Origin of the sequence: Paraburkholderia unamae (assembly GCF_003096875.1) — a bacterium.
GTDB classification, from domain to species: domain Bacteria; phylum Pseudomonadota; class Gammaproteobacteria; order Burkholderiales; family Burkholderiaceae; genus Paraburkholderia; species Paraburkholderia unamae.
In genome coordinates this window covers 57672-173014 of record NZ_QEOB01000011.1, presented here as the reverse complement: position 1 = coordinate 173014, position 115343 = coordinate 57672, and the positions used below count along the sequence as shown (strand labels likewise).

The window sequence follows — 115343 nt, the reverse complement described above, 5'->3', positions numbered from 1 at the left end:
CAGGCGGCGGGCAGGGCTACCGCTACGACACGCTGGGACGGCTGACGGCGCTGACCAACGCGAACGGCGAGCAGACCAGCTTCGAATACGACAGCCGCGACCGGCTGGCGGCGCAGACCGGCTTCGACGGACGGCGTCAGACGTACCGCTACAGCGCAGCTGGCGAAGTGATCGTCCGCACCGACCATGGCACGGACGGCCAGATCACGACCGACATTGCCTACGACGTGCTGGGCCGCCCCATCGAGCGGCATTCGACGGACGGCACGCACGCGAGCTACCGCTACGACGCACGCGGGCTGCTCACGCAGGCACAGGCGAGCGCCCCGGGCGAAACGCCGAGCCAGGTGACCTTCGAATACGACGCAGCCGGGCGACGCAAAAGCGAGACACAGGCGCACCACGGGCAGGTGTGGCGGCTCGCGCACGAGCTGGACGCACTGGGTCACCGCAGCGCCACGCACCTGCCCGATGCGGGCACCTTGACGTGGCAGCGCTATGGCTCGGGCCATGTCCACGGCGTGCTGTTCAACGGCGAGGCGCTGGCGGCGTTCGAGCGCGACGCGCTGCACCGCGAGACGCTGCGCACGCAGGGGCCGGTCTCGCATCACTTCGCATACAGCCCGGCGGGCCTGCTGGCGGCGCACCGCTGGCAGGGGGTAGACAGCGGAGGCAATCCGGCAGAGGCCCTGAAGGTGTGGCGAAGCTGGGAGCACGACCAGGCAGGCCAGATCACCGCGCTGCACGATGCCATGCGCGACAGCCGCGCCTATACCTACGATCCGGTGTCAAGACTGACCGGCGTGGCGGCAGGCCGCGCGAGCGAGACGTTTGCGTACGATCCGGCAGGCAACCTGCTGGCAGTGGGCCACGGCAAACTCACGCGTATTGGCGTGGCGAAGGGCGACCGGCTACAGGTTCTTGTGACGCCGGAACTGCCGGTTGGGCAGTCGCCGCAATACACCTATGACGGGCATGGCAACCGCACGAGCGTGGCGGTGCCGCAGGCCGATGCATCGCAGGCGCTGACGATCACCTACCGCTACAGCGGTACGCACCAGCTCAAGGGGATTGTGCACACCGATGGTGACACGAGCCGCTACGAGTATGACGCGCTGGGGCGGCGCACGGCCAAGCATCACACCAACGCAAACGGTCGAACGGCGACGACGCTGTTCGTGTGGGACGGCGACTGGATGGCGCAGGAGATTCGCGCGGACCAGGGCAGGACGGCACCTATCACGTATGTGGCTCATCCGAACCTTGCCGGGCCGCTGGCCAGGCTCGATGGTGCGCAGGCCTATCATTACGTCACGGACCATCTGGGCACGCCGCAGGAAATCTACGATGACCGCAGGCAGGTGGTGTGGGCGGCAGATCTGAGCGCCTACGGCAAGACGCGTGGGTACCTGAAGCGCGAGATCGACAACCCGATCCGCTTTCCGGGACAGTATTACGACGCCGAATCGGGGCTGCACTATAACCGGCATCGGTATTACGATCCGCAGAGTGGGCGGTATGTCAACCAGGACCCGATCGGGCTGCTCGGCGGAGCCAATCAGTACACCTATGTCAGCGGCAATCCAATACGGCGGATTGATCCGCTCGGTCTTTATTGCATGTCCGATGCGAGTATTAACGCGATTTCCGGCGCTGCTGGTGGGGCGGCATCGGGAGCAGTCGTTTTGGCCGAATTCGGGCCGGTCGGAATGGCAGTGGGAGGCGTAATAGGTGGGGCGGTTGGAGGTATTTTCGGCTACCTAAGCCCCTCAACGGTGGCTTCCAACACAGGAGCAGGAGCCGCGAATGGATATGCTACTTCGCTGAATGCGCCGGTAAGCGGAACGCTCGGAGGAGCAGTTGGAGGCGTGGTAACGGGTGCTGCACAACAACTCGGCGCACCTGACGCGGTTTCTGTCCCGCTAGGGGGGACAGCTGGTGGAGCGGTTGGTGGTGCAGCCTCGGCGTTAGTCGAAGGCGCGGCAGAATCTGTTGCAGCCGGAGCTGTGGGTGGGGCTACCGTAGGATTTATTGGGGCCGGCATTACTGTTGGTGTGGCTGCTGGATTAAAGGCTGGTAATGATTGTGGGTGCCCTAAGAAATGACGAGAAAAATACAATTCTTCGTTTCGATCGCAAAGGCTTTAACGCCGGTTGCCGTGATTTGCATCGTGGCAATTAACGGTCGGGCTTGGTTGGGAAAATGGTTTGGGCTGTACATTTCTCAAGAACTCTATTTCTGGATTGCTTATCTGCTGGTGGCTACGACCATATGGCCGGCGACGCGGAAGTGCGTTGGTGTAATACGGTCTGAATTGCAAGGTAATGATGACGGCGCAACTGGTCGAGAGAGTCCTAAAGTCACTTACGTCTCGAATAATGGCGAAGCAACCTATCGATATCCATTGCATATCGTCGGATTGGTTGTCGTGGTATCCATTTTGATGGCAATGGCGCCAATTATTATTGCGCGACCCGGGAATTCTATTCCTTTGACGGGGTATTTGATTTCTTTTGGATTTTCTGCAGTTTTGTTGGTATACGCGATCTATCTTTTAAGGTTTTATGTTCGAATTGATGGCGCAATTTTGGTGGTCGGTGGAATTTCAAGGCGGGAGTTTATTTTAAGTAATATTGTTGATATAAATTTTCGCCAATTCAAAGGATCTCCTCAATTGACTATAAAATTCTCTAATGGAGACCGATGTGTGATATCTGGGTTGCTAAAAAATTTTTCCGAGTTAGAGGGCAAGTTGAGGACAAACGCTCGCGATAGCTAAATATGATGTCGCGATGTTTTGACAACGCACTGAACGTGCAATTTTCAAATTATCTGCTTATGGCGACCCCCATAGCAACTCTCAGAACCCCCACCACCCACGGCGGCGCTGTTTCAACCGCCGCGCCCTGCGTCACGATAGGAGGTATCCCTGCCGCCCGCGTCGGCGACATGGTGACCTGCCCCGAGCATGGCCCCGCGATCATCACGAGCGGCGGCCTCGGCACCATTGACGGTCGCAACATCGCCCACCACGGCAGCGGCACATCATGTAGCGCGACGCTCGTTGTTGCGGGCGGCGGCCCGACCGTGTAAGCATTTGCCGAGTTCAACGCAAGAAATGGCTATCACGAAGACCATTGAGGACATGCACCGCCTTGCCGCCAGCCGGGGCGGCCTGTGCCTGTCCGCTACCTATGTGCGCGGGAGTGACCGCCTCGAATGGCAGTGCGCGCAGGGGCATCGCTGGAGCGCGACGCCTGACTCTGTCAAGCAACGTTCCTGGTGCCCAACCTGCTCCCGCGTGCGCAAACTCGACACGCTGGAAGCCATGCACGCAGTGGCAGCACGGCGCGGCGGGCGCTGCCTCTCGCAACACTATGCAGGCTGCTCCACGCCGCTGGAATGGGAGTGTGCGAAGGGGCACCGCTGGCAGGCCGTGCCCGCATCGGTCAAGCGTCGTACGTGGTGTCCCGAGTGCGCGCGGCAGCAGAGAAAAGCTTACACGCTGGACGACATGCACGCGCTGGCTGCCGCGCGCGGCGGCCTGTGCCTTTCGACCGCGTACATCAGCGGGGCGCAGCCGCTGCAATGGCGTTGCGCCCGGGGGCATGAATGGCACGCTGCACCCGTCGGCATTCGTCGGGGAGCGTGGTGTCGCCAGTGTTACTACGACAGCATGCGTGGTTCACTGGCAGACATGCAGGCACTTGCTGAATCGCGTGGGGGCCGTTGCCTGTCTACCCGCTACGCTGACGCCCACACGCCGCTTCGCTGGCAGTGTGCGCAGGGGCATATGTGGGAGGCCGTGCCTCATTCGGTTGCTGACGGGCGTTGGTGCCGGCAGTGCGCAAGCCAGAACGTGCATGCGTGCACGATTGAGCAGATGCACGAACTGGCCCGCTCCCGTGGCGGCAAGTGCCTGTCGGCGCAGTATCTCGGGATCGTCACGCTGCTGGCGTGGCAGTGTGCGTGCGGCCACGTCTGGCGGTCCAGACCAAAGACGGTGCTGGGTGGCGGCTGGTGTCCGGCATGCTTGCGGCGCAGCCGGTACGCGTACTCGATTCAGGACATGCAGGAACTGGCACACAGCCGGGGCGGCAAATGCCTGTCAAGGGAATATCTGGGCGTAGCCGTGAAGCTGGTCTGGGAATGCCAGCGTGGGCATGAATGGACAACGAAACCGGAGACAGTCATGGCGGGGCACTGGTGCCCGCAGTGTGCCAATCTTGAGCGGATTCGCCCCGGGAACGACTGGAAGCGGCGGCGTTACGAGGCGACGGGCACGCTGCCTGATCTGGCATCGACGCGTACCTCGGGAACGCCATAACCATGCCACCGCAAAAGTGCGCGGTGGCCGATGGCCTCTCTCGGGCATACGCGATTGTTCTGTTGCGGCTCGAATGCGAGTGCGCGCAAGGTCATCGCCGGGAGTCCAGGGCTGTCAACGTCAGGAGCGGTTCGTGGTGTCCTCCCTGCAATTCCCGGCAGCGACGGGGCCTGTCGAATGCTTTCCAGCGTGAGCAACCGATCTGGTTTTTACGGCGGTATTCGACGCGATGATGCGCCTGGGTGGACCTGAACTACGGGAGGATTGAAACGATGTTTCGTTCAGGTCTCCTTTTCTATAACGCCATGATTCTGGAGCGGGTGGTGAATGGATAAAAAGGAAGCAATCGCGCGGGTGGAAGAAATGCTCTCTGCGGGTGCAAAAAAGCAGGATGTATTCGCCGCATTATCGGGAAATGGAGTCAAGGACCGCGTACTGGCATACCGGATTGCGGCGTATGCCGATCCGCAGCGATGCGCGGCCAACTGGCTGCATATCAGGGCAGTCATCGTGATTGCGTGCATCGAACTCGCGCTCGGGCTGCTGGTCGCGTTTGGCGCGGGCGTGCAGATTTCTCCGGGCGCAGGTCTGTTCACTGGCGCAGTCGTGGCGCTTCTCGGCTTGCTGTTTGTGTGGGGCTTCGCGAGAAACAGGGCGAATATCTACAACGGATTCATCCTTCTTTCGCTCACACAGCTACCGCGCGCATTCCAGGGCTTCTCCGCCGAACCTGGCACGACCGCAATCGCCGTGGCAATCAGCCTCGCTGCGGTTGCCTACGTCTGGTTTGTGCGCAACCAGCTGTTTCCTGATTTCGTGTTTGTTTCGCCCAGAAAGATGAACGGGAGATATGTATTTTCGGACTGAGCACAATCGGCCAGGACTGCCATGAAAAATCCTTCCCGCTATCAATTGCCATGAAGCTGAAACCTGACGCCAGCACGGCGAAGTGCATTATCGCAGTCCTCCTTGTTGCCGCAGTGGCCGTTGTTGCAACGCCCGTTTCCGCGCGCACCTCTGCCCAGGATACCTGGACGCAGCCGGACGAATCCGATCTGACGAATCACGGCCATTACGTCAACCACGATGGCCATGGCGTGCATTCACCCTCAAGGACGAAAGATGGCGCTGTACCGCCTGGCGCTACGGCCCATTGCGGAGACGGGACGTACAGCTTCAGCCAGCATCATTCCGGAACCTGTTCGCGGCATGGTGGTGTCGCGGAGTGGGAATAATGTGCTTCGAGTCACGAAAGAACCAAACCAGATTTCCTGCGCCTGTGTGGAGTGCTTCTGAATTTGAGCGTTGTACGAGGTCATCGGGCAATCTCCGATGACAGATTTTGTTTGCGGCAACTTTCAAGCAAGGAGTTGTATGAGCGTTACATACAAATGCACCGCACGACGTATGGCTGGCGGTCAGGGGCACGAGCACATCTCACACCTTTGGTGGGTCAAGGTCGAAGATGGGAAGGAAACGACCACGGGAGACTCAACTCGTGAGGCGATGGTCGAATATATCGAGAAGAATACGTAATGAAGAAGTCTTCGGCTATTTTCTGCGCAACAATTTTGATTCTCTCTGGATGTGACAGGCAGTCCGGAAACCAGTCTCAATCTGGCACGTCAAGCAGCCGACGCTCTGTCAAAACTGCTCGCCCCAGTACAGTGATCGCCACACCGACCGACGATCAGTTGTTCGCTGACTTTCTGAAGAGTAACTATGGAAAATGGCGAAGTGATCGACAAGGATGGCAGCCCGGCGATGGCGCAGATATATATCAGAAGTGTGGATCGATTCGTGTAAGTACTGCTGATGGTCCGCGCTATCTTCTCGCCATATGTGGCGAGACTGAATCGGCCGTGCAAGATGGTGTACCTGGAATGGGCGGTGAAGCTGAGCCTGGGTCGATTGATCTTTACGTGCTGAAGCCTACGCAGGATGGTCATGGCCTTGAGCCGGTGATGCAGAAAAAAGATATCGAGTCGGGTGGTAACGGAGAACCGGGGGAAGTTAGCATCCACAAATTTGGCCCCCACCTTTTTGGCTTCTCGATCGATGAATACTCTACGGGCGAAGGCTATACCCAGCAAGTGCGGTCAATCTATCTTCCGTATGGTGACAAGCTCATCGAAGCCGCTCCGCACATCAGTCTGGAACTGGACAACAGCGGCACGTACGAGTGTGGCGAAATGTACAGCCAGTGCCGGGAGCGTCATTTTACGATCACGCCAGATACCGGCTCCCAGGGCAAGATATATCCGTTAAAAATTGCTGAAACAGATACACGCGGCGATCGTTCCGTCAATATCACCTATAACGTGACGTTCGATCCAGAACAAGGCCGCTATCTGGTGCCAAAGGCACTAAGTGAAGGATTCTAGTTTGGCCCATCCTTCACGATCTTTGCTGGATATTCCTTCGAAGGCGAGGTGCTGTACCGATCACTTTCACCACCGAACATCTGGGGCATCGCCCCTGCTATTCGCAGCGAGGCACGCTGTTACTTCACTTACGATGATTTTGATTCCATGAAGTCCACACTTGTCAGGTTTCTACTCGCAGCGGTGCTGGGCGCGGGCGTAGTTACTGCCGCATCAGCAGCCCGCCCTTCGTCTGACCAATACAAATCCTGGCTGATCGTTTGCGATAACGCTTTGACATGCGAGGCGAAAGGTTTTACCGAAGGTGCTGGCGGCACGCCTGATCTGCGATTCATTCGAGGGGCCGGATCTGCGGGCTGGATCGGCGTGCGACTCAGCACAGTTGATTCCTTCGCGCTGGACGATTTGCACGTTGATGGCCGGCCACTGCGACTGGACCCCTCAGCCTGGAAATTGACAAGCAGCGGTTCAGATGGAACCGTTCTCTCAACGCACAGGATTGCAGCCGTCGAGCAGATGCTGACGCAACTTCGTAACGGCACGGTTCTGCAGGTGGGAGAGGACAAGGATGCGGTTGTTCCTCTTGACGGCCTGGTCGCCGCCCTGCTGCGAATGGATGATCGCCAGGGGCGTATCGGTGGAGTCACGGCGTTGGTACGCAAGGGAGCGACGCCCGCATCAATGGTGCCACCGCCGCCCGTCTTGCCACGCATACCTGAGCGCAAGATTGATGCACGGCTTTCCGGCAAGGAGGAACAGAGCCTGTTAAAGCGTTATTCAGCAAAAGCACTAGCGCAGGCCGACGGCTGCGAGAAGGAGGCAGCCGGGCATGGTGAAACGGCTGCCTATGCACTTGACGTGAAGACAGCGCTGGTGCTCATACCGTGCGTGGCTGGCGCTTACCAGACTTCATCGGACGTGTATCTGGTGTCACGCCAGAACGGTGTGCAGTTGCCCCTTCACCTGCCTGCGCCTGACGGCAAGGATACGGGCAACTCGCTGATGGAGCCTGACTTCAATCCCGAGACGGGAACCTTGTCTGAATTCGACAAGGGGCGCGGTGTAGCTGATTGCGGTGCCGCAACGGCATGGATCTGGGATAGCCAGAAGTTTCAGTTATCCAGCGCCGCACTCCAGACGCAATGCGGCGGGAGTAGTCCGGGGGACTTTCCGACGATCTATCGAAGCACCCGGTGATACGGTCGCGGCTGATCGTAACGGACGCGCTCGCTCCGAGGAGCGGTCATCGAACGTCACAGCACGCAGCCTGGACGTTATGCCGAAAACTCGCGCTGGTAGTCCCCATGTAGTCCTCGCACCGCAGTTCGCCCCCTCGCCAACAGGTTATAATTCACGCCAAGGCCTTGATGGACAAGGGTTCTGGCGAATTGCGCGTGAGACTCGATGTTGCCCCTGTGCGGGGCGGCACCTACTTTTCTTTGCAGCGGCAAAGAAAAGTAGGCAAAAGAAAGCCGCTCACACCGCCAACGCCTGCCACCGTTCACCTCGCGCCGCCCCAGATAGTGGCTCCGGAGCGTCTGTCACCCCGCACCTTTGAACTGAGTGACAAAGGGCTCATCCTTCCGGCGGCGCTACGCGCCCCGAAGGGCATAACAGAAAGCACAAACCTTGCGTACGCAAGGCGGGTTTCCCTTGCAGACCTTTCCGCGGCGCGCGAAGCGAGCAGCGGGAAGTATGACTGCCTTGTCACTATGTTCGAAGGTGCGAGGTGACGGATGCTCCGGAGCCACTGACAAATACGGTGCGGGGTGAACGGTGGCTGGCACTAGCGGTTTGAGCGGCTTTCTTTTGCCTACTTTTCTTTGCCGCTGCAAAGAAAAGTAGGTGCCGCCCCGCACAGGGGCAACCCTGGCAGACCGACGCGAAAGCAAGGAAACGCGAAAAAAACCCCAAAAAAACCAAGCACCCCTTTAGTCCTTCCAGACGATGCGCCCCCCGCCACCGCGCGGAAATCATACCCACTACCACCCAACTCCAAAGATCACACCCATGCCAACGTCCCACCCCATCCCCGAGGGCCACTACGCCGACACTGCCACGGGCTTACGCATCCACTACCACGACATGGGCGCGGGCCAGCCCGTGATCTTCCTGCACGGCGCGGGCGGCGGCGCGAGCGGCTACAGCAACTTCAAGGGCAACTACCCCGAGTTCGCGGCGGCGGGATTCCGCGCCATCGTCCCGGATCTAGCCGGCTACGGCCTTTCCAGCAAGCCCGACCTGGAGTTCTACGACCTCGACTTCTTCATCTCCGGCATCAAGGGCCTGGTCGATACGCTCGGTCTCAAGAATCTCGTGCTGCTCGGCAACTCCCTCGGCGGCGCGGTCGCGCTGGGCTACGCACTCGCCTACCCCGACGAAGTCGACCGCCTGATCCTCATGGCGCCCGGCGGCGTCGAAGACCTCGACACCTATCTGGCAATGCCTGGCATTGCCAACATGTTCGAGATCTACCGCTCGGGTCTGACCGGCGCCGATGCCATGCGCGCCGTCATGACGAAGCAGCTCTACGACCCGTCGCTCCTCACCGACGAAATCATCAACGAGCGCGCGCCGATCGCCGCGCTGCAAACGCAGGCCGCACGCTCCATCCTCAAGGTGCCGAACATGACCGCGCGCCTCGGTGAACTGCGCGCGCCCGTGCTCGGCTTCTGGGGTGTGAACGACCTGTTCAATCCGGCAAGCGGCGCGACCCGTCTCACCGATCACTGTCCGCAAGCGCGCGTGATGCTCGTGAACCGTTGCGGACATTGGGTTCAGGTGGAGCACCGCGAGATGTTCAACCGCACGTGCATCGACTTCTTGCAGCACGGCTAAACCCGTCCCCTTTCGTAGAACGAGTCAGGAATACATCACATGAAGAAAATCCGATGCGCGCTGATCGGCCCCGGCAATATCGGCACCGATCTGCTCTATAAACTGAAGCGCAGTCCCGTGCTCGAACCGGTATGGATGGTCGGTATCGATCCCGACTCCGAAGGCCTGCGCCGCGCCGCCGAAATGGGCCTGAAAACCACGGCCGAAGGCGTCGATGGTCTCGTGCCCCACGTGCTCGCCGACAACATCCAGATCGCCTTCGACGCAACCAGCGCCTATGTGCACGCCGAAAACTCGCGCAAGCTCAACGCGCTCGGCGTCCTGATGATCGACCTCACGCCCGCGGCGATCGGCGCGTACTGCGTGCCGCCCGTGAATCTCGCCGAGCACCTGGACAGCGGCGCGATGAACGTGAACATGGTGACCTGCGGCGGTCAGGCCACCATTCCGATGGTCGCGGCCGTTTCGCGCGTGCAGCCGGTCGCCTATGGCGAGATCGTCGCCACGGTGTCGAGCCGCTCGGTCGGGCCCGGCACGCGCAAGAACATCGACGAATTCACCCGCACCACGGCCGGCGCGGTGGAACGCGTGGGCGGCGCGCGCGAAGGCAAGGCCATCATCGTGATCAATCCGGCCGAGCCGCCGCTCATCATGCGCGACACGGTCCACTGTCTCACCGACGACGAACCGAAGCAGAAGGAAATTGAGGACTCCGTGCACGCGATGATCGAAGCGGTGCAGCGCTACGTGCCCGGCTACCGGCTCGTGAACGGCCCCGTGTTCGACGGCAAGCGTGTGTCGATCTATCTGGAAGTCGCGGGCCTCGGCGACTACCTGCCCGTCTACGCAGGCAATCTCGACATCATGACGGCCTCCGCCGCACGCACCGCGGAAATGTTCGCAGAACAGATCATCGGCGGCAAGCTCACGCTGCAAGGCACGCCCGCGTGACGCGCGCGTCCATCCGACCACAGGAAACTCGTTCACCATGACACTGCAAGGCACGAAAATCACCGTCCACGACATGACGTTGCGCGACGGCATGCACCCCAAGCGCCACCAGATGTCGCTCGACCAGATGAAGGCGGTCGCCACAGGGCTCGACGCCGCCGGCGTTCCGCTCATCGAGGTCACGCACGGCGACGGACTCGGCGGTTCGTCGGTCAACTACGGCTTTCCCGCGCATAGCGACGCGGACTATCTCTCCGCCGTGATTCCGCTCATGCAACGCGCGCGCGTTTCCGCGCTGCTGCTGCCGGGCATCGGCACCGTCGATCATCTGCGCATGGCGAAGGATCTCGGCGTGCAGACGATCCGCGTCGCCACGCATTGCACCGAGGCCGACGTGTCGGAGCAGCATATCGGGCTCGCGCGCAAGCTCGGGCTGGATACGGTGGGCTTTCTGATGATGGCGCACATGAACAGTCCCGAAGGACTTGTCAGCCAGGCGAAGCTGATGGAGAGCTACGGCGCGAACTGCATCTACGTCACGGATTCGGCCGGCTACATGCTGCCCGACGACGTGCGCGCGCGCCTGAGCGCCGTGCGCGACGCGCTGCGGCCCGAGACCGAACTCGGCTTTCACGGCCACCACAATCTCGCGATGGGCATCGCCAACTCGATCGCCGCCATCGAGAGCGGCGCGCGCCGCATCGACGCGGCCGCAGCCGGTCTCGGCGCGGGCGCGGGCAATACGCCGATGGAAGTGTTCGTCGCCGTGTGCGAGCGTCTCGGCATCGAAACGGGCGTGGACGTGTTCCGTATTTCGGATGTGGCCGAGGATCTCGTCGTGCCGTTGATGGACACGCCCGTGCGCATCGACCGCGACTCGCTCGTGCTCGGCTATGCAGGGGTCTATTCGAGCTTTCTGCTTTTTGCCAAGCGCGCCGAGAAAAAATACGGCGTGCCGGCGCGCGACATTCTCGTCGAGCTGGGCAAGCGCGGCATGGTGGGCGGCCAGGAAGACATGATCGAAGACACCGCCATCACGATGGCCCGCGCCCGCGCGGCCTGACGCCCGACGCTGAACCAACGATAAAACGCCCGTTCCTCTCGCGAGGAACGGGCGTTTCCATTTGCATGCGCTTCAGTAACCCTTCGATCCGTTCAACCAGCGCGTGCGGCCTGCTACGCCGCGCAGCGCGTTCACACCCACGGGCACGAGCGACGAAGCCAGTGCAAACGCGAACACCGGCGCGAAGCTGCCGTCCGCGAGCAAACGGCCCGCGAGCCCCGGCCCGACCATCGAAGCCAGCGCAAAAGCGGCGGGCACGAGCACGACGGCCCGCCCCGTGGCATCGCTACGGGCGATCTCGGCGGTTTGCAGCACGCAGCCGCACGTAAACGCGAACTCCCAGCTCCACGCGCCGAGCGCGAACAGCCTGAAGCCGGTTGCGTTCGCGAGCAAGGCGAGGCCGAGCAACACGAGCGCCGTCGAGGCAACCAGCGGCACAGTGCGGCCGAAGCGCTCGCCCGCGATCGCCGTGGCGAACGCGGCGAGGCCGCCGAGCAGCTTAAGCACAGCGAACACCAGACCCTCGCTCGCGGGCGCGATATGAAGCGACGCGCCCACGCGCTCCAGAAACGCCCACAGCCCGATATTGCCGACGAGGAACAGAAAGAACGTAAGCAATGCAAAACATGACGCGCGCGGCAACGCGCGCAGCGGACCGGCCGCGCGGTTGGGCGCGACGAGCGGCCGGCGCGGCAAGCACACGGCCGACGCCGCGAGCATGACCACCACCAGCGCGAGCGCCACGGCCGCGCCCGCGAAACGCCAGCGCGCGATCACGAGCGGCGGCAGCGCGAACAGCACGGCGGCGGTCACCGATAGCTCCGTGCCCTGGCGCACGCCGAACGCACGCACCTTGTCGGGCACATCGGAGAGCACGCGCATGCCCAGACACGTCATGGTCGAAGCGAAAAAGCCGATCAGCGCCCACGCGGCGTACATCACGGGCAACTGTTGCACGGCAGCGGCGAGCGCGAATGCGCCCGCCGTGCCCGCCGCACTCACGAGCGTGAGCACGCGCCAGTCCAGACGGTTCATCCACACCGGCGCGCCGAGCGTGCCCGCGAGATACCCGGCGAAGCACGTCGAGCCGATCAGGCCCACCGTGCGCGGCGCATATCCATAGGAATCCGAGAGGCTACCGAGCAGCACCGGCAGCGAATTGAACGGCAGACCGCCGATCGTCGAAGCGAAACTGGCGGCCAGAATCGCGACGAAGAGCGCCCTGCCCTTGACAGGCATGGTCATGACGACACCTCGAACGGCCTGCGGGGCCTTACATGTAGAGAATCACGAGATCGTTGATGACCGAGGGGCGATCCTGGCCCACCACGTGCACATTGATCTCCATCGTCATCTGCACGCCCGACTTGACCTGCTCGACGGCGGCGACGCGGCAACGCGCATGGATACGGCAACCCGAAGGCACGGGCGTGGCGAAACGCAGCCGGTTCGAGCCGTAGTTGACCATGTTCGTGAAGCCCGTGACCTCGAACGTCATCGGCAGCTTGAGCCGGCTGATGAGCACCTGCACGAGCGCGCCGTGCGCGATGGTCGTGCCGAACGGGCCTTCCTCGCGCGCGCGTTTCGGGTCCGTGTGGATCCAGTAGTCGTCGCCGCTCAGCTTCGCGAACTCGTCGATCACTTGTTGCGTGACTTCGAATTGCGTCGACCAGTCCGAGAACGTGTCCGACACGAGCGATTTGAGCGCGTCGATATCCTTGCAGTCGATCTTGCGCTTCGGCGGCGCGTTTTCCAGCACCGCCTCGTTGCGGTCCTGCGCGGCGGATTCTTCGCGACGCGCTTCGATCACGCGCGGCTGGTCCGAGCCTTGCGACGTATAACGCAACAGGGTGGCCTCAACGGGCCGCTCGTCGAACACCGGACGCACGCGCATGCCGATGGCGATCTCGCCCTCCTTGACGCCGACGAGCGTCGTATTCACATGCAGGCCTTCGTCGAGCGCCACGACCGCGAGCAACTGCGGCATCTCGTCGGTGAATTCGGGCAGCGTGGGCACGCGCGCGACCGTATAGGTGTACAGCGTGCCTTCGCCCGACACGCCCCGCCATGCGAGCCGCGCGGACGCGCACGAGGGGCAATGCGCGCGCGGAAAGAAGATCCAGTGCGCGCAGCTCTCGCACTGCTGGATGCGCACCGTGTGCGCCTTGAGCCCGTCCCAGAAGGGCGCGGAAATCGGCGTCGGCTGCGGTAGTGGTTTATTCCATGTCATTGTCACGCCCCCTTGAGAATCAGCGCGCCCTGCTCGCTCATCACGCCGCCCGTGCCGGAGACGTACGCCAGATCGTGCCGCGCCAGTTGCCGCGCGTCGGCGCGGCCCTGGATCTGCTGCACGGCCTCGATCACCTGTGTCATGCCGCCCGCGCTCGCCGTCTGGCCGAAGCTCAGCTGGCCGCCGTGCGTGTTCATCGGGAAGTCGCCCTTGAACGTGAGGTCGTGCTCGCGCAAGAAGCGCATGCCCTGACCCTTTTCGCAGAAGCCCGCGTCTTCGAGCGTGAGCATGGCCGTGATCGTGTAGCAGTCGTAGACCTGCGCCATGTCCATGTCGGCGGGCTTCAGCCGCGCCATCTCGAAGGCGCGCTTCGACGCGGGGCCGATGGGCGTGGCCAGCATGTCGGCCGCGTAGGTGGGCGACTTGCTCTGTACGTGCTCGCCGCAACCCACCACCTGCACCGCGCGATGGCGGCAGTCGCGCGCCATGTCGCTGCGCGCGACGATCACCGCCGCGCCGCCCGCCACCGGCATCACGATTTCGAGCATGCGCAGCGGCTCGGCCACCATGCGCGAGTTGAGCACGTCCTCGACCGTGATCGGCTGGCCGTAAAAAATGGCCTGCGGGTTGTGGCACGCATTGAAGCGCTGCGCCACGGCGATTTGCGCGAGCGCGGCGGCGTCGTAGCCGTAGGTCGACGCATAGCGCTGCGCGATCATCGCGTAGCCCGTGTTCTGCGCCATATGACCGTAGGGCAGATCCATCTCCGCTTCGGGCGCGCCAAAGCGCGTGCTATGGCCGCCGTAGCGCGAGGCGCGCATGACTTCGGCGGCGTGGTCGTCGCGCGGGCCGACCGGCGCGAGGCGGGCCGGAATCACGCAGAGCACCGCATTGCACAGGCCCAGCTCGATGGCGGCGGCGGCGCGCCAGATCATCGCAACCGAACTCGCGCCGCCCAGGTCGACGACCTCGGCGAAATTCAGGCGCACGCCCAGATATTCGCCCGCCATCGCGGGCACGAACATGCCCGCCTCGTGAAACTGCGGGCCGACCGTCGCGAGACCGTCGATATCCTGGAGCGAAAGCCCCGCGTCGGCGAGCGCCATGCCCGCCAGTTCCGCCACCTGCTCCAGATGGAACATGCGCGGCGCGGTGCTGTACTTCTCCGGCTTGTACTGGGCCGCTCCGACAATCGCGGCCTCTCCTTTCAATCCCATGGTGTCCTCCTGGTGCCATCACCCGACGTTCGCGCCACCGGGCGGCGAATCGCGTCCGGGCCTGCAACAGCCTAGTTTTACGCGCCGCGCGTGCACCGGCCATCGTCTGATTTGACTAGGCGCGCCGTCGATTTTTTTGTCAGTCCAATGCCGCCTTGCCCGCCCGGCTAACCCGTTCGGACGATGCCGCTCGCCACCAGTCGGAAAGAATGATCCCAAACTGCCGGCCGTGCCGGCCAGCGATTCCAAACCAGGAGACATCGATGCGATTAGCGGTTGGCGTCACCGTGGCAGCCATGATAGCGGCAGCCGCGGCTTACGCGATTTCCCCCCGGCACACGCCGCCCCTGAAAGACACGCGCGTGCCGCTCGCGCGCATGCAACTCGACACGCTCGCGCGCTCGGCCGCCGGCATCGTGGCCGGCGGCGAGCTGGGCCATATCCTCTACTCCGCCGACCAGGGCGCGCACTGGCAAAGCGCCCAGCTCCCGGAGGACCGGCACGCGCTCATCAACCAGATTGTCTTCGCCACCGACAACGTCGGCATTGCCGTGGGCCACGAAGGCTGGATCCTGCGCACCGAGGACGGCGGCAAGCGCTGGCGCGAAGTGGCCTTCGACGCCAAGGGCAACGGCCCGCTCATGAGCGCGGCGCGCGTTGCGCCGGGACACTGGATCGCCGTGGGCGCGTTCGGCCTCATGATGCGCTCCGACGACGACGGCCTGCACTGGCAGCCCTTCACGGTCGAAGGCGTGGGCGACCACCACCTGAACCGCATTGTCGGCGCGCCGGACGGACGGCACTGGATCATCGTGGGCGAGCGCGGTCTCGTGATGCTCTCGGACGACGCCGGCGCGAACTGGCGCATCGTGCCGCCGTTCTACAACGGCTCGCTGTACGGCGCCGTGGCGGACCCGGCGGGCGCCGGGAGCTGGCTGGCCTACGGCATGCGCGGCAACGTGTTCCGCTCGCTCGACGGCGGCCAGAGCTGGACGCGCGCCGAGGCGCCGGGGCCCGTTTCCCTGTTCGGCGACGCGCGCGCGGCCGATGGCGAACTGCTGCTCGCGGGCCAGGGCGGCATCGTCTTCGGCAGCCGCGACGGCGGCGCACATTTCTCCATGCTGCGCCACGGCACGCGCCTGACCTTCACGGATCTCCTGAGGAGCCCGAACGGCTGGCTCATCGCCAGCGACGGCGGCCTGCGCGCCTACTCGCCCGATCTACAGCGCGAGCTTGCCGCGCCCGACGAACAACTCGCCCAACGCGACACAGCAGACCAACCGACTTCCGGAGCCCGTCAATGAACGCCGAACAACCCGACCTCCGGCCCGCCCATAACCCGAGCAGCACCGGCAACACCAGCCGCACCGCGCGCGTCATCGACGCGCTCGCGCGCCGCCTGATCGCCTGGCGCACGCCGATTGCCGTGATCTTCCTCGCGGTGACCGTCGCGCTCGGCTATTCGGCCACGCGCGTGCGGCTCGATCCGGGCTTCAACAAGCTGATCCCGCTCGAACACCCCTACATGAAGGCGTTTCTCGAGGAAGCGAGCACCTTCGCGGGCGCCAACCGCATACTCGTGAACGTGCACTGGAAAGGCCAGGGCGATATCTACAACGCCGAATTCATGCGCACGCTGCGCGGCGTGACCGACGCGGTGTTCTTCACGCCCGGCGTGAATCGCGCGCAGGTGTACTCGCTGTTCACCTCGAACGTGCGCTACACCGAGATCACCGAAGACGGCTACGTGGGCGAAGTCGTGATTCCTTCGCGCTTCACCGCCGACGCCCAGGGCCTCGCGGAAGTGCGCTCCAACGTGGCGAAGTCCGGCCAGATCGGCTCGCTCGTCTCTAACGATCTGAAGTCGGCGATGGTGCGCGCCGATCTGCTCGAAACCGACCCGCAAACCGGCAAGCAGCTCGCCTACGCCGACGTGGCGAAGAAACTCGAAGCCATTCGCGCGAAGTATTCAAGCCAGGATATCGACATCAACATCGTCGGCTTCGCCAAGATCATTGGCGACGTGATCGACGGCCTCACCACGGTTGTCACGTTTTTCGCCATCGCGTTCGGCATTACCGCGCTGCTGCTCTGGCTCTACTCGCGCTCCATTCGCTTGACGCTCGTGGCGCTCGCCGTGGCCTTGCTGCCCGTGGTATGGCTGCTGGGCATTTTGCCGATCATCGGCTTTGGCGTCGATCCGATGTCGGTGCTCGTACCGTTCCTCATTTTCTCGATCGGCGTGTCGCACGCGGTGCAGATGACCAACGCGTGGAAGCAGGACGTCGCGCGCGGCATGCCCACGCGCGCCGCCGCCGAAAACGCGTTTCGCAAGCTCGCCGTGCCCGGCACGCTCGCGCTGCTCACGAATGCGCTCGGGTTTGTCGTCATCATGCTGATCGACATTCCGATCGTGCGTGAACTCGGCCTCACCGCGAGCCTCGGCGTGATGCTGATGATCATCACCAACAAGATGATGTTGCCGATCATTCTTTCGCATTTGCGCGCCACGCCCGCCCAAACGCAGTCCGCCGCGCGCGAGGGCGTGAGGCGCGACAAATGGTGGACCGTTTCGGCGCTCGCCGAGCCGGGCCCCGCGCTCGTCACGCTCGTCATCGCGCTCGTGCTGCTCGCCGTGGGCACGCTCTACTCGCGACACCTGCAAATCGGCGACATCGGCTCGGGCGCGCCCGAGCTGCGCGCCGACTCGCGCTACAACCGCGACAACGCCGCCATCGTCCAGAACTATTCGATCGGCATGGACGTGCTCTCGGTCTACGCGACGGTCAAGAACGTGGACGAAGCCTGCCTCGACTGGCACACGATGAGCACCATCGAACGATTCGACCTGTATATGCGCGGCGTGGACGGCGTGCAGTCCGTGCGCTCGCTCGCGGGGGCGATGAAACTCATGGCGGCCGGCAACAACGAGGGCAATCCGCACTGGGGCGCGCTGCCGCGCAGCCCGCGCGCGATGCGCACCGGCGCGCGCGCAGCCAATCCGGAGCTGGGGCTCAATACGGAAGGCTGCAATAATATGGATATCGAAATATTCCTGAAGGACCACCAGGGCGCGACGCTCAAGCACGTCGTAGAGGAGGCGAAGAAGTTCATCGCCGCCAATAACGATCCCAATGTGACGTTCAGCCTCGCGGGCGGCAATGCAGGCGTGGCCGCCGCCACCAACGAGGCCGTCGAGCACGCCGAAGCGGAAATGCTCGCGGCCCTCTTCGGCGCGATCGTGCTGTCGTGCTGTATCACGTTCCGCTCGTGGAAAGCGGTGCTTTGCATCATCTTGCCGCTCGCCGTGGTCTCCGTGCTGTGCAATGCGGTGATGGCGCTGCTCGGCATCGGCCTGAAAGTGGCCACGCTACCCGTGGTGGCGCTGGGCGTGGGCGTCGGCGTCGATTACGGCATCTACCTGTACGAGCGGCTGCAACACGAGATCGACGAGCGCGGCGCGAGCCTGCGCGAAGCGTATTGGCAGGCGCTGCGCCAACGCGGCACGGCGGCCGTGTTCACGGCGGTGACGATGTCGATCGGCGTGGGCACGTGGGCGTTTTCCAGCCTCAAGTTCCAGGCGGACATGGGCGTGCTGCTCGCGTTCATGTTCATCGTGAACGTGCTCGGTGCGATCTTTCTGTTGCCCGCGCTCGCGTGCTGGCTCGATGTGGGCGCGCGTCGCGTGCCGGCCGCCGCCGCGCAAGGCGGCGCGGCCAAGCCCGCGTTGCGCGACGCGACGGAAGCTTCGCGCTAAGGTTTCACGGGCGGCCGGGCCTGCGCGGACCCGGCCGCCGTGCACGTTTTTCCGGGCGCCGAATCGATATCTATCGGCAAGCTGCGCCAATTCAGGGCAGCTTCTTGCGCAGCACCGCCGAGGATACGTCATCGATATGTCTGAATGCCGGCGCGATATTCTCGATCTCTTTCCACGGCACGACCCGCACTTTTCTCGAAGTCCGGGTGGCTCCAGTACCGGTCGAAACGGCGGATGAGCATGACCTTGCGCGGACCAGGCGATTCGATGCGCGTAGGCGGGACACGAATGCCACATTCGGCCGCCAGCCTCAGTGTCGCTTCCTCGATCTCCGTCACGCTCATGCGGTCACTCTTGCTCGGGAATTTCGCGAGCCACAGCACGCCTGCATCATCGCGCACCGTCGCCTTCGGCCGCGCGCCGCCAAGTCCACTGCCCTGGACGAAAATCGCCTCGAGCGCAGCCGGCACGGGGAGCCCTTCCTCGATGCGATCAGCCGACTCGACGAGATACTCGAGTTGGTCGACACCCGCGCCGCCCGCCGCGCCTGGACTAACGGCAAGACTCTCGTGAATGTCCAGCGCGCCTATGCGCTGCGAGCCGGCGTGCAGCAGATAGGTCGATTCAGGAAGGCTGTTCGCTCTCGCCTTGAGCTTCGCCTCAATCACCCGGCGTCCCCATGCGTCAGGCGCGGCGTCGCGAATACCGCCAAAGAGGGGCAAGCCGTTCGCCGGAAAGATCCGCTTGCCGCGGATCGCCTCCTTGTTCGCCAGGCTCAGGCTAACGGGATCCACCTCGATGGCGTCAACCCGGTCGATGTAGCGCAGGCCGTAGGCAAAGGTCGACGCTTGAAGCTCAGCGCCGTCTTCGGTCAGGTCGAGTTGACCGGCAGGCACGCAGCCGCGGCCCGCGAGCGAGCGAGCGAGGCAAACACGTACAGACGTTTTTCGGTCGCAGCCATCAGAAGTCGAGATCGCCGAGTTCTTCAGACGAAAGGTTGCGCACGCGTTGCGTCCGCTCGCGCGCCGCCTGAGCCTTCAGTGAAGGATCCGTCTCCGAAAGGAGATCGAGCAGCGTGAGACCCGGAGCAATGGCTTCGAGGTATCGCAGCCATTGCCCGATCGCGACGCCGGGGTCACCGTTCTCCAGCCGGTAGGCCGTGTTGCGCGAGAGCCCGGCGCGCACGGCCGCGTCGCGTTGCTGAACACGCCGCGCGATGCGCCGGCGCGCGATTGCGTGCCCGAGGCGCTGCGTTTCGGCGAGTACCGCCGAACTGGCGGCGACGCTTTGCGTAATCTTCATGATCGTTAAGGCGAACCGTATCAACTTAATGGTTGATTAAACGATCATTCGGTATAGCACGTGAACCGGAAATCATTGAGCGAATGATCGTTTAATCGATCTATAAAACGATAACGAATGATTTATCGCACATTCCGGGAACATACCGGACGGAAGTCCGCGCCCCCTTCGTCCGGGACAGCACAGACCAGTGCTAGTCTGTCCGCCCGCCCAGCCGCCAACCTCGCTAGTCTCTTTGGCCGATGCAATTCGCCCCGATGGCACCAGACTGGTACGCATTCACAAGGAGACGCACATGGGCCGTTTGGAAGGACGTGTAGCAATCGTGACCGGCGCGGGCGGAGGTATCGGGCGAGGCATTGCCCGTCGCTTTGCGAAAGAAGGGGCGACGATCATGATCGCCGAGTTGAACGCGGAGGTCGGCGAGCAGGTGGCGCATGACCTGCACAAAGAGTTTGGCGTGCAGGCGGCATTCACGGCGACGGATGTCACCGTCAAGGCGCAGGTCGAGAGCATGGTCGCGGCGACCGCCGATCGCTTTGGCGCGGTCGATATCCTCATCAACAACGCGGGCGGCGGCACCGGCCTGAAACCGCTCGAACAGACCACCGAAGAAGAAATGGTTCAGGGCTTGAACCTGAACTTCTGGTCGACCTACTGGGCCATGCATGCGGCCTATCCGTACATGCGCGAGAAGGGCTGGGGGCGCATCGTCAACATGGGCTCGCTCAACGGCGTCAATGCGCATATGCATACGACGCCCTATAACGTCGGCAAGGAAGCGATGCGTGCGCTCACGCGCACCGCGGCGGTCGAGTGGGCGCGCTACGGCATTTGCTGCAACGTGATCTGTCCGGGCGCCAAAACCGCTGCGTTCGAACGATTCGAGGGCGCGTGGCCCGAGTCCGCCGCGGCCATCATCCACCAGATTCCCGACCGGCGCATGGGCGATCCGGAACAGGATATTGCCGGCGTGGCGCTGTTCCTTTCCAGCGACGACGCCGCGCACGTCATCGGCATGACGATTCACGCCGATGGCGGATCGCACATCAACGGCGTCGCGTGGCGCCCCGATGGCGATTGATATCGAGCGGTTGAATCGCGCACTGGACTCACGGCGGTGCGCGGCGCAATAAAAAAGGCCGGCGCCGTCGCCCTGACGGTTCGCCGGCCAATCACCTCACATCACCCGCAAAGACCGGCTATGAGCCGTCACGCCACTCGATAACGTCGCCCAGCGGCGCACGCCCGGTTCGAAATCCGTTCGCCGGATGCGCTGTGTCCTCGTAGCCGAACGAAATGCCGCACACGACAACGCGATCATCGGGAATCTCGAAGTACGCGTGAAGAAACGACGAATACGTGGCGAGCGCGGCCTGCGCGACACCTGCCAGCCCCAGCGAAGCTGCCGCGAGCAAAAACGTGGTGACGAACCCGCCGCAATCGATCGCGCCATAGGTTCCCAGCGCCGCATCGGCCGTGACGATGGCGACATGCGGCGCACCGAAGAAGCGGAAATTCTCCAGCGCCTGGCGCGCCGACGCCGCCCGATCGCCCTGACCGATGCCAACGGCTTCATAGAGTTGCAAGCCGCAGGCGCGACGCCGCTGGAGATATTCGCCACGGTACTCGCGCGGAAAGGCGATATCGGGCTCCGGCGCGCCCTGCGCGATATGCGCGGTCAGTGCCTCGCGAAAAGCATCGGTCGCCGCGCCGCTCGTGACAATCGCCTTCCACGGCTGCGCATTGCACCAGGACGGCGTGCGCTGCGCGAGCGCGAATGCTCGCTCGATGGTAGCGGCGGGCACGGGATCGGGTAGAAAAGCGCGGCAACTGTGACGCGCGTGCAGCAGTGCTTCGAAGGTCAAGGCATCCGTGCTCGCGCAGTCGGCGCGTGTGCTCATCGATCTATCCTCATGGTGAATCACTTCACTGCGACTTCACTGCGGGCGCGTTGCGCGCCCGCCTGCCACGACACACCGCTCGTTAGAACTTGTACTTCATCACGAGCGAAACCTGGTCGCGGTCCGTGAGCAGTCGCGCGTACTGGAGCGACGTGTTCGCCGAGCCGAGATAGCCCAGATAGTTCAGGCCAACCTGGAAGTTGCTGCGGAAGGTGAAGTTCGCGCTGATGCTATAGCGCTTGTCGCCCTGCCCGCCCACCCCGCCCGTGATCGTGCGGCCCATGATCTGCTGCGAGTAGCTGATCGGCATTTCGAGGTCCCAGTCCGTGAAGACGCCCGGCCAGGTCAGATCGATCGTGCCCGAAATCGCCAGCGCGGTATGCGTGAAGCTCAGCTGGTCGCTCGCCGGGAAATACGCGGCGGCCGCGCCGAGCGAATCCACGCCCGGCGCCTTGGTCGCCGTGACGCCGCTGATGCCAACCCACGAGACTTCGCCGATCAGCACGGTTTGCGGCGCTACGAACGTACGGCCCAGGTTGGCGAAAGCATTCAGGTTGACCTGGGTGATGTTCGCACGCGTGGGCGTGGGGATCGTCGCGCCCGTGGCCGGGTTCACCACGGTATTCACGAGCACCGGCGCGCCGAACTTCTGCGACACTTCGCCCGCCACGGTCACCTTGCTGCCGAGCGTCGTGCTGAACGACGCGCCAATCAGGCTGATGTCGTCGAAATAGCGCAGGCTGTACGTACCGCCAGGCGCGAACGAGTTGATGACGGGCAGCGGATTGCGGTCCTTGTAGTACAGGTAGTAGAGACCGAGTTCCGTTTCATCCGTCGCGCGAAAACGCGCGCCCAGGCCGAACTGCCCGAAGTTGCTGGGCCGGATGTCGTCCTGCCGCGCCCCGAACGTACACTTGCCGTTGACCACCGGTTGCAGACAGTAGGCGCCGGGGCCCGCCGAATCGGAGGTGCTCAGGAACGAGCCCGGCGCGGGCGCGATGTTCGGATGCCAGTCGAACTGCAACTGGCCGAGCAGCGACCAGCGCGGCGAGATGTCGATCGAGGTCGAAAGCTGAGGCTCGGGCAGCAGGATGTCCTTCGTCTCCGTGCCCGGAATGCCCTGCAACGTGCCGTCCGCGGGGCCCTGGGCGAGCGAGATGCCGGGGAAGAAGATCGCCTCGCCCCAGCTCACCACCTGCTGGCCCACGCGCACCGTGGCGCGCGCCGAGCCGATGTCGAAGGTCGTATAGCCGTACGCGTCGAGCAGTCGCGAGTAGCCGCCGTGGTAGTACTCGGCCGCGCTCGTGAACTGGTTGACGGGCCCGGTGTGGTTGACGGGCCCCGGGTTGTCGTTCGGCGTGTGATAGACCGTGTCGTAGAACGTGCTCGCGGACACCACGAAACCGTAGTTATCCTTATGGATCTTGGTTTCGAGCAGCAGTGCGAGACGGTTGGCGGTCAACTGGCCCGCGTTGAAGCTGGCGTCGCCGTCGTTGCCGCCGGAATTGCCGGGGCCCGCCAGCACCGGGTCCGGCGACTTCACGCGCATGCCGAGCGTGTAGGTCGTCGTGAGGCCGTAATCGATGTTCCAGCCGTTATCGAACTGCATCATCCCGGCCTCGGCGGGCGCGCTTAGCGCGAGCGCCGCCGTGGCCGCCGCGATCGCGGTCAGTTTCATCCCCATTGCCGTGTCTCCTCCTTGTTATTGTCGTGATCAGTTGCCGACTGAACGTAGCGCTTCAGGCGTGAAGTCGGCGGTGCGCAGGTCGCCCTTGTTCAGAACCGGCCCCTTCTTCGCTTCCTGGAACAGGTTGTAGGCCACGTAGCCGCCCGAATTCAGGTCGTAGTAGAAGGCGTTGCCCGCTTCCCACGCGTCCATGTCGTAGGCGTAGTAGTAGTCCTGCTCAGCGTGCTTCCACAGCTCGCCACGGGCGTCGTAGTTGTCGGCGATCACGGCATGCCACGTGTCCTCGTCGAGGTAGAGCATGCGTTTCTTGTAGATATGGCGATAACCGGGCTTCAGATCCGCTTCGACCACCCACACGCGGCGCAGCTCGTAGCGCATGTAGTCGGGATTGGCGTGGCCCGGCTTGATCAGGTCCGCGTACTTCACATCGCCGGCGTGCAGCTTGTACGTGTTGGCGGGGATGAAGATCTCGCGCTTGCCGATCAGCTTGAAGTCGAAGCGTTCCGGCGAGCCGTTATAAAGGCGGTCTTCGTCGATCATCAGCAGCCCGGAGGTGCCGCCGATCGGCTGATCGAAACCGAACTCGGGAAGCTGGCGCACGCGCCGCGTACCCGGGTCGTAGCTCCACGCAAGGCGCTTGCCCTTCGAGAAGTCGATCGGCTCCTGGGACACCGAACCGTTGCCGTACTCACGCGTGGGCAGCAGCGTGAGCGCCATGCTGTAGGCCTGCACGTTGCCTTCCACCGGCTGACCGAACAGCGCCGGATTGTTGATCGGCGCGAGGTTGATGTTGTTCTGGCGGCCCCACGTGATGCCACCCGACGGATTCACGACCGCGATGTCGTGCAGGTTCGATTCGGTCCATGCGCGCGTGGGGAACGTTTCGTTCATCAGCGCTTCGGAGCCGTTCTTCGGAATGGGGAACGGCACCGCGCCATAGACCCAGTCCGCCACGCCCATGCCGTTGTTCACGAGTTGCCCCGTGAGCGCGTTCTTCTTCGCCGCCGCGCACACCGCGTCGCTATAGCGGAAGTCGCGCCGCCCCTGATACACGGGCATGCGATACGTCTTGGGATACTTCGCGAACATCGCCTTCTGGCCGTCGGTCAGATGGTCCGCGTACTGCGCCATGTTTTGCGCGGTAATCGTGAAGATCGGCTTGTCGTCGGGATACGGGTCGACGATATGCTCGCCCACATTCGGCTTGTAGCTGAGGCCCGGCGGCGTGCCGAGCCACTTGCCGCTGAACGGCGGGATCGTGCCGTCCTTGTTGCCGGCCTTCTCCGCGCCCACGCAGGTCAGATCCTTGCCGAGCCGGTCCGCCTCTTCGGGCGACACCTTTGCCGATATGTGAACCGATGTCATCAGCAACGCCGTCGCTGCAAGCGGGACCCACCACATCACTCTCTTCATCGTCGTCTCCAGTAACGGTGAACTATCCAAACAGGTGTTCGCATTCTTGGACGACGAGGGAAATGCTCCATCGTCTATTGAGACTAGGCACGGACCCCAGCGTGACAAACAGGCCTTGAAAACAGGGATGAAACCGTTTTCAACGCGGCTTCATACGACAAAAAAAAACCGCCCGTGAAGGGCGGCGTGAGTGGCGTCGATAAGGCGCAATTACGGCATTGCGCTAGCTCGCGCGATAGCTTTCTTTTAGTTCTCCCTTGAGTAATTTTCCGGCCGGGTTGCGCGGCAACGCCTCGCTGCGCAGGTACACGTACGAGGGCGCCTTGTACGCGGCCAGATGCGCGCGCACGTGCTCGCCTATCGCCTCGGCACTCAACGCGCTGCCCTCCTGCGTCACGACCACGGCCGCCACGGCCTCCCCCGCCTTGTCGTCGGGTACGCCGAACACCGCAGCCTCGCGCACCTCCGGGTGCTGCATCAGGCACGACTCCACCTCCGCCGCCGCGATCTTCTCGCCGTTGCGGTTGATGACGTCCTTGATGCGGTCGACCACGTAGAGTTGTCCATGTGTGTCGACATAGCCCACGTCGCCGGTGCGCAGCCATCCATCGGGCGTGAGCGCTTCCGCCGTGGCCCCCGGATTGCGCCAGTATTGCGACATGAGCGAAACGCCGCGCAGCCAGATTTCGCCGGCATCGCCGCTCGCGCACGTCTCGCCCTGTGCGCTGACGATGCGTACCTCAATGATCGGCGACACGACGCCCGAGCATCGCGGGTTGAGCCGGAAGGCCTCGCCCGAAGCACCCGCGCCCACGCCGTTCGTTTCCGTCATGCCGAAGCCCACGCCCGCCAGCCGGTCCGTGAAGCTCGTCAAGCGCTCGATGGTGCGCTGGGGCAAACCCGCGCCGCCCGCGCCGAAACCGCTCAGGCTGCGCATCACTTCAGGGTCGGCGATGCCGGGTTCCTCGAGCAGCTGCATGAGCATGGAGGGCGCGCCGTTGAACTGCGTTACGCGCTCCTCGCGGATCAGGTCGAGCGCGCGCACCGGGTCCCAGCGATGCATCAGCACGAGACGCCGCCCGTGGCGCAGCGAAGCGAGCAATTGCGCATGCAGCCCGCTCACGTGAAAGAGCGGCACGGCCATCAGCGTGGTCGGCGCGAAACCGCGCTGGATCATCGCGCCGATCATCGCGGGCGAGCTTTTCGCCGCCACCGCGCCGATATAGTCGAGATTGAACAGCGCCTGGCACACGGCGCGCTGCGTCGACAGCACGCCCTTGGCGCGGCTCGTGGCGCCCGACGTGAACAGCAGCAGCGCGGGGTCGTCGGGGCCCACGTCGGGCGACACACCGGCCGCGCGCGGCTGCGCCGCTTTGCCGGAGGCTGCTGCGAGCAGCGCCTTCATCGAATGCACGCCGCTGTGCGGCATCGGCTCGGCATCGGCCAGCACGATCTCGCAGCCGGGCACGCCCGGCTCGCCCTCCAGGCGCTTGAAGCGGTCGAGGTCGCACACCAGCACGCGCGGCTCGATCTGTTGAAGCGCGTCGAGCAGTTCTTCGCGCATGCCGAAGCTGTTGACGGGCGCAGGCACCGCGCCCAGGCTCGCCACGGCCGCAAACGCCACGGCCCACTCGGGCCGGTTGCGCATGGCGATCGCCACGCGCGTGCCCGCGCGCACGCCGAACTGCGCGGCGAGCACGGCAGCGAATGCATCCACGGCCGCGTAGAAGCGCGTGAACGACCAACGCTCGCCCTCGTACACCATGAACTCGCGCTCGCCGTGCGCGCGGCCCGCGTCGAGGAATTCGGGCAGCGTGCGCGGCGCGTGGCGATACACCTTCACCGTGCGCCCGTCGAGGCGTGCTTCGTCGAGTTCGAACGGCGCGCCCGGCGCCGTCATTTCCTGCTGGCATCGCGCCAGCACGTCAGCAATGTCATCCATAGCGATATCGGAGTGTGGCGGACTAGAAGCCCTTGAGCGCGGCGTAACGGCTGCGATGGAACGCGCCGTCGCCGAACGACTGCTGAAGGGTCCGCGCGCGCTTGAAGAAGAAGCCCAGGTCGAGCTCGTCGGTCACGCCAATGCCGCCGTGCATCTGCACGGCTTCGTTGAGCGCGCGCTCGCCCACATCCGACGCGCGCGCTTTAGCGAGGCTCGCCAGCAAGGCGATGTCCTCGCGCGTGGCCGAGGGACGGTCGAGCGCCGTGAGCGCCGCCGCCACGCAGCTATCGAGCAACTCGATCTCCACGTAGAGGCGCGCGGCGCGATGTTGCAGCGCCTGGAACGAGCCGATCGGCACGCCGAACTGCACGCGCTCCTTGAGGTAAGCCACGGTGCGGTCGAAGGCTTCGCGGATCACGCCGAGCAATTCGGCCGCCGCGGCAATGCGGGCCCGGTCGAGCACGGCGTCGAGCGGGGCGAAGCCCTCGTCGATCGCGCCGATCAGCGCATCGGCGCCGCAGCGCACCGCGTCAAAGCGCACGCGCGCCGCATTGCGGCTGTCGATCATCACGGTACGTTCGATCGTCACGCCCGCGCTGGCCGCATCGACGAGAAAGAGGCTCACGCCATGACGATCCCCCGGTGCGCCCGAGGTGCGCGCGGCGACGATGAACTGCGCCGCGACATGGCCGTCGAGCACGAACCATTTCTCGCCGTCCAGCCGCCACGCGCCGTTTTCCTCGCGCGCGGCCAGCGCCACGGTGGCCGGATCGTGACGCGGCCGCTCCTCCAGCGCCAGCGCCAGAAGCGTCTCGCCGCGAATCACGCGCGGCAGCCAGGTATCGCGTTGCGCCGCGCTGCCCGCTTCGGCAAGCAGGCCGCCGCCCAGCACGACCGTGGACATGAGCGGCAAGGCCGCGAGCGTGCGGCCCGTTTGCTCGAACAGCGCGCCAAGGCCCTTATAGCCGAATTCGAGGCCGCCATACGCCTCCGGAAAGACAGCGGCCGTCCAGCCCATGTCCACCACTTCGCGCCACAGCGAAGGCACGTAGCCTTGCGCATCGTGCGTGTCGCGCAACTGGCGCAGCACGCTCACGGGCGAGCGCGCGCCCAGAAATTCCCGCGCGGTATCGCGCAACAGACGTTGTTCTTCGTTCAGCAACAGGCTCATGGTTTCTCTCTCACGCCGGCAGGCCGAGGACGCGCCTCGCGATGATGTTCAACTGGATCTCGCTCGACCCGCCCGAAATCGTGTAGGTTTTCGAGAGCGTCCACGAATGGCTGATCTCGCGCTCCAGCCCGCTGAACGCGTCGCCTTCCCAGCCGAGGCCCCGGTGGCCCATCAGTTGCATGAGCAGTTCGTACTTCGCGCTTTCCTGCTCGGTCTGCACGAGCTTCATGATCGACGAAGGCCCGCTCACGTCCTCGCGCGCAATGGCCTGCTCCGCCACGCGTTGGTGCGTGAGCGAAAACGCGTGCGAATCCATCAGGAGTGCTGCGAGACGGTCGCGCCAGACGGGCGCTTCACCCGCATCGGCAAGGTACAGCCGCGCGACTTCGAGCGCGTCGTGCGAAGGCGCGCCGCCTTCGGTGAACTTCGACATGGCCGCGCGCTCGTGCTTGAGCAACGATTTCGCCACGCTCCAGCCCTTGTTCAGACCGCCCACGACATTCGCGAGCGGCACGCGCACGTCGTCGAAAAACACTTCGCAGAAGCTCGACTTGCCGCTAATGAGTTCGATCGGCTTGACCGTCACGCCCTTCGCGCGCATGTCGATGAGCACGAAGGTGATGCCCTCCTGCTTCACGGCCTCGAAGTCGGTGCGCACGAGCGCGTACATCCAGTCGCCCTTGTCGCCATACGAGGTCCAGATTTTCGAGCCGTTGATGACGAGCTCGTCGCCCTGCTGGCGCGCGGAGGTCTTCAGGCTCGCGAGGTCGGACCCCGCATTCGGCTCGCTGAAGCCCTGGCACCAGCGCTGCGAGCCCTGCGTGATCGGCACGAGGTGTTCACGCTTTTGCGCTTCGGTGCCGTATTCGAGCAGCACGGGCCCGAGCATCCACAGCCCGAGGTTGTATTGCGGCTGGCGGCAGCCGAGCCGCGACATCTCTTCATCGACAATGCGGGCGCGCGCGCGGTCGAGGCCGCCGCCGCCATACTCGGCGGGCCAGCCCGGCGCGAACCAGCCGCGCTCGCGCATGCACTCGAACCACACGCGTTGATCTTCGGTCGCGAACGCGATCTGCGTGCCCGCCCATACCATTTCGTCCGCCGTGATCGGCTTGCGCATCGACGGCGGACAATGCTCTTCGAGCCAGCGCCGGGTTTCGGCGCGAAACTGTTCCAGGTCAGCCACAACGTGTCCCCATGTTTTTTGTTTGCTCCACCGCGCCGCCGCCGCTCCTGGCCACATCGGCCGCGTCGGCCAGATCGAAGCGGTAGACGCCCTCGGCGTCAAGCCGACGCGTCACGCGCCCGTTAAAACGCAGCCACGACAAATGCGCGATCGTTTCTCCGAGCGCCAGAAAGCGGTCCATCGCGCTGCGCAGGTTCCTGAACAGCGCTTCCATCGCTTCGAGCGTCGTGCAGCCCGGCTGCCGCGCGATGAACGCGGTGAGCTGCTCCAGTTGCCCGTCGTGATGGTCGCGCAGCGATTGAACCCGCGCATGCACGCCGCGAAACACGCGCTGATGCGAAGGCAGCACGAGCGTGTGCGGCGCGAGCGTGGCGAGCCGGTCGAGCGAGTCGAACCAGTTTTGCAGCGGGTCGGCTTCGGGCTCGGCGGGCGTGACCTGCACGTTCGAGCTGATGCCGGGCAGCAACTGGTCGCCGGAAATGAGTATAGCCTCGTCCTCGCAGTACAGGCACGCGTGCTCGGGCGAGTGGCCCGAGCCGACCACCACGCGCCAGCGCCGCGCGCCGATATGCAGCACCTGGCCGTCGTGCAGGCGCGTGAACGCGGGCACTTCCTTCGGCATGAACGGGTCGCGCAGCAGCGCTTCGTGCATTGCGTGGCCCGTTTCGACCGGCACGCCCGCGCGCTGGAGAAAGCGCGCCTGGGCGGGGCCCGGCTGCTGCGGCAGCGGCTGATACGTCATGCGCATCATGTAGTACTCGCCGAACGTCATGTAGAGCGGCACGTCGAAGCGTTCGACGAGCCAGCCCGCGAGGCCCGCATGATCGTAGTGGAAATGCGTGCACAGCACGGCCTTGATCGGCAGGCCTTCGAGTTGCTCCGCCGCCACGCGCTCCCAGATCGCCTTGGCCGCGTCGGTATGCAGCCCCGTGTCGACCACGATCCAGCCGTCGTCGTCGCGCAGCAGATAGACGTTGATATGGTCGAGCGGAATCGGCATGGGCATGCGGATCCACGCAATGCCCGGCGCGATTTCCACGCGGCTGCCATCGCTCGCCGGCGGCTCGAACGGATACTCGAGCTGCGCGGCCGCGCGGCCGTTATGGGTCAGTCCCGACGTGCTGCGTGCAGCGGCCTCTTCCATCGCTCTCTCCTCAAGTTCCGAGCGCCCGGGCCACCGCCTCGGGCGTGAGCGGCACGTAGCGAGCCGCTTTTTCGTCACGCACGTAGAGCGGATCGGCGATCTGCCCTGCGTCGTAGCCTTCGCGTTGCAGATCCACCTTGCGCAGCTTGAACGTGGTCGTGAGGTCCGGCACCGAAGCAATGCGGATGAAGAGCGGCGCCGCGTAGCGCGGCACGCGCTCGCACGTGAGCCGGTAGAACGCCTCGGCGTCGAATGCGCGGCCGGGCTGCATCACGATCGCCGCCATGCCCGCGCGGCCCTCGAAACCCGGCACCTGCACGCCATATACCGCGATCGTCTCCAGGCCCGGATAGTCGCCCAGGCTGTCCGCGACTTCCATCGTCGAGACGTTCTCGCTTTTCCAGCGATACGTGTCGCCGATGCGGTCCACGAAGTAGCAGTAGCCTTCTTCGTCGAAGCGCAGCAGGTCGCCCGAGGACCACCAGCTGTCGCCCTGGGCGAACACGTTGCGCAGGATCTTGCGCTCGGTGGCCTCGCGCGAGGTGTAGCCTTCGAAGCGGCCGCCCATCACGTCGGGCATGTCGATGATCATGCCGATCGCCTCGCCCACTTCGCCGGGCGCGCACTGCACGAGAAAGCCGTCCGGTCCGCGCACGTGCGCGTCGTTCTCCACGTCGTAGCGGGCCACGCGCAGGTTCGTCATTTCCCAGAACGGCACGCGGCCGCACGAGCCGATGCGATTGTCGAGATTGATGGTGTTCGTGTTGGCTTCCGTCGATCCCCATCCCTCGTAGATGTCGAGTTCGCCGTAGCGCTTCACGAACGCGTCCCACACTTCCAGCGACAGGCCCGCACCCACGAGCGTGCGCAACGTGTGGTCGCGATCGTTCTCGCGCGGCGGCTCGGTGAGCAGATAGCGGCAAATCTCGCCGACGTACTGGCAAATGGTCACGCGATGGCGCCGCACGTCCTGCCAGAACTCGCGTTTGCTGAACTTGCGGCGCAACACGATGCTCGCGCCCGCGGCCCACGCGGTCGCGCCCGCCGAAAGCGAGGCCGCGCCGTGATAGAGCGGCAGGAAGCAGTAGAACACGTCGTCGGGCGTCACATCCATGGTGACCTGCATCACGTCGCCGGTAATGAGCCAGCGCGCGTGGCTCAGCACGGCCGCCTTCGGCAAGCCCGTGGTGCCCGACGTGAAAATGTAGACGGCCGGCGTTTCGCCAACCGTGCCCTCGCGCCACGAGGCGGGCGGATTGTGCTCCGCAAGGCCGGGCGCGTGAACGTCGAGACGCTTCGCGCGCACGTCGGCGGCAGGAGCTACGGCGACCATGCCCGGGTCCGGCACGACCCACCACACGGAACCCGCAACGGGTTCGATCGACGCGAAACTGGCGAGGCACTCCTCGCCGATCAGCACGTGGCGCGCGCCGGTCGATTCGAGCGCGTGCGCGAGCGGCGCGCCGCTCACGTTCGTATTGAGAAACGCCACCGTTGCGCCGAGCTTCGAGAGGCCGAGCCACAGGAAAAAGAACTCGGGCCGGTTTTCCACGGCCAGCGCGACCACGTCGCCGCGCTTCACGCCTTCTTCGTGCAGCGCATGCGCCACGCGGTTGATGAGCGCGTTCGCCTGGGCGTAGGTGTAGCGCTCCTCGCCATAAATGAGGCACGCACGCCCGGCATGGCGCTCGGCGCTTTCTTCGATGCGCTCGGCCGTACAGTACGTTTGCGACGCGCGATGGCGCGCCGCGGCCGCGTTGCGGCGGTTGAGCTTCGCCTGGGTCTCCTCGCGGGTCGGCCACGGTCCGCGAGCATCACGTGCATCGCGCGGCGCGCTCCCGGTTACGCTTGAACTCATGTTTTGATGTCCCCTCTGTTCCGATGGTGTCAGCGCGCCGTGCGCGGCATGCGCAAGCCGAACTGCGCGATCAGTTCGCGCTGCAATTCGTTGGTGCCGCCGCCGAAGGTGAGCAGCGTCGCGGCGCGCGCTTCATACTCCAGCTCGCCAAGGAGCAGCGCCGCCGACGAACCCGCGCGCACGAGCGCGCTGCCGCCCACGACCTCGCACAGGCCGCGCATGACTTCGATGGCGCTTTCGCTGCCGTACACCTTGGTGGTCGAAGCGAGCGCCACGTCGAGCCGCCCCGCTTCGAGTTCGGCCGCAATGCGCAGGTTGATGAGCCGCATCGCTTCGAGCCGCGCATAGCACTGCGCGAGCGTGCGCTGCACCCAAGGCAGGTCGAGCGCGCGAAAACCGCGCTCGTCGCGCGCGCGGGCCCAGCGCAGCACACGGGCGAACGTGCCCGCCACCTTGTCCGACCACGTGCCGAGACCGAGCCGCTCGTGATTGAGCTGCGCAGTCATCAACTGCCAGCCGCCGTTGAGTTGGCCCACCAGCATGTCCGCCGGCACTTCGACGTTGTCGTAATAGGTCGCGGCCGTCGGGTTCGACACGGTCTTGATGACCGTATGCGAAAAGCCCGGCGACGTCGTATCGACGATCAGCAGCGAAACCCCTTTGTGCCGCGCTTCCTGCGCGCCGGTGCGCGCCGCGAGCCAGATGAAGTCGGCCGCTTCCGCCCCGGAGGTCCAGAGCTTGTTGCCGTTGACGATGAAGCGCTCGCCGTCCTGCGTCGCGCGCGTTTTGAGCGTGGCGAGGTCGGAGCCCGCGTCGGGCTCCGAGTAACCGATTGCGAAGATGATCTCGCCCGCGGCGATGCCGGGCAAAAAGCGCGCTTTCTGCGCGGGCGTGCCGTAGGCCATCAGCGCGGGGCCCACCGTGCTGATCGTGACGAACGGCAGCGGCGCACCGGCAATGTTGGCCTCCTCGAAGAAGATCAACTGCTCGGTCGCGCTATATCCCTGACCGCCGTACTCCTTGGGCCAGCCAACGGCAAGCCAGCCGTCGCTGCCCATCTTGCGGATCACGCGGCGAAATTCATCGCCGCCTTCCGCGCCGCGCAAGCGCAGGCGCAACTCGGGCGTCATCAGGTCGTTGAAATAGTCGCGCACCTTGATGCGCAACGCGTGCTGTTCCGGGCTCAGGTCGACGAACATGGAAAGGCTCCCTTGACGCTTCAGGCGTCGCCGAGAATCAGCGCGCTCGTGGGCACGCCGGTTCCCGCTGTCACGAGCACGTTATGCACGCCCTCGACCTGGTTCACGGCGCTCCCGCGCACCTGGCGCACGCCTTCCGCAATGCCGTTCATACCGTGGATATAGGCTTCGCCAAGCTGGCCGCCGTGCGTATTGAGCGGCAAGCGCCCGCCGCGCTGATGATGGCCCGCGCGAATGAAGTCCTTCGCCTCGCCGCGTTTGACGAAACCGAACTCTTCGAGCTGCGGCAACACGAACGGCGTGAAGTGGTCGTAGATCACGGCGGTCTGGATGTCGCTCGGCGCAAGCTTGCTCTGTTCCCAGAGCTGGCGCGCGACGAGCCCCATTTCCGGCAGCCCCGTGATGTCGTCCCGATAGAACGACGTCATGATCTGCTGGCCTTCGCTGATGCCCTGCGCCGCGCCCTTGATGATCACGGGCTTTTGCTTCAGGTCCCGCGCGCGATCGGCCGACGTGATGACCATCGCGACAGCGCCGTCCGATTCCTGGCAGCAGTCGAGCAGGCGCAGCGGTTCGCAGATCCAGCGCGAGCGCTGATGGTCTTCGAGCGTGATCGGCTTGCCGTAGAAGAACGCATTCGGATTGGTCGCCGCGAAGTCGCGCGCGGCCACGGAAATGCGGCCGAAGTCCTCGCTCGTCGCGCCGTAGGTGTGCATGTAGCGGCGCGCGAACATGCCGACCCACGCCGCCGGCGTGTGAAAGCCGTGCGGCATGTACCAGCCGTAGTTCACGTTCTCGAAGAACGGCGTCTCGCCAAAGCCGTAGCTGCCCGAGCCGAAGCGATACCACGAGCGTTCGTTCATGGCGCGATAGACCACGACCGTCTTCGCGACGCCCGAGGCCACGGCCATGGCCGCGTGCATGACGGGCGCGCAGGCCGCGCCGCCGCCGTGCGGAATCTGCGAGAAGAACTTCACCTCGCGTGCGCCGAGCAGGCGCGCGATTTCGTACTCGGGCACCTTGTCGACCGAATAGGAACAGAAACCGTCGACTTCGGCCGGGTCGATGCCCGCGTCGTCGAGCGCCGCGAGCGTCGCTTCCATCGCGAGGCGCAGCTCCGTGCGCCCGGACTGCTTCGAGAATTCGGTGGCGCCAAGACCCGCGATCGCCGCGCGGCCTGGCAGGATTGATCTGCTCATGGTTAGTTATCCTTGCTGAGCCGTTTAACCTGCGTTAAGGCAACTGCACGCGCACCGTGCCGGTCACGTGATTGCCCATCGAATTGCGGCCCTTGAGCGTGACTTCCACGGTACGGTCGTCGGCGCGCTTGTCCGTCACTTCGCCGCTGAAGGTCATCGTGTCGCCGGGATAGTTCGGCACGCCGAGCTTGATCTTCACGGAGCGGAAAGCCGCTTCCATGCCCGCCCAGTCCTCCACGTAACGCTGCACGATGCCGTTGGTCGTGAGGATGTTCATGAAGATGTGGGGCGAGCCGAGCGCGCGCGCCGCATCGAGATCGTGGTGGCCGGGAAAGTAGTCGCGCGTCGCGATCGCGCCGCCCGCGACGAGCGGCACGGTGATGGGAATGGCGAGAGCCGGCAGCGCCTCGCCCGGCTGTACGTCGTCAAACCGTCTGGTCTTCTGCATGGTCGTATTTCCAGCCCAGTGTGTCGTGATTCGCGAGCCAGTCGCCCAGCTTCGCAAGGTTGTGTTCCGCTCCGCCGAGCGCGAGGCCAAGCACGCGGCTCCAGTAGAGGAAGCGATGAATCGGGAAGGTGATGTCCACGCCGATGCCGCCGTGGACGTGCTGCGCCATGTGGCCCACGCGATGCCCTGCTTCACAGGCGAGCCAGCGCGTGGCCCAGCCCTGCGGCAGCGCGCCCTGGCCGGCGTCGAGCCGGTAGACGAGTTGCGCGAGCGAAGTGCGCAGCGCCTCCACGGCGATGTGGCCGTCGGCCATCTGGCCCGCCACCAGTTGAAACGTGCCGATCACGCGGTCGAACTGACGACGCTCGCCCACGTAGTCCACGGCGCGCTCGAGTTGGCGGGCGCACACGCCCGACTGAAGCGCCGCGAGGCAGGCAATGGCGCGCGGCTCGAACCAGGCAAGCGCGGCTTCATCGAGCCACGCGCTCTCGTCCACGCGCACGCCCTCGAACTTCAGGTCGGCAACCGCGAGGTGATGCTGGCTCACGCCGGGCGTGATGGAGATCGCCGCGTCCGCGAGATCGACGAGCACGAGACGTCGCACGCCTTCGCGTTGCGCGACCAGCAAGGCCCGGCTCGCCTGCGCGCCGAGCGGCACGGCCGGTGCGAGACCGTCCAAACGCCATGCATCGCCGTCGCGGCCGGCTTCGAGGCACGCCCGCCCGAACACGCTGCCTTCGAGCGACACCGTGACCAGCTTCTCGCCGCTCACGGCTTCGGCCAGCCACTGTTCATGCGCCTGCGCGTCGCCAAAGCGCGCGATCGCGGCAAGCGAAAGTTGTTGCTCCCACAACGGCACGAGTGCGAGCGCACGCCCTTGTTGCTCCAGCACCGCGGTCAGTTCGGTGATGCCCAGGCCCAGGCCGCCCGCCTCTTCGGGCACCACCATGGTCGTGAGTCCCATCGCCGTGCATTGCGCCCACAGCTCGCGCATGAACGGTTCGTCGCCCAGATCGAACGCGCGCAACTGCTCGTCGTCGCCATAGTCGGCGAAGAGCGTCTGCGCCGTCTGCGCGAACGCGTGCTGGTCTTCGCTCAAGGAGAAGTCCATGGCCCTCTCCTCAAGCGCTCGCGAGCGGCCGGAACTGCGGCAGCACGAGATCGCCTTCGAATGTGTTGAACTCGACCTGCACGGCCTGCCCGATCGTCACCTCTTCGGGCTTCACGCCCACGAGTTGCGCGACGAGGCGCGTGCCCTCTTCCAGTTCGACGAGCGCCACGGGGTTCGGGTACTCGAACGGCGGCACTTCGGGGTAATGCATCACCACGAACGAGTACACCGTGCCGCGCCCCGAAGCAGTCACCGTGTCCCACTCGAACGAATGGCACGACGGGCACACCGGCCCCGGTGGATGACGCAGCGAACCGCACGACTTGCAGCGCTGGATCAGGAGCTTGCCCGCCTTCGCGCCTTCCCAGAAGAAGCGCGTGTCGTCGCTCATGCCGGGTGCCGGACGTGCCGGCGTTTTGGGCTTTTCAGCGGCAGCGGCGTCCTCTTTGGTGTGCACCTTCGCCGGCCGGAACTTGAACACGCGGAACAGCAGGCGCCCGACTTCCTCGTCCGCGCCGTCGTTGCCTGCGGCCTGCGCGCAATACGTCATCACGAGCGTGACGAAGTAGCCGGTGCCGAGCGCCGTGACTTTTTCTTCGCTGATCGAATCGAGGCGCGTGGTGTAGTAGAGCTTTTCGCCCATGCGCACGTAACGGTCGAACTCCAGCTCCGAGTTCACGGCCACGACCGACGCATAGCCCTGCGCCTCGATCAGCTTGAGCGACTCGTAGGGATTCTCGTCGGTCGAGCCCGGCGGATAGTTGTTCATGTACAGGCCCGGTTCGCACCAGGGCTGCAACATCGTGGGCGGCGACACCAGCGCGCCGTGCACGGAAGCGGCCGCGGCCGCCTCGTCGGTGTAGACCGGGTTGGTCACTTCCATGATCTCGCACCACTGGCGGATCATCGGCGCGTTGACCGGGTCCCATGCGTACACGCGGCCATACTCCTTGCCGACGAGCGCACGCACTTCGTTCATCCATTCATGTTCAGCCAAAGCCTCGCTCCTTCTTCTGATAGTGCCGACGCGTGCGTGCGCGTCAGGATGTGCCGGACCGCGCGGCGGCGAGAAACGCCGGACGCTCGCCGCCGCCGTGCAAAAGCAGATTCGTGCCGCTCAGATAACTCGCCTCGCCGGAGGCCGCGTAAAGACACGCCGCCGCGATGTCCGCGGGCAGCGCGAGACGGCCGGCGGGAATCGTGCTGCTCACGGCCGCAATGCCCGCTTCGTTGCCGTAGTGCAATTCGGCCTGTTCGGTGCGCACGAGCCCGGGGCTCACGGCCACCACGCGCACCTTGGGCGCCCACTCGACCGCCAGCGACGAAACCAGGCTGAGCACGGCCGCCTTGGCCGCGCCATAGGCGGCCGTGCCGGGCGACGGGCGCAGCGCGCTGATGCTGCCGATGAACACGATCACGCCGCCGCTTTCCTGCTGCTGCATGACCGCGTTGGCGGCCTGCGCGAAGTTCAACGGCGCGATGAGGTTCAACCGCAGCACGCCTTCGTGAAAGCGCGGCGAGGCCGTGGCGGCGTCGGCGGGCGGGCTGCCGCCCGCGTTGTTGATGAGCACGTCGAGGCGGCCGTGGCGCGCCGCGATCTGCGCGATCAGCTCGCGCACCGCGTCGGCGTCGCGCACGTCGCACGCGGCGAACTCGGCTCGCGCGTCGCCCGACGCGGGCAACTGCTCCGGCGCCGTGCGGGCGCAGACGATCACGCGCGCACCGGCCGCGAGAAACCCTTCGGCGATGCCTCGCCCGATGCCTTTGGTGCCGCCCGTGACGAGCACGACACGTTGGTTGAACTGCGCAGATTGCGACATGCGATACGCCCCATTGCTGTGTTGCAGACCAATTTAGGGCAATCGCCGCAGCGCAAATACGTCCAAAAGGACGATGCCCTGGACGGGCCGAACTCGCGTCCGCACCATGAGCCGACTCGCTCTGCACGACTGTTTTTCTGCCGCGTGGACAGGCCACCGAGGTGCGTCTGAATGGACGATGCGCGCCGTGCGGCGGCGCGCGAGCATCGCCTGAGACTGACTACCTATCGCGAGACTTAACACCGTGTCCCACACCGAATCTCAGGAATTGCTCGTCGAATACCCCGAAGAGGGCGTGGCCGTCGTGCGGCTCAATCGCCCGCAGGCCACCAACGCATTGAGCCTTTCCTTGCAGGCCGCGCTGTCCGAAGCCTTCACCGCGCTCAGCGCCGACGAGCGCGTGCGCGCCATCGTGCTCACGGGCGGCGACGAAGTGTTCGCGGCCGGCGGCGATATCCGCAGCCTTTCGGATGCGGGCCCGATCGACATCCTGCGCCGCCACACCGAGCGCGTGTGGGCGCCCATCGAGCGCTGCCCGAAGCCCATCATCGCGGCTGTGTGCGGCTACGCGTTCGGCGGCGGGTCGGAGCTGGCCATGCATTGCGACATCATCATCGCGGGCGAAGGCGCGAGCTTCGCGCAGCCCGAGATCCGCATCGGCATCATGCCAGGCATTGGCGGCACGCAGCGCCTCGTGCGCGCCGTCGGCAAGTTCAACGCCATGCGCATGCTGCTCACGGGCCGCCCCGTGAGCGCGCGCGACGCGCAGATCATGGGCCTCGTGAGCCTCGTGGTGCCCGACGCGCAGGTGGTGAGCGATGCGATTGCCATGGCGCGGCAGATCGCGGCCATGCCGCCGCTTGCCGCCATGCAGATCAAGGAAGTCGTGCTGGCCGGGGTCGATGCATCGCTCGAAGCGGCGTTGATGCTGGAGCGCAAGGCCAATCAACTGCTGTTCGCGACGCGCGACCAGAAGGAAGGCATGCAGGCGTTCGTGGAAAAGCGCAAGCCGAAGTTCGAGGGCCGATGAACACGCGCTCGGGCGGCACGCAAGCCGCCCGAGCGAACAGGCTTAAAACGCCGTGGGACGCGCAAGCGCGTCGATGCCGCCGTCGATCACGAGTTGCGCGCCGTGAATATAGGCCGCCTGCTCGCCGAGCAGAAAGCCGATCAGGCCCGCGATTTCACCAGGCGCGGCGCGGCGCGGAATGGGCGCGACGAAATCGCGGATCAGTTGTCCGAAGCGCGGGTCGTCGAGGCCGCGCTGCAATAGCGGCGTCTCGACCGCGCCAGGCGCCACCGCATTGAGGCGCACACCGGCATCGGCCCATTGCTTGACACGCTGGCGCACCGCCACGGTGAGCGCGTTCTTCGAACCCGCGTAAGCCCCGTGACCGGCGCGATCGCCGAGCGCGGCGAGCGTGGCCGCGACCGCTTCCTCGTCGTGCGCGGACAAGGCCGCGGCAAGCGGATTCTTCTCCCACGTGATCTGCGTGGACGCCACCGACGACACGACCACGGCCGCCGGACGCCCGCCGGACGCGGCGCGCGCGCTCAGCGCCGGCAACAGGCCGTCGAGCAGATCCACCGCGCCAAAGTAGTTCACGCTGGCGATTTTCGTGGCGGGCGTGAAGTCGGAGCCGAGACCGGCGCACAGCACGAGCGAGTCCAGCGCGCCGCCGCAGGCGTCGAGCGTGGCGGCGACGGCATGCGCGCGCCCGGCCGCCGTGGAAAGATCGGCGCTGATCGTGCTCGCGCGCAGATCGATGCCGATGACGCGATGCCCCGCCGCTTCGAGCATGGCCGCCGTTGCCGCGCCGATGCCGGAAGCCGCGCCGCTGATTGCCGTTACAGGCATGGTGTTGTTCTCCGCCAGTTTGAGTTGGGTGAAATGGAATGAAACCGGGAATCGTGCTGCTCGCAATGTGCGCCCAGCCCGCGCGCGCGGCCACCTTCAAACGGACGATGCCGCCCGCGCGACGCGCCCTCTACCCTGTACGCTCCATCCTCGCTACGGGCCGAACCGTCAGGCTGCGCACTCCATGTCCATCTTGCATCCGCTTGCGCCCGGTGCGCCATCCGAACAAACGGCAAGCCCGTATCCGCACCTGCTCGCGCCGCTCGATGTCGGCGGCATCACGCTGCGCAACCGCGTGATCATGGGCTCGATGCATACGGGGCTCGAAACGCTGCCCGATCGCTTCGAACAACTTGCCGCGTTCTACGCGGCGCGCGCGCAAGGCGGCGTGGGACTCATCGTGACGGGCGGCGTGGGCGTCAACGCGCAGGCGCTGGGCGCGGGCGGCCCGGACGAATCGCTCGCGAGCGCCGACCTCGAAGGCCACCGGCACGTCACGCGCACGATCCACGACGCCGGAGCGAAAGTGCTGTTGCAGGCGCTGCATATCGGCCGCTACGATCATTCGGGCGGCGGCGTCGCGCCTTCGGCGATCCGCTCGCCGATCGGCCGCGCCGTGCCCCACGCGTTGACCGGCGCGCAGATCGGCGCGCTCATCAGCGACTACGTGCGTTGCGCGATGCTTGCCGCCGAGGCGGGCTACGACGGGGTCGAGGTGATGGGCTCGGAGGGCTACCTCATCAACCAGTTCATCGCGCCGCGCACGAATCACCGCAGCGACGCCTGGGGCGGCACGTTCGACAAGCGCATCCGTTTCGCCACCGAAATCGTGCGCCGCATACGCCGCGCGAGCGACGCGCGCTTCATGGTGATGTTCCGCCTTTCGATGCTCGATCTCGTGGAGGACGGCAGCACGCGCGAAGAAGTGATCGCGCTCGCGCAGGCGCTCGAAGCGGCGGGTGTCACGCTCATCAACACGGGCATTGGCTGGCACGAGGCGCGCGTGCCGACCATCGCGACCTGCGTGCCGCGCGGCGCGTTCGCGGGCTTCACGCGGCGCGTGCGCGAAGCCGTGAGCGTGCCCGTGGTCGCGGCCAACCGCATCAACACGCCCGACGTTGCCGAAGCGATACTCGCGCGCGGCGACGCGGATCTCGTTTCGATGGCGCGGCCCCTGCTTGCCGATCCCGATTTCGTCGCGAAAGCCGCCGTGGGGCGCGCCGATGAAATCAACACCTGCATCGCCTGCAACCAGGCCTGCCTCGATCACACGTTCAGCGGGCGGCGCGTGAGTTGTCTCGTCAACCCGTTCGCGGGCCACGAGCGTGATTTGCCGCTTGCGCCCGCCCCGCGCAACAAGCGCGTGGCCGTGGTGGGCGCGGGGCCGGCCGGACTCGCCTGCGCCGTGACGGCTGCGCGGCGCGGTTACGCGGTCACGCTGTTCGAAGCGGCGCCGCGCATTGGCGGGCAGTTCAATCTCGCTTGCCGCATTCCGGGCAAGGAGGAATTTCGTGAGACGCTGCGGTATTTCAGGCGTCAGCTTGACTTGACCGGTGTGAATGTGAGGCTTGCGCGGCGTGCGGGCGCGGGTCATCTGAAGGGCTTCGATCATGTTGTGCTCGCAACCGGTGTGGTGCCGCGCGCACCGAGCTTCGACGGGCTCGATCATCCGAGTGTGGTGAGCTATGCCGATGCGATCACGGGCGTGAAGGCCATGGGTCGGCGTGTGGCGATTGTCGGTGCGGGGGGGATCGGCTTCGATGTGGCCGAGTTGCTCACGCATTCTGTTGCGCAAGACGATACTGTTTCGGAGTACTTCTCACAGTGGGGTGTGGATGCTGGCGGTGCGGCGCGTGGCGGCTTGATCGAGCCCGAGGCCAGGACGCCCGCGCGTGAAGTCTGGCTGCTGCAACGTAAGGCGGGCGCCGCCGGTGCGGGGCTCGCCGTCACGACGGGGTGGATCAGGCGCAGCGTCGTCAAGCAGCGGGGCGTGCATGTGCTTTCGGGCGTGGAGTATGTGCGTGTTGATGATGACGGGCTCCATTTGCGTGTCGATGGCCAGGCGCGTGTGCTGGCGGTCGATCATGTCGTGCTTTGCTCGGGGCAGGAGTCGCGGCGCGATCTGGTGGCGCCGCTCGTGGCTTGTGGGATCGAGCCTGTGGTGATTGGCGGGGCTGATGTGGCCGCTGAGATTGATGCCAAGCGCGCGATTGAGCAGGGGACCGTTGTGGCTTTGGGGTTTGATTAGGGCTGGGGGCGATGATTGACAACGCTGGGTGGCGCAATGGCGCGGCCAGCACGCTCGCGGCGAAGTCGCCCACTTGCTCAGGAAACCCCGTTTCGAATCACGGCCATGGGCACTGACCGGCCGCCCCCTGCGCGATGACAAGCGCCGTGGCCGCGTTCATCGTGTGAGAGCCGGACGGCACCACGTTACAGAACGGGTCGTACCAGCTCCCCGAAGAAGCGGCGGGAATCGTGACCGTCTGCGAGGCGACGGCGCAGCCCGTGCCGTCGTACTGACACACTGGATTCATGTAGACCCAGCCGTTGGAGTACTGCCTGGAGCACACCCCCTGGTTCGCGCCGTTGACCCAGCCGCACTCGCCCGTCGGTGGCGTAGCATAGGGATTGACGGCGGGAGGCGGCGCAACCGGCTTGCCCATCGGCAGCGCAGGCAAACCGCTGATAGTCAGGCTGACGTTTGTGCCGGCAATCGTCGGCAATTGACTCACCGTAATGCTGGTCGAGCCGGGGACTGCCGTTATCAGAGTGCCGGCCGGCAGCCCGGTTGCAGTAACGCTTTCTCCTGGCGCATAACCAGCGGTGCTCGGGATATTGGTGATCGTCTCGCTTGACGCAGACAACGTGCCGCTCGTAGTCAGGCTGACATAGCCCCCCATTGAAGGCGGATACGGTTCCACCGCTCTCGACGAAATCTGGCCCGCGAACAGAAAGTGCTGATCACTTTGCGCCGCAAGGAGTGTCCACGCCATCGCATACGATTCCTCCTCCGGCGTGATGGCGTCGGTATCGTGGCCATTCAGGTAACTGATTGCGCCATAACACTTTTGCGTCGCATTGTCGGCGTTGTACAGATTCGCCTCGAACAGGCCATCAATCATGAACCCGTTATACCAGTCGTTAGCGGCTGTCGCCCCCTGATGCTGCGGTACGTTCTCCGCGACGACGCCACTCACCGAATTCGCCAGGTCAACCCAGGCTGGGCCGCCTTGATACGCCAGATTCGCAACAGTCGAAAGCCCAGCTGCCTTCGCCTGCGCGCTCAGAAACCGTATGTACTTGAGATTCGCGGCCGTCCAGGCGGGATCGCCGGCTGACGTGTATTGCGCAACAAAGACTCCACCACAAGCCGGACGTAAGGCAGCCGGACACGGCGCAATCGTACCGCTGTAGTGACCCGTCTGATACACCGCACTGTTGTTGATGTTGCTCGTGCTGACATTGTCGAGCGAAAGCGCCTGATAACCCGCGGCGTGGGCAGCCATCGACTGGTACATATACTGCTGCACCGCCGGGTTCGAGACGTCGACAACCGGATAGGTCGTGTTGCCAAACTCGTACATGACATTTCCGTCCGAGCCGTACTCGATCCAGTCGGGGTGGTTGTAGTACAGCCAGTCGAGTTGTGTTGCGTTATATCCACTTGCACCGCTCCAGTTCGTCGGCATGAAGTAGAGGCGGTAAGCAGGCGCATATGACATGGAATAGACGCCCGGTAGCGCACCGAAACCCGACGACCACCTGGCGCCAACGCGCCCCACCAGACTCAGTTGATCGGCCTGCGACGCGGGCCCGAATACTTGAAGAAAGTTGACGCCGGAACTCACGCCGACTATTGAAACTGGCATGTAATCCTGATCGTTTTCTGCCGTCGCCGCAGTGGTCGACACCCCGGCAGACGATGCCACGGGCGTGGAGGCAGCGGGTTGGGCAGATGCAGTCGCCGTGCTCGTACCGCCCCCAGCCGATCCACCACACCCGCAGATGGCCGCGCACGTCAGTGCAAGCGTGAAACGAGATCCCATCGCACTGAAAATATTGCCGAGGACGACAGCATCCGGGAACCGTATCTTCATCTCCCCCCCCGATCCAATAGGCTTGCCTGGCAGACCAACGGTTTTCCTGTCTACCGTTAACGACACGCTGCCTGAAGACTTGAGAGTGGCAGGACACAGGCACGCGATAAGTTCGGTGACGAACTATCGAGAGGACATGGCAGAAATGAAATTCCGTCAGAAAATCCCTTCAGATAAGCGATTTTCTTTCCATCGTGAGTCAGCGACCGCGCAAAGACTGTGCCCAGAAAAATGAATGGCGATGAAGACGCTATTCAGCGAAAACAAAAGAATCGGAATGCTTATTAATTTCTCAAATGAAGCTAAACGAAACAATCAAAACAAATCCGCCCGCATCCCCGCATCACACCCGCCATCGGCAAACCACACACTCCCATGCACGAAGCTAGCATCAGCCGACAACAAAAACCGTATCACCCTCGCAATCTCAACAGGCTCAGCGGTCCCCCCTAAAGGCGGCACAAACGCACGAGCCCGCGGCCCGAGCACCGGGTCTTCCAGCGCCGCGCGATGCAGCGCCGTATCCACCGGCCCAGGCGCCACGGCATTCACCCGCACCCCTGCCGCCCCCCACTCCCGCGCAAGCCGCCGCACGCGCACCGCGAGCGCGCGCTTGCTACAGCCATAGCCCGCATAGGGGTTCTCAGCTTCATCGGCAAGACGGCAAGCCAGCGCCTCATCCCCATCGAGGCACGCCACTTCGACCGGATGCCCGCGCCAAGGCCCGCTGGTCGCGGAAACAGAAGCAACGGCCACCGCCGCCGCCCGCTCCCCTTCGCGCAACAGCGGCAACAGCCCGTCCATCAGCGCGACCGCGCCAAAATAGTTCACCGCCACCATGCGCGCTGGCGGGCGCACCGTCCCGCCCACGCCGGCCGCACACACGAGCCCATCGAGCCGCCCGCGCGCAAGACGCGCCACCTCGGCGAGCGCATGCGCGCGCCCCGCCTCGCTGCCGAGATCGGCGATCACTTCCGCGTCGTGCAGATCGATGCCGATCACCTGCGCGCCCTCGCGCCCAAGTTCCTCGCGCAGCGCCGAGCCAATACCGCCCGCCGACCCCGAAACCGCAATCACAGTCATGCCGGTTATCCTCTCGCTATTGACGACGTCTGCCAGCATCGTGCCGCCCGATGTGCCCCGATACGTCCAAACGGACGATTGTGGCAACGGCCGCGCGTTAAACAATCAGGGGGAGCAGCGAACTCACCCCGACCCTATCGACGGAGACAGCGTGACCCACAATCCCTACGCCCCCTTGCTCGAAGCCGGCCGCATCGGCACGCTCGAGCTGAAGAATCGCCTCGTCATGGCGCCCATGGGGGACAACTATTCAACGCCCGACGGCTTTTGCACCGAGCGCGTGCAGGCGTACTTCGAGGCGCGCGCGCGCGGCGGCGCAGGCCTGCTCATCATGGGCGCCTGTGCGGTGGCGTACCCGGCGGGCGCGTCCGAGCCTTTCCAGGCGGGCCTCTCGCGCGACGACTTCATTCCGGGCCTCGCCGCCCTCGTCGAGCGCGTGCACCGCCACGGCGCGAAGATCGCCGCGCAGTTGCAGCACGCGGGCAAGACCGCCACGCGCGACCTCGCCGACGGCCGCGAACTCTGGGTGCCGTCGGTCCCGCCGCCCAACATGCCGAACATTTTCGGGGCGCTCACCGACCAGGAGATCGCGAGCTTCGTGAGCGGCGCGGGCAAGAACAAGCCGCGCCTGCGCGTGATGGATCGCGCCGACATCGAGCAGATGATCGAGTTCTTCGCGAGCGCGGCGGCGCGCGCCAAGGCAGCCGGCTTCGACGGCGTCGAGGTGCATGGCGCGCATACGTATATCGTCGCGGGCTTTCTTTCGCCCTGGTACAACCGGCGCGAGGACGAATACGGCGGCTCGCTCGAAAATCGCGCGCGCCTGCTCATCGAGATAATCCACGCGATCAAGGCGCGCACCGGCAACGACTACCCGGTGTGGGTGCGCCTGGACGGCACCGAACTCAACACGCCCGGCGGCATCACGCTCGCCGACGCCGTGGCCACGGCGAAGCTCGCCGCCGCCGCGGGAGCGGACGCCATCAGCGTGTCGGCGTACTCCACGCTCAAGCGCGGCTCCGACTTCACCGAAGCGCCGCTCACGCAGCATCCCGGCGCCTTCGTCGAGTACGCGAAGGCCGTGCGCGCCGCCGTCGACGTGCCCGTGATCGCGGCGGGCCGCATCGAAGCCGACGAAGCCGGCACGGCCATCGCGGCCGGCCACTACGACTTCGTCGCACTGGCGCGCAAGATGCTCGCCGACCCCGAGATCCCCATCAAGCTCGCCGCCAACCGGCCGCAGGACATCCGGCCGTGCATCTACTGCTATGCGTGCGTGAGCGAGATTTTCGTGAACCGCCCCGTGAAATGCGCAGTGAACGCGCAAACGGGCCATGAGGACGATGCGGCGCTCGTTCCCGCCACAACGCCTGGCCACGTGCTCGTGGTCGGCGGCGGCCCGGCGGGCATGGAGGCGGCACGCGTGGCGTCGCTACGCGGCCATCGCGTGACGCTCGTCGAGCGTGGCGAGCGGCTGGGCGGCACGCTCTTTTTCGCGGCGCTCGCCTATCCGGAGAACGGGCGGCTGCTCGATTATCTCGTCGCGCAGATGAATCACCTGCCCGTCGAGGTGAGGCTTTCCACCGCCGCCACGCCCGAACTGGTCGCGCAGTTGAAGCCGAGCGCGATCGTCGTCGCGACGGGCGCGAAGCGCGCGGCCCCGGCCATTGCGGGCGCGACGCAAAAGCACGTGTGGAGCGGCGACGAACTGCGCCGCCTGATGACCAACGACGACGCCCAGCCCATCGCCCAGGCCAAGCTGAGCTTCGCCGAGCGCGCGCTCTTCAAGGCGGGCGGCGTGCTGCGCGTGACGAACAGCACGGAGGCGCTGCAAGGGCTCTCCAAGCTCTGGATGCCGCTTGGCAAGCGCGTGGTGATCGTGGGCGGCGGCCTGGTCGGGCTCGAACTCGCAGAGTTTCTGCTCGCGCGCGGCCGCACGGTGACGGTGCTCGAAGAATCGGGCAAGCCGGGGGCCGAGCTTTCCATCGTGCGCCGCTGGCGCGTGCTCGAAGCCGTCGAGGAGCATGCGAAGGTCGAACGCCACGCGCGCGTGCAGGAAATCACGGCGAACGCCGTGCGCTGGGTCGACAAGGACAACGTGGAGCACCTCGTCCCCGCCGATTCGGTCGTGCTCGCCACGGGCGCGCAAGCCGACGACGCCGTCGCGCGTTCGCTCGCGGGCTGTGGCGTGCCGCTGCATACGGCGGGCGATTGCGCGACGCTCGGTTATATCGAAGGGGCAATGCACAGCGGGCATCGCGTCGGGCGGCTCGTGTAGCCGCGCGTAAAAGCAAGGGGGCGCGCCGGGTTTCCCCGGCGCGCCCCCTTTTTTTCCGGAGTCACTCCGCTACCGGCCTGCGAGCGCCCCTCACACCCAGTTCGGCGCCTCCACGCCGCCATCCACGCCAAGCACCTTGCCCGTGATCCAGCGCGCGGCCGGCGAGCACAGAAAGAGCGCCGCCGCCGCGATGTCCTCGGGCTGGCCGAGCTTCGCCATCGGCGTGGCCTTCACCATGTGCGCCTCGCGCTCGGGCGTGAGGAACTTGCCGAGCGCGTCGGTCATGATCGTGCCCGGTTCGATGGCGTTGATGCGCACGTGGGGCGCGAAGTCCTGCGCGAGATTGCGCGTCATCTGGTTCAGCGCCGCCTTGGCCGCGCCATAGGCGCTGAAATGCTTCTGCGCGTAGCGCGCGGCCGTCGAGGAGATGTTCACGACCGCGCCGCCGCCCGCCTCGCGCATCGGGCCCGCCGCTTTCTGGATCAGCGAATAGGCGGGCGCGACGTTCCACGCGAGCACGCGCTCGAAGTCGGCGCGGCTCATCTTGCGCGGATCGTTGGGGCCCGCGCCGCCCGCGTTGTTCACGAGCAGCGTGATCTTGCCGAACTGCGCCAGCGCGCGCTCGACGAGATGCGAGAGCGCGTCGTCGTCGTTCACGTCGCAGGCGAGCGGCAGGCAGCGCGCGCCGAGCGCCTCGACCTGCGCGGCGAGCGCGTCGAGATCGGCCTGGGTGCGCGCCGCGGCCACGATATCGGCGCCCGCGCCCGCGAGCGCCAGCGCGCACGCGCGGCCAATGCCCTTGCCCGCGCCCGTCACGATCGCCACCTGGCCCTTCACCGAGAACATCTCAGGAAACTGCGTCATCGTCTTCCTCGCATGGTTTGGAAAAGCTCATCGTCGGAGATCGGGCCGCGCGCCGAATCACGCAAACGGACGATAGCCGGCGATGAGCGGAGCGCGAGCGAATCGCGAAACACTGGCTCAGGGCACGAGCGCCGCGCGCAGCATCGCGCCGAACGCCTCCGTGTAGGGCGGCAGCATGCCCCACTCGCGGCGCGGGTCGTGGCCGCCCGCCTTGTAGACGGAGCGCGCGTGGCTGAAGGAGAGAAAGCCCTCGCGCCCGTGGTAGTGGCCCATGCCCGACGCGCCCACGCCGCCGAACGGCGCGTCGTACAGCGCCGGGTGCATGGTGACGTCGTTGATCGACACGCCGCCCGAAAGCGTGTGGTCGAGCACCCACTTTTCCTCGGCCGCGTCGGCGCCGAAGTAATAGAGCGCGAGCGGACGCGCGTCGGCGTTGATGGCGGCCACGGCCTCCTGCACCTGCTTGTACGTGTTGACGACCAGCGCGGGGCCGAAAATCTCGTGGCGCGCAATCGCGCTGTCGCGCGGCGGATCGACCACCACGCGCAGCGACATGCGCCGGCTCGCGGCGCGCTCGCCTTCCACCGCCTCGCCCAGCACCTCGATGCGCGCGCCGCGCGCGCGGGCGTCGGCGAGATAGCCTTCGATGCGCTCGAAGTGGCGCGCGTTGACGATCGCCACGACGTCGCCGTTATCGGCAACGGTGGGATACAGCCCTTCCTGCACCTCGCGCGCCGCCGCGATAAAGGCTTCGAGTTGCGGCTCGTGCACCCACACGACGTCGGGCGAGACGCAAAGCTGACCCGAATTCAGGTTCTTGCCGACGACGATGCGCTCGGCGGCATTGCGCACGTCCGCGCTCGTGCCGATCAGCACCGGCGACTTGCCGCCCAGTTCGAGCGTGACGGGCACGAGGTTGCCCGCCGCCGCACGCATGACTTCCTTGCCGATGGTGCTCGAACCGGTGAACACGAGGTGATCCCACGGCTGCGCGCTGAAGACAGCGGCCACGTCCGCGCCGCCCGTCACGACGGCGAGTTCCTCGGGCGCGAACCGGCTCTTGACCAGTCCCGCGAAGCACTCCGCCGTGTGCGGCGTGACTTCCGAAGGCTTGAGCACGGCGCGGTTGCCCGCCGCGAACACGGAGGCGAGCGGCGAGAGCAGCGTGAATAGCGGCGCGTTCCAGGTGCCGATGATGCCCACCGTGCCCTTGGGCTGATAGCGCACCCAGGCGGTAGCGCCGAAGTTGTCGAACGGCGCGACAGAGGGGCGCGGATCGTCGCCGAGCCACGCCTCGAAGTGGTCGCGCGCGTGCTTGAGCGAGCCGAGCGAGCCGAGAATGTCGTTGGCGAGCGAGAACGCGGCGGGGCGGTTGCCGAAATCCTGGTGCATGGCCTCGCAAAGCGCGTCGGCGTGCTCGACGAGCATATCGATCACGCGTTGCAGGCGGTCGCGGCGCGCGGCGGCGCTCACCGCGCCTTCGGCCGCGAAGGCGCTGCGCTGCGCGTCGAGCAGCGCGCGGATGGCGTCGGCACGGGTGGGTTCGGGCATCGTTGTCTCCTTGGTTTTGGTCTAAGGCGGGGGCGCTGCGGCAAGGCGCAGCCATACATGCTGCACGCAACGTAACCCGCCGCGCACCGCCGGGCGTCGTCCAAAGAGACGATGTTCGCGGCGCGCGCAGCCACCACGATACCGTGGACAACACTCCACCTGGTCGTTGCGGCCCCATCCATGCGAACTTCCCAGCCCTATCAACCCGGTTTGCGCACGCATGCCGGGCTCGCCCTGCTCGCGCTCGTCTACATCTTCTCGTATATCGACCGCCAGGCCATCGCGGTCCTGATCGAGCCGATCAAGCGCGAATTCGCGGTGTCCGACACCGCCATCGGCAGCCTGAGCGGCGTGGCCTTCGCCGTGCTCTACGCGGGTCTCGGCGTGCCGATCGGCAAGCTCGCCGACCGCGCGAACCGGCGCAACATCGTCGCGCTCTGCTGCGGACTCTGGAGCCTCGCGACGATGGCGTGCGGCGTGAGCGCGCAATTCTGGCAACTGTTCCTCGCGCGCATGGGCGTGGCCGTGGGCGAAGCGGGCGGCATGGCGCCCTCGGTCTCGCTCATCGCCGACATGTACCCGCCGCAACGCCGCTCGCTCATGCTCAGCGTCTTCATGCTCGGGCCGAACCTCGGCGTGCTCGTCGGACTCGCGGCGGGCGGCTGGATCGCGCAAACCCACGGCTGGCGCGCGGCCTTCCTGTTCTTCGGCGCGCCGGGCGTCGTGCTCGCGCTGCTCGTGCGCCTCGTCGTGCGCGAGCCGCAGCGCGGCGCGTTCGAACTGGCCCCGGCCGCGCGCGCCGCCAGCCGGCCGTTGCGTGCGCAACTGTCCCGTCTCTGGTCGATCCGCGCGCTGCGCTTCCTGTGCCTCGCGTGCGCGAGCGCGGGCGTCGCTTCCTATGGCTACGGCATCTGGGCCACGACTTTCCTGGTTCGCACCTATGGCGTGACGCTCGCGCAAGCGGGCTTCGTATTCGGCGTGACGAGCGGCGTGGGCGCGATAGCGGGCGCGCTGTTCAGCGGCGTGCTGTGCGACCGGCTCGTCGCGCACGACCGGCGCTGGCAACTCGCCTTGCCCATGATCGGCATCGCGCTCAGCATTCCGGCGGTGCTCGCGTTCCTGCTGTGGCCCGCCACCGGTGCGTGGCACGCGGGCGCGCTTGCCGTGCCGCACGCGATGGTCTTCGCGCTCCTGTTTTCGTTTTTCGCGAGCTGGTTTCCAGCGCTCTCATACGCAGCGGCGAGCCAGCTCGTGAACGCCGACGAGCGCAGCACCGCCGCCTCCCTCGTCAACCTGTTTCTCACGCTGTTCGGCGTCGGCCTGGGGCCGCTCGTCACCGGCGTGTTGAGCGATCGTCTCACGCCGCTTTACGGGCACGACGCGCTGCGCTACGCACTCGTCGGCACGATGACGATCCTCGTGGCCACCGTCGCGTTCTACGCCGCCGCGCTCAATCCCTATCGTCAACGGCTGGCGGCGATGCACGCGGCCGCTTCCCAACCTGCCTGATCCCACTACTGCGAACCACTTCATGTCCGCTTCCGCACCCGTCGTACTCGTCACTGGCGCGAGCCGGGGTATCGGCGCCGCCACCGCGCTCGCGTTCGGCCGCGCAGGCTGGCGCGTCGCCATCACGGCGCGCACGCAAACCGAAGGCCAGGCGCTCGATCATCAATTGCGCCGCAGCGACGGCTCGCTGCTCACCGGCAGCCTCGCGTCCACCGCGCAAGCGGTGCGCGAAACGGGCGCCGACGTTTTCGCGCAGCCGATGGACCTGATGGACGGCCCCTCGCTCGACGACGCCGCCGCAGCCGTCCTCGCGCATTACGGCCGTGTCGACGTGCTCATCAACAACGCCGTGTACCAGGACCGCGAAACCAACGCGATGCTGCTCGACACCGACGACGACGTGCTCGCACGCACCTTCTACGGCAACGTGAGCGCGCCGCTGCGGCTCGTGCGCAGGCTGCTGCCTTCGATGATCGCGCAAGGCAGCGGCCAGATCGTCAACGTTTCCTCGGGTGCGGGCAAGAACGATCCGCCCGCGCCCGCCAACCAGGGCGGCTGGGGCTTCGCTTACGGCGCTTCCAAGGCGGCGCTCGCGCGCATGGCGGGGTGCCTGAACCGCGAGCACGGCCGCGACGGCATACGCGCATTCAGCGTGAACCCGGGCGTGGTGGCGACCCAGGCGTTGAGCGCCGCGCTCGGCGACGGCGGCGAGATCGAAAAGCGCTATGGCGCGATGAAGCCGGAAGCGATCGCGGCGGCGCTGCACTGGCTCGTGACCGATGCGCGCGCCGTGCCGTTCGCCGCCCGCACGGTCATGCTGGATTTGCAGGAACTCGTGCGGGAGTACGGACTCGCGTAACGTGGATGGCGGTAAAGCCGGGACCGCCGCGAGCGCGTTACCGGCGGTCGCCGGCCCAAAGCGCGGGATGCCGCCCCGCCCAGGGCCGTGAACGCTCCAGTTGTCCCGCGAGCCGCAGCAACGTATCTTCGCGCGCGAATTGCGCCGCGAACTGCATGCCGATCGGCAAACCCGTTTGGGGATGACTTTCCAGCGGCACCGACATCGCGGGGACACCGGCCACGTTGAACGGCGGCGTGAAAGGCGCATGCTGAAACACGCGCTGCGTCCATTCGAGACCGCTCATCGATTCGGAATCCTTGCCATATTCCCCGATGGCCGGCGGCATGTGCGCAAGGGTCGGCGTGAGGAGCACGTCGAAGTCCTCGAACCAGTGGCCGACCGCTCGCGTCACGGTGTTGCGCATCGCGAGCGCGGCGGCGAATGCGGACGCCTTTTCCTCCTTGCCGTAGCGATAGCAGGCCAACGTCGCCGCTTCCAGCGTCGTCCCGTCGATCGGACGGCCGGTCGCGGCCGCCAGCCCTTCGATCCAGCCGACGAGCGTCGCGGTCCAGATCGTCGCGTTCATCTGCACGAATGCGTCCCACGAGACGCCGAGCGGCGGCCGCACCTCCCGAACTGTATGACCCAGGTCCTCCAGAAGCTTTGCGGTCGAGATCGCCGCCGCCGCAATGGCCGGGTCGGTTCGATCCGCGTTCCACGGATCGATCATCATGCCGATCTTGAGCGTGCCTGGCTCGCGCCCCACTTCGGAAAGAAAGCTGTGCGCGGGCGCGGCGGTCGCATAGGGCTCGCCGATCGCACGCCCCTGGATCGCATCGAGCAGCGCGGCGCTGTCGCGCACGCTGCGGCTCACGCCCAGTTGCACGCCGAAGCCCGCGAAGACTTCGTCGAGATCGGGGCCGTTCGAGCTGCGCCCGCGCGTCGGCTTGAGCCCGAAAAGGCCGTTGCAGGCGGCGGGCACGCGGATCGAGCCGGCCGCATCCGTGGCGTGCGCGAGCGGCACGATGCCGGCCGCGACCGCCGCGGCCGCGCCGCCGCTCGACCCGCCCGCGCTCAGCGCCACCTGCCACGGATTGCGCGTCGCGCCTTGCAGCGTGGATTCGGTCGTCGTGCTGAACGCCATTTCGGGCGTCGTCGTGCGGCCGATCGTCACGAGCCCGGCCGCGCGGAACCGTGACATGAGCCACGAATCGGCGCTCGCCACCACCCCGCTGGCAAGCCGGCTTCCCAGTTCCAGCCGCTTGCCTTTCATGGCGAGCGCGAGGTCCTTGATCAGAAACGGCACGCCCGCGAGCGGCCCCGCGCCATGTTCCGCGTAGCCGCCGCTTTCGGCAGCGGGCCAGTGCTCGATCACCGCGTTGATTTCCGGATTGACGGCAACGATGGCCGCGCGCGCCAGTTCGGCAAGCTCCGTGGGCGTGACCTCGCGGTCCGCCACCCGTTGTGCGAGCCCGATTGCGTCGTGGCTCGTGTATTCGCTGAGATTCATGTTCGCCTCCGTGTCGAAGTCAACACGATAGAGCGGGAACACACCGGCGATTAGCCAGCGAAACCGGCAAGGATTGAACCATCGATGGCACAATCCCTGTGCCAGCCTCGCGCTATCCTCAACGTTCAGCCGGAATGCATGCGCCCATGACCCGAGACCTCAACGACACGCTCGTTTTTCTTCGCGTCGTCCAGTCAGGCAGCTTTACCGCGGCGGCCACCGCGTTGCAGATTCCGAAGACGACGGTGAGCCGGCGCGTGCGCGAACTCGAAGCGCACCTCGGTTCGCGCCTGCTGCACCGGACCACGCGCAAGCTGCGCCTCACCGAAGCGGGCACGGCCTATTTCGAGCACTGCCGGGGCATCGCGAAGCAACTCGACGAAGCGGAGAACGCGGTTCAGCGCATACGCGGCACGCCCGGCGGCTGGCTGCGCGTGACACTGCCTTATTCGTTCGGCGCCACATGGATCGCGCCACTGATCGCGGGATTCTGCACGCGCTATCCCGATGTGCGCCTCGATATTCTGGCGACGCACGTGCCCCTGGATCTTTTCGACGACGAAGTCGACGTCGCGCTGCGCCTTGGCGCGCTTCCCGATTCGAGTCTCGTGGCGCGGCGGCTCGGCAGCTTTTCGACGTCGGTCTACGCGAGCTCCGCGTATGTCGAGGCGCACGGCGCGCCCTCCGCGCCCGACGAACTCCACCTTCATCCGTCGCTCGCGCTGCATCAGGCCCGCAGCGACAGCGGCTACACCTGGCCTTTGCGCAAGGCCGGACGCAAAGCGGCGCACTACGCCCTCGAACCGGTGATCGTCGCGAGCGACCCGGTGCTGCTTCTCGACGCCGCGCGCGCGGGCAAGGGCTTGTTGCTGGCCATGGATGCCAGCATGGCGCCCGAGGTCGAGGCAGGACGCCTGCTAAACGTGCTGCCCGAATGGATAGGACCGCAACAAGACCTGAATGCGCTGTTCCCGCGCGAGCGCGTGCCTTCGCCGAAGTTGCAGGCCTTTCTGCATTACCTCAAGACGCAATTGCGCTTTGGGGAGGAAAGGTAACGCGGTTAAGGCCTCAATCCGCCGCGATGAATCGCAGCGTGCCCGCGAGGCGTGCCGGGCCGCCCGTGTCGTTCGGATGATTGATGCCGTCCGTCACGGGCACCTCGGCGAAATCGAACGGGCTCACGCCGTCCAGGCACGCCACGTTCACGGCATGGAGATTCGGATTGGACCGACGTTGCAGATGGGTATGGATGCCACAGCGAGAGCAGAAGAAGTGCTGCGCCGATTCCGTATTGAAGCGATAACGGCTTAGCGCCTCCTCGCCGTGCAGGAATCGGAACCCGCCCGCTTCGACCGGCGCCACCACGGCGCCGCGCATGCGGCAGTATGAGCAGTTGCAGCGGCGGACCGAGTTGAAACCGTCGCTGAGCGTGACTTCGAAGCGCACCGCGCCGCAGTGGCATTGCCCGGCGTGACAATTCGTATTGCTAACCATATTATTTGTCGCTCCGTCAATGTGGCCTCAAGCGGTCCATGCGTTGATGTCGAGCACCGCTTCGGCGAACGCTTCGGGCGCCTCCTGCGGAAGATTGTGACCGGCATTCGCCACGATGCGATTTTCGTGGCGCGCCGTGAAGCGCGTTGCGTTCGCCTCTCTTCCCCCCGGTGGCGAGACGCCGTCGGCGTCTCCTTCGAGCGTGATCGCAGGCACGGTGATCGGCGGCATGGCGGCGAGGCGCCGCTCGATATCGTCGAATCGCGGGTCGCCTTCGACGAGGCCAAAGCGGTGCCGGTAGGAATGAACCACCACGTCGACGAAATCGGGATTGTCGAACGCCGCGGCAGAGCGCGCGTACATGTCGTCGTCGAAGCGCCAGGTCGGCGACCACAGCGACCACAACAGACGGCAGAACGCGCGCCGGTTTTCCGTCAAGCCGGCGCGGCCGCGCTCGCCATGCAGGTAGTACTGGTACCACATCCGGTATTCCTTTTCGGGGTCGGCCGGCTGCACGGCGGCAGCGATATTCTGGATGTTGTAGCCGTTGACCGAAACGAGCCCGCGCACGCTGTCCGGCTGGAGCGCCGCCGCGATACATGCCGCTCTGCCGCCCCAGTCGTATCCGCCGAGAATGGCCCGGCTGATTCCGAGTGCGTCCAGCAGCGCCAGCAAGTCCGCGCCAAGCGCCGCTTGCTGGCCCGAGCGAAGTGTCGTGGGCGAAAGAAAGCGCGTGGGCCCGTATCCCCGCAGCCAGGGCGTGATGACGCGCGCGCCCTCGGAAGCGAGGCGTGGCGTCACATCGTTATATGCGTGGATGTCGTACGGGAAGCCATGTAGCAGGACCACGGGCCAGCCGTTCGCGTCGCCCTGTTCGTCATAGGCGATGTCGAGCAGGTCGGTTGCAATGTGTTTGAGCATGGAGCCCTCCTTCGCGCTCGCTCGGGTGATCACGCACGGCCAGCAAACAACGTGCGTGAGGTCGTATCAAAGCCCCAGAAAAACCGCGCCGGCCGCGACGACCAGGCAGGCGACCCAGCGCATGCCGCTGACCGCCTCGCGCAGAAATAGCCGTCCGATCAGCACGGCGAACACCACGCTGGTCTCGCGCAACGCAGACACCGCGCCCATCGCGCCCGACTGGAGCGCCCAGATCACGATGCCATACGCCGCGATCGACACGAGGCCGCCCGCCAGCGACGAGGCGATCGAAAGCGGCTCGGCGCGTACCGGCGTCCATAGCGGCTCGAACCCGCGCCGCGCGACGAACAGCACCGGCATCGCCCAGTAGAAGAGGAACATCCATGCGGTGTAGCTGAGCGGCTGCGCGCCGGACAAGCGTACGCCGATGCCGTCGATCACGGTATAGAGCGCGATCGTCGCCCCCGTGGTCAGCGCGCCCAGCGCACCCGCGCGCGACACGTGACGCCCCTGTAGCGCGATGGCGATGATGCCGCCTGAAATCATCACGATCCCGAGCACGTGCAAGGCGCCGATCGCCTCGTGCGCGAAAAGCGCCGCGCCGAGCGTGACGAGCAGCGGCGAGGAGCCGCGCGCGATCGGGTACGCCAGCGCCAGATCGCTGCGCCGATACGAGCGCACGAGGCTCACGTTGTAGAAGATATGCACAAGCCCCGATGCGACGATGTAGGGCCACGCACCGGCGGCCGGCAAGGGGCTGGCGAGGATGACGAACGTGGAGACCGTCGCGATCGCGATGCTCATCCACGTCATCGACAAGGACCGGTCGCGGTTGCCGTGCAGCATCGCGTTCCAGCTCGCGTGGAGCAGCGCGGCGAAAAGCACGATACCGCCGGTATAGCTGAGCATGGAGGTGACGGGCCGCAATGACGCGGTCATTGAAAGAGTGGTCAGACGAGAAGGATATCTATCTTGTGAGCGGCCAACAAACGAGATAAATTGCGGATTCATGTTAGAAAAACTCACCTGAATGAAACCGGTACTCCCCCCGCTCAATGCCCTGCGGGCCTTCGAGGCCGCCGGTCGGCTCGGCAGCTTCAAGGAAGCCGCCGCCGAACTGCACGTGACGCCGGGTGCGGTGAGCCAGCACGTGCGCCTGCTGGAGGCGTGGCTTGGCGCGCCCCTGTTCGACCGGCAAAACCGGCGCGTGGCGCTCACGCCCGCGGCGCAGGCCTATCTGGAGGCAATCGGCCCCTTGTTCGAACAGCTTGCGCAGGCGACCGCGCGATACGGTGTGCCACAAACGGCTTCACGAACGCTCTCCGTGAATGCGCCCGCAACGTTCACGTTGCGCTGGCTGGTGCCACGGCTCGCGAAATTCCGCGCCGGACATCCCGACGTGGAGGTCAAGGTGGAGACGTCGAACGGGCCGCTGGAGAGCCTGAGTGAGGAACACGACATCATCATCCGGGGTGGACCGGACACGTTCTACGGCTATGCGATGCGGCCGTTTCTGACCGAGGAGCGGCTGCCGGTTTGCAGTCCCGCCCTGTTGCAGCGCGCGCCGCTGCGATCGCCCGGCGACTTGCGGCAGCACACATTGCTGCATACCTCCAGCCTTCCCCGCCTCTGGCCCGACTGGCTCGCGAGCGCGCGGCTTGCCGACCTGAGACCGGCTGCCGCATTGACCTTCGATCACTTCTACCTGACCTTGCAGGCCGCCATCGATGGAATCGGCGTCGCGATGGGGCCGACCGCGCTGGTCGCCGACGATCTCGCCGCCGGCCGGCTCGTCACCCCGTTCGCCGGCCCTCGTCTGCCCTCGCGCAGCTATTGCACTTACGTTCCGGATGAGAAGTCCGGCGATGGTTTGATCGAGCGGTTTCGTTCATGGCTCGAGCGCGAAGGCGCAGGTTCGTGAACGCATCGCACGCAGCGATTTCAAGTATCGACCTAAGCGTCGTGATCTGACCTCGAAGGGATCTCCGCAGCCGGGAGAGTGCGCTGATGCGTGGCGATCTGCCATGTGTTTCCCCACGGATCGCTCACCATGGCTCGCCTGTCGCCGTATGGCATATCGGCTGGCGCTTCGAGCGAAATCGCCTTCGCGGCAATCGCGCGCCGGTAGGTCGAATCGGCGTCTTCAACGTAGACATAGAGAAATGCCGGCATGAAATCGCGCAAGCCGTCTCCGTCGCTAATCATCACGATTGAATCGCCAATCACGATTTGGGCAGGCCGTCCTGCACGAAATTCGCCCTGCGCCTGAAACACCGTTTTGATGAATGCGATCAGATTTTCCGGATCGCGCACGACGATTCGGGGCGTAACGGTATGCCATCCATCGGGCTGATATCCGGCCATGTGGCGTCGCCTCGCAAGAGATTCGCAAGCACATTGTGCGCCGGGCACGGGATATCCGCAAAGGGGCCCGGTTCATCTCCCCCACATCAATTCGGCCCCCGAAACGATTCGTCGCGCCGCACCAGTGAAATCGGGCTTCCCACATATTGGGGATTCGATTCCATTACGCGTCACGCCGAAAATCGAAATAAATACTTGCGAACAATGCGCTTAATTATCAGCAGCCACTTTCCTAAACTTGTTATTAGCTGGCACGAAGCAAGCCGCGCTATCGGCTCACGGTATGCCGCCAATACCGTGCAATACCGAGCCGAGCCATTCCGGCCTGAGAAGCCTGATTTCACGTCGCCTGAAACGGTTGCGCGAGTTTGATCGCCACGAACCAGGCGTACAACGATCGCCATAGAGCAATACAAATGGATCGTTTGCGTCGAAATTTCACTTTAATCATGGAGGAGCACATCATGAACCAATCCACCCGCACCCTGCTCGCGGCCGCAGCCGCACTCATGCTGTCGGCCGGTGCATATGCACAGAGCAACAACACGCTGGCGACCCCGTCGACCACCTCGCCGGCCGCGGCGGCGCCCGCCGCCAATGCAACGAGCGGCTACGGCACGCCTGGCGGCGCCAACTCGGACAGCGGCATGAGCGCGGGTTCGCCGAACCTGGCCCAGCCGAACGGCGCTGCCACCCTCACCAACCCGCCGCCGAGCAATAACACGCTGGCAACTCCGTCCACCAAGTCGCCGGCCGCCAATTAACGGCAATCAGGCCGCCTGATGTGAGCCGCTGCCGCCGAATGCACCGGGCGGTAGCGGATCACGAAAGCCTAGGCGAGCAACACCAAGGCATCCGAGAGCGACAACACCGTCGTTCGCGTATCGAATGCGGTGTCGAACAAATGTTCGTGGACCACCGTATCCGGGTCGTAACAACAATCCTTGACCGTGTAGAGCCGGAAGTCCGCGTCGCTTGCATACGCAACCGACGAGAGCACGACGCCGGTCGTTGCAATGCCGACCAGAATCAGCGAATCGACGCCATGTGCGCGAAGCCGCGCCTCCAGACCGGTGCCGAAGAACACGCTGGCCCGATGCGCGGCGATGAGCGGCTCATCGGCCTGCTGATTCAACTGCGGCGCGGTCCCGTCGTTCAGAAAGAGACCCAGTCGCTTGATGCCCTGCCCATTCCTGTTCAGCGGGCTGACTTCCGCATAGCCCGGACTGAAGCGCAGATTCGCGAAATAAACGCCGACGCCTTTCGCGCGCGCGGCATCGCATAGCGCGCGCGTATTGGCCAGCAGCGTGGGCGCGACCGATGGAAAGAGCCCAAGTATGTCGGTCTGATAATGCATGACGACCAGCGCGGTTTGCGCCGGCACGACAGGCACGATGGACGGGATGGACGGGTTCATGCGTTGATGTTGCCTCCAGGCAGTGCCTTCGTTCGCACGGCTTCCTCAACGCGCATGATAGTCCCAACCGCCGGGTGGGCGGCGTCATCTCGCCTCAACTGTCACCCGCCCCGCTTCACCACGCGTAGCGCCCCGTCAGCAGCACATTGCGGCGCTGCCCGTACTGGCAGCGGGTCACGCTGCCGCAACGCGCCACATAGGTGCGATCGAGCAGGTTGTTCGCCGAAAGCACGAAGCGCCAGTGCTCGATGTCGTAGTGAACGGCCGCGTCGACGAGCGTGAACGAACCCACGGGCAACGTATTCGCCGTATCGGCGTAGGTCGGGCCCACATACTGCACGCCCGCGCCGAAGCCCATGCCGCGCAGCGGGCCGCCCGTAAGCGAATAGTCGAGCCACACCGAAGCGAGATTGCGCGGCGTTGCGGTGGGCGTCTTGCCGACGGTCGGATCGTCCGCGCTGCCCTGTGTGACCTTGACGTCTTGCAGCGTGTACGCGGCCTGCAAACGCAGGTTTTCGGTCAGCTCGGCGGTCGCTTCGAGTTCGAGGCCGCGGCTGCGCGTTTGCCCTGTCTGCACGTTGCCGGTGAGCGCCGGATCGGGCGCGGCGGTCAGCGCATTGTTCTGGCGCAGATCGAACAGCGCAGCCGTGAAGTTCGCGTTCATGAAAGCGGGCTGGTACTTCAGGCCCAGTTCCCACTGCTTCGACTTGAGCGGCTTGTAGGTTCCGCCATAGGCGTTCACGCCGATCACGGGCTGGAACGATGTGGAGTAGCTGATATACGGCGCGAGCCCCGAATCGAACAAATACATCAGCGCCGCGCGGCCGCTGAAGGCGCTGTTGTGCTGGTCGGTCGTCTCGCCGCTGAAGTTGTCGAGGTTGCTCGACGAGACCCAGTCCTCGCGTCCGCTCAGCACGAGGCGCCACTTCCGGTACGCCATCTGGTCCTGTGCATAGAGGCCGAACTGGCGCTGCACCTGGCGCATCTGCGTGTCGTTGAACGACGGCGCGACCACCGGCAGATTCAGCGCGACGGGGTTGTACAGGTTGAGCGCGTAGCCGGTGTACGTGTAGCCTTCGTTGTCGGTGAAGTTCTGGTTCGTGAAGTTGAAGCCGATCAGCAGCGTGTGATCGACCGGCCCCGTCTTCACCTTGCCGAGCAACTGGTTGTCGATATCGACGTCATTGAAGCTCGAACGCAGGTTCATCGCCGCGCGCTGCATGGTTTGCTGGTCGGCGCTCAGGCTGTAGCCGAACAACGCCTGGTTGTCCAGGTCGAGATGCGAATAGCGGAAGTTCTGCCTGAAGGTCCAGTCCGGACTGAAACGATGCTCGAACAGGTAGGAGAACGAATATTGCGTCTTGTCGTAGTTCTCGTAGCCGGGGTTGCTGGTGGCGAGGCTCGTCGGTATGCGCTGGCCGTAGAGGGTCGGCGCGACCGTGCCGTAGTACGGCAGGAAGTTGTTCGTGTCCATCGTATCGTCATGCAGATACGTGGCCATCAGCGTGAGCGAGGTGTCGGCGCTCGGGCGCAGCGTGACGGACGGCGCCACCAGCGTGCGCGTGCCGTGCACGGAGTCCACCTGGTTCTGGCTATAGGTTTCGGAGGCAATGAAGCGGTACAGCACGCGCTTGTCCGCGTCGAGCGGGCCCGACGTGTCGATGCCGATGCCGTAGTGGTTGTAGCTGCCCGCGAGCAGATCCACCTGGCCGCGCGCGTAGTCGGTCGGCATCTTCGAGACCATGCTGACGACGCCGCCCGGCTCGCCCAGACCGTACAGCACCGACGCCGGACCCTTCACGACCTCGATGCGTTCGAGCTGGTACGGATCGACGCGCCACTGGTCGAGCGCGCGGCCCGGCACGGCGGGCAGGCGCGTGCCGTCGAGGTAGAAAAAGTCCGAGCTGAAACCGCGAATGTTAAACGCGTCGTTACGGATGTCGTTGCTGTAGTAGGTCTGCACGCCCGCCGTGTAGTGGAGCGCGTCGTTGAGGTTCGTGACGTTGCGGTCGTCGAGCTGGGCGCGGCCGATCACCGAGATCGACTGCGGCGTTTCGTGGATCGGCGTGTCGGTCTTGGTCGCGCCGCTGCCCTGGTTGGCCACGAAGCCGTTCACCGGACCAAAGGCGGATTCACGTGTCGCCTTCACCGCAACGGCCGGCAGGGTGCTCGTCTCCCGAGGCGGCTCACCCGGCTTGTTCGGCTCGCTCGTCGCGCCCTGCTGCGTCTTGCCCGCCTCGTCGCTGGTGACGGCCTGCGCATGCGCTATCCCCGACGACATGGTCGTCACCGCCACGCCGACCAGCATGGTCAGCGCCTTCTTCTGCATCCCTGCCCGCATTTCTTCCCCGCTTCCTGGGCCGCGACAAACGTCGCGGCGTGTTGACCTTTGTCCCGTGTCCTCACGGTGAAGCGAATTCTAAATGCGAATCAGTATCATTACTAGTTATTATTTTGGACGAATGGCGGCCCGCGATATCCGTCCAGCGTTGAGCGCTGGGCCGCCCGGCAACGGCATCCCCCGGCGGCACGCAACACGTCTCAAGCCCGCGCTTTGACCGCCTTCGGTTCGGCGAGTCCCAGCAGCGAGGCGAGGCTTTTCTCGCCGCGCATGCGCGTGGTTTCGATGCGCTGTTCGAGATCGACGAGATGCGCCTGCATGCGCTCGATCGCACCAGGTGCGTCGCGCCGCGCAAGACATTCGACGATGGCCGCGTGCTCGTCGTGCTCGCAAGGCGCGTAGCCCGGCGGCTCGTACAGGCCGACGATCAGCGAGCTGCGCGACACCAGTTCCGTCAGGTAGCGCAGCAGCACCGCATTGCCCGCGAGCGCGGCCACGCGCAGGTGAAAGTCGCTCGCGAGCCGCGCCCACGAAGGCTGGTCGAAACGGTGCATGGCCGCATGCTCCTCATCGAGTTGCTTACGCAACTGCACGAGGTCGGCGTCGGTCACGCGCGCCACGGCCAGTTCCACCAGCGCGCGTTCGAGCGCGCGGCGCGCCTCGAAAATTTCGCGGGTCTCCTCGGGCGTGGGCTCCGCGATCACCGCACCCTTGTTGGGGCGCAGCGTGACGATGCCGTCATGCGCCAGCTTTTCGAGCACGCGCCGCACCGTTGCACGGCCCACGTCGAAAAGCTGGCACAAGTCCGGCTCCGGCAGCTTGGTGCCGGGCGTGAGCCGATGCGCGAGCACGCCCTCGACGATGGCGCGGTACAGATGCGCTTCGGTGCGCGTATCCAGCGATGCCGGCTCGCTCCCGTTCGCGCCGCCCTCGTCGATCGATTCGCGCGCGGCGGCTTTTTTTGCGGCTGATTTTGCTGTGATGCTTTTCGAGGCGGGGCTTTTCAAGGCGGCTTTCTTCGCGGCGGTCTGTCGGGTTGCGGACATGATGGTCGTTGCGTGCGGCGCGGGCGTGGAGAGCGTGGGACGTGTCCCAGTTTAGCGGATCGTCGCGGCCGCGCCGGTGTCCACGGTCTCCACCGCATCCACCGTGTCCATGTGCGCGCTGAGCGCGCCAGGCGTCGTCATCCAGATCGCGCCCGCGCGCGCCGCCTGCGCGATGTGGGCGAGCGCGCGCCTGAGGTGGCGCAGCCGGTACGGCTGCCCCACCAGATAAGGATGCAGCGCGATACCCATCACGAGCGGCTGCCCGCGCGTGGGGTGCCCGGCTTGCGCGAGCATCTCGTCGAACTGATCGACGATCATGTCGGCGAACGCCGCGCCGTCGAGTTGCCGCCCGACGATCATGGGAATGTCGTTCACTTCCTGCGGATACGGAATCGACCACAGCGGCCCGTGCGCGGTGCGCATGCGCACGGGCCGGTCGTCGTGACACCAGTTGAGCGTGTAGCGATAGCCCGCCTGAGCGAGCAGATCGGGCGTGTCGAGCGTTTCCGATATCCACGGCGAAAGCCATCCGGCCGGCGCTTGCCCCGTGAGCGCCGCCATACGCGCGCGGCAATGCACGATCAGGTCGCGCTCGTGCGTGCGTTCGAAGTCGCTTTGCCGGTGCGCGTTGGTGTGGCCATGCGCGATCAGTTCGTCGCCGCGCTTCACGCATGCCTCGATCAGCGCCGGGCAATGATCGAGCAGCGCGGTGTTCATCACAATGCCCGCCGGCAGCGCGAGATCGTCGAACAGGTCGAGACAGCGCCACGCGCCCACGCGGTTGCCATATTCACGCCAGCTGTAGTTGAGCACGTCGGGCTGCGGCGAGAGCGGGCCCAGATTCGCGCCGAGCCCCTCGCCGAAAGCGAAGTGCTCCAGATTGAAGCCGAGATACACGGCGAGGCGCGCGCCGTTGGGCCAGCAATACGTATCGCGCGCAACGATCGGCCGGTAGTCGAAGCGTCCGTGCGTGCGCAGCGCGCCGAAGCGCGGGTCCGTGCGGGTGCTCTCGTGGGGACTGCCGGGCGTGTCGATGTGCGCGGCGGCCGTGAAGGTTGTCGTCATTGCGTCGTTACCTGTGTGTGCGATTGCGGTGCTGTTCGTGGTGCCATCCGTTGCATCGCGCGCACCGCCCTTGTGCGAGGGCGAACCGATTTGGCGCAATGCAGATGGTCAACCATTTGATACGCAGATCGTATGCAAATCGTGTTCCATATCGTTCACACATTGCCGTGACTGGCGTCGCGGCGAATCCTCATCGATCGTGAACGAAATGGCACAGGTCTTGCGTGAAGCGTCCCGTCCGCGGCTTCGGTCCGCGCCCGTCAAACTCACTGGAGAACCGCCCCATGTCCCCACGCCGCACCGCTCACACGGCCGCCCGCCCCGCTTCCTCGCCGCGCCGCCAGTGGTTCAAGGCAAGCGCCGTCGCCATCGCGCTCACCGCAGCCGCGCTGTCCTGCGGCGTTGCGTACGCCGCCGACACCATCAAGATCGGTCTCGTCACCGCGCTCTCGGGCCAGTCGGCGCGCGCGGGCGAGGCGCTCACGCGCGGCATGACCATCGCCATCGACGAAATTAACGCAAGCGGCGGCGTGCTCGGCGGGCGCAAGCTCGAACTCGTGCGCCGCGACGACGAGGGCAATCCCGCCAAGGGCGTGCTCGCCGCGCGCGAGCTGATCTACAAGGACAAGGTGGCGGTGCTGTTCGGCGGCCTCGACACGCCGGTTTCCATGGCCATCGTGCCGCTCGCCAATCACGAGAAGGTGCCGTTCATGGACCCCTGGGCCGCGGGCACGCAGATCACGCACAACGGCGCGAAGCCGAACTACGCGTTCCGCGTTTCCGCCGTCGACGAGCTGGTGGACGTGGCGATGGTCGCGCACGCGCAGCAGGCGTTCGGCGCGAAGAAGCTGGGCCTCATCCTCGTGAACAATCCGTGGGGCCAGTCCAACGAAAAGGGCATCGTCGCGGCGCTGGCCGCGAAGGGCATGAAGCCGGCCGGCATCGAGAAGTTCGAGGCCACCGACGTGGACGTCACGCCGCAGCTCGGCCGCCTCAAGGCGGCGGGGGCCGACACCTTGCTCATGGTCGGCAACGTCGGGCCCTCGGCGCAGGTGGTGAAGTCGCTCGACCGCATGGGCTGGCAGGTGCCGATCGTCTCGCACTGGGGCCCGGCGGGCGGCCGCTTCACCGAACTCGCGGGACCGAACGCGAAGAACGTGCATTTCGTCCAGACCTATAGCTTCTTCGGCGCGAACACGCCGGTCAGCACGCGCGTGGTGGCCGAACTCAAGGCGAAGTATCCCGACATCAAGAGCACCGACGACATCACGCCCGCGGTGGGCGTCGCCAACGCCTACGACGCGATGCGCCTGAGCGCGCTCGCCATCGACAAGGCGGGCTCCACCGACGGCGATGCGATTCGCAAGGGCTACTATGCAATCGACCGCTACGACGGCCTGATCAAGACCTACGTGCATCCGTTCAGCGAGCAGCAGCCCGACGCGCTCTCCGCGAGCGACTACGTGTGGGCGCAGTTCATCGACAACCGCATCGTGCCGGTGAGCGCCGCCGGCGGCCAGATGGCCTCGAAGTAAGGCACAGGCACTCCGGAGATTCACTCATGCAATGGATATCGGCGCTGGTTGCGGGCCTCGGCCTCGGCAGCATGTACGGGCTCATGGCGCTCGGCTTTCATCTGACGTTCGCGGTCAGCGCAACGGTCAACTTCGCGCAGGGCAGCTCGATGATGCTGGGCGCCGTGCTCGCCTACACGTTCGCGCAAACGCTCGGCTGGCCCATGCCGCTCGCCATCGCGCTGGCGCTGGCGGCATGCGCGCTCTACGGGCTCGTGGTCGAGCGCCTGGCCGTGCGGCCGTTCGCGCGGCGCGGCTCGAACGCCTGGCTCATGGCGACCGTGGCGCTCGGCATCGTGCTCGACAACGTCGTCATGCTGACCTTCGGCACCGAGCCGCGCAGCCTGCCCTCGGCGCTCGCGCAGTCGTCGCTGCGCATCGGCGGCGCGGGGCTCGGCGTGTATCCGCTGCAACTCGTGATTCCCGCAGTCGGCCTGCTGCTCGCCGCCGTGCTCCATTACGTGCTGCGGCGCTCGCGCTGGGGCGTGGCGATGCTCGCCGTGGTGCAGAACCGCGACGCCGCGCGCCTCATGGGCATCCCGATCCAGCGCACGGTAGCCGCCGCCTTTGCCGTTTCCGCGCTGCTCGCGGGCGTGGCCGGCGTGCTGATCGCGCCGCTCTTCAACGTGCAGTCGGACATGGGCACCGTGTTCGGGCTCAAGGCCTTCGCGGTCGCGATCCTGGGCGGGCTCTCCAGCGCGTGGGGCGTGATGATCGCGGGGCTGCTGTTCGGCGCAGCCGAAGCGCTGATTACGGCCACGCTCGGTTCGAGCTACACGCAGATCATTACATTCGGGCTCCTGATCGTCGTGCTGGCGATCCGGCCCAACGGCCTCTTCGGGCGCGCGGAGGTGCGCAAGGTATGAGCGATTCCCGACTTTCCCTCGCCGCCCGCGCGCAGGCGCTTCATCCGGGCACGAGCGCAAGCGCGAGCGCGCCACGCTCGCGCGGACCGTGGCCTGGCGTGGCGCTGGCCGCCGTGCTGCTGGCCGCCGCTTTCGCGGCATGCAGCGTCAACGGCTATTTCGTCGTGGTGCTCGCGGGCGTGGCGCTGCTCGCCATTTGCGGCGTGGGCCTGAACCTGCTGCTCGGGCTCATGGGCCAGGTGTCGTTCGGCCATGCAGCGTTCTATGCGATCGGCGCCTACGCCGTCGCGATCCTCACCACGCAATCCGGCTGGAACTTCTGGGCCGCGTGGGCGCTCGGCGCGGGCGTGTCGGCCGCAGCCGGCGCGCTGCTGGCGCTGCCCGCGCTGCGCGTGCGCGGGCCCGGCCTCGCGATGGTGACGATCGCGTTCGGCTTCGTGATCGAGCAAAGCGCCGTGGAAGGCGGCGACCTCACCGGCGGCCAGAACGGCATCATGAACGTGTTCGGCCCCGCGCTCGGCAGCTTCGCCGATGGCGAGCGCGCCATCGCGCTCGTTGCGCTCGCCACGCTCGCCGTCGCGCTCGTGCTCTACTCGCTCGTTGCGCGCGGCACGTGGGGCGCCGCCATGCGCGCGGTGCGCGACAGCGAAACGGCGTCCGCCTCGATCGGCGTGAATGCGCTCGCGGTGAAAACCGTGGCCTTCGCGTTCTCGGCCGCGCTCGCGGGCCTCGCGGGCGGCCTGTTCGCGCCGCTGCAAGGCATGGTCACGCCGGGCATGTTCTCGTTTTCGCAATCGATCCTCTTCGTGCTCGTGGTGATGATCGGCGGCGCGGGGTCGGTGGCGGGGCCGCTCGTGGGCGCGGCCGTGGTCGGCCTGTTGCCCGAACTGCTCGCCGGACTCGAAAACCTGCGCCTGCTGTGCTTCGGCGTGCTGCTGCTCGTGGTGCTGTGGAGCGCGCCCGATGGCGTGGCCGGCGTGGCGGTGGCGCTGGCACGGCGGCTCTTTTCGCGTGCGCCTGCGAAGCCTGCCGAAGCGGCGGCGGCGCGCGATCAGGACACGGTGGCGGCACAGTCGCTTGAGCCGCTCGCGATCGAAGCGCGTCGCGCGCTCGCCGCGCAAGGGCTTTCGATGACATTCGACGGCGTGAAGGCCGTCTCCGACCTCTCGTTCGAACTGCCCGCCGCGCGCGTAACGAGCCTGATCGGCCCCAACGGCGCGGGAAAATCAACAGTCCTGAATATGCTCTCGGGCTTCTATCGTCCGCAAACCGGCACGCGCACGCTCGGCGGCGCACGCCTCGCCGGGGGCGGCGCGTTCGAAAGCGCCCGCGCGGGCGTGGCGCGCACGTATCAGACTTCGCAGTTGTTCGGCAGCCTGTCGGTGCTCGATAACGTCGCGCTCGCCCTCACGCGCGGCCGGCTCGGCGCGCTGTTCGGCACCACGCGCATGCAGGGTGATGCGCCCCGTGCCGAGGCGCTCGCGCTGCTGCGCGCATGCGGCTATCACGGCGACGCAAACGCGCAAGCCGCCAGCCTCGCGCACGTGGACCGCCGCCTCGTCGAGATTGCGCGCGCGCTCGCCACGCGGCCCGCCGTGCTGCTGCTCGACGAACCCGCGGCGGGTCTGTCGAGCGAGGACAAGGTGCGCCTCGGCGCGCTGCTGCGCGCGATTGCGGATTCGGGCGTCGCCGTCGGCCTCGTCGAGCACGACATGTCGCTCGTCATGGGCGTGTCGGACCGCATCGTCGTGATCGACGCCGGACGCTTTCTCGCGCAAGGCGAGCCCGCCGCGATTCGCGCCAACAACGCGGTGCGCGAAGCGTATCTAGGCACAACGAACGACGACACGCTGCACGCGCTGCGCCCCGCCCACGCACGGACAGCGGACGGCGACGCCGCGCGCGAGGTGCTCGGCGTCGGCAACGTGACGACGGGCTATGGGGCCGCGCCAGTGCTTCACGACGTGAGCGTGCAGGTGCGCGAAGGCGAGCTGGTCGCGCTGCTCGGCGCGAACGGCGCGGGCAAATCGACGCTCATGCGCGCACTCGCCGGGCTGCATCGCCCCGTGGCCGGCGGCGTGACCTTCGACGGCCGCGACCTCACGCGTCTGGACGCCGCGCACATCGCGGCGCTCGGCGTCGTGCTCGTGCCCGAGGGCCGCCAGGTGTTCCCCGAACTCTCGGTGCTCGACAACCTCAAGCTCGGCGCGTTTCCCTCGGGCCGCCTGCCGCGCGGCGAACTCGAAGCGCGCATCGAATCGATGTTCGCGCGTTACCCGCGCCTGCGCGAGCGTCAGCATCGCCGGGCGGGTCTGCTCTCCGGCGGCGAGCAACAGATGCTGGCCATCGCGCGCGCGTTGATGTCGAAGCCGCGCGTGCTGCTGCTCGACGAACCCTCGCTCGGCCTTGCGCCGAAGGTGATCGCCGAATTGTTCGCCTCGCTCGACGACCTGCGCCGCGAATCGCCTTCCATGCTGCTCGTCGACCAGATGGCGGCGATGGCGCTCGCCATTGCCGACCGTGGCTATGTGCTCGAAGAAGGCCGCGTGAGCGCGAGCGGCACGGCCGCCGAGCTGGCCGCCGATCCGAAGCTGTCCGCCGCGTATCTGGGCGGCCACGCCGACGCCGGGGTGCCCGCATGAGCGCACCGGCGCAACCGCCGCGCGGCGAAGCGGCACGGGACGCAACGGCGGCCCCGCACGCGCACACGACAGCGCAAACCGCGAGCGCGAACGCGCGCGGCCGCAACGGCCTCGTCACGAGCCCGCACACGCTCGCGAGCGAAGCGGGCCGCGACGTGCTCGCGCGCGGCGGCAACGCGATCGAGGCCGCCATCGCGATGGCGGCCGTGCTATGCGTGACCATGCCGCACTTCACCGGCCTGGGCGGCGACGGCTTCTGGCTGATCGCCGAATCCGGCCACGCCGTCGAATCGATCTCGGGCATCGGCCAGGCGGCGCGCGCGCTGCCCGCGTTCGACGGCGCGATTCCCGTGCGCGGCCCGGCTTCGGCGCTCACGAGCGCCGCCACCGTCGCCGCCTGGGAAGCCGCGTACCGCGTGAGCCGCGAACGCTGGGGCGGCGCGCTCGCGTGGGAGACGCTGCTCGCGCCCGCCATCGCGCTGGCCGAGGCGGGCTTTGCGCTCTCGCGCTCGCAGCACTTCTGGGCCACGTATCGCGAGAGCGAATCCGGCGACGCGCGCGTGTGGCGCGGCTTCGCGCAAACGTTCCTGCCGGGCGGCGCGACCCCCGCGCCGGGCGCCACATTCCGCCAGCCCGCGCTCGCCGCCACGCTGCGCACGCTCGCCGCGAACGGCCCGCGCGACTTCTACGAAGGCGCGCTCGCGCAGCGCATTGCGCGCGGCCTGCGCGAAGCGGGCTCCCCGCTGAGCGCCGACGATCTGGCGGCGACGCGCGTGCGCACCGCGCCCGCGCTCACGCTGCGCTACGGCGAAGGCGTGCTCGCCACGCTGCCGCCGCCCACCCAGGGCGTGACGACGCTGCAAATCATGGGCATCCTCGCGAAGCTCGGGCTGCGCGATTGCGAGCACGGCAGCGCCGGCTACTATCACCGGCTCGTGGAAGCGGTGAAGCAGGCGTTCATCGACCGCGACCGCCATCTCGCCGATCCCGACACGCACGACGTGCCGGTGGACACGCTGCTCGGCGACGCGCATCTCGCCGCCTGCGCGGCGCGCATCGCACCCGCGCGGGCGGCGCCGTGGCCGCATCGCTTTCGCGAAGGCGATACGGTCCACCTCGCCGCCACCGACGCCCAGGGCCGCGCGGTGAGCGTGCTGCAAACGATCTTCCACGATTGGGGCAGCGGCGTGATGGCCGGCGACACCGGCATCCTCTGGCACAACCGCGGCGCGGCCTTTCGCGCGCCCGGCGGCGAGCCGCATCCGAACACGATCGCGCCCGGCAAGCGACCGTTTCATACGCTCAACCCCGGCATGTATCTCGTGGCGGGCCGCCCGCGCCTGCTCTACGGCACGCAGGGCGCGGACGGCCAGCCGCAGACGCTTTCGGCGCTGCTCACGCGGCTCATCGACTACGGGATGGACCCGCTCACCGCGCTCGCGCAACCGCGCTTCCTGCTCGGGCGCACGTTCTCGGACAGCCGCGACAACCTCAAGCTCGAATCCGGCGCGGGCCGCGCCGTGTTCGACACGCTCGCGGCGTGGGGACACGAAATGGCGGAATTGCCCATGCTGAGTCCGCTGGCGGGCCAGGCAGGCGTCATTCGACTGGACATGGACGGCACGGCGTGCGGCGCTCACGATCCGCGCAGCGACGGACTGGCGCTGGCGGTTTGACGCCTTCCTGAAGCGTCCTGACGCGTCCTAACGCGAGGTGGAGACCGCCATCTCCGATTCGTAGGTGATGCGCACGCGGCTGTGATGCTTGAGCGTCTGCATCACCTCGACGAGATCGGGGCGGCTCACCCGCACCGAACGGGCGGTGCCCGACTTGTCCTCGACAGTCAGCAGGTTGAGCTTGTGATCGACGCCGGTGACTTCCGCCACGCCGCTGAAAACGCGCAGCACATGGAAGCTCACCTGGTCGGCGCCCGCCGTGTGCTCGGTCACTTTCGCCGTGTGGGTCAGGCGCGTGAGCGACGCGCCCTTTAGCGGCGTCAATCCGGTGACGTAAGGCTCCATGTAGCTCGCGGTGAGCTTGTCGCCCACCTTGACGATGTCGAGCACGTCGCGGTGGTCTTTCGCGCTGAAGCTCAGGTCGTCGTGGCCCGGCACCGTCACGACAATCAGCGCGTTCTTCTGGTCGATCAGGCTGATGGTGCCGTGCTGCGTGTCGACCGACGCGCCGCTTGGCACGGCCTGCGTGGCCGAGGCGTTGGTATCGTCCGCGCCCCACGCGGGCATTACGCCGCCCGACAAAGCGATCGTCGCGGCGAGCAGCACACAGCCTCGCCCGGCGGCAACAACTGGATTCGACAGGAAGCGCATGAGAGTCCCCTTGTTACGATCGGATGCCACGCCTGTTACGCCCGTCACGCCTGTTACGCCCTTTACGCCAACCCGGAACCCGCGCGTGTTCGTCGCAGCCTGGCACCTGAAAGTGACGCATGCCATAGGACCTTGGTCTTATCCGGCCTCGCTTGGCAAGCGAGCCCCGATGGCCGCTATTCGGTAAGCCCATGCTTCATGCGCGGCGTCTGGTTGCGCGCGCGACGACGCTCGCCGTATGAGATTTGACAGGCTGTGCACCGACGAATCCGGATCGAACGCTACTCGAACGCGGCTCGAACAAAACGGCGCGGAAGATAGGCGAAATGTATTGGCGCGCGGGCCGCGCAATGAAGTTTAATGTCCTTCCCGCGCCCCCCTCTCTGTCTGCATGGAGGCATTGATGAACCCGCACGCCGCAGAAGAACTCGTCAAGGCGATTGCCGCTGAAACCCATGCACCCGTGGAAACCGTGTCGAAAATGGTCGAAGAAACCTGGGCCGCCTATAGCGATGGCGCGCGCGTCATGGATTACCTGAGCGTACTGGTCGCCCGGCGCGTACGTGAAAATCTGCGAGGTATCCGCAAGGACGCTCACTAATTCGGACTGCCAGGTCACGACCGGGAGTCGGCGCGAATGCACGCGCCAGCCTTCACTGGCAAGTCACGACGCTCACCGGCAGGTTCTCGCTCGCCGCTCCGAGTTTCTGGCGCGCGGCCGTGGTAATGGAACCCCCGGGCGGAATGCATTGCGATTGCCCCATGCCCCCGCGCTCCATTTGCGGCGCACCATTGTTGAACGACTGCCACGTGATGATGACCGGTTCACCGCAGTTGTTGATGAGGTCGGTGTAGTCGAGTCCGAGTTTGGCGTTTTTCCCGCGATACTCCCGATCGATGCAGTCCGTCGAAAGCTCGCTCGGCTCGAAACCCGGCGAGGCCGCAGGCGCGACACGATCGCCGGCGCGTACCGCGCCATGCGCCAGAAGAATCAGGACAAAGGCTGAAAGCCGGCTGTTGGCCAGGATGCGGGATGCATTCATTTTTCACCTCGTTTTCGCGTGCACGAAACTCAAGCCAACGCACCCACGGGTGTTTCACCTGTTGTGCGATCTTCCAGTTAGCGTCTGCCTGGTGCAAGCGTCAAGCGCCACGAAACGCCTTGCGTGGGAAAACAGACATTGCGCCCCACATCGGCCGCGATCATGCGCCACTATGGCGTCAATCGAGAGCCTGGACATGGAGGACGATTGCGATGGGCGCCAATGATCTGCCGGAAATCTACCGAGACTATATCGCCTGCCTGAACAGGCAGGACTGGTCAATGCTGGGAGCGTTTGTCGACGACGACGTGGAGCACAACGGCAAGCTAATCGGTTTGTCCGGCTACCGCGCCATGCTGGAGAGCGACTTCCGCGAGATTCCCGACTTGCGCTTCAACATCCGGACGCTCGTGTGCGAGCCGCCGAATATCGCAAGCCGGTTGCATTTCGACTGCACGCCCATCGGTACGTTTCTCGGGCTGGCGGTGCAAGGAAAACGCGTAGCGTTCGCCGAGCATGTCTTCTATGAGTTTCGTGAGCGCAAGATTGCGCGAGTCTGGTCGATCATCGACAAGGCGGCGATCGAGCGTCAGTTGTAGCACAGCACGACCGCTGGCTCGCCGCGCCTCGTAGTGAAGGCGCGGCGGCAATACGCAACCGTATCAGCGAGCGGCAACGCGCCCGCTTGCCCCGTCGACCAGCACCTCCGTTACTTCTTCGGAAAAGCGCATGCGTCGGCCGTCGATCAGCACGCCGTCGTCATGCTCGGGGTCGCGCTGCGCCGTCGGCACGCCATGCCTCATGAGCGCACGGGCGCAGCCGACCCAATCGGGGCGCTCCGCCAACGCCGGCTCGTTTTCGGACGCCCACCCCAACGTGCCGAGCGCATCGGAACCGTAGCCATGGGTCTCGCGCCAGTTCGCTCCATGGTCCAGCAAAAATGCCGTCAAGGCGGCGTCGCCGCGAAACACGGCGTGATTGAGCGCGGAAGCGTCCCAGTCGCCGCCGCGCACGTCCGGCGGCCAACCGAGTTCGACCATCGTCTTCACCGCCGCGCCCGATCCCCACGCCATCGCTTCGGGCAGCAGCCGAAGCCGGTCCGGCGGCAGCGATCGCGGCAGCTCGGGATGTTGCGCCTGAATGCGGCGTGCTTGCGTGATATCGGCGCGCGCGCACGCGGACACGAACTCCTCCTCGACGCTGAGGGTTTCGTCAACACCCGCGGCACGCAGTTGCGCCGCGATATCGGGCAGACCGACCTGCATGGCAAGCCGATAGGCGCTCACGCCCGCTGCGGTCCTAGCCTTCGCGTGCGCACCCGCCACCAGCAGCGCGGCGATGTGACGTGCGGACCTGCGCTGAGCGATCGCACGCAAGAGTGGACTACCCCAGAATATCAAGCCTTCGGGGGCTGGCTCGTTCGCATCGCCGCCGTGCGCGAGCAACAACTTAAGGGCGGCCGCATCCGGCATGTCGAGCGCACGCCACAACGCGTTGGTTCCGCTCACGCGCGCGCCGTGCTGCAACAGCAAGCTCGTGCAGTCGGGATTTTCGAGCGAGTGATAGAGCGACTCGCCATCGTTCGGGTCCGCGCCCGCGCTCAGCAGCATGCCGGTCAGCGCGGGATCGCGCGCCACGCCAACCGCACCGTAAAGGGCCGACAGCGGCTCGGTCTCGACGGGCGAAGCCAAGGAGGCGGGCGGCAGCCGATTGCCGATTCGCTGGTTCGGATTGGCCCCGGCATCGAGCAGCGCACGCGCGCATTCGCGCAACCGCGCCGCAAACTCGGGTAGCTGCGCGAGGCTCGAATGCGTGACGGCAACGAGGGGCGGCAGATCGAGCGCGCCGCCGGGCCGATTGACCCACGCGGGATCGGCCGTTATCGCGCGTGACATCGCCTTCCAGTGCCCGGCGGTGCACGCCACGTACGGGTCGGCGTCGAGCATGTCCGGATGCTCGAGCAGCAGTTTCACCGCAACGCGCGGCCGGGCCGCGGCGTAGGTGCCCGTCACGTCGGCGCCGTAGGCGAGCCCAAGCCAGCGTCGAATCAACGCCGTCCGCTCGCGATGCGCAAGTGCGCTTGCGTCCACGTAGGCACTGAGATCCGCCCACGACGCGAAGCCATATTCGCGCGCAAGGCAGGACTGCGCGTCATGCAGGCGGAGATCGGGCGCCGGCATTGCGTTGCCGGTGCGATTCGCGAGTGCGGGGAGGGACTGGGCGAATCGCGCCAGGGCGGCGGTGTCGCCCGCGCGATAGAGACGCAGCAGGTCTTTCGCCTGCTTCTTCAAATGATCGAGATTGGCCTGGGCAGGCAGCGTTTTCATACGGTCCTCGTGCATGGAATGGCTGAGGGTCCGCAACACCGCCCGCACAAAGGATGGGAAGCCGTATGGTTCGCCACGACAGGTGGGTTCAACCCTTTCCGCGGACCCGGAAGCGGCCTGCACCGCTAGCGCGATGGTATGCGAGCGCGCGTTGCGGCGTCAACCGGAGGAGACGATTTCAAATCGGCATTGACCCGATGCCGATGAGCCCCTTAAGGAATTAATATTCGAGAAACGGCAATTGTCCTTTCCATGACAAAGCCATATTCGCGATTCATCTGAATGAAAGTCGCTTTTATTCCATAAAATTGCGTCGACGATTCTTCGCATGGCCAGACGCCCCGCAGCACGGGCTTCAGGAGGTCACGAGTCGATTAAACTGCGAGAATAAAGCGTCAAATTTATGAAATTAAAAATGCAATTCTCGCCATTGCTTATGTGAACCTTAAGGCAATGCGCAATCAGAAAATAAATACTTCTCAAGTATTTTGAAGCCGCTCCGATAAGACATTCGCTGTTCACGGTTTTTTTTCTTTTCGGGAGCCCTTTCATGGCAATCCAGGCAGTATCCAACCAACCCGCCGCCACGACGGTCGCAAACACCGGCGCGCAGAACCAGCAGGCCAGCGCCTCCGCGCAATCGACCGGCACGACGCAAACGCAGCAGTCCGGTACGACCACGCAGGCATCGCCCTCGTCGCAATCGTCGACCTCGTCGACCGCGTCGGCGTCCTACTCCGTCTCCATCAGCAGCGCCGCGCGCGCCGCGCTGGCCGAAGCCAGCGAATCGTCGGTGCAGACCGCCCAGGAAGCCAACCGCGGAGATCGCCAGGCGCAACGCCTGCTCGCGAAGGAGCAGGCCAACAAGATCGGCTGACGAACAAAGCGCGTGACCGAGGCATATCCAGGGCGCTTTGAAACGTTAGTGGACATATCACCCACTTTCGACAGACAAGCGCCCGCTCTTTCCAGAAAATAGAGTACCGCCTCAAAGCGCGCCGAGAAGTCGCAGGCGTGCACGCGGTGACATCCTATCCTTGCAGTTGCCCCTCAGAACCCATTGCACAGGAGTCGCCGCGTGGACAACATCAAGCCCTTTCGGCCCGGATCGGAAACGGTGTCGTCGTTTCATCTCTCTCACGTTCGATCCCTGATTCGCAGTCACGGTGCAGGGGGCGACGCCATCGATCCGGGGTCGAATGAAGCAGGCGGCGACGATCGCGTCGCCGGGCAGGTCACCGTTCGTCTGCCTGGGGGCAGAGTGAGCCGGGCGCTTGCCTATGAAGCTCCGGCTTGCGAGGGCCTACCGTCGCGGCGACTCGCCCACGGCGTGCTCAATGGCACGACCTACTGGTTTCGATGTGCCGACGCGCCGGGCGTGCGAGAAGATTTCCCCTGCTTTCGCGCGTACTTCGGCCACGAGGGGGCATGGTTCTTCTTCTCCACGCAGGGCGCCGTGCTGCCTTTCGGGGCCGAGGTCAACTTCTCGGGTATGCGCAGCAGCGCGCAAACGGCCCCAATGCGGCTTGCAGCGAACAATTGACGCCACGGCTGTTCGCCACAACAACGGGCCGTAGCCCGCGCCCGCATCAAATCACGCTGGCATTCTGCGCGGCATAATCGCGCGCCCACCGGTAATCCGCCTTGCCCGCGGGACTGCGCCGGATGCGATCGGCCAGAAACACCGCGCGCGGCATCTTGTAGCCGGAGAGCCTGGCGCGGCACACGCTGTCGAATTCCCGCGCGTCGAACTCGGCGCCCGGGCTCAACTCGATCACGGCCGCCACGCGCTGTCCCCAGCGCTCGTCGGGCATGCCCACCACCAGCACATCCTGCACGGCCCCGTAGCGGCGCGCCGCCTCTTCGACCTCTTCGGGGAACACCTTTTCGCCGCCCGTGTTGATGCATTGCGAGCCCCGCCCGAGCATCACGAAGTTGCCCGCTTCGTCAATGCGCGCGCGGTCGCCGCTCAGCACCCAGAGCTTGCCGTCGATGGTGACGAACACCTCCGCGCTCTTGACCGGGTCACCGTAATAGCCGATGGGCGTGTGGCCGCTGCGCGCGAGCACGCCTTCGGCGCCCGCGCCGCTCACGATGCGCTGCGCGTCGTCGACGAGCGCGAGGTCCGGCCGCGCCGCCAGCACCATGAAGCCATCGCCGCTCGCGGGCTTCGCGCCGCCGCCCACCACGCCGACCTCCGACGAGCCCAGCCCGTTATTGAGCGCGATATGCGGCACGAGCGCTTTCAGGCGCGCTTGCAAGTGATCCGAGAACACCGCGCCGCCGTTGCCGAACACCATCAACTTGCCGAGGTCCCAACGCGCGGGCGCGGCTTCGAGCGCCTGGATCAGCGGCAGCGCCATGGCGTCGCCCACCACCGACACGACGTTCACGCCGTCGCGCACCACGACGTCCCAGATATGCGCGGGATCGAAACCGGTCTCGTCGTTCACGACGATCGTGTGCCCGGCGAAGAGGCTGATCAGCGAGAACCACATGGCCGCGCCATGCATCATCGGGGCGGCCGCGAGGACCGTGAGATACGGCTGGCGCGCGATGAGTTCGCCCAGCGCCTCGGGCGTCTCGACCGGCGGGCAGCCCAGGTACATGCCGCCGCCGCCGAGCGCGCCCATGAAGATCGCGCGCTGCGGCCACATCACGCCCTTGGGCATGCCCGTGGTGCCGCCCGTGCACAGCATGTAGAGATCGTCGCCGGAGCGCTCGGGGTCGTCGAGCGTGGGCGCGCCCTGCTCGCGCAACGTGGCGTAGTGCTCGGCGCGGCCCTCGGGCGCGCCGCTGCCCACGCACAGGAGCACCTTCAACGCGGGTACGTTGGCGGCCGCCTTCAGCACTTCCTCGCCGAAGGCTTCGCCGTACACGATCGCCTTGAAATCGAGCGTCGAAAAGAGGTATTCGAGTTCCGACGCGACGTAGCGGTAATTCACGTTGACGGGCACCGCGCCGATCTTGCAGCAGGCGAACAAGGTCTCGAGATATTCGGCCGAGTTGTAGAGCGCGATGCCAACGTGATCGCCGCGCCGGATGCCGCGTGAGCGCAGGCCGGAGGCGACCCGCGTGGCCCGCTCGTCGAGTTGCGCGTAGGTGAGGCGCTGCGGGCCGCACACGAACGCGGCGCGCTCGGGCACCCTGGCTGTCACGATCTCCAGCAGATCGGCCAGATTGAATGTTCTCGACCTCGTCATCGTCGTTGTCTCCTGTCTTTTTTTCTCCGGGCATGCGCACGATTTCGCCGCCTGGGTTCGGCCTGAGTTCGGCCTGGAATCAAAGCCTGGTATCAGCCCCATATCGTCGCGCCGACCGGGGCACCGCCTCATCGTCCGAACAGAGTATGCACGCGCTTGCGCACAGGCGAACAATGGCCCTTACCTGCAAGCGCAGTTTCCGCGCAGTTTCCGAAAATGTCTCTCCGGGAGATTTTGTGGCTACCACCAAAGATTATCGCCTTGGCGAATTCACTTATCCGCGCGGCTGGTTCATGATCGCCGACGCACGCGAGCTGGACACCCACAAGCCGCTTGCCGTGCGCTTCTTCGGCAAGGACTTCGCCCTGTATAGAGGGCGCGCGAGCGGCCGCGTCGTGCTGCTCGACGCGTACTGCCCGCACATGAAAACGCACCTGGCGGCCCCCAACAACACGTCGTATGTCGTGCTCGACGGCGGCGGCAGCAACGTGGAAGGCGACGATATCCGCTGCCCCTATCACGCATGGCGTTTCGGTCCGGACGGCAAGTGCAATGACATCCCGTATCACACCGGCGAAATTCCGGCGGCGGCCTGCGTGAAGACGTGGACCGTGGTGGAGAGCCTCGGCGCCGTGTGGGTGTGGCACGACCCCGAAGGCGGCGAGCCGGAATGGGCGCATCCGACGCTACCGCAATGGGACGACCCTTCGTGGGTGCGCTGGCAGTCCTTCGACGATCTCGGCACGCTCGCGCAGCACCCGCAGGAAGTCATCGACAATATTTGCGACTACGGGCATCTCGGGCCCATTCACGGCTCGACGGTCCAGCGCTACGAAAACGAATTCCGCGCGCACACGGCCACGCAGCGCCAATGTGGCCCGCACCGCACGCTCGTGGGCGCCAACGGCGTGAGCCCGATCCTGCACACGGTCACGACCTACCACGGGCCGGGCGTGCTGATCTCCGACTTGACCGGTCTTTATGACGCCGTGCTCGTCATCACGCACACGCCCGTGGACGACGGCGTGATTCGCGTGTGGCATTCGCTGCTCGTCAAGTCGCCGGGCCAGAATGCCGAGGTGACGCTGCCCGACACCATCGCGGCGCGCCAGTTCCAGGATTCGAGCCGGCTGTCGTTCATGCAGGACTTCGAAGTATGGGCCAACAAGGGTCCGTGCCTGAACGGCATGTTCCTGCCGAGCGACGGCCCGTTCATGAAGGCCCGCGTCTGGTACAAGCAGTTCTATAACCCGCGCGCGAAGAAGCAGGAGTATCTGGAACAGTGCGAAGGGGTGTATGTGCCGCGCGGCGCGGTGGCGTATACCGAAGCGGCCGAAGTCTAAACACAAGCTGAAAAACGCAAAAAGCGGCGTGCCTCAAACCGGAGCACGCCGCTTCTTTTTTGCCGCCGTGATTCAGGGCGCCGCGACAGCCTCTTCCCGCATCATCAGGCTCGCGGCGGGATAAGCCTGCATCGCGCGAAAAAGCGCGTACCAGCCGGGCACGAGCAGCGCCGATACGCCCATGAGCGAATAACGCAGCGCATCGAGCGGATAGCGCGCGGCGAGCAGCGAACTGGCCAGCCCCGTGACGATCGGCCCGGCGCCGAGACCCAGCACATAGCCGGAGATCAGCAGCATCGAGTTGGCGGTGGCGCGCCGCTCGGGCGCCACGACGAGCGAGAGCGCGGCATAGGTGGGCGCGGACCACCACGTCACGAAGAACGCATAGGCGATCATCAGTCCCCACACCTGCGTCAGCCGCCCGGCGGGCAGCAGCAGATAGACATAGGCAAGCGGAATCGCGATCGCAAGGCCGAGCACCGGCACGCCGAGTTGCCAGCGCGCGTCGCCGCGGCGCACGAGCCAGTCGGCCAGTGCGCCGGAAAAGAGCCCGCCCAGCACCGACGCCGCGCCGGACGCGCCCGCAATCCAGCCGGCCTGCTGCAAGCTGAATCCGTGTGTGCGCACCATGTACGCGAAATTCCACGTGCCGAACGAGTACAGCACGAACATGTTCGATGCGGCCGCAACGATCAGCCAGCGCGGCACGCGCGCTGCGAGAATCTCGCGCAGGTCGCCGCGATCGACGGCGCGCCCAGCGGCACGCCGGGCGCTCAAGGCGTTCAGGTTTTCGCGCTGCGGCTCGCTCACCGTGAGCCGCACGACGGCGGCGAGCAGCAGCGAGGCGAGCCCCACCATTACGAGCGTCATGCGCCAGCCGAAGCGCGCCGCCAGCGAAGCCCCGACGACAAACGCCATCATCGCGCCGATGCTCGCGCCCGAGGTCAGCACGCTCATGGCGCGCGAGCGCCGCCACGGCGGAAAGAGGTCGGAGATCATCGAGATCGCGCAACCGCTGCCGCCCGCTTCGCTCAGGGCCGTGCCGCTGCGCAGGATCAGCAGTTGCCAGAAGCCCGCTGCCGCGCCGCCAAGCGCCGTGATGAGGCCGCCCAGCCCGCGCGAGAGCACGACGAGATTGCGCCGGTGCCCGCGATCCGCGAGGCGCGCGAGCGGCAAGCCGAGCAGCCCGAAGCCGACTGCGAAGCCCAGGCTCGACACGATGCCCACTTGCAGGTCGCTCAGCGCGAACTCGGCCTTGATCGGCTCGATCATGACCGCGAGTATCTGCCGGTCCATGAACGAGACGGCCGAAAGCGCCGTCAACAGCAGCAGCGTGTAATGGCTGCGGCGGCGCTCGCAGGCTGCGGGGTCCAAGGTATTGGTGAGTTCGGACATGGCGGTGCAGTTCGGGTCACGCGCTTCTTGCACGCTTCACGCATGCGCGATGTGCGCTATGTGCGCTTCAGGCGCGCGCGGCCAGGGCAGGCCCGCGCACGGCGGCGGCGATCGAGCGCGCATACGGCCGCACCGCGCCGATCAGCACGAGCCCCGCGAGCAGGTAGCCCATCGCGCCGCCCACCATCGCCCAGCGCAACGCGTTCTCGCCGAACGCGGGCGTGAGCGCGTCGCTCAATGCGCCCACGGCAAGCGGACCGCAGCCCGCGCCAATCGCCGTCACCCCGAAGTTGTAGATCGAGAGCGTGGTGGCGCGCCGGTCGGGCCGCATGATGTGCGTGATGGCCGCGTAGCTCGGGGCCATCCACCACATGCCGAAGATCGACATGCCGAGCATGAACACGGAAACGCGCGGCACGACGAGCGCGCCCCACTTCCACGGGTCGGCGGACGGATACAGCGCGAACGCCACGGCAAGCGGAAACGCGAGCAGTGCGCCCACGATCGGCACGCCGAGCTGCCAGCGCGCGTCGCGCGCGGCGAGGCGGTCGGTAAGCCAGCCGCTCGACAGCGTGCCGATGATCGCGCCCGGTCCCGCCGCGAGGCCCATGATCGCGCCCGCGTCCTTGAGCGTGAGGCCGTGGCAACGCACGAGAAACGCCGTGCTCCAGATGCCGAACGCGTAGCCCGAGAAGCCCAGCAGCGCGCCGGAGATCACGATCTTCACGAACGCGCTGGAGCGCCAGGCGTCGCGCAGCACGGTGCGCAGCGGCTCGGGCCGCCCGCTGTCGTTGAGCGCCGCGCCTTCGGACCCGCCGCGCGCCGGCTCGAACGCGAGCAGGCGCACGAGCAGCGCGGCCACGAGCCCCGGCACGGCCATCCACACGAACGCGGCGCGCCAGCCGTGGTAGTACGCAATCCACGCGCCCACGCTCAGGCCGATGAGCGTGCCGATGGGCGCGCCGAGCGTGAACACGGCGAGCGCCCGCGCGCGCTGGCGCGGCGGATACAGGTCGGCCACGATCGTGAGCGACGCCGAAGCGCTGCCCGCCTCCCCGACGGCCACGCCGATACGGCCGAGCGCGAGCGTCCAGTAGTTCGTCGCGAAGCCGCACAGGAGCGTCATCACGCTCCACGCCGCGCACGACCAGCTGATCAGGTTGCGCCGGTTCGTGCGATCGGCGAAGCGGCCGAGCGGCAGCGCGAACACGCAATACACGAGCGCGAAGGCAACGCCCGTGAGCAGGCCCATGGCGAGGTCGGACACGCCGAACTCTTTCTTCACGGGTTCGAGCACGACGCCCATCATCTGCCGGTCGATCAGGTTGATGATCGACACGACGAGGAACAGAAGCAGCGCGCTGTGGCGCCGCAGCGGGGAATGTTCGCTTTTCATGCTGGCTTTCCGTAAAGGTCCGGGCACGTACTGGAAAAGGTCACGCCTGCCCGCCTCACAGCGAAGGCGCGAGCGGCGCCCACGGCTGCGCGGCTTCGAGCTGGCCCGCGAGCTGGAACAGCAGTCCCTCGCCGCACAGCGCCGCCGTGAACATCATGCCGATCGGCAGGCCGCTGCGGCTCACGCCGAGCGGCACCGACATCGACGGCTGCCCGCTCACGTTGGCAAGCGCCGTATACGACACGCTGCCGACGATATGCTTGATGTACTCTTCGTACTCCTGCTCAAGACTGAGCCTGCCGAGCGGCGGCGTGAGCGTGGCCGTAACGGGCGAGAGCAGCACGTCGAAGCGGTCGAACTTCTCCTCCATCTGGAGCCCGATGCGCTCGAACGTGCGGCGCGCGCGATACAGCGTTTCCGCCGAATACTGCTGCGCATTGCGCACGATGCGCCAGGCCACCGGTTCGAGTTCGTCGGTTTGCAGCGCGCGGCCGAGCGCGGTCTCGCGGTCGCGCACGGCGGCGACGAGCGCGGTGCCCGAAGCGGCGCCGTGCGCGCTGAAAAGCTGCTGCGATTCGATGGCGAGCGTCACGGGCTCGACGTCGTGACCGAGACGCGTGAGCAGACGCACGGTCGCATCGAGCGCGGCGGCAATGTCGTCGTCGAGCGGCATGCCCGTGAGCGAGTCGGCGACGAGACCCACGCGCAGGCGTGACGGCGCGCGCCGCACTTCATCGGCGAAAGGACGCTCGGGCGCGGCCAGCCAGTAAGGGCTGCCCTTCTCGTGGCCGTGCGACACGTCGAGCGCGAGCGCCGAATCGCGCACGCTGCGCGACACCACGTGCGCGCAGCTCGCGCCGAACCAGCCTTCGAATACGTCGGGCCCATGCGGCGTGCGATAGCGCGTGGGCTTCATGCCGAACACGCCGCAATACGAGGCGGGGATGCGAATCGAGCCGCCGCCGTCGGTGGCGTGCGCCACCGGCACGATGCCCGCGGCCACGGCCGCCGCCGCGCCGCCCGAGGAGCCGCCCGCGCTCATCGCGAGATCCCACGGATTGCAGGTCTTGCCCCACAGCGCCGACTCGGTCGTCGTGCTCAGGCCGAATTCGGGTGTCGTCGTCTTGCCGAACACGACCATGCCCGCCGCCTCGTAGCGCGCGATGAGCGTGGCGTCATAGGTGGCGGGCGCAGCGTCGCGCTGCGAGCGCGAGCCGTTGGTCGTGATCGTGCCCGCCACGGCGGTGTGCATGTCCTTGGCGAGCGTGGGCACGCCGGCGAACGCGCCATCGCGGCTCGTGCCCGCTTCGCGACGCGCCGCGAGCGTCTGCTGCGCGCGCGCCTCGCAGCGCATGTTCACGGCGTTGATGCGCGGGTTCACGTCGTCGCAACGCGCGATCGCCGCGTCCAGCAGATCCTGCGGCTCCAGCTCGCCGCGTTGCACGAGCGCGGCCATGGCCGTCGCGTCGAGCGTGAGATATTCATCGGGCGAGCACGCGCCGCCTTGCGTGCGGGCGGTGCCGGTGAAGCTGGCGGGATGGCCTTTGTCGTTCAATTGCGTCTCCTGTTATGTCTTTCGTGTGCGTCGGCCCGTGCGCGGCCCGTTTCAGGCCCGTGCGAGCTGGCTGAACGGCACGCCCTTGTCGGTGCGCGGCTCGGGCGGCAAGCCGAGCACGCGCTCGCCCACGTTGTTCTTCACGATCTCGTCGGTGCCGCCCGCGATGCGCATGCCCGCCGCGCCGAACCACAGCCGCTCGACCAACTCCCACTCGTCGCCCCGCTCGCTCGCGGCCAGCACGCCTTGCGCGCCCTGCAAGTCGATGGCGAGATACGCGAAGTCCTGGAGCGTGCGCGCGGCGACGATCTTCGCCACCGAAAGCTCGGGGCCGGGCTCGCGCCCCTTGCCGAGCGCGGTGAGGCCACGGCATTGCAGCAGCCACAGGCCGTGCGCGTTCAGATACAGATCGGCAAGCCGCTCGCGCATGCGGCCGTCCGCGAGCGCGCGGGCGGCGCCGAAGCCCGCCTGCTGCATCTGCCGCGCCGCCGTGCGCCACAACGCCGGCGGCATCACGCCGCCGATCGAAAGGCGCTCGTTCATGAGCGCCGTGAGCGTGACCTTCCAGCCCGCGCCGACCGCGCCCACGCGCTGGCTGTCCGGAATGAACACGTCGTTGAAAAACACTTCGTTGAACTCGGCTTCGCCGCTCGCCTGGCGGATCGGCCGCACCTCGACGCCGGGCGTCTTCATGTCGAGATAGAACGACGTGAGGCCCTCGAACTTCGGCAGATCCGCATCGGTGCGCGCGAGCACCATGCCGAACTGCGCGAACTGCGCGAGCGTCGTCCACACCTTCTGGCCATTGAGGAGCCAGCCCTCGCGGCCGTCCGTGCAGCGCTCGGCGCGCGTGCGCACCATGCCGAGGTCCGAGCCCGCGCCCGGCTCCGAGAGCAACTGGCACCAGAGCGTGCGGCCGTGCAGCGCGGCCTCGACGTGCTCGGCGCGCACCGCCTCGCTCGCATGCACGAACAGCGACGGGATCACCATGCCGAGGCTCACGTTGAAGTAACCCACCGGCACGTTGAAATGGCCTTCTTCCTGGCGGTAGATCACCTCCTGCATCGGCGTGCCGCCGCGCCCGCCCAACGCCTGCGGCCAGGTGATGGCGCCGTAGCCGGCTTCGGCCTTGCGCGCCTGCCAGGCGCGTGCGGCTTCCATGCGCTGCGCGGCGTCCAGCCCGCGGCCGAACACCTCGTCGGGCCGCGACTTGCGCGGCGCGTTGGCCGCGAGCCATGCGCGGCACGCCTCGCGAAACGCCGCTTCTTCGTGTGTGTCGTGAAAATCCATGCAGATCACGCTCCGTACTGTGGGCCGCGCCTCGCGCACGCCCGGAATCGGGTCAGGCCGGCGGTTGTGCTTCCAGTTCCGCTTCTAGCCCCTTCACGAGACGCTCGCGCCACTCGTGCACGTTGCCGAGCATCACGGCGAGCTGACGCGCTCGACGGTAGAACAGATGGCAATCGATTTCCCAGGTGTAGCCCATGCCGCCGTGCGTCTGGATGTTCTCCTGCGCCGCGAAGCCGAACGCCTCGCTCGCGCTCACGCGCGCGCCTGCCGCCGCCAGCGGCAATTCGGGCGCGCCGCTCGCCAGCGCCCACGCGCCGTAATAGCAGTGCGAACGCGCCATCTGGTTGCGCGTGTAGATATCGGCGAGCTTGTGCTTGATGCCCTGGTAGGAGCCGATCGCGCGGCCGAACGTGCGGCGCTCGCGTGCGTAGCCCGCGGCCATGTCGAGCGCGGCGTCGGCCCCGCCAAGCTGTTCGAACGCGAGCAGGATGGCCGCGCGCTCGCGCACCGCGCTGACAAGCGCGAGCGGGTCCGCGCAGGCGTCCAGCGGCTCGGCCTCGACGCCGTCGAATTCAAACGAAGCAAACGGCCGCGCCGGGTCAAGCGTGGCGCGCGGCGTGCGCCGCACGCGCGCGCCCAGTTCCGCGAGCACCAGCACGAGACCCTCGCTTCGCGTATCGCGCGCGAGCACGACGGCGAACGCGGCGGCCATGCCGTCCGGCACGAGCGGCGCGCCGCCGCGCAGCACGCCCGACTCGAATACGGGCAACGCCTCCGCGCGCCACTGGCCGTCGAGCGGCGCGGCCCAGGTCGCCGCGTCGCCGCGCGCGATGCGCGGCAGCCAGCGCTCCTGCTGCGCCTGCGACGCACCCAGCAAGAGCGCCTGCGCGGCGAGATAGAGCGTCGAGGCGAGCGGCACCGGCGCGAGCTGCCGCCCCACCTCCTCCGCGACCACGCAAAGCTCGAGCGCGCCAAGGCCGTGTCCGCCGCACGAAGGCGGCAGCATCAGCGTGGTCACGCCCAGGCCCGCGAGTCTCCCCCACACGGCCTTCGCGCGCTCGCCGCCGTCTTCCATCGTGGCGCGCGCCAGCGTGAGCGGCGCTTCGTTGACGAGAAACTTGCGCACCTCGGTGCGCAGCACGTCCTGATCTTCGGTGAATTCGAAATTCATGCGTGTTCCTTGCCTTTCCTGTCGCTCAAGCGCGGCGAGTCGCGCCGTAGAAGGTCTGTCCCCTGGCCGCCATATCGCGCAGCAACCGCGGCGCGCGCAGATGCTCGCCGAACAGGTCGGCCAGGCGGTCCGCCTCGGTCACGAACGCCGCCACGCCCACGCCGTCGATGAAGCAGAACGGGCCGCCCGTCCAGGCCGGATAGCCCACGCCGAGCACCGCGCCCACGTCGCCGTCGGCGGGCGAGATCAGCACGCCTTCTTCCATGCAACGCGCCGCCGTCACGGCCTGCACGTACAGAATGCGCTGGCGGATGTCGCGCGCCTCAGGCTGTTGCGGGCGCAACGGATAGAGGTCCGCGAGGCCCGGCCACAAGCGCTTGCCTTGCTCGTCGTAATCGTAGAAGCCCTTGCGCGCTTTCTTGCCCATCCGTCCGAGTTCGTAGAGCCGCTTCACGACCGGCACCGAGCGCCCCGGCACGTACTCGTCGGGAAACTCGCGCGCCTGCGCCTCGCCCGCGTGCACGGAAAGCTCGATCGACAGTTCGTCGGTAATCGCGAGCGGCCCCACCGGCATGCCCGCATGGCGCGCGCAGTTCTCGATGAGCGCGGGGTGGATGCCTTCGGCGACCATGCCGATCGCGTCGTCGACGAACGAGCCGATGAAGCGGCTCGTGAAGAAGCCCCGCTTGTCGTTCACGAGGATCGGCGTCTTGCGCAGTTGCGCGATGAAATCGAGCGCCTGGGCGAGCGTCGCATCCGACGTCGCGTTGCCGCGAATCACCTCGACGAGCGGCATGCGCTCGGCGGGCGAGAAGAAATGCAGGCCGATGAAGCGCTCGGGCCGGCGGCTCGCCTGCGCGAGCAGCGAGATCGGCAGCGCCGAGGTGTTGGTCGCGAGCACGCAGGTGGCGGGCAGGATTTCGTCGAGCTGGCGCGTGACCTGCGCCTTCACGGCGCGGTCTTCGAACACGGCCTCGACCACCATGTCGGCGTCGCCCAGCTGCGCGTAATCGGCGGCAGGCGTGATGCGCGCGAGCACGTCCGCCGCCTTCTGCTCGCTCATGCGCCCCTTCGTGACGAGGCGCGCGAGCGCCTTCTGCGCGTACTGCTTGCCGCGTTCCGCAGCCGCCAGGTCGCGGTCGATCAGCACGACGTCGATGCCGCGCTGCGCCGCCGTGAGCGCGATGCCCGCGCCCATCATGCCCGCGCCCACCATGCCGAGCTTGCGGCAGGTGAAGCGCTCGAAGCCTTCGGGGCGATGCATGAGCTTGTCGGCCTTCGTCTTGCTCACGAACAGCGTGCGCACCATGCTGCGCGAAACGGGGTCGCGCGTGACCAGCGCGAGATATTTGCTCTCCACGCGCAGCGCCTTGTCCATCGGCAATTGCGCGCCTTCGTACACGCAGCTTTGAATGGCCAGCGGCGCGGGCAGATTGTGATGCGTGTTCGCCTGCAACATCGCATTGCCCGCGACGAACGCGGGCGCCACGCGAGGATCGAGCGGGCCGCCGCCGGGAATGCGAAAGCCCTTCGCGTCCCACGGTTGAACGGCAACCGGCATTTCCAGCAGCCAGCGCTTTGCAGCCGCGAGCAGATCGGCGGCGGGCACCACAGCGTCGATCATCTTCAGTTCGAGCGCGCGCGCGGCGCTCGCATGCCCGCCTTCGAGCAGCCACGGCAACGCCGCGAGTATGCCGAGCATGCGGATCAGGCGCTGCGAGCCGCCCGCGCCCGGAATCAGGCCGACCTGCACCTCGGGCAAGCCGACGGCGAGCCCCGGCGTATCGGCGGCAATGCGGTGATGGCACGCGAGGCAGATCTCGAAGCCGCCGCCCATGGCGGTGCCGTTGATCGCCGCGACCACGGGCTTGCCGCAGGTCTCCAGGCGTCGCACGAGGCGCGAGAGCGAGCCGCACTTCTCGAACAGCACGTCGACGGCGTCGCTCGCCATGCTGTCGATGTTCTCCTCCATCGACTTGAGGTCGGCGCCCGCGACGAACGCCTCCTTCGCCGAGGTGACGATGGCGCCTTTCACGGCCTCGTCGGCCACGATGCGGTCGATGCATGCCGAGAGGCTGTCCATGAACGCCTGGTCAATCACGTTCATCGTCTTGCCGGGGTAGTCGATGGTGAGCGTCGCGATGCCATCGCCATCGACGGTGTAGCGAATGATGTCTTCCATGAAGCGGTGTCCTTTGCGCGTGAGGTCGGCCGTTGCGTCGGGGGTGCGTATCAAACGCGCTCGATGATCATGGCCGTGCCCATGCCGGCCGCCACGCACAGCGACACGAGCGCGGTGCTGCGGCCGCTGCGTTCCAGCTCGTCGAGCGCGGTGCCAAGGATCATCGCGCCCGTCGCGCCGAGCGGATGCCCCATGGCAATGGCGCCGCCGTTCACGTTGATGCGGTCGTGGGGAATGGCGAGCGCGTCCATGAAGCAAAGCACAACTGACGAAAAAGCTTCGTTGAGTTCCCACAGGTCGATGTCGGCGGCCGTCATGCCCGCCTGCGCGAGCGCCTTCTTCGCGGCGTGGCTCGGTCCGTCGAGCATGAGCGTGGGCTCCGAGCCGATCGACGCGAAACCGCGAATGCGCGCGCGCGGCTTCATGCCAAGGCGCTCGCCCGCTGCCTCGCTGCCGAGCAGCACGCCCGCTGCGCCGTCCACGATGCCGGAGCTGTTACCCGCGTGATGCACATGGTCGATACGTTCGATCTGCGCATAGCGCTGCAAGGCCACGCCGTCGTAGCCGTACTTCTGCCCCATCTCGGCGAACGAAGGCCGCAGCACCGCGAGCGACGTCACGGAAGTCTGCGCGCGGATCGTTTCGTCATGATCGAGCAGCGTGAGGCCGATGGCGTCGCGCACCGGCACGACCGAGCGCGCGAAGCGCCCTTCGGCCCAGGCGCGCGCGGCGCGCTGGTGGCTCTCGGCCGCGTAGGCGTCCACCTCTTCGCGGCTGTAGCCATGGAGGCTCGCGAGCAGATCGGCGGAAACGCCCTGCATCACGAAGCAGGTCTTGCTCGCCACTTGCGGGTCTTGCGCCCAGGCGCCGCCGTCCGCGCCCATCGGCACGCGCGACATCGACTCCACGCCGCCGCCGATCGCAAGCGAGGCCTGCCCGGCCATGACTTTCGCGGCCGCGAAGGCAACCGCGTCGAGGCCCGAGCCGCAGGCGCGATTGATCGAGAGCGCCGGCACTTCCTGTGCATAGCCCGCGTTGAGCACGGCCATGCGCGCGATGTTGCCGCCCTGCTCGCCAACGGGCACGACGCAGCCCATCACCACTTCGTCGAGGGCGGCGGTGTCGAGCGCGTTGCGCTCGCGCAGCGCGACGAGCGGCGCGCTGGCGAGCCACACGGGCGTGACTTCGTGCAGGCTGCCCTCGGGCTTGCCTTTGCCGCGCGGCGTGCGGACATGATCGTAGATGAAGGCTTGCATAAGTCTCCGCTTTGAAGAAGTTCGGATAGGACGCCGCGGCGCCGGGCGGCTCAGGCGACGAGCGAGCCGCCGTTGACGGGCAGCACCTGCCCCGTCACCCAGGCCGCTTCCTGCGAGGCGAGATAGGTGACGGCGGCCCCGACATCCTGCGGGCTGCCCGCCCGGCCGACCGTGGTGCCGCGCCGCGCGATATCTTCGGAGCCATCCCAGTTGTTCATCGTGCCGAGCGAGAGCGCGTTCACGGTCACGCCGCGCCGCCCCACTTCGCCCGAGAGGTTGCGCAGAAAGCCCAGCGCTGCCGCCTTCGCCGCGCCGTATGCGCACAGGCCCATGCCGGTTGCCGTGCGGGCGGCGTCGGAGTTGATCGCGACCACGCGGCCGTAGCGCCGCTCGATCATGGAGGGCAGCAGCACCTGGCACGCATGCATGAGACCGTAGAGGTTCAGTTGCATCCAGCTGTCCCACTCGGCCGTGGTGGATTCGAGGAATTGCGCGTAGCCCCAGCCCTGCGCGGGAATGCCCGCGTTGTGCACGAAAATGTCGATCGGGCCGGTGTCCGCCACCACGCGCTCGTTGAGCGCGACGATCTGCTCGCGCGAGGTCATGTCGGCGGCCACGGCGCTCGCCTTGCCGCCCTCGGCGCGCAGTTGCGCTGCGGCCTCCTCGGCGCGCTCGCCGAAAAAGTCATTGACGACCACGTGCGCGCCCTGGCGCGCGAGCGCCTGCGCAATGCCAAAGCCCATGCCGCGACCCGCGCCCGAAACCAGTGCGACCTTGCCATCGAAACGGAACATCGTTTGTCTCCTGCTCGTTGTGCTAGTTCTTCTGCGGCCCCAGTGCGTGGTTGCGTGAGGCGCAGCGCTCTGGATTACAAGGATGCCGCCAGCGGCGCAGCGCCGCCTACCTCATTCGGACGAGGCCGCGCGCCGTGCACGTGGTCAAGATGGCTTCGTCCCGGGCTGCCCCGCTTTGTGTCCCCCTGAGTCACCCGATCCTCTCGACCCTCTGGAAAAATCCGCATGGAACGTGCTCATCCGTCCGCCCCCGGCCCGTTGCAGGGCTTTCGCATCGTCGAGTTCGCGGGCATCGGCCCCGCGCCCTTCGCGGGCATGCTGCTCGCCGACCTGGGCGCCGATGTCGTCATGATCGACCGCCTCGCCGACGCGCGCGCGGGCTACCCGCGAATGGCGCTCAACCGCGGCAAACGCTCCATTGCGCTCGACCTGAAAAGCGAAGCGGGGCGCGCGCTCGCCTGGGAGATGCTGGCGAGCGCCGACGCGCTGATCGAGGGCTTTCGCCCCGGCGTGATGGAGCGCCTTGGCTTCGGCCCCGATGAAGTGGCGAAGCGGCATCGGAAACTCGTGTACGGCCGCATGACGGGCTGGGGCCAGAGCGGACCGCTCGCGCAAAGCGCGGGGCACGACATCAACTACGTCGCGCTCACCGGCGCGCTCTCGCTCGCGGCGCGCCCCGGCGCGTCGCCGTCGATCCCGCCCACGTTCATCGGCGACATGGGCGGCGGCGCGATGTTTCTCGTCACCGGCGTGCTGGCCGCGCTGCTCGAAGCACAACGCTCGGGACGCGGCCAGGTCGTGGACGCCGCGATCGTCGACGGCACCGCGCTGCTCGGCGCGCTCATCCACTCGATGCGCGGCATCGGCGCATGGGTCGATCGCCCGGAGCGCAACTTCTTCAGCCATACGTCCCCGTTCTACGATGTGTTCGAATGCGCGGACGGCAAGCACGTCACGCTCGGCGCGATCGAACCGCAGTTCTACGCGCAATTGCTCCAGCGCCTGGGCCTCGACGACGTCGATCCGGCCGCGCAATACGACAGCCGCGCGTGGCCCGAACTCAAGGCGCGCGTCGCCGCGTTGATCCGCACGCGCGAGCGCGAGCATTGGTGCGGCCTGCTGCTCGGCACCGATGTCTGCTTCGCGCCCGTGCTCGATCTCGACGAAGCCGCCGCTCACGAGCACAACCGTGCGCGCGGCGTGTTCGTCGAAGTGGACGGCAAGCGGCAACCCGCGCCCGCGCCGCGCTTTTCGCGCACGCCCTCGCGCGCGCCGCAAGCCGGCCCGCTCGTCGGCGAACATACGGAAGCAGTCCTGATGGAATTGGGACACGCGAAGGAGGACATTGCGGCCAGCCGCGCGCAGGGTGCGTGCGCCTGAGGACCGGGCACCCCGCGATGGTGCAGATCGCGGGGTTGGCAAGCGTTCATGACAGGGCGCGGCCGGTGCGCGGCCGCACCGCCTAGCGGGCCGGAGCGAGCTCCGCCACTTCCGACGTGCCCAGCAGCATGACGCTGTTGAGGAAAATGCGCACGAGTTCGGTCTGACGCCGCACGCCCGTCTTCGAGAAGATCGAACGCAGGTGCGCTCGCGCCGTGTTGCGCCGGATGCCCAGCGCCTCGGCGGCTTCTTCGAGCGAAAGCCCGTTTGTCAGTTGAATGGCGAGCGCCGTTTCGGCGGGCGTCAATTCGAATAGCTGCTGCGCGAGCTTGACGGGCGGATGCGACGCGCCTTCCGGGTCGCGCACGAAAATGGCCACAGCGGGACGATGCTTGCCGTCGGTCCATTCGTCGGTCGCAAGCTGCCGAACCACCACGCCCCAGCTCGCCTGACCCGAAGGACGGCTCACCGCCATCGCCTCGATGAGCCCCACGCGCGACGGCGCGCGCAGCGCCTCCGCAACGAGGCTCTGGAGCTTGCGGTTGTCCATGGCGTACGAAGCGGTCACGTGATTGCCGATGAGCTTGAGCCCGTCGCCCGACTGGAGCATTGCCTTGGCGATCGCATTGGTTTCGATCACCATGCCGTGCTCGTCGAGCACGATCACGCCGACCATCAACTGCACCATGGCCTGGCTGTAGAGCGAGGTGATGCGGCGATCCTGGTGGGTGGACTGGTACAGATTGAGCGCGCGCTTCAGATGCGGCACGAGCCGCTCGCACAGCGCGCGGTCTTCGCTCGAAAACGGCGGCGCGCTTTCGGGCCGCGTCAGTCTGAAACCATAAACCGACCGGTCGGCCGTGGCGAAATCCACGGCCATGACGTGAAAGACCTCATGCGGTGCGCACCACGCCTGATAATAAGTGGTCGAGCGCCATTCGGCTTCGGAAAGCATGTCGCCGATCGTCACCAGCTTGTCGAGCGGCAGCCCCCGGAACGGGCTCAGTGAGAGATGAGGATTGTGCTGCTGAATCAGGCGGCGGTCGTCGCTGCCCGAAAATATGAGCCCCTCTTCCTTGGTGGGGACCGACTGTTGAACGATCAGGGAAACGTAATTCGCAGAGAATTCGTTGCAGACTTCCTCGAAACAGCGAACCCACTTCGCGGTATCGAGCGCCGACTCGTAAATCATTCCAAGCAGATGACTGAAACGATCCACCGAAATTGACGGAGCCTGCCAGTTGTACACATCCGCAGCCACATCAGTTCCTCAATAATTTGCAGGGAAGTATCTCGGGCGGAGCGGGGGGACGTCAATTTAGGGAATATATCTACCGCTCAGACAAAAAGGTTGTGTTGTCCCCTTTTGTGTCCGAGCCGCGTCTACGCCATGTCCGCACTGTGTCCGCCCGCGCGCTCACGCATCGCTCATGCACATCGTCGCGCGCGTCGCTCAAAGCGTTCCGCGCGGCTCCTTCGGCATGCCAAGGCCGCGCTCCGCCATGAGGTTCAACTGGATCTCGTTCGTGCCCGCATAAATCGTGTCCGCCCGCGAGAACAGAAACACCTGCTGCAAGCGCGTGCGCTTCTCGTCGTCGGCTTCCACGATATTGGCTTGCGCGCCCAGCACGTCCATGGCCAGTTGCCCAAGCTCGCGGTGCCAGTTCGACCAGTAGTACTTATAAACCAGCGCTTCGCGGCGCGGCGCGCCCTGTGCTCCTGCGTCGGCGCCGCTCAGCATACGCAGCGCATTGTGGCGCATGATGCGCAACCCCGACCACGCCTGTGCGAGCCGCTGCCGGATGACCGGCTCGTGCGCCGCGCCGTTGCGGCGCGCGGCTTCGATCACCCATGCCAGTTCGCGCGCGAACTGCATCTGCTGGCCGAGCGTGGAGATGCCCCGCTCGAAGCCGAGCAGCGTCATGGCCACGCGCCAGCCGTCGCTAGGCTCGCCCACCACGTCGGCGGCGGCCGCCCGCGCGCCGTCGAAGAACACTTCGTTGAATTCGGACCCGCCATTCATCTGCCGGATGGGGCGAATCTCGACGCCGGGCTGTTCGAGCGGCATGAGGAAAAACGACAGGCCTCGATTGCCTTGCGCCTCCATGTCGGTGCGCGCCAGCACGAAGATCCAGTCGGAATCGAGCGCGAGCGAGGTCCACACTTTTTGCCCGCTGATGCGCCAGCTACCGTCGGCCTCACGCACCGCGCGCGTGCGCACATTGGCGAGATCGGAACCCGCGCCGGGCTCCGAGTAGCCCTGACACCAGAATTGCGTGCCCGCGAGAATGCCTGGCAAAAAGCGGCGGCGCTGATCTTCACTGCCGCACGCGATCAAGGTCGGCCCGAGCAGGCCCTCGCCAATGTGCCCCATGCGCCCCGGGCCGCCCGCGCGCGCATACTCTTCGGCGAACACCACCTGCTGCGCCACGGAGAAGCCCCTGCCGCCGCACGCCTGCGGCCAGCCGAGCGCCGTCCAGCCGCCCGCCGCCAGCTCGCGCTCCCACTCCTTGCGCAACGCCGGCCAGGCCTCTTCGTCGCCCGGCCCGCCACGAAAGCGCAGGCAGGCGAATTTGCCCGTGAGGTGTTCGTCGAGCCATGCGGCGACTTCAGCGCGCAACGGCGCATGAGAGAGCGCGTCGTTCACCATGTCGTTGCCTCGTCCACGATCTGTTGCGCGATGAAGGCGCGCAATGGCGCGGTCTCGCCGAACATGGCGCTCGCCGCCTGCGCGCGCTTGAAATAAAGCTGGGGATCGTATTCCCACGTGAATCCCACGCCGCCGTGCAATTGAATGGCCTCCTGCGCGCAAAAACGCAAGGTCTCGTTCGCGCTTGCCTTGGCTGTCGCCACTTCCAGTTGCGTTTCCCGCGCGGGCGTGGCTGTTGCGGTGTCGGCATCCCAGGCGAGGGCCGCGCCCAGCACCGCCGATCGCGTGGACTCGATCTGCACGAGCATTTGCGCGCAGCGATGCTTGATGGCCTGGAACGAAGCGATCGAACGCCCGAACTGCACGCGCTGTTCGACGTAGGCGAGCGTGAGGTCGAGGCAGCGTTGCGCGCCGCCCAGCTGTTCGGCGGCCAGTGCCAGCGACGCGAGCCATGCGGCGCGCCCGAGCGCGCCGTGCGCTTCCTCGCCTTGCGCGAGCAACGCGTCGTTCGATACTTCGATGTCCTTGAATTCGAGGCGTGCGAGCGGCCGCGTGCTGTCCAGCGTGACCAGCGGCGTGCGCACGAGGCCTTCACCGGGTTCGACTTCGAAAAGCGCGAGACGCCCCTCGTCGTTCGCCAGGCGCGCGGCCACGATCACGAGCCCGGCTCCCGCGCCGTCGATCACCTGCTCCACCGCGCCGCGCAGCCGGTAGCCGCCCGCCGTGCGCTGCGCGCTGACCGCGAGGTTGCCCTCATCGGCCTCGTCGTATGCCTCGCCCGCCCACGTTCTGGACGAAGCCAGCGTGGCGCGCAGTTCACCGTTGGCAATGCGGCCAAGCCGCTCGCGCGCACGCGGCGAATCGCAGCAGGAAAGCAGCGTGCCCGCAAGGCAAACGGTGCTCAAGTAAGGCACGCACGCAAGCCGCTGCCCCATGGCCTCCAGCAACAGGATCAGCTCCATCGCGCCCAGTCCCGATCCTCCCGCAGCCTCGGGCACGCTCAGCGCGCACCAGCCAAGCTCGCGGGCAACGAGACGCCACAATGCTTCGTCGTGGCCCGACGACTGCTCCACGGCGCGGCGAACCGCAGCCGAACCGCTGTGCTGATCGAGCACCTCGGCCGCCGCGTCGCGAATCATCGCCTGTTCTTCGCTCAAGGCGAATTCCATGCTGTCTCCTTCCTCGTACGGGCGGGTCTCTTGCCTCGCCTCGCTGCGCACGCGCCATCGCGCCGTGCCGATGCACGACCGCGTAACTGCGCGCGGTCGCGCCTTTCGTGTCCCTCGTGCCTTTAGCGCTTCTTGAGCCTACGCTTCGAAACGAATGGAGCATTCGCCTAGCCCCTCGATGCGCATCGAGAAGCCATCGCCCGCCACTACGGGAACGAGCGGCGCGAGCGAGCCCGAGAGGATCAGCTCGCCCGCCTTGAACGGAATGCCGAACGCGCCGAGCGTGTTGGCGAGCCATGCGACGGCTTCGGCGGGATGACCCTGCACCGCCGCGCCCACGCCCGATCCCGCTTCCACGCCGTTCTTCCACATCTGCATGGAAACGGCCGCGAGGTCGAGCGCGCCCGGATCGGTATGCTGCTCGCCGATCACGAACACGCCGCACGAGGCGTTGTCGGCCACCGTGTCCTGAATCGCGATCTGCCACGCTTCGATGCGCGAATCGACGATCTCGAAGCACGGCGCGACCCACGCCGTGGCGGCCAGCACGTCGGCGCGCGTCACGCCCGGCCCTTGCAGGTCGGCCTTGAGCATGAAGGCAATTTCGCCTTCCGCGCGCGGCTGGATCAGGTTCGCGCCGCGCAGCGAAACGCACGCGCCGTCGTCGAAGCGCATCGTATCGGTGAGGAATCCGAAATCAGGCTGAAAAACGCCCAGCATGTCCTGCACGGCCTTCGAGGTCACGCCGATCTTCTTGCCGATCACGCGCTCGCCGCGCGCTTCGCGACAACGCAGCATATGCAGCGAGATCGCGTACGCGTCGGCGACGCTCATGTCCGGATAGCGGCGCGACAGCGGCGGCAGGGTCGTGCCCGCGCACAATGCGTCGAACAGCGCGGAGCCAAGCTCGCGAACCCGGGACGCGTCCATTGTTGTGTCAGTGCCTTGCATCTTTACCCCGCATGAATGGCGCGACTCGCGCCAGCGCTTTCTACGTTAAGCGATGGGGCGCACGCGGGGCATCGTTCGAATGGATTAGGCGCCGTTCACGCTTGCCGGGACGCCGTGCTCGACCAGGGCCAACCCTGGCCCCGCCCTCCCGAGCACCAGATCCGCGCCTTTATCGCCGATCACGACCGTCGCGGCGGTGGTGTTGCCGCAAATCAGATTCGGCATGACCGACGCATCGATCACCCGCAGTCCCGCGATGCCCTTCACGCGCAGGTCCGGCGTCACCACGGTGAGCGGATCGTCGGCGCGGCCCATGCGGCAGGTGCCCACGGCGTGATGGCCGGTCGTGAGGAACGGGCCGAGCCAGTCGAGCCATTCGTCGTCGCTGCGCACGTCCGGGCCCGGCCGCGTTTCGGTCTCGGTCAGGCGTGCGAGCGACGGCTGCGCGGCGAGTTCGCGCATCGCGCGCAACCCGTACAGCAGCGCACGCCGGTCGCGCTCGTCGTCGAGATAATTGAACTGCAAGGCGGGCGCCTCGCGCGCGTCCGCGCTCTTGAGCCACACCGAGCCGCGCGACCACGGCCGCAACTGGTACGGCGCGAGCGTAAAGCCCGGCCACGCTTCCGGCGTCTCGCGGCCTTCGCGCAAGGCCGTTTCGATGTCGCCGGTCACGGGCAAGCCGAAGATCTGAAGGTCGTGATAGGGCAGCGTGGGATCGCTCTGGATCCACGCGCCGAATTCGGATGGCGGCGTGGTCATCTCGCCGCGCCGGGTGAGCAGGTAGCGCAGCGCGGGCACCACCACGCCAAGCCCGCGAAACGCCGCATTGAGACTGGGCGTGCCCGGCTTCAGACGCCACGTCATGGGCACGATGGCATGGTCCTGCAAATTCGCGCCCACGCCGGGCAAGTCAGCATGCACGCGAATGCCGAGGGCCGCCAGCGGCGCGGCGGGCCCGATGCCGGAGAGCATCAGCAGTTGCGGCGTGTTGATCGCGCCGCCGCACAGCAGCACCTCGCGCGCCGCCGCCGCGAAACGCTCCGTGCCGTCGGGCAAGCGATAAACGACGCCGCTCGCGCGCTGCCCGTCGATTTGCACGCGCGTCACGAGCGCGTGCTGCACGACCTTGAGGCCGGGACGCCCCATGGCCGGTTCGATGGCGTTGCGCGCGATCGACGAGCGCCGTCCGGCGTCGACGTTCACCTGATAGAGCCCCGCTCCGCGCGGCTCGCCGTCGTTGAAGTCGTCGCTTTGCGGCCAGCCCGCTTCGCGCGAGGCCGCCAGCATGGCGTGCGAGATGGGATGCACGCGATCGAGATCGGCCGCCGTGAGCGGGCCGCCCGTGCCGTGCAGCGCGTTGCGGATGCGCCGCTGGTCCTCGGTGCGCAGGAAATACGGCAGCAGGTCGGCCCACGACCAGCCCTGCGCACCCGCCGCGTCCCAGTCGTCGAAATCGCGCCGGTGCCCGCGCACGTACAGCATGCCGTTGATCGACGTGGAGCCGCCGAGCAGCTTGCCGCGCGGCACCTTGATGCGGCGCCCGCCCGCCCAGCGCTCCGGCTCGCTCTCGTAGACCCACGCGTAGCGTTTGTCGTAGATGAGACGCCCCCAGCCCGCAGGCATCTCGACCATCATCCGGCGATGGCTGCCGCCCGCCTCCAGCAGCAGCACGCGCAAGCCCTGCTGTTCGCTCAGGCGCGCCGCGAGCATGCCGCCGGCCGCGCCCGCGCCGACTACGATGTAATCAAACGTTTCGTTCACCTGAGCTGTCTCCTGAGGCCGTTCGGCCTTCGTTTTTTTCTGGCTTGTTTGTCTGTGTCGATGGTGATGCTCACAACTGGCTCGCGCGTGGGCATCCCTCATCCGGACGATGCAGGCGGCGGCGCTCCTGCGGCCTCCGGCCCTGGCATCTGAATACTACAGTTCATTTTTAGACTTGAGTATACAAATTTCAGAACGCCTGCTACCTTGGCGCCTGATTTCAGGTGTGCACGACACAACCCATGAACCCGATTCTGGAGAGAGGAGACAAGAGATGACTGTGAGCGACAACGCAAAAGCGCCTCAAGCGCATGACGTGCTGCCACGGCCCGAGCGGCCGCGTTCGACTCGCGCCGGGCGCACCGCGCGCGAAGCCGCCGACCCGCAATGGCCGGACACGCCGCGCGCGCCCGAGGGCGCGCCCAATGTGCTGCTCATCCTCACCGACGATATCGGCTACGGCGCGAGCCACACCTTCGGCGGCCCGATACCGTCGCCCACGCTCGACGCGCTCGCGAGCGCGGGACTTCGCTACACGGAGTTCCACACCACGGCCATGTGCTCGCCCACGCGCGCGGCGCTCCTCACCGGGCGCAATCATCATGAAGTCGGCAGCGGCCGCGTGACGGAATCGGCCACGGCCTACGACGGCTATACGAGCATCATCCCGCGCGACTCGGCAACGCTGGCCGACATCCTGCGGCTGCACGGCTACTCCACCGCCATGATCGGCAAGTATCACAACGTGCCCGACTGGGAGAGCGGCCCGGCGGGCCCGTTCGATCACTGGCCCACTTCCATGGGCTTTCAGTACTTCTATGGATTTCTCGGCGGCGGCACCAACCAGTGGTCGCCGGGACTCTATCTCGGCACCGAAGCCATCGAGCCGCCGCACGACGACCCCGCCTATATCCTGGAGCGCGACCTCGCGGATCGCGCGATCACCTGGATACGGCGGCAAAAGTCGGCGGCGCCCGAGCGGCCTTTCTTCATGCACTACGCGACCGCTTCGGGCCATTCGCCGCATCACGCGCCGAGAGACTGGATCGAGCGCTTCAAAGGCCAGTTCGACGAAGGCTGGGACCGCATTCGCGAGGCGACGCTCGCGCGCCAGAAGGCCTGCGGCGTCGTACCGGAGAACACGCTGCTGACCGCGCGCCCGGACGAGATCGAGGCGTGGGACACGCTCTCGGCCGACCAGAAGAAGGTCTACACGCGCATGATCGAGGTGTACGCGGCGACGGTCGCGCACGCCGACCACCAGATCGGCCGCGTGATCGACGCATTGCGCGAGATGGGCGAGCTCGACAACACGCTTGTCGTCTTCATTCAGGGCGACAACGGCGCGAGCGCCGAAGGCGGCCCGCATGGCGAGCTCAACGAAACGCTCTTCATGAACGGCATGTCGGAAGCCTTGCCCGTGCTGCTCGAACATCTCGACGAGCTTGGCGGGCCGATGGCGAACAACCACTATCCGGTGGGCTGGGCGCATGCCATGGACACGCCGTTTCAGTGGTTCAAGCAAGTGGCCTCGCATTTCGGCGGCACGCGCAATGGCATGGTCGTCACGTGGCCCAAGCGCATCGCGGCCCAGGGCGGCGTGCGCCGGCAGTTCCACCACGTGATCGACATCGCGCCCACGGTGCTCGAATGCATCGGCCTGCCGGCGCCTCGCGTGGTGCACGGCGTGGAGCAGTCGCCGATGTCGGGCGTGAGCATGGCCTATACCTTCGACGACGCTCACGCGCCATCACGCCGCAAAACGCAGTATTTCGAGCTGGTGGGCAATCGCGCGATCTATCACGACGGCTGGGTGGCCGCCGCCGGTCCCGTGGAGATGCCGTGGTCGTTCCCGATGGATATCCGCTCGCTGGACGACATTCGCTGGGAGCTTTACCACGTCGCCGACGACTATAGCGAAGCGATCGATCTCGCCGACAGGGAACCCGCGAAGCTGCGCGAGTTGCAGGATCGCTTCTGGATCGAGGCGGCCCGCAACCACGCGCTGCCGATCATGCGCGGCACGGCGAACCTGCCCGGGCCGCCCAAGCCGAGCGCCGTGCGCGGGCGCAACGAGTTCGTGTTCTATCCGGGCACGCAACGCGTGCCGCCCGGCAGTTCCCCCAACGTTGCGAACCGCTCGTTCACGATCGCCGCCGACGTCGATCTGCCCGAGCAAACGCGCGAGGGCATGCTCTTCAACCAGGGCGGCCGCTTCGGCGGACACGCGCTTTATCTGCGCGACGCCCGCCTCGTCTATCATTACAATCTGCTGGGCACGGCGCGCTATACGGTGGAGTCCCGCACGATCATTCCGCCGGGGCGTCACCGGCTCGCGCTCGACTTCGAAGCCGATGGCGGCGGTTACGGCAAGGGCGGGCAAGCCACGCTCAGGCTCGACGGCGAGGTGATCGGCTCGGGGCGCATCGAGCGCACGGTGCCGTGGGTGATGTCCTATGTCGAAGGCATGAATGTCGGGCTCGATACGGGCACACCGGTCAGCGAGGACTATCGCGTGCCGTTCCGCTTCAGCGGTACGCTGCATACGGTGAAAGTCACGCTGCGCTAGCCCGGCCGCCGCCGGCATTAACCCGCCCCGCAGGGCTTCGAAACCGCATGACCGATACGAACGCGACGCTCTCGCGCAGGGAGCGCAACAAGCAGAAGACCCAGGAGCGGCTGCTCGAAGCCGCGCGGCGTCTGTTCGCCGAGCGCGACATCGCCAGCACGACGATCGACGAGATCGCCGACTATGCCGATGTCGCGCGCGCAACCTTCTTCAATTACTTTCCGGGCAAGGACGCCGTCTTGCAGGCGCTGTGGCTCGAACAGCTCGCGAAGCTCAAGGCCGTCGTCGACGAGCAACTCGCCGCCGAACACAGCACGCAGGCGCGCCTCCTCAGCGTGCTGCGTGCGTTCGAAACGGCGGCAACGAGCCGCCCCACCTATCTGCGCGCGGTCACCTGCGAGCTCGAACGCGATGCGGGCACGCTCGAACTCGCGCGCCATCGGGTCGACTATTTCCAGGCGACGCTTGCGCCCCTCGTCGCGGCGGGCCATCGCCAGGGCGACGTGCGCAACGACTTCGACGGCGCGTTTCTCACGCAGATGATCGGCGCGGCCTATCTGTCGATCGTGCGCAACTGGCGCCTCGACCCCGACTACGATCTGCGCGCGCGCATCGAGGACACCGCGCGCTTTCTCGGCGAAGCGCTGCGCGCGCCCGGCGAAAGCAACGCGGCGGCGCCCGCGCCTCGACAAGCCCAGCGGACCCGGCGCACACCCAAGGTCTGACCCGCGCACACGCTCTCGTCTGATCGGACGATGCCGCAGGCGTCGCCAGAAGGTTCAATGCGCTCAAGCCGGACGGGCTCCCGCCGTCCCATGCACCGCGTATCGAACCGCCATGGCCAAACTGATCGAGACCGAAATCCAGCAGGGCGTCGCCACGCTCACGTTCAATCGCCCGAATGCGCTGAACGCCTTGAACACGCCGATGGCCGTGGAACTGGCCGAGCAGCTCGAACACGCGACGCAGCGCGCCGACGTGCACGTGATCGTGCTCACGGGCGCGGGCCGCGCGTTCATGGCGGGCGGCGACGTGCACGCGATGCGCGAGACGCTCGACGAGCGCCCCTCCGAACGCCGGCGCCAGATCGGCAAGCTCGTGCGCCACGCGCAGCTTTGCGTGCAAACCATCGTCGCATCGCGCAAGCCCGTGATGGCCTGCGTGAACGGCGTGGCCGCCGGCTTCGGCCTCTCGCTCACCGCCGCATGCGATGTGGTGATCGCGGCCGACCATGCCACCTTTGCCTCGGCCTATAGCCGCATCGGCGCTTCGCCGGATGGCGGCGCGACGTTCACGCTTCCCCAGGCGGTCGGCCCGCGCCGCGCGGCGCAATGGCTCTACTTCGGCGAGCAATACGGCGCGAGCGAGGCCTTGCAGATGGGTCTCGTGAACTGGGTCGTGCCCGCAAGCGAGCTGGCCGCCGCCACCCAGGCGTGCGCCGCTCAACTGCTGGCGCTGTCGTCCAATGCGTTCGCGCAGACCAAAGCGCTGCTCAGCGGCGCGGCGCAACGCTCGCTCGACGCGCAACTGGTCGCCGAGCAGCGCGGCTTTCTCGCCTGCGCGGAGCACGACGAGTTCCACGAAGGCGTGGACGCCTTCGTCAACCGGCGCAGCCCCGTGTTCCGCACACGCTGAACGATGCGCTGCGCGAAACGCAGCCGTCATCCCCCGCTTCGCAGTTGAATCGGACAACGAACTGATGAAACGAACCAAGGCGGCCGCCTGGGAGACGCGTAATCGCATCCTGGACGCGGCGGAGCACGTATTCGTCGCGCGCGGCGTCGCCTCCGCGACACTAAGCGACATCGCCAGTGCCGCGAGCGTCACGCGCGGGGCCATCTACGGGCACTTCGAGAACAAAAGCGAGTTGTTCGCTTCGATGATCGAGCGCGCCGGGCTGCCGAGCGAAACGCTGGTCAAGGAAGTGGCGAACGCGCCGCAAACCGATCCGCTCGGCCACATCGGCCAGGTCTTTGCGCGATCGCTGCATGACGTCGCGCGCAATCCGCGAACGTGGCGGATCTTCGCGATCATCTTCCGCAAGTACGAGTTGCCGGACGAGTCGTGCCCCGTGCTCACGCGCTGCCGCGACGTCGCCGACGAACTCCAGACGCGCCTGCAAGCCGCGTTAGGCCATGCCGTCCGCGCAGGACAACTGCCCCGCGACCTCGACGTGGAGTTTTCCAGTTCGCTCTTTCTGGTGCTGTGGAACGGCGTGCTTCTGGAATGGCTGTCCAGCCCGGTAGTCGACAACCCCGGACACGACGCCGAACGCATTGCGCAAAGCTGGCTCGACATGCTGCGCTACAGCCCAACCTGCCTCGGCAAGGCGCAAGCGTGCTGAAGCAGGCCGGACGTACTGCACCGCTAGTCGAGAGGCGTCACATGCGCCTTGCGGCCATCCCAGCGCAGGCGGTCGATGCAGCGCAGCGCCTCGCCGCCGCGACCTTCGCCGCCCAGCAAGAGCACGCTGTCATCAAGCGGGATCGAGAGGCCATAGGCGCGCCCTTGCGGCAATTGCCCCGCCACCTCCCACCGGCCGTCGACGAGCGCGTAGATCACGTCGCGCCACGTCTTTTGCAGACCTTGGTGCGCGTAGGTTCGCCCTTGGCCGTACTGCTCCCACGCGCCGGGGAAGTTCGCCCCGCCCGCCGCCAGCAGCGCGCCGTTGCTGTAGCCCGCGAAGGCGCCCGCCAGGCCTTCCTGCTCCGACTCGCCAGGCGGCGCGACAATGTCAGGCGCGGCCTGGCTTGCGAGTATCTCGCCCGCCACTTCGACGTGATTGACCGCGCGCGAGCGCAAGCCGGGTTTCAACTCGCCGTGGATCAACGTCGCCTGGCTACCATCGACCGCGACAGCCGCGCCGACCACGGCCGGAAGCGGCAGCTTGCCGAGCGAGCGCCACGTGTTTGCCGCAGGCTCGTAGCACAGCACGTCGTCGGCGAAGCGATAGTCCTCGGGGCGTTGGCTGAAGTACGCCACTTCGATCTCGCGGCGGCGTTCGGCGTCGCTCCCGGCGGCCTTGAGGTCGCGAAAGAGCGTCTCGAACACCGTCTTGTTCACGCCGCCGAAGAACAGCACGCGCGCCCCTGCCGAGACGCACGCGGAACCCAGCACGCTGCGGGGGCTGCGCGTATTCAGTTCGCGCCAGCGGTTCGCGGCGGGGTCGAATTCGTGCACGTCGCAGTGAATGACCGTGTCCGGCGTGCCGCCCGAACCGGGAATCTGCCCTGCGCCGCCGAACACATAGAGCTTGCCGCCCGCCACGGCGCAGCCGCTCTGCTCGCGCGGGCCGCCGGGGAAGTCCGCAAGTCTGCGCCACGCGCGGGGGTGTGCCGCGAGATCGAGCGCATACCATTGCGTTCCCGCCGACCCCAGCCCCGCATAAATCACACTGCCCATTCTCGCGCCCGCGCCGTTCTTCAGCCCGACAGGAAACTCAGGGCAGGTATCGGCAAGAGACGCCAACTCGCTACAGTTGATCTGCATGAAGAGATTGCTATTGATTCGTAAACCTAATTATTCAGGCAAGCATTGCGCCGCTTGCGACTTGCGGTACATCCTGGTGCGAGCGAGGGCGTCGCCCCCGCTCTCATGCGACAAATACGACGAACGCGACGATCAGGCGGCCTTGCCTTGAGGGGCCGCGCCAAGCCGGCCGAGCAGCGTATTGAAATGCTTTTCGTATGCGCTCATCAGGCCTTGCAGATCCTTCGCCTCGATCATCTTGACGATGCCCGCGTGGTCCCGTGCCGAAGCCTCCAGCATCTTGCGCGTGGGCGGTTCGCCGGTCTGGTCCATGCGGTGGAACACGCGCCAGAACATGTCGGTGAGCTTGCTCAAGAACGTGTTGCCAAGGCAGCGGTACATGGTGGCGTGGAACTGCCGGTCCTCTTCCTCGTACTCCTCGCCCGCCTTGGCTTTCTTGAGCATGGCGTTGGCCAGTTCACGCAGCGCCTGGACGTCTTCCGGCGGAATCTGTTGCAACACGGCCGGCACCGAACCGAGCTCGATGGCCGCGCGCACCTGGAGCAGGTCGCGGATGCTACGGCCGTCGGCCACGAACGCGTAAGGCAGGTTTTCGATGATCGAATCGAACGAGAACGCCTTCACGTAGATGCCCTCGCCGTGGCGCGACTCCACCACGCCGAGCGACTCCAGGCTCTTCATCGCTTCGCGCAGCGACGGCCGGCTGATGCCCAGTTCCTGCGCGAGCACGCCCTCGGGCGGCAGCGAGTCGCCGAATCGCAGCTTGCGGTCCTCGATGAACTTCTTGATTTCAATCTGGGCCTGCCGATAGGCCGGAACACGGTTGCTCATAGACTCTCCACCAGGTCGGGACCGCCGCGTGGCAGGCGCGCGAGCCGGATGACGCACGTTGCTCGAATTCGCCTCGCGGGTGCGACGATGCACGTCAGTGCACGATCAGACATCAGATATCTAATTCTAACACGCCCCTAATTACCGGTTGAGCCGCCCGACGGCAGCCGACGGCAACCGCTCACGCGCCCGCCGCCTCCGCATCCATGCGCGCGAAGATCGTGTCGAAGTGTTTCCGGTAGGCCTTCACGAGGCCGCCCAGATCGCCCGCTTCGAGCCTGTCGACGATATCGATGTGGTCGCGCGCGGTCGCTTCGATAAGCCAGTGCTCGGGCTGCCCGGTCGAATGGTTCAGCCGGCGGAACACCTGCCAGAACAGGTCGATCAGGCGGCTCAGGAACGGATTGTCCAGGCATTGGTACAGCGTCGCGTGAAACTCCCGGTCCTGCTCCTCGTACAGTTCGTGCGCCTCGGCCCGCGCGAGCATTTGCTGCGCCAGCACGCGCAGGCGCGCGACATCGGCAGCCGGAATGCGCGCATGAATCTCGGGCACCGCGCCAATTTCGATTGCCGCGCGCACCTGGAGCAATTCGCGCAGGCTATGGCCTTCCGCGATAAAGGCGTACGGCAGATTGTCGATGATCGAATCGAACGAAAACGCCTTGACGTAGATGCCCTCGCCATGCCGCGACTCCACCACGCCGAGCGATTCGAGGCTCTTCATCGCTTCGCGCAACGAAGGCCGGCTCATGCCGAGATCCTGCGCAAGCTGCCCCTCGGAGGGCAGCGCGTCGCCAAAACGCAGGCCATGCCGCTCGATGTAGCTCTTGATCTCCATCTGGGCCTGCCGGTAAGCAGGGATGCGAGACGTCATGTTTGCTCTCCAGTCAGTTCGGTTTCCGCTCCGTTGCCACACCGCATGCTCGCACTCCCGCTCGCCTGTCTTTTGCGTGCTTCGCAAAAGACTTGCACCGGCGGTCTTAAAAAACGACTTGCGCGGTCGAATTTTGCAGTGCTAGCATTTGACCTCAGATGTCAGATATCTGATTCTAGCACAGCACAGAGATCGATCGCGATAGCGCGGCCGCGTGGGCTTTGGCCCCACGCGCCGTTGCCGACTCCCGTCCGCCCTGTGAAGAACACGTAGTGAACAACACGCTTACAACCCGGCCGCATGCGCCGGGGCGGCATCGCAAAGACGGTTTTGACAAGGAGATCTAACAATGAAGAAGGCGGTATGGGCGCCCGGTGCGGCGGCGGTCTTGTGTGCGCTATCCACCGGCGCGAGCGCCCAGTCTAGCGTCACGCTCTCGGGGCGTATCGACGCCGGGTTCGCGTACATGAACAACGTGCAGACCTCGCCTGGCGTAACGGCGTCGCGCTTTGGCATGCAAAGCGGCGACTGGGGCACGGGCATGCTCAATTTCACGGGCACGGAGGATCTGGGCGGCGGCGTCAAGACGATCTTCTTCCTCTCGCGCTCGCTCAAGGCGACCACCGGGACCGCCGGCACCGTCCACCGCAAATCGTGGGTCGGTTTATCTCAGGAGAACTACGGAACGATCAAGTTCGGGCGCGATCTCTTCATCAGCAACGGCGTATCCGCGTTCGATCCCTTCCTCCAGGAGATGTTCAGTTCGGCTTCGCTGGTGCGCGGGCGCACGTGGCAGCAGACCAACAGCAACGTCGGTTACCTGAGCCCGTCCTGGCACGGCTTCGATCTGGCGGCGCAATACTCGTTCGGCGGCAAGCCCGGCAACTGGAACGGCACCGACACGGGCTCATACGGCCGCTCGGACGGCCTGCAACTGACCTACCGCACCGGCCTGTTCGACGTGCGAGCGATCTACGACGAATTGCGCGACCCGAACGGCCAGTTCAGCAATGTGTTCACGGCGTCGCGCGAATTCATCCTGGCCGCCAACCTGCGCCTCGGGTCGTTCCTCGTTCAGGGCGCTGCCACGCGCATGTTCGCGCCCGACACGCCAACGGGCCTCGCGAGCACGGCGAATCACTACTGGCTGGGCGTGGGCTATCAGGCGAACCCTTTCCTGCTCGTGACGCTCGCCGCGTATCACGTCGACGTGGGCCAGGGCGCGGGCAACGACACTCACGACGCCCACGGCCACGCCACGATGTACGAACTCGGCACGACCTATAACCTCTCGAAGCGCACGTTCCTTTACGCCAACGTGGGCTATGTGCACAACAGCAGCAACGCCACCTTCTCGCTGGAGCCCAACAATCCCGGCCTGAACAACAGCAACCTCGACAACCCGCTGCCGGGCCACTCGCAGGTGGGCGCCTATCTGGGCATCAACCACTCGTTCTGAGCGCGCCCGCTCCTTTCCTCAAGCTTTCTCCACGACGCGGCCGTGCCGCCGCAATCGCGGCGGCGCGCGCCGTCGTGCGAGCGTACGTCATCCATATGGGCAACACCTCACCAAACGACGCCACCTCGTTCGTCCTGTTCGGCGGAACGGGCGATCTGGCCATGCGCAAGATACTGCCTGCGCTGCACGAAGCCGAAACCGCGGGCAGACTGCCGCACGCGCTGCGCATCCTGATCGTGGACCGCAGTTGCGCGAGCCGCGCGGACCTCATGGCCTGGCTCGACACATGCGTTCGCCCGCATCTCGCCCAGAGCGGCCCGGCTTGCGCGGCGTGGACGCGGTTCGTCGAACGCATCGAATACGTTCGCCTCGACTTCTCGCGCCCGCAAGATTTCGTCGCGCTTCGGGACGCACTTCGGGACGCACTTCGAGACACATCGACCGCACACGCGCACGCGACCCGCGAAAAACCGCTCTACTATCTGGCGACGGGCCCGGCGCTGTTCGTGCCGATCTGCCGCGCGCTGGCCGCGCTCGACCTCACGCGCGACGCGCGGGTCGTGCTCGAAAAGCCGCTTGGCTACGATCTCCAGTCATCGCGGCAGATCAACGACGAAGTCGGCCAGATTTTCGCCGAGGAGCAGATCTACCGCATCGACCACTATCTCGGCAAGGAGTCGGTGCAGAACCTGCTTGCGCTGCGCTTCGGCAATACGCTGTTCGAGCCGGTGTGGCGGCGTGAATGGGTCGAAAGCGTGCAGATCACCATTGCGGAGCAACTCGGCGTGGAGGGGCGCGGCGAGTTCTACGACAGTGTGGGTGCGCTGCGCGACATGGTGCAGAACCACCTGCTTCAATTGCTCTCGATCGTCGCGATGGAGCCGCCTCACTCGATGGACGCCAACGCGGTGCGCGACGAAAAGCTGCGCGTGCTGCGCGCGCTCAAACCGGTGCCCGCGAACGACATCGACAGCGTCGCGGTGCGCGGCCAGTACGACGCGGGCGTGATCCGCCGCGAAGCCGTACCCGCCTATGCGCGGGAAGCCGGCATCGCGCGCGCGAGCACGACCGAAACCTTCGTCGCGCTGCGCGTGGAAGTCGAGAACTGGCGCTGGGCAGGCGTGCCGTTCTTTCTGCGCACGGGCAAGCGGCTCGCCGAGCGCGCAGCCGAAATCGTCATCACGTTCCGGCCCGTGCCGCACTCGTCGCTCGGCAACGAATCGGGCCGCCCCGGCGCGAACCGGCTCGTGATACGCCTTCAGCCCGACGAGGACATTCGCCTCCACTGGCTCGCGAAGCGTCCCGGCGAAGGCATGGCCTTGCAGCCCGTGCACCTCGAAATCGACTTCGATCGCTTTTTCGCACCGGAGCGCATGGATGCGTACCAGCGGCTGCTGATCGACGCGATCCACGGCCGTCTCGCGCTATTCGTGCACCGCGACGAACAGGAAGCGGCCTGGCGCTGGGTCGAGCCGATTCTGCGCGACTGGAAGGCGCGCACCGCGCCGCCGCGCCCGTATCTTGCCGGCTCGTGGGGGCCGGCCGCGTCGAGCGCGCTGCTCGCGCGTGCGGGTATGTGCTGGATGGAAGAAGAACATTAGGATACCGATGCGACGGCGCATGGCGCGCCGTCGCAACCTGCATCGATATCAACGGGTAACAACAGACAAAAACCGCTCAGTTATACGAGCGCAGGGTGATGCGATTGCTGAGCGAGCTCACGCCGCTCACCTGGCGCGCGGCGTCGCCGGCCTTCTGGATCTGGTCGGCCACCGGCACCGAACCGCTCAGCGTCACCGCCCCGCCGTTGGCGCGCACGGAGATGCGTTCATTGTTCAGGCCCGGCGTTTTCGCCAACGCGCGCAGCACGTCGCGGCGCAGCTTGCGGTTGGCCGCCTTGGTCGCCTTGACATTCGACTCCGCGCCGCTCGCCGCCACGCCGCTGTCCGAGCCCGGCGACGGTTGCGCCGAGACCTGGCACGCCACCGCGAGCATGACCGCTCCCGCCACGACCCACCCCATTGCTTTTCGCTTCATTGTGTCCTCCCTGGTTTGCCTGCTGACTGAAAAGCCGAACTAAAAAAACCGAACCGCGGCCCACCGGCGCAACGACGCCGGTGCGGCCCGATGGCTCGATCAAAGCGTTTGCGTGACCTTGTTCAGATGACGCGGCGTGTCCGGGTTGCGCCCGCGCGCGGCGGCGAGACCCGCCGCCATCACGTAGAACGGCAGGATCGCGGCAATCGGGTCGAGCGCCTCGTGACCCGTTTCGAGCAGCGGCAGGTTCGCACCGGCCACCGCAGGCGGCGCGGCCAGCAGCACGCGCGCGCCGCGCTCGCGCATGTCGTGCGCGAGTTGCAGCAGGCCGTCCTGCTCCGGGCCGCGCGGCGCGAATACCAGCAGCGGATACGCGCGGTCGATGAGTTCCATGGGGCCGTGGCGCACTTCCGCGCCGGAAAACGCCTCGGCCTGGATGCCGGAGGTCTCCTTGAGCTTCAATGCGGCCTCCTGCGCGATCGCCAGTCCCGGCCCACGGCCGATCACGATCATGCGGTCGGCTTCGCACAACGCGTCGATTGCGCTGTGCCAGTCGAGTTCACACGCGGCATGCAGCGCGGCGGGCAAGGTGGCCAGGGCCTCGCTCAAGGCGCGCTCGCGCGACCACGCCGCGACGAGTTGCGCCGACAACGCGAGCATCGCCACATAACTCTTGGTGGCGGCCACGCTCAGTTCCGGACCGGCCGCGAGCGGCAGCTGCCATTCACACGCCGCGGCGAGCGGCGAATCGGGAGCGTTGACGGCGGCCACGGTCAGCGCGCCGGCCTCGCGCAACGCGCCCATTGCGCCCACGAGATCGGGGCTGCGGCCCGACTGCGAGAAAGCCAGCGCGAGTTGCCCACCCACGCGCAACGGGGCGCGCCGCAGCGTCGCAACCGACATCGGCAGCGAGGCCACCGGCACGCCCAGCCAGTTCATGGCGAGCGAGGCGAAATAGCTCGCGGCATGGTCCGAGCTGCCGCGCGCAACGGTCAAGGCGACCTGCGGCGCGCGTTCGGTGAGCAAGGCGGCAAGCGCCTCGACCCGCGACGGGTCGGCTAACTGCGCGGCGACGACGGCAGGCGCGGCGAGCGCCTCTTCAAGCATCTTCGACAATCCGTTCTCCTTCTACGAAAGTGGCGGTGAGCGCCAGGGCGCGGTCGAGCACGACGAGATCGGCCCAGGCGCCGGGCGCGATGCGGCCGCGATCGGCCAGACCGAGGTAGTCGGCCGCGTGGCGCGACAAATGGTGGGACACGTCGGCGAGCGGCAGCCCGATCGACACGAGATTGCGCAGCGCCTGGTCCATGGTCAGCGTGCTGCCCGCGAGCGTGCCGTCGGCGAGGCGCACGCCGCCCATGCACTTCGTGACGTGCTGGCTGCCGAGCCGGTATGCGCCGTCGGGCATGCCCGCCGCCGCGGTGCTGTCCGTCACGGCGTAAAGGCGCGGAATCGCGCGGGCCGCCGCCTGGACCGCACCGGGATGCACGTGCACCAGGTCGGGAATGATCTCCGCGTAGTCCGCATGCGCGAGCGCCGCGCCCACCATGCCCGGATTGCGGTGATGCAGCGGCGACATCGCATTGAACAGGTGCGTGAACCCCGCCGCGCCATGTTCGAGCGCGCGCACGCCGTCTTCATACGTGCCCGCCGAGTGGCCGATCTGTACGCGCACGCCGCGCCCGGCAAGCGCCCGAATGATCTCCATGTGCCCCGCGATTTCGGGTGCGAGCGTGACGATGCGCACCGGTGCGAGCGCGAGATAGTCCAGCACCTCGTCGAGCACGGCGGCGACCGCGGCGTCCGGTTGCGCGCCCAGACGCCCGGGGTTGATATACGGTCCTTCGAGGTGCACGCCCAGCACCCGCGCGCCGCCCGCGCTGCGCGTGCGCGCATGGTCGCCGAGGTCGGCGAGCACACGCCGCAGTTCCGCGCGCGGCGCCGTGACCGTCGTGGCGAGCAGGCTGGTGGTGCCGTGGCGCGCATGGAGGCGCGCCATGGTCGCCACGGCGGCCGAGCCTTCCATGACGTCGGCGCCGCCGCCGCCATGCACGTGCAGGTCGATGAAGCCCGGCAGGATGCAGGGCTCGTCGTTGTCCGCCGGATCGGCGCGCTCGCCTTCGAGCGCCGCGATGCGTCCGTCCTGAATGTGAAGACGGCCGCGAATCCAGCCGTCCGTCGTGAGTAGGTTTCCGCTGAGCATGTCAATGGCCGGTTGAAGTGAGCGGCTCGCGCCATTGCGCGGTCAACTCGTAGTAGTCCTGTAGATAATCGAGCGGCGGCAGGCTGGCTGGCAGCACCAGCGCTTCGAGCGCCACCGCCACGCCGCCCACGTAGCGCAGGCGTTGAATCGCCGCGACGCGTTCGCCCGGCGCGAGGCCGAGCAGGCGCGCCTCCTCGTCGCTCGCGGCGCGGATCGTACGCGAGACGCAACGCACGCCGCTTCTGGCAGCGGGCGGCGTGGCCGTACCGGCTGCGGGCGGCGCGATGAACGTGCCGGACCCGCGAACGCGGCGCACCAGCCCGTCGCGCACCAGCAGCGTCATCGCCCGGCGCATGGTGATGCGCGAGACCTTCAAGGCGCTCGCCAGGGTGCGCTCGGAAGGCAGCGCGTCGCCGGCCTGCCACGCGCCGCCGCGAATCGCGGCCGTGAGCTTGCCCGCCATCTGCAAGTAGAGCGGCATGGCGCTGTCCGCGTCGGGCATGATGTCCTGCCAGGGAATATTCATCGGAAGCGCCCGTTTGATGCGTCGCCGTACATCGCCGCGTCAGGCATGAAGCGCCCGCGCAAGCGCGCTTACCGTGGCCCGCCAGCAATCCTGCGAGGCTCGCGCGTCTTCGACCGAGTCGAAACCGTGCGGCGCGCCCGGATACACATGCAATTCGGTCTGCACGCCCGCATCGATCAGTCGTCCTGCATAAGCGAGGTTCTCCGCCACGAACAGGTCGAGCGCGCCGAGCGCGATGAACGCCGCCGGAAGATCGGCCAGGCTTTGCGCCCGCGCGGGCGCGGCATAGGCGCTCACGTGCGGCCCTCCGGGCTCCCCGGCCAGCGCCGCCCGCCAGCCAAAGCGGTTCGATGCCGGTGTCCAGACGAACTCGCCCGCGTAAGGCGATACCGGGCCCGTCGAGCCAGTGCGGTCGTCGAGCATCGGGTAAGTCAGCAACTGAAAGCGCAGCGCGATTTCGCCGCGCTCGCGCGCGAGCAACGCGAGCGCCGCCGCGATGCCCCCGCCCGCGCTCTCGCCCGCCACGGCCAGTCGCATGCGATCCACTCCAAGTGTAGGCGCGTGGTCGTGCACCCAGCGTAGCACCGCGTAGGCATCCTCCACCGCGCCGGGCAGCGGCGTTTCCGGCGCGAGCCGGTAGTCCACCGACACCACGACGCAACGCACCTCGGCCGCGAGGCGAAGGTTGCGCCCGTGCGCGTTCTCGGGCTGCCCCATGACCATGCCGCCGCCATGCAGATGCACGAGCGCGGGCAGCTTGCCCGTGGGCACGGTGGCCGCGTCCGGCGCAGGCGGCGTGTAGATCACCACGCGCACAGGCGGCGCGCCGGGCGGCCCGCTCACGTGCCGCGTGTGAACGCTGACGTCGCGGTCATCGAGCGCCGCAGCGTGTTGCGCCTCACGCGCCCAGTGCGCGGCAAGCGCGCGGCGCTCGGGCAGGCGCTCGCCGCACAGGTCGGGCGGCGAGGCGTCGGCAAGCGACTGGAACGCCGGGTCGAGCAGATGTCTGGAGGACATAGGAGTTCGATCAAGAGACGGCGCGCAGGCGCTCACGCGGGCGTGAGCGGCCTGACCGGCGCGACTGGCGCGAGCGGCACGCCGGACGACTCGCCATACAGCAGGCAAGCGACTTCGTGGCGATCCTCCCGGTGCACGAGCGGCGGCACGGTGCTCTTGCACGAAGGCATCGCGCGCGGGCAGCGCGTGTGAAACACGCAGCCCGGCGGCGGATTCAGCGGGCTGGGCACTTCGCCCTTGAGCAGATCCTCGCCCGCGAGACGCCGCGCGGGGTCGGGCACGGGCGAGCTGCGCGTGAGCGCCTGCGTATAAGGATGCAAGCCGCCGTCGCGAATGCCCGCGCGGCTCGCGAGCTCCATCACGCGGCCGAGATACAGCACGAGCACGCGGTCGCACATGCTCTGCACGATGGGCAGGTCGTGCGAGACGAAGAGAATGGCCAGGTCCAGCGAGCGGCGCAGTTCCAGCAGCAGATTGACGATCTGCGCCTTGACCGACACGTCGAGCGCGGCCACGGCTTCATCGGCCACCAGCACCTTCGGCTTGAGCGTCAAGGCCCGCGCGATCACGACGCGCTGCTTCTGGCCGCCCGACAATTCATGCGGGTAGCGCCGCAGCACCGAAGCCGGAAGCCCGACCACGTCGAGCAGCCGCGCGATTTCGGCGCGCCGCTCCACGCCCGTGCCGAGCTTGTGGAGCACGAACGGTTCGAGCAGGCTCTGCTCGATGGTCATGCGGCCGTTCAGGCTCGAATTGGGGTCCTGGAAAATCATCTGCATGTCGCGCCGCACCTCGCGCAGCGCGCGCCCGCGCAGCCCCGCCAGGTCCTGCCCCTGGTAGCGCACCGTGCCGCTCGTGGGCGCCATCATGCCGAGCGCGATGCGCCCGAGCGTCGACTTGCCGCTGCCCGACTCGCCCACGATCCCGACGATCTCGCCGGGCTTTACGTCGAACGACACGCCGGTCAGCGCATGCAGCGCCACCGGCGCGCGCAGGAACGCCTGACGCACGGGAAACTCGCGGCACACCTGTTCGAAAGAGAGAATGGGCCGCACGCCGGCCTCATCGTTCGCGTCGATACCGTTCATACCTTGTTCCAGAAATGACAGCGCACGCTATGGACCTCGTTCACCTGCGTCTGGGCGGGCACCTCGACGCTGCATCGCGCTTCGGCGCGCGTGCAGCGATTGGCGAAGCGGCAGCCCGTGGGCGCGCCGACGATGGCTTCGATCTGGCCGGGAATGCCGCGCAATGCGCCGCCCTCGGCCGGTCGTGGAATCGAATCGAGCAGCGCGCGGGTATAGGGGTGCTTCGGCGCGGCGAACAGCTCGGCGGTGGGCGCGGTCTCCACGATCTGGCCGCCGTACATCACGGCCACGCGGTCGGCGATCTGCGCGACCACGCCCATGTCGTGCGTGATGAACACCACCGCCATGCCCGCTTCCTGCTGGAGCTTGCGGATCAGTTCGAGAATCTGCGCCTGCACCGTCACGTCGAGTGCCGTGGTCGGTTCATCGGCGAGCAGCACGGCGGGCTCGCACGCGAGCGCGATGGCGATCATCACGCGCTGGCGCATGCCGCCCGACAACTGATGCGGATACTGCTTCGCGCGCGAAGCCGGGTCGGAGATCCCCACCTTGCCGAGCAGCGCGATGGCGCGCTCGCGCACC

At 66.5% G+C, this 115343-nt stretch carries 98 protein-coding genes (2 of these 98 cut by a window edge); 38 read left to right on the top strand and 60 right to left on the bottom strand.

Annotated elements, in window-relative coordinates:
* From tssI to dmpG, 11 genes are all read left to right on the top strand, one after another.
* On the top strand, positions 1–2105 hold the 3' end of the coding sequence (gene tssI / locus C7402_RS23245; protein WP_116612292.1) for a type VI secretion system tip protein TssI/VgrG. The gene continues 3796 nt to the left of window position 1, outside the view; only the last 2105 of its 5901 coding nucleotides appear in the window; its start codon lies off the left edge, out of view; its stop codon occupies positions 2103–2105.
* The gene (locus C7402_RS46370) at positions 2102–2779 is read left to right on the top strand and encodes a hypothetical protein (protein WP_133254536.1); all 678 of its coding nucleotides are present in this window, start codon (positions 2102–2104) and stop codon (positions 2777–2779) included. The genes tssI and C7402_RS46370 overlap by 4 nt, the downstream gene beginning before the upstream one ends.
* Positions 2780–2781: 2 nt before the next feature.
* Positions 2782–3093, top strand: coding sequence for a PAAR domain-containing protein (locus C7402_RS23240; protein ID WP_341869256.1), 312 nt, complete (start codon positions 2782–2784; stop codon positions 3091–3093).
* A gap of 25 nt (positions 3094–3118) precedes the next feature.
* The gene (locus C7402_RS23235) at positions 3119–4327 is read left to right on the top strand and encodes a hypothetical protein (RefSeq protein WP_116612290.1); all 1209 of its coding nucleotides are present in this window, start codon (positions 3119–3121) and stop codon (positions 4325–4327) included.
* A 327-nt stretch (positions 4328–4654) separates the two neighbouring features.
* Complete coding sequence (locus C7402_RS23230; RefSeq protein ID WP_116612289.1) at positions 4655–5194, top strand: hypothetical protein; 540 nt, start codon at positions 4655–4657, stop codon at positions 5192–5194.
* A gap of 50 nt (positions 5195–5244) precedes the next feature.
* Positions 5245–5562 carry a DUF3761 domain-containing protein gene (locus tag C7402_RS23225; RefSeq protein ID WP_116612288.1) on the top strand — a complete coding sequence of 106 codons (318 nt, stop codon included), beginning with the start codon at positions 5245–5247 and terminating at the stop codon, positions 5560–5562.
* 300 nt (positions 5563–5862) lie between these two features.
* A complete protein-coding gene (locus tag C7402_RS46365) occupies positions 5863–6711 on the top strand; it encodes a topoisomerase IV (RefSeq protein WP_133254535.1) in 849 nt (282 codons plus the stop codon).
* 48 nt (positions 6712–6759) lie between these two features.
* A complete protein-coding gene (locus C7402_RS23215) occupies positions 6760–7908 on the top strand; it encodes a DUF1176 domain-containing protein (protein ID WP_133254534.1) in 1149 nt (382 codons plus the stop codon).
* 813 nt (positions 7909–8721) lie between these two features.
* On the top strand, positions 8722–9549 hold the full coding sequence (locus C7402_RS23210) for an alpha/beta fold hydrolase (RefSeq protein ID WP_116612285.1): 828 nt from the start codon (positions 8722–8724) through the stop codon (positions 9547–9549).
* Between the two features lie 39 nt (positions 9550–9588).
* A complete protein-coding gene (locus tag C7402_RS23205) occupies positions 9589–10500 on the top strand; it encodes an acetaldehyde dehydrogenase (acetylating) (RefSeq protein WP_112174194.1) in 912 nt (303 codons plus the stop codon).
* Positions 10501–10537: 37 nt separating this feature from the next.
* Positions 10538–11563, top strand: a complete 1026-nt coding sequence (gene dmpG, locus C7402_RS23200; RefSeq protein WP_116612284.1) for a 4-hydroxy-2-oxovalerate aldolase — start codon at positions 10538–10540, stop codon at positions 11561–11563.
* Positions 11564–11635: 72 nt separating this feature from the next.
* On the opposite strand, the gene C7402_RS23195 is transcribed toward dmpG, so the two are convergent.
* From C7402_RS23195 to C7402_RS23185, 3 genes are read right to left on the bottom strand one after another with little or no spacing between them, the layout of a single operon-like run.
* A complete protein-coding gene (locus C7402_RS23195) occupies positions 11636–12808 on the bottom strand; it encodes a hypothetical protein (protein WP_208948979.1) in 1173 nt (390 codons plus the stop codon).
* 28 nt (positions 12809–12836) lie between these two features.
* Positions 12837–13793, bottom strand: coding sequence for a bifunctional OB-fold nucleic acid binding domain-containing protein/MaoC family dehydratase (locus tag C7402_RS23190; protein ID WP_116612283.1), 957 nt, complete (start codon positions 13791–13793; stop codon positions 12837–12839).
* 2 nt (positions 13794–13795) lie between these two features.
* Positions 13796–15010, bottom strand: coding sequence for a thiolase family protein (locus tag C7402_RS23185; protein ID WP_116612282.1), 1215 nt, complete (start codon positions 15008–15010; stop codon positions 13796–13798).
* Between the two features lie 263 nt (positions 15011–15273).
* Between C7402_RS23185 and C7402_RS23180 the strand changes: the two genes are divergently transcribed.
* Together C7402_RS23180 and C7402_RS23175 are read left to right on the top strand one after the other, a co-directional pair.
* The gene (locus C7402_RS23180) at positions 15274–16314 is read left to right on the top strand and encodes a WD40/YVTN/BNR-like repeat-containing protein (RefSeq protein ID WP_116612281.1); all 1041 of its coding nucleotides are present in this window, start codon (positions 15274–15276) and stop codon (positions 16312–16314) included.
* Entirely contained in the window at positions 16311–18767 is a 2457-nt protein-coding gene (locus C7402_RS23175; RefSeq protein ID WP_116612280.1) for an efflux RND transporter permease subunit, read from the top strand. Before C7402_RS23180 ends, C7402_RS23175 begins: the two co-directional genes overlap by 4 nt.
* Positions 18768–18895: 128 nt before the next feature.
* Here C7402_RS23175 and C7402_RS23170 read toward each other — a convergent pair whose 3' ends face one another.
* Both C7402_RS23170 and C7402_RS23165 read right to left on the bottom strand, forming a co-directional pair.
* Positions 18896–19663 carry a type II toxin-antitoxin system HipA family toxin gene (locus C7402_RS23170; protein ID WP_116612279.1) on the bottom strand — a complete coding sequence of 256 codons (768 nt, stop codon included), beginning with the start codon at positions 19661–19663 and terminating at the stop codon, positions 18896–18898.
* Positions 19664–19727: 64 nt separating this feature from the next.
* A complete protein-coding gene (locus C7402_RS23165; protein ID WP_116612278.1) occupies positions 19728–20069 on the bottom strand; it encodes a helix-turn-helix domain-containing protein in 342 nt (113 codons plus the stop codon).
* Between the two features lie 295 nt (positions 20070–20364).
* Here C7402_RS23165 and C7402_RS23160 point away from each other — a divergent pair, with 295 nt between their 5' ends.
* Entirely contained in the window at positions 20365–21153 is a 789-nt protein-coding gene (locus tag C7402_RS23160) for an SDR family NAD(P)-dependent oxidoreductase (RefSeq protein ID WP_116612277.1), read from the top strand.
* A 118-nt stretch (positions 21154–21271) separates the two neighbouring features.
* On the opposite strand, the gene C7402_RS23155 is transcribed toward C7402_RS23160, so the two are convergent.
* The 14 genes from C7402_RS23155 to C7402_RS23090 form a co-directional block, all read right to left on the bottom strand.
* On the bottom strand, positions 21272–21973 hold the full coding sequence (locus tag C7402_RS23155) for a nitroreductase (protein WP_116612276.1): 702 nt from the start codon (positions 21971–21973) through the stop codon (positions 21272–21274).
* An 82-nt stretch (positions 21974–22055) separates the two neighbouring features.
* Positions 22056–23657: a DUF1302 domain-containing protein gene (locus C7402_RS23150; RefSeq protein ID WP_112174204.1), complete on the bottom strand. Its 1602-nt coding sequence runs from the start codon at positions 23655–23657 to the stop codon at positions 22056–22058.
* Positions 23658–23687: 30 nt separating this feature from the next.
* The gene (locus C7402_RS23145) at positions 23688–25073 is read right to left on the bottom strand and encodes a DUF1329 domain-containing protein (RefSeq protein WP_112174205.1); all 1386 of its coding nucleotides are present in this window, start codon (positions 25071–25073) and stop codon (positions 23688–23690) included.
* Positions 25074–25296: 223 nt separating this feature from the next.
* Complete coding sequence (locus C7402_RS23140; protein ID WP_116612275.1) at positions 25297–27015, bottom strand: class I adenylate-forming enzyme family protein; 1719 nt, start codon at positions 27013–27015, stop codon at positions 25297–25299.
* Positions 27016–27037: 22 nt separating this feature from the next.
* Positions 27038–28186, bottom strand: a complete 1149-nt coding sequence (locus tag C7402_RS23135; protein WP_116612274.1) for an acyl-CoA dehydrogenase family protein — start codon at positions 28184–28186, stop codon at positions 27038–27040.
* A 10-nt stretch (positions 28187–28196) separates the two neighbouring features.
* Positions 28197–29372: an acyl-CoA dehydrogenase family protein gene (locus C7402_RS23130; RefSeq protein WP_116612273.1), complete on the bottom strand. Its 1176-nt coding sequence runs from the start codon at positions 29370–29372 to the stop codon at positions 28197–28199.
* Complete coding sequence (locus tag C7402_RS23125; protein ID WP_116612272.1) at positions 29365–30516, bottom strand: MBL fold metallo-hydrolase; 1152 nt, start codon at positions 30514–30516, stop codon at positions 29365–29367. Before C7402_RS23125 ends, C7402_RS23130 begins: the two co-directional genes overlap by 8 nt.
* Positions 30517–30526: 10 nt before the next feature.
* Positions 30527–32374 carry a long-chain-acyl-CoA synthetase gene (locus C7402_RS23120; RefSeq protein ID WP_116612271.1) on the bottom strand — a complete coding sequence of 616 codons (1848 nt, stop codon included), beginning with the start codon at positions 32372–32374 and terminating at the stop codon, positions 30527–30529.
* Between the two features lie 29 nt (positions 32375–32403).
* On the bottom strand, positions 32404–33573 hold the full coding sequence (locus tag C7402_RS23115) for an acyl-CoA dehydrogenase family protein (RefSeq protein WP_112174211.1): 1170 nt from the start codon (positions 33571–33573) through the stop codon (positions 32404–32406).
* Positions 33574–33593: 20 nt separating this feature from the next.
* Positions 33594–34772, bottom strand: a complete 1179-nt coding sequence (locus C7402_RS23110) for a lipid-transfer protein (RefSeq protein WP_116612270.1) — start codon at positions 34770–34772, stop codon at positions 33594–33596.
* Between the two features lie 34 nt (positions 34773–34806).
* Positions 34807–35220 carry a MaoC family dehydratase gene (locus C7402_RS23105; protein WP_112174213.1) on the bottom strand — a complete coding sequence of 138 codons (414 nt, stop codon included), beginning with the start codon at positions 35218–35220 and terminating at the stop codon, positions 34807–34809.
* On the bottom strand, positions 35198–36331 hold the full coding sequence (locus C7402_RS23100) for an acyl-CoA dehydrogenase family protein (RefSeq protein WP_116612269.1): 1134 nt from the start codon (positions 36329–36331) through the stop codon (positions 35198–35200). Before C7402_RS23100 ends, C7402_RS23105 begins: the two co-directional genes overlap by 23 nt.
* A 10-nt stretch (positions 36332–36341) precedes the next feature.
* Entirely contained in the window at positions 36342–37310 is a 969-nt protein-coding gene (locus C7402_RS23095; RefSeq protein WP_425273798.1) for a bifunctional MaoC family dehydratase N-terminal/OB-fold nucleic acid binding domain-containing protein, read from the bottom strand.
* Between the two features lie 61 nt (positions 37311–37371).
* Positions 37372–38151, bottom strand: a complete 780-nt coding sequence (locus C7402_RS23090) for an SDR family oxidoreductase (RefSeq protein WP_116612267.1) — start codon at positions 38149–38151, stop codon at positions 37372–37374.
* A 244-nt stretch (positions 38152–38395) separates the two neighbouring features.
* Here C7402_RS23090 and C7402_RS23085 point away from each other — a divergent pair, with 244 nt between their 5' ends.
* Entirely contained in the window at positions 38396–39181 is a 786-nt protein-coding gene (locus C7402_RS23085) for an enoyl-CoA hydratase (protein WP_112174217.1), read from the top strand.
* 42 nt (positions 39182–39223) lie between these two features.
* Here the strand turns inward: C7402_RS23085 and C7402_RS23080 are convergent, their stop codons facing one another.
* Positions 39224–40009, bottom strand: a complete 786-nt coding sequence (locus C7402_RS23080; RefSeq protein WP_112174219.1) for an SDR family oxidoreductase — start codon at positions 40007–40009, stop codon at positions 39224–39226.
* A 184-nt stretch (positions 40010–40193) separates the two neighbouring features.
* On the opposite strand from C7402_RS23080, the gene C7402_RS23075 reads away from it, so the two are divergent.
* On the top strand, positions 40194–42257 hold the full coding sequence (locus tag C7402_RS23075) for an NADPH-dependent 2,4-dienoyl-CoA reductase (RefSeq protein WP_116612266.1): 2064 nt from the start codon (positions 40194–40196) through the stop codon (positions 42255–42257).
* 97 nt (positions 42258–42354) lie between these two features.
* Here C7402_RS23075 and C7402_RS23070 read toward each other — a convergent pair whose 3' ends face one another.
* The gene (locus C7402_RS23070) at positions 42355–44109 is read right to left on the bottom strand and encodes an alpha-galactosidase (RefSeq protein ID WP_133254533.1); all 1755 of its coding nucleotides are present in this window, start codon (positions 44107–44109) and stop codon (positions 42355–42357) included.
* Between the two features lie 315 nt (positions 44110–44424).
* Positions 44425–45192: an SDR family oxidoreductase gene (locus tag C7402_RS23065; protein WP_112176215.1), complete on the bottom strand. Its 768-nt coding sequence runs from the start codon at positions 45190–45192 to the stop codon at positions 44425–44427.
* A gap of 151 nt (positions 45193–45343) precedes the next feature.
* On the opposite strand from C7402_RS23065, the gene C7402_RS23060 reads away from it, so the two are divergent.
* Complete coding sequence (locus tag C7402_RS23060; protein WP_244314910.1) at positions 45344–47470, top strand: oxidoreductase; 2127 nt, start codon at positions 45344–45346, stop codon at positions 47468–47470.
* Between the two features lie 90 nt (positions 47471–47560).
* Here C7402_RS23060 and C7402_RS23055 read toward each other — a convergent pair whose 3' ends face one another.
* Positions 47561–48334 carry a glucose 1-dehydrogenase gene (locus C7402_RS23055; protein ID WP_112176211.1) on the bottom strand — a complete coding sequence of 258 codons (774 nt, stop codon included), beginning with the start codon at positions 48332–48334 and terminating at the stop codon, positions 47561–47563.
* A gap of 117 nt (positions 48335–48451) precedes the next feature.
* A complete protein-coding gene (locus C7402_RS23050) occupies positions 48452–49885 on the bottom strand; it encodes an aldehyde dehydrogenase family protein (protein WP_116612263.1) in 1434 nt (477 codons plus the stop codon).
* Between the two features lie 180 nt (positions 49886–50065).
* Between C7402_RS23050 and C7402_RS23045 the strand changes: the two genes are divergently transcribed.
* Positions 50066–51394 (top strand): spinster family MFS transporter, encoded by a 1329-nt coding sequence (locus C7402_RS23045; RefSeq protein ID WP_116612262.1) that lies wholly within the window; start codon positions 50066–50068, stop codon positions 51392–51394.
* Positions 51395–51416: 22 nt separating this feature from the next.
* On the top strand, positions 51417–52253 hold the full coding sequence (locus tag C7402_RS23040) for an SDR family oxidoreductase (RefSeq protein WP_112176205.1): 837 nt from the start codon (positions 51417–51419) through the stop codon (positions 52251–52253).
* Between the two features lie 37 nt (positions 52254–52290).
* Here the strand turns inward: C7402_RS23040 and C7402_RS23035 are convergent, their stop codons facing one another.
* A complete protein-coding gene (locus C7402_RS23035) occupies positions 52291–53745 on the bottom strand; it encodes an amidase (RefSeq protein ID WP_116612402.1) in 1455 nt (484 codons plus the stop codon).
* A 146-nt stretch (positions 53746–53891) separates the two neighbouring features.
* Between C7402_RS23035 and C7402_RS23030 the strand changes: the two genes are divergently transcribed.
* Positions 53892–54800 carry a LysR family transcriptional regulator gene (locus tag C7402_RS23030; RefSeq protein WP_116612261.1) on the top strand — a complete coding sequence of 303 codons (909 nt, stop codon included), beginning with the start codon at positions 53892–53894 and terminating at the stop codon, positions 54798–54800.
* A 13-nt stretch (positions 54801–54813) separates the two neighbouring features.
* On the opposite strand, the gene C7402_RS23025 is transcribed toward C7402_RS23030, so the two are convergent.
* The 3 genes from C7402_RS23025 to C7402_RS23015 form a co-directional block, all read right to left on the bottom strand.
* Positions 54814–55239, bottom strand: a complete 426-nt coding sequence (locus tag C7402_RS23025) for a GFA family protein (RefSeq protein ID WP_116612260.1) — start codon at positions 55237–55239, stop codon at positions 54814–54816.
* 27 nt (positions 55240–55266) lie between these two features.
* Positions 55267–56160 carry an alpha/beta fold hydrolase gene (locus C7402_RS23020; protein WP_116612259.1) on the bottom strand — a complete coding sequence of 298 codons (894 nt, stop codon included), beginning with the start codon at positions 56158–56160 and terminating at the stop codon, positions 55267–55269.
* Positions 56161–56226: 66 nt separating this feature from the next.
* Complete coding sequence (locus C7402_RS23015; RefSeq protein ID WP_116612258.1) at positions 56227–57069, bottom strand: DMT family transporter; 843 nt, start codon at positions 57067–57069, stop codon at positions 56227–56229.
* Positions 57070–57190: 121 nt separating this feature from the next.
* Here C7402_RS23015 and gcvA point away from each other — a divergent pair, with 121 nt between their 5' ends.
* Entirely contained in the window at positions 57191–58081 is an 891-nt protein-coding gene (gcvA, locus tag C7402_RS23010; protein WP_112176195.1) for a transcriptional regulator GcvA, read from the top strand.
* Positions 58082–58113: 32 nt separating this feature from the next.
* Here the strand turns inward: gcvA and C7402_RS23005 are convergent, their stop codons facing one another.
* A complete protein-coding gene (locus C7402_RS23005) occupies positions 58114–58524 on the bottom strand; it encodes a VOC family protein (RefSeq protein ID WP_116612257.1) in 411 nt (136 codons plus the stop codon).
* 464 nt (positions 58525–58988) lie between these two features.
* Between C7402_RS23005 and C7402_RS23000 the strand changes: the two genes are divergently transcribed.
* Positions 58989–59288: a hypothetical protein gene (locus C7402_RS23000; protein WP_112176234.1), complete on the top strand. Its 300-nt coding sequence runs from the start codon at positions 58989–58991 to the stop codon at positions 59286–59288.
* A 68-nt stretch (positions 59289–59356) separates the two neighbouring features.
* On the opposite strand, the gene C7402_RS22995 is transcribed toward C7402_RS23000, so the two are convergent.
* The 4 genes from C7402_RS22995 to C7402_RS22980 all read right to left on the bottom strand — a co-directional run bounded on the left by C7402_RS22995 (position 59357) and on the right by C7402_RS22980 (position 64393).
* On the bottom strand, positions 59357–59941 hold the full coding sequence (locus C7402_RS22995; protein ID WP_116612256.1) for a cysteine hydrolase family protein: 585 nt from the start codon (positions 59939–59941) through the stop codon (positions 59357–59359).
* Between the two features lie 115 nt (positions 59942–60056).
* Entirely contained in the window at positions 60057–62282 is a 2226-nt protein-coding gene (locus C7402_RS22990; RefSeq protein WP_116612255.1) for a TonB-dependent siderophore receptor, read from the bottom strand.
* 200 nt (positions 62283–62482) lie between these two features.
* Positions 62483–63328 carry a GntR family transcriptional regulator gene (locus C7402_RS22985; RefSeq protein ID WP_116612254.1) on the bottom strand — a complete coding sequence of 282 codons (846 nt, stop codon included), beginning with the start codon at positions 63326–63328 and terminating at the stop codon, positions 62483–62485.
* Positions 63329–63379: 51 nt separating this feature from the next.
* Positions 63380–64393, bottom strand: a complete 1014-nt coding sequence (locus tag C7402_RS22980) for a polysaccharide deacetylase family protein (protein WP_116612401.1) — start codon at positions 64391–64393, stop codon at positions 63380–63382.
* Between the two features lie 284 nt (positions 64394–64677).
* On the opposite strand from C7402_RS22980, the gene C7402_RS22975 reads away from it, so the two are divergent.
* From C7402_RS22975 to C7402_RS22960, 4 genes are read left to right on the top strand one after another with little or no spacing between them, the layout of a single operon-like run.
* On the top strand, positions 64678–65928 hold the full coding sequence (locus C7402_RS22975) for an ABC transporter substrate-binding protein (RefSeq protein ID WP_116612253.1): 1251 nt from the start codon (positions 64678–64680) through the stop codon (positions 65926–65928).
* 26 nt (positions 65929–65954) lie between these two features.
* Positions 65955–66833, top strand: a complete 879-nt coding sequence (locus C7402_RS22970; protein ID WP_116612252.1) for a branched-chain amino acid ABC transporter permease — start codon at positions 65955–65957, stop codon at positions 66831–66833.
* On the top strand, positions 66830–69475 hold the full coding sequence (locus C7402_RS22965) for a branched-chain amino acid ABC transporter ATP-binding protein/permease (RefSeq protein ID WP_116612251.1): 2646 nt from the start codon (positions 66830–66832) through the stop codon (positions 69473–69475). Before C7402_RS22970 ends, C7402_RS22965 begins: the two co-directional genes overlap by 4 nt.
* On the top strand, positions 69472–71151 hold the full coding sequence (locus C7402_RS22960) for a gamma-glutamyltransferase family protein (RefSeq protein WP_112176181.1): 1680 nt from the start codon (positions 69472–69474) through the stop codon (positions 71149–71151). The genes C7402_RS22965 and C7402_RS22960 overlap by 4 nt, the downstream gene beginning before the upstream one ends.
* 27 nt (positions 71152–71178) lie before the next feature.
* On the opposite strand, the gene C7402_RS22955 is transcribed toward C7402_RS22960, so the two are convergent.
* Positions 71179–71802, bottom strand: coding sequence for a hypothetical protein (locus C7402_RS22955; RefSeq protein WP_133254532.1), 624 nt, complete (start codon positions 71800–71802; stop codon positions 71179–71181).
* Between the two features lie 403 nt (positions 71803–72205).
* On the opposite strand from C7402_RS22955, the gene C7402_RS22950 reads away from it, so the two are divergent.
* Entirely contained in the window at positions 72206–72403 is a 198-nt protein-coding gene (locus tag C7402_RS22950) for a DUF3562 domain-containing protein (RefSeq protein ID WP_112176177.1), read from the top strand.
* 52 nt (positions 72404–72455) lie between these two features.
* On the opposite strand, the gene C7402_RS22945 is transcribed toward C7402_RS22950, so the two are convergent.
* Positions 72456–72845 (bottom strand): cupredoxin domain-containing protein, encoded by a 390-nt coding sequence (locus C7402_RS22945; RefSeq protein WP_112176175.1) that lies wholly within the window; start codon positions 72843–72845, stop codon positions 72456–72458.
* Between the two features lie 212 nt (positions 72846–73057).
* Between C7402_RS22945 and C7402_RS22940 the strand changes: the two genes are divergently transcribed.
* On the top strand, positions 73058–73444 hold the full coding sequence (locus C7402_RS22940; protein WP_116612249.1) for an ester cyclase: 387 nt from the start codon (positions 73058–73060) through the stop codon (positions 73442–73444).
* A gap of 63 nt (positions 73445–73507) precedes the next feature.
* On the opposite strand, the gene C7402_RS22935 is transcribed toward C7402_RS22940, so the two are convergent.
* The gene (locus tag C7402_RS22935) at positions 73508–75172 is read right to left on the bottom strand and encodes an ankyrin repeat domain-containing protein (protein ID WP_116612248.1); all 1665 of its coding nucleotides are present in this window, start codon (positions 75170–75172) and stop codon (positions 73508–73510) included.
* 550 nt (positions 75173–75722) lie between these two features.
* On the opposite strand from C7402_RS22935, the gene C7402_RS22930 reads away from it, so the two are divergent.
* Positions 75723–76049, top strand: a complete 327-nt coding sequence (locus C7402_RS22930; RefSeq protein WP_116612247.1) for a hypothetical protein — start codon at positions 75723–75725, stop codon at positions 76047–76049.
* 201 nt (positions 76050–76250) lie between these two features.
* Positions 76251–76715, top strand: a complete 465-nt coding sequence (locus C7402_RS22925) for a hypothetical protein (protein WP_116612246.1) — start codon at positions 76251–76253, stop codon at positions 76713–76715.
* Positions 76716–76761: 46 nt separating this feature from the next.
* On the opposite strand, the gene C7402_RS22920 is transcribed toward C7402_RS22925, so the two are convergent.
* The gene (locus tag C7402_RS22920; protein ID WP_116612245.1) at positions 76762–78375 is read right to left on the bottom strand and encodes an AMP-binding protein; all 1614 of its coding nucleotides are present in this window, start codon (positions 78373–78375) and stop codon (positions 76762–76764) included.
* Between the two features lie 236 nt (positions 78376–78611).
* On the opposite strand from C7402_RS22920, the gene C7402_RS22915 reads away from it, so the two are divergent.
* Positions 78612–79718 (top strand): aromatic ring-hydroxylating dioxygenase subunit alpha, encoded by a 1107-nt coding sequence (locus C7402_RS22915; RefSeq protein WP_116612244.1) that lies wholly within the window; start codon positions 78612–78614, stop codon positions 79716–79718.
* Between the two features lie 72 nt (positions 79719–79790).
* Here C7402_RS22915 and C7402_RS22910 read toward each other — a convergent pair whose 3' ends face one another.
* The 8 genes from C7402_RS22910 to C7402_RS22875 all read right to left on the bottom strand — a co-directional run bounded on the left by C7402_RS22910 (position 79791) and on the right by C7402_RS22875 (position 90757).
* Positions 79791–81113: a spinster family MFS transporter gene (locus C7402_RS22910; protein ID WP_116612243.1), complete on the bottom strand. Its 1323-nt coding sequence runs from the start codon at positions 81111–81113 to the stop codon at positions 79791–79793.
* 67 nt (positions 81114–81180) lie between these two features.
* Positions 81181–82509 carry a spinster family MFS transporter gene (locus C7402_RS22905; protein ID WP_112176159.1) on the bottom strand — a complete coding sequence of 443 codons (1329 nt, stop codon included), beginning with the start codon at positions 82507–82509 and terminating at the stop codon, positions 81181–81183.
* Positions 82510–82564: 55 nt separating this feature from the next.
* The gene (locus C7402_RS22900) at positions 82565–84064 is read right to left on the bottom strand and encodes an amidase (protein WP_244314909.1); all 1500 of its coding nucleotides are present in this window, start codon (positions 84062–84064) and stop codon (positions 82565–82567) included.
* A gap of 51 nt (positions 84065–84115) precedes the next feature.
* Entirely contained in the window at positions 84116–85354 is a 1239-nt protein-coding gene (locus C7402_RS47775) for an acyl-CoA dehydrogenase family protein (protein WP_116612242.1), read from the bottom strand.
* 52 nt (positions 85355–85406) lie between these two features.
* Positions 85407–86525, bottom strand: a complete 1119-nt coding sequence (locus C7402_RS47770; RefSeq protein ID WP_116612241.1) for an acyl-CoA dehydrogenase family protein — start codon at positions 86523–86525, stop codon at positions 85407–85409.
* A gap of 25 nt (positions 86526–86550) precedes the next feature.
* The gene (locus tag C7402_RS22885) at positions 86551–88698 is read right to left on the bottom strand and encodes a 3-hydroxyacyl-CoA dehydrogenase NAD-binding domain-containing protein (RefSeq protein WP_208948981.1); all 2148 of its coding nucleotides are present in this window, start codon (positions 88696–88698) and stop codon (positions 86551–86553) included.
* 59 nt (positions 88699–88757) lie between these two features.
* The gene (locus C7402_RS22880; protein ID WP_116612240.1) at positions 88758–89963 is read right to left on the bottom strand and encodes an acetyl-CoA C-acetyltransferase; all 1206 of its coding nucleotides are present in this window, start codon (positions 89961–89963) and stop codon (positions 88758–88760) included.
* Between the two features lie 50 nt (positions 89964–90013).
* Entirely contained in the window at positions 90014–90757 is a 744-nt protein-coding gene (locus C7402_RS22875) for an SDR family NAD(P)-dependent oxidoreductase (RefSeq protein ID WP_116612239.1), read from the bottom strand.
* 225 nt (positions 90758–90982) lie between these two features.
* Between C7402_RS22875 and C7402_RS22870 the strand changes: the two genes are divergently transcribed.
* Positions 90983–92137, top strand: a complete 1155-nt coding sequence (locus tag C7402_RS22870; RefSeq protein ID WP_116612238.1) for a CaiB/BaiF CoA transferase family protein — start codon at positions 90983–90985, stop codon at positions 92135–92137.
* 82 nt (positions 92138–92219) lie between these two features.
* On the opposite strand, the gene C7402_RS22865 is transcribed toward C7402_RS22870, so the two are convergent.
* The 5 genes from C7402_RS22865 to C7402_RS22845 form a co-directional block, all read right to left on the bottom strand.
* Positions 92220–93398, bottom strand: coding sequence for a helix-turn-helix transcriptional regulator (locus tag C7402_RS22865; RefSeq protein ID WP_224041994.1), 1179 nt, complete (start codon positions 93396–93398; stop codon positions 92220–92222).
* Positions 93399–93590: 192 nt separating this feature from the next.
* Positions 93591–94787 (bottom strand): acyl-CoA dehydrogenase family protein, encoded by a 1197-nt coding sequence (locus C7402_RS22860; protein WP_116612237.1) that lies wholly within the window; start codon positions 94785–94787, stop codon positions 93591–93593.
* Positions 94781–95956, bottom strand: coding sequence for an acyl-CoA dehydrogenase family protein (locus C7402_RS22855; RefSeq protein ID WP_116612236.1), 1176 nt, complete (start codon positions 95954–95956; stop codon positions 94781–94783). Before C7402_RS22855 ends, C7402_RS22860 begins: the two co-directional genes overlap by 7 nt.
* Before the next feature lie 138 nt (positions 95957–96094).
* Positions 96095–96886, bottom strand: coding sequence for a fumarylacetoacetate hydrolase family protein (locus C7402_RS22850; RefSeq protein WP_116612235.1), 792 nt, complete (start codon positions 96884–96886; stop codon positions 96095–96097).
* Between the two features lie 105 nt (positions 96887–96991).
* Entirely contained in the window at positions 96992–98668 is a 1677-nt protein-coding gene (locus C7402_RS22845; protein ID WP_116612234.1) for a GMC family oxidoreductase, read from the bottom strand.
* A gap of 274 nt (positions 98669–98942) precedes the next feature.
* On the opposite strand from C7402_RS22845, the gene C7402_RS22840 reads away from it, so the two are divergent.
* From C7402_RS22840 to C7402_RS22825, 4 genes are all read left to right on the top strand, one after another.
* On the top strand, positions 98943–101237 hold the full coding sequence (locus C7402_RS22840) for an arylsulfatase (RefSeq protein ID WP_165841962.1): 2295 nt from the start codon (positions 98943–98945) through the stop codon (positions 101235–101237).
* 47 nt (positions 101238–101284) lie between these two features.
* Positions 101285–101962, top strand: a complete 678-nt coding sequence (locus C7402_RS22835; protein ID WP_116612232.1) for a TetR/AcrR family transcriptional regulator — start codon at positions 101285–101287, stop codon at positions 101960–101962.
* Between the two features lie 112 nt (positions 101963–102074).
* Entirely contained in the window at positions 102075–102872 is a 798-nt protein-coding gene (locus C7402_RS22830) for an enoyl-CoA hydratase/isomerase family protein (protein ID WP_116612231.1), read from the top strand.
* Positions 102873–102936: 64 nt separating this feature from the next.
* Positions 102937–103581, top strand: coding sequence for a TetR family transcriptional regulator (locus C7402_RS22825; RefSeq protein WP_116612230.1), 645 nt, complete (start codon positions 102937–102939; stop codon positions 103579–103581).
* A gap of 23 nt (positions 103582–103604) precedes the next feature.
* Here C7402_RS22825 and C7402_RS22820 read toward each other — a convergent pair whose 3' ends face one another.
* The 3 genes from C7402_RS22820 to C7402_RS22810 form a co-directional block, all read right to left on the bottom strand.
* Positions 103605–104726, bottom strand: coding sequence for an N-acetylneuraminate epimerase (locus C7402_RS22820; protein ID WP_116612229.1), 1122 nt, complete (start codon positions 104724–104726; stop codon positions 103605–103607).
* Between the two features lie 132 nt (positions 104727–104858).
* Positions 104859–105557, bottom strand: a complete 699-nt coding sequence (locus C7402_RS22815; RefSeq protein WP_116612228.1) for a FadR/GntR family transcriptional regulator — start codon at positions 105555–105557, stop codon at positions 104859–104861.
* Positions 105558–105738: 181 nt separating this feature from the next.
* A complete protein-coding gene (locus C7402_RS22810) occupies positions 105739–106431 on the bottom strand; it encodes a FadR/GntR family transcriptional regulator (protein ID WP_116612227.1) in 693 nt (230 codons plus the stop codon).
* A gap of 349 nt (positions 106432–106780) precedes the next feature.
* Between C7402_RS22810 and C7402_RS22805 the strand changes: the two genes are divergently transcribed.
* The gene (locus tag C7402_RS22805) at positions 106781–107890 is read left to right on the top strand and encodes a porin (RefSeq protein WP_112176125.1); all 1110 of its coding nucleotides are present in this window, start codon (positions 106781–106783) and stop codon (positions 107888–107890) included.
* Between the two features lie 95 nt (positions 107891–107985).
* Positions 107986–109491 (top strand): glucose-6-phosphate dehydrogenase, encoded by a 1506-nt coding sequence (gene zwf / locus C7402_RS22800; protein WP_116612226.1) that lies wholly within the window; start codon positions 107986–107988, stop codon positions 109489–109491.
* Between the two features lie 76 nt (positions 109492–109567).
* On the opposite strand, the gene C7402_RS22795 is transcribed toward zwf, so the two are convergent.
* The 7 genes from C7402_RS22795 to C7402_RS22765 form a co-directional block, all read right to left on the bottom strand.
* Positions 109568–109927, bottom strand: a complete 360-nt coding sequence (locus tag C7402_RS22795; RefSeq protein ID WP_116612225.1) for a BON domain-containing protein — start codon at positions 109925–109927, stop codon at positions 109568–109570.
* A gap of 99 nt (positions 109928–110026) precedes the next feature.
* Entirely contained in the window at positions 110027–111034 is a 1008-nt protein-coding gene (locus tag C7402_RS22790; protein ID WP_116612224.1) for an SIS domain-containing protein, read from the bottom strand.
* Positions 111027–112130 (bottom strand): N-acetylglucosamine-6-phosphate deacetylase, encoded by a 1104-nt coding sequence (nagA, locus tag C7402_RS22785; protein ID WP_116612223.1) that lies wholly within the window; start codon positions 112128–112130, stop codon positions 111027–111029. Before nagA ends, C7402_RS22790 begins: the two co-directional genes overlap by 8 nt.
* Position 112131: 1 nt before the next feature.
* Positions 112132–112656: a GntR family transcriptional regulator gene (locus C7402_RS22780; protein WP_112176115.1), complete on the bottom strand. Its 525-nt coding sequence runs from the start codon at positions 112654–112656 to the stop codon at positions 112132–112134.
* A gap of 39 nt (positions 112657–112695) precedes the next feature.
* Complete coding sequence (locus C7402_RS22775) at positions 112696–113673, bottom strand: alpha/beta hydrolase (RefSeq protein WP_116612222.1); 978 nt, start codon at positions 113671–113673, stop codon at positions 112696–112698.
* A gap of 32 nt (positions 113674–113705) precedes the next feature.
* Complete coding sequence (locus C7402_RS22770) at positions 113706–114761, bottom strand: ABC transporter ATP-binding protein (RefSeq protein WP_116612221.1); 1056 nt, start codon at positions 114759–114761, stop codon at positions 113706–113708.
* On the bottom strand, positions 114758–115343 hold the 3' portion of the coding sequence (locus C7402_RS22765) for an ABC transporter ATP-binding protein (protein WP_116612220.1). 437 nt of this gene lie beyond the right edge of the window; only the last 586 of its 1023 coding nucleotides appear in the window; its start codon lies off the right edge, out of view; it ends in the stop codon at positions 114758–114760. Before C7402_RS22765 ends, C7402_RS22770 begins: the two co-directional genes overlap by 4 nt.

Excerpts from the sequence above, each read along its gene's own strand:
- C7402_RS46370 (WP_133254536.1), top strand. The coding sequence starts at position 2,102 with ATGACGAGAAAAATACAATTCTTCGTTTCGATCGCAAAGGCTTTAACG.
- C7402_RS23240 (WP_341869256.1), top strand. The coding sequence starts at position 2,782 with ATGATGTCGCGATGTTTTGACAACGCACTGAACGTGCAATTTTCAAAT.
- C7402_RS23235 (WP_116612290.1), top strand. The coding sequence starts at position 3,119 with ATGGCTATCACGAAGACCATTGAGGACATGCACCGCCTTGCCGCCAGC.
- C7402_RS23230 (WP_116612289.1), top strand. The coding sequence starts at position 4,655 with ATGGATAAAAAGGAAGCAATCGCGCGGGTGGAAGAAATGCTCTCTGCG.
- C7402_RS23225 (WP_116612288.1), top strand. The coding sequence starts at position 5,245 with ATGAAGCTGAAACCTGACGCCAGCACGGCGAAGTGCATTATCGCAGTC.
- C7402_RS46365 (WP_133254535.1), top strand. The coding sequence starts at position 5,863 with ATGAAGAAGTCTTCGGCTATTTTCTGCGCAACAATTTTGATTCTCTCT.
- C7402_RS23210 (WP_116612285.1), top strand. The coding sequence starts at position 8,722 with ATGCCAACGTCCCACCCCATCCCCGAGGGCCACTACGCCGACACTGCC.
- C7402_RS23205 (WP_112174194.1), top strand. The coding sequence starts at position 9,589 with ATGAAGAAAATCCGATGCGCGCTGATCGGCCCCGGCAATATCGGCACC.
- dmpG (WP_116612284.1), top strand. The coding sequence starts at position 10,538 with ATGACACTGCAAGGCACGAAAATCACCGTCCACGACATGACGTTGCGC.
- C7402_RS23195 (WP_208948979.1), bottom strand. The coding sequence starts at position 12,808 with ATGACCATGCCTGTCAAGGGCAGGGCGCTCTTCGTCGCGATTCTGGCC.
- C7402_RS23190 (WP_116612283.1), bottom strand. The coding sequence starts at position 13,793 with ATGACATGGAATAAACCACTACCGCAGCCGACGCCGATTTCCGCGCCC.
- C7402_RS23185 (WP_116612282.1), bottom strand. The coding sequence starts at position 15,010 with ATGGGATTGAAAGGAGAGGCCGCGATTGTCGGAGCGGCCCAGTACAAG.
- C7402_RS23180 (WP_116612281.1), top strand. The coding sequence starts at position 15,274 with ATGCGATTAGCGGTTGGCGTCACCGTGGCAGCCATGATAGCGGCAGCC.
- C7402_RS23175 (WP_116612280.1), top strand. The coding sequence starts at position 16,311 with ATGAACGCCGAACAACCCGACCTCCGGCCCGCCCATAACCCGAGCAGC.
- C7402_RS23165 (WP_116612278.1), bottom strand. The coding sequence starts at position 20,069 with ATGAAGATTACGCAAAGCGTCGCCGCCAGTTCGGCGGTACTCGCCGAA.
- C7402_RS23160 (WP_116612277.1), top strand. The coding sequence starts at position 20,365 with ATGGGCCGTTTGGAAGGACGTGTAGCAATCGTGACCGGCGCGGGCGGA.
- C7402_RS23155 (WP_116612276.1), bottom strand. The coding sequence starts at position 21,973 with ATGAGCACACGCGCCGACTGCGCGAGCACGGATGCCTTGACCTTCGAA.
- C7402_RS23150 (WP_112174204.1), bottom strand. The coding sequence starts at position 23,657 with ATGGGGATGAAACTGACCGCGATCGCGGCGGCCACGGCGGCGCTCGCG.
- C7402_RS23145 (WP_112174205.1), bottom strand. The coding sequence starts at position 25,073 with ATGAAGAGAGTGATGTGGTGGGTCCCGCTTGCAGCGACGGCGTTGCTG.
- C7402_RS23140 (WP_116612275.1), bottom strand. The coding sequence starts at position 27,015 with ATGGATGACATTGCTGACGTGCTGGCGCGATGCCAGCAGGAAATGACG.
- C7402_RS23135 (WP_116612274.1), bottom strand. The coding sequence starts at position 28,186 with ATGAGCCTGTTGCTGAACGAAGAACAACGTCTGTTGCGCGATACCGCG.
- C7402_RS23125 (WP_116612272.1), bottom strand. The coding sequence starts at position 30,516 with ATGGAAGAGGCCGCTGCACGCAGCACGTCGGGACTGACCCATAACGGC.
- C7402_RS23120 (WP_116612271.1), bottom strand. The coding sequence starts at position 32,374 with ATGAGTTCAAGCGTAACCGGGAGCGCGCCGCGCGATGCACGTGATGCT.
- C7402_RS23115 (WP_112174211.1), bottom strand. The coding sequence starts at position 33,573 with ATGTTCGTCGACCTGAGCCCGGAACAGCACGCGTTGCGCATCAAGGTG.
- C7402_RS23110 (WP_116612270.1), bottom strand. The coding sequence starts at position 34,772 with ATGAGCAGATCAATCCTGCCAGGCCGCGCGGCGATCGCGGGTCTTGGC.
- C7402_RS23105 (WP_112174213.1), bottom strand. The coding sequence starts at position 35,220 with ATGCAGAAGACCAGACGGTTTGACGACGTACAGCCGGGCGAGGCGCTG.
- C7402_RS23100 (WP_116612269.1), bottom strand. The coding sequence starts at position 36,331 with ATGGACTTCTCCTTGAGCGAAGACCAGCACGCGTTCGCGCAGACGGCG.
- C7402_RS23095 (WP_425273798.1), bottom strand. The coding sequence starts at position 37,310 with ATGAACGAAGTGCGTGCGCTCGTCGGCAAGGAGTATGGCCGCGTGTAC.
- C7402_RS23090 (WP_116612267.1), bottom strand. The coding sequence starts at position 38,151 with ATGTCGCAATCTGCGCAGTTCAACCAACGTGTCGTGCTCGTCACGGGC.
- C7402_RS23080 (WP_112174219.1), bottom strand. The coding sequence starts at position 40,009 with ATGCCTGTAACGGCAATCAGCGGCGCGGCTTCCGGCATCGGCGCGGCA.
- C7402_RS23075 (WP_116612266.1), top strand. The coding sequence starts at position 40,194 with ATGTCCATCTTGCATCCGCTTGCGCCCGGTGCGCCATCCGAACAAACG.
- C7402_RS23070 (WP_133254533.1), bottom strand. The coding sequence starts at position 44,109 with ATGAAGATACGGTTCCCGGATGCTGTCGTCCTCGGCAATATTTTCAGT.
- C7402_RS23065 (WP_112176215.1), bottom strand. The coding sequence starts at position 45,192 with ATGACTGTGATTGCGGTTTCGGGGTCGGCGGGCGGTATTGGCTCGGCG.
- C7402_RS23055 (WP_112176211.1), bottom strand. The coding sequence starts at position 48,334 with ATGACGCAGTTTCCTGAGATGTTCTCGGTGAAGGGCCAGGTGGCGATC.
- C7402_RS23050 (WP_116612263.1), bottom strand. The coding sequence starts at position 49,885 with ATGCCCGAACCCACCCGTGCCGACGCCATCCGCGCGCTGCTCGACGCG.
- C7402_RS23045 (WP_116612262.1), top strand. The coding sequence starts at position 50,066 with ATGCGAACTTCCCAGCCCTATCAACCCGGTTTGCGCACGCATGCCGGG.
- C7402_RS23040 (WP_112176205.1), top strand. The coding sequence starts at position 51,417 with ATGTCCGCTTCCGCACCCGTCGTACTCGTCACTGGCGCGAGCCGGGGT.
- C7402_RS23035 (WP_116612402.1), bottom strand. The coding sequence starts at position 53,745 with ATGAATCTCAGCGAATACACGAGCCACGACGCAATCGGGCTCGCACAA.
- C7402_RS23030 (WP_116612261.1), top strand. The coding sequence starts at position 53,892 with ATGACCCGAGACCTCAACGACACGCTCGTTTTTCTTCGCGTCGTCCAG.
- C7402_RS23025 (WP_116612260.1), bottom strand. The coding sequence starts at position 55,239 with ATGGTTAGCAATACGAATTGTCACGCCGGGCAATGCCACTGCGGCGCG.
- C7402_RS23020 (WP_116612259.1), bottom strand. The coding sequence starts at position 56,160 with ATGCTCAAACACATTGCAACCGACCTGCTCGACATCGCCTATGACGAA.
- C7402_RS23015 (WP_116612258.1), bottom strand. The coding sequence starts at position 57,069 with ATGCTCAGCTATACCGGCGGTATCGTGCTTTTCGCCGCGCTGCTCCAC.
- gcvA (WP_112176195.1), top strand. The coding sequence starts at position 57,191 with ATGAAACCGGTACTCCCCCCGCTCAATGCCCTGCGGGCCTTCGAGGCC.
- C7402_RS23005 (WP_116612257.1), bottom strand. The coding sequence starts at position 58,524 with ATGGCCGGATATCAGCCCGATGGATGGCATACCGTTACGCCCCGAATC.
- C7402_RS23000 (WP_112176234.1), top strand. The coding sequence starts at position 58,989 with ATGAACCAATCCACCCGCACCCTGCTCGCGGCCGCAGCCGCACTCATG.
- C7402_RS22995 (WP_116612256.1), bottom strand. The coding sequence starts at position 59,941 with ATGAACCCGTCCATCCCGTCCATCGTGCCTGTCGTGCCGGCGCAAACC.
- C7402_RS22990 (WP_116612255.1), bottom strand. The coding sequence starts at position 62,282 with ATGCGGGCAGGGATGCAGAAGAAGGCGCTGACCATGCTGGTCGGCGTG.
- C7402_RS22985 (WP_116612254.1), bottom strand. The coding sequence starts at position 63,328 with ATGTCCGCAACCCGACAGACCGCCGCGAAGAAAGCCGCCTTGAAAAGC.
- C7402_RS22980 (WP_116612401.1), bottom strand. The coding sequence starts at position 64,393 with ATGACGACAACCTTCACGGCCGCCGCGCACATCGACACGCCCGGCAGT.
- C7402_RS22975 (WP_116612253.1), top strand. The coding sequence starts at position 64,678 with ATGTCCCCACGCCGCACCGCTCACACGGCCGCCCGCCCCGCTTCCTCG.
- C7402_RS22970 (WP_116612252.1), top strand. The coding sequence starts at position 65,955 with ATGCAATGGATATCGGCGCTGGTTGCGGGCCTCGGCCTCGGCAGCATG.
- C7402_RS22965 (WP_116612251.1), top strand. The coding sequence starts at position 66,830 with ATGAGCGATTCCCGACTTTCCCTCGCCGCCCGCGCGCAGGCGCTTCAT.
- C7402_RS22960 (WP_112176181.1), top strand. The coding sequence starts at position 69,472 with ATGAGCGCACCGGCGCAACCGCCGCGCGGCGAAGCGGCACGGGACGCA.
- C7402_RS22955 (WP_133254532.1), bottom strand. The coding sequence starts at position 71,802 with ATGCGCTTCCTGTCGAATCCAGTTGTTGCCGCCGGGCGAGGCTGTGTG.
- C7402_RS22950 (WP_112176177.1), top strand. The coding sequence starts at position 72,206 with ATGAACCCGCACGCCGCAGAAGAACTCGTCAAGGCGATTGCCGCTGAA.
- C7402_RS22945 (WP_112176175.1), bottom strand. The coding sequence starts at position 72,845 with ATGAATGCATCCCGCATCCTGGCCAACAGCCGGCTTTCAGCCTTTGTC.
- C7402_RS22940 (WP_116612249.1), top strand. The coding sequence starts at position 73,058 with ATGGGCGCCAATGATCTGCCGGAAATCTACCGAGACTATATCGCCTGC.
- C7402_RS22935 (WP_116612248.1), bottom strand. The coding sequence starts at position 75,172 with ATGAAAACGCTGCCTGCCCAGGCCAATCTCGATCATTTGAAGAAGCAG.
- C7402_RS22930 (WP_116612247.1), top strand. The coding sequence starts at position 75,723 with ATGGCAATCCAGGCAGTATCCAACCAACCCGCCGCCACGACGGTCGCA.
- C7402_RS22920 (WP_116612245.1), bottom strand. The coding sequence starts at position 78,375 with ATGACGAGGTCGAGAACATTCAATCTGGCCGATCTGCTGGAGATCGTG.
- C7402_RS22910 (WP_116612243.1), bottom strand. The coding sequence starts at position 81,113 with ATGTCCGAACTCACCAATACCTTGGACCCCGCAGCCTGCGAGCGCCGC.
- C7402_RS22905 (WP_112176159.1), bottom strand. The coding sequence starts at position 82,509 with ATGAAAAGCGAACATTCCCCGCTGCGGCGCCACAGCGCGCTGCTTCTG.
- C7402_RS47775 (WP_116612242.1), bottom strand. The coding sequence starts at position 85,354 with ATGGATTTTCACGACACACACGAAGAAGCGGCGTTTCGCGAGGCGTGC.
- C7402_RS47770 (WP_116612241.1), bottom strand. The coding sequence starts at position 86,525 with ATGAATTTCGAATTCACCGAAGATCAGGACGTGCTGCGCACCGAGGTG.
- C7402_RS22880 (WP_116612240.1), bottom strand. The coding sequence starts at position 89,963 with ATGCAAGCCTTCATCTACGATCATGTCCGCACGCCGCGCGGCAAAGGC.
- C7402_RS22875 (WP_116612239.1), bottom strand. The coding sequence starts at position 90,757 with ATGTTCCGTTTCGATGGCAAGGTCGCACTGGTTTCGGGCGCGGGTCGC.
- C7402_RS22870 (WP_116612238.1), top strand. The coding sequence starts at position 90,983 with ATGGAACGTGCTCATCCGTCCGCCCCCGGCCCGTTGCAGGGCTTTCGC.
- C7402_RS22860 (WP_116612237.1), bottom strand. The coding sequence starts at position 94,787 with ATGGTGAACGACGCGCTCTCTCATGCGCCGTTGCGCGCTGAAGTCGCC.
- C7402_RS22855 (WP_116612236.1), bottom strand. The coding sequence starts at position 95,956 with ATGGAATTCGCCTTGAGCGAAGAACAGGCGATGATTCGCGACGCGGCG.
- C7402_RS22850 (WP_116612235.1), bottom strand. The coding sequence starts at position 96,886 with ATGGACGCGTCCCGGGTTCGCGAGCTTGGCTCCGCGCTGTTCGACGCA.
- C7402_RS22840 (WP_165841962.1), top strand. The coding sequence starts at position 98,943 with ATGACTGTGAGCGACAACGCAAAAGCGCCTCAAGCGCATGACGTGCTG.
- C7402_RS22835 (WP_116612232.1), top strand. The coding sequence starts at position 101,285 with ATGACCGATACGAACGCGACGCTCTCGCGCAGGGAGCGCAACAAGCAG.
- C7402_RS22830 (WP_116612231.1), top strand. The coding sequence starts at position 102,075 with ATGGCCAAACTGATCGAGACCGAAATCCAGCAGGGCGTCGCCACGCTC.
- C7402_RS22825 (WP_116612230.1), top strand. The coding sequence starts at position 102,937 with ATGAAACGAACCAAGGCGGCCGCCTGGGAGACGCGTAATCGCATCCTG.
- C7402_RS22820 (WP_116612229.1), bottom strand. The coding sequence starts at position 104,726 with ATGCAGATCAACTGTAGCGAGTTGGCGTCTCTTGCCGATACCTGCCCT.
- C7402_RS22815 (WP_116612228.1), bottom strand. The coding sequence starts at position 105,557 with ATGAGCAACCGTGTTCCGGCCTATCGGCAGGCCCAGATTGAAATCAAG.
- C7402_RS22810 (WP_116612227.1), bottom strand. The coding sequence starts at position 106,431 with ATGACGTCTCGCATCCCTGCTTACCGGCAGGCCCAGATGGAGATCAAG.
- C7402_RS22805 (WP_112176125.1), top strand. The coding sequence starts at position 106,781 with ATGAAGAAGGCGGTATGGGCGCCCGGTGCGGCGGCGGTCTTGTGTGCG.
- zwf (WP_116612226.1), top strand. The coding sequence starts at position 107,986 with ATGGGCAACACCTCACCAAACGACGCCACCTCGTTCGTCCTGTTCGGC.
- C7402_RS22795 (WP_116612225.1), bottom strand. The coding sequence starts at position 109,927 with ATGAAGCGAAAAGCAATGGGGTGGGTCGTGGCGGGAGCGGTCATGCTC.
- C7402_RS22790 (WP_116612224.1), bottom strand. The coding sequence starts at position 111,034 with ATGCTTGAAGAGGCGCTCGCCGCGCCTGCCGTCGTCGCCGCGCAGTTA.
- nagA (WP_116612223.1), bottom strand. The coding sequence starts at position 112,130 with ATGCTCAGCGGAAACCTACTCACGACGGACGGCTGGATTCGCGGCCGT.
- C7402_RS22780 (WP_112176115.1), bottom strand. The coding sequence starts at position 112,656 with ATGAATATTCCCTGGCAGGACATCATGCCCGACGCGGACAGCGCCATG.
- C7402_RS22775 (WP_116612222.1), bottom strand. The coding sequence starts at position 113,673 with ATGTCCTCCAGACATCTGCTCGACCCGGCGTTCCAGTCGCTTGCCGAC.
- C7402_RS22770 (WP_116612221.1), bottom strand. The coding sequence starts at position 114,761 with ATGAACGGTATCGACGCGAACGATGAGGCCGGCGTGCGGCCCATTCTC.